This is a genomic window from Terriglobus roseus (genome assembly GCF_900102185.1).
Lineage (GTDB): Bacteria > Acidobacteriota > Terriglobia > Terriglobales > Acidobacteriaceae > Terriglobus > Terriglobus roseus_A.
On sequence record NZ_LT629690.1, the window covers coordinates 171358 to 285820 of the forward strand.

Sequence of the window (114463 nt, forward strand, 5' to 3'; positions counted from 1 at the left end):
GGCCCTGTTTGTGCTGGGCGCCAGTGACAACATCTCGGTCATCGTGCGGCAGACGATCTTGCAGCTTGGCACGCCGCCTGCGATGCGTGGTCGCGTGTCGGCCATCAACTGGCTGTTCCTGGGCGCTTCCAATGAGTTTGGTGAGTTTGAAAGCGGCTTAACGGCACAGTGGTTCGGCGCGGTGCGTGCTGTGGTGTTCGGCGGTATTGGGTCGGTCATGGTGACGGTGTTGTGGAGCATCTTCTTTCCCAAACTGCGGAATGTGAATTCGCTGAATGCGGAAGAGTTGTTGAAGGCGAATGCTGCCTATGCAAACAGCGAGCCTGTCGATTAGAGAGCAGCTTTCTGTTGCCCTTGGTGAATGTGGTCTGCAGTCTGAGTTAATCTGCTTGCGATATGGGCATGTTCGATACTCCAGCTACCAGTGGTTCCGGGAACGATGTTCCTGAGAGCAAAGGGCCTTCCATTAAGAAACTGATTTTGTGGTTCACGCTGCTGTTGGTGGTGGTGGCTGCGGTGCGTGTGTTTCTGATCTGGCGCACGCGGCATGAGGCTGCGAAGCCTGTCGCAGCTGTGGAAGAAAGCTACACCGCGGATGAGATGGTGTTGCCGCGTAAGCTGCATCAGACCGATCTGAAGGATGCGCGTGAGTTGAATGGAAAGCGTATCTGGGTCTATGCAGCCGGGCAGTTGAATGCGTATCCTGCGACGGCAGCGCACATGGACTATGCGCATCCCGGGCCGCTGTTGCTGGGTGCGGAGCCGCTGGAAGTAGTGAATTTCATTGAGCAGAAGGCGCCTGCGTCGGTGTATAGCCGTGTTCCCAAGGGCGATGCGCAGGTGATCATGCTGTTCCATCGCAAGGACGATCCTGCGAAGTTGTGGGGCGTGCCGGTGGGCGATCGTGAGGGCAAGTTTTATAACTTCTTCCTCGATGAATGTTTCTTCTACGACGATCCGCACGAGTTGTACAAGCACTGGAAGCCTGAGGTGTGGAAGGCCGTGGACGAGCATCGCGTGGAGAAGGGTATGAACGAGTTGCAGACCGATCTTGCGCTGGGGCAGGTGAGCAAGCCGGGGCCCGGGCAGGTGGGCGATCGCACTGTGTTGTTCGACAACGACGGCAAGCCGGTCTCAGTGACGTTTGTGAAGAACAAGGCCGTCAGCATTAACTAACGGCTGTGAATCGATAAGAAAGGGCAGGCATTGCGCCTGCCCTTTCGCTTTTAGCCGAGGAGGATGGCTTCTCGGATAAAGCGGCCAACTTCAGCGATCATGGCTCCGCGCTTTGTCTCTGGGCCGGGGCATTGCGTGATGTAGCAGGTGACGATGACGGGCGGCCGATGGATGGGCCACAAGATGGCGATGTCGTTTGTTGTGTGTTCGCCGTTGGAGCCGGTTTTGTCTGCGGCGCGCCAGCCTTCCGGCATGTCTTTGCGCAGGCGCTCGAGGCCGGTAAGGCTGTTCTCCATCCACTCGGTTATCTGGCGGCGCGATGCAGGCTTGAGGGTATTGCCTAACAGGATGCGTTGCAGATTCTTCGCCATGGCAACGGGGGTGGTGGTGTCGCGCGGGTCGCGGTCGATGCTGGAATTCAGGTCCGGCTCATTGCGGTCGAGGCGTGTGAATTCATCGCCGATGGAGCGTGTGAATGCCGTGATGGCCGGAGGGCCTCCAATGGCGTCCAGGAGGACGTTGGCGGCGGTGTTGTCGCTCTGGTTGAGGATGGCATTGCAGAGGGCAGCGACCGACATGGTTGCGCCTGCATGCGGTTCTGTTAGAGGCGAGTGGCCGATGAGTGGCTTGTTCGGGATGGGAAGCGACTGATCGAGAGACTGCTTGCCGTCGTCCACGAGTTTGAGAACCGCGGCTGCCAGCAGAAATTTGAAGGTGGAGCACATGGGGAAGCGCTGGTCCTCGCGGTTACCCGCGAATTTTCCATTGCCGGTGTCCAACGCATAGACGCCGATGCGGCCACCGCTGGCTCTTTCCAGCGCAGCCACCTGTTGCGGCAGGCGCTGGAAGATGTTTCGCTTCTCGTCCGCATGGGCTTGTGGAAGAGCCAAAGAGAATGCGGTAAGGGCGGACGTGGAGAGAAAGCTGCGCCGGGTGAGCATGTATTCATTCATGCGGAATCGTGGATGTGGAAACAAGTCCATTTACGATTGCTTGCACCTCGTTGGTCAAGGGCGCATCCTTTAGGGGTGCACCGGGTTTGTTGCATGCAGAGGAGATAAAGCTGGTTCCGACAGACTCAGAGGATATTGACCAGACCACGCGACGTACGAATCGCGCCGCGGAGGCCGTATTGCAACGCGCGCGTTCGGCGCATCGTCATGCCATGGAGGTGGGCGCGGACCTGGGCAATGAGGGGTTGCGTTTCACCGACAAGGTGCGTTTGGCCTACTGGAATGCCTTTCAGCATGACTGCCTGAACACGGCTAAAGCGACGGCGTATTCGGCCATCTTTGCCATCTTTCCCATGATTGCGGTTGTAGCCGCGTTGATTGCGCTGGTGCCTTACACGGGGCCGCTGCGGTCGCAGATTGAAGTGTTTGCTGTCCGCGTTTTGCCGGACAGTGTGTGGCCGCTGTTTTCGGGTTTCTTCAACACCACGCACAGCAAGCCGCAATCGACGACGGTGCTTCTTGCGGCCATCTTTGTGAGTGTCGGCGGTGCGGCGGGTGTGTTGGCAACGCTGATGGAAGGGTTTCGCCGCGCTTACGGCCTGACGGAGAACTGCTGGGGCGGGGGATGGCGCGGACAGTTGCGTCGGCAGTTGCAGTCGTACCTGATGGTGCCGATTGCTGCGTTGCCTATGGCGGTGGCCAGCCTGCTGGTGATCTTCGGTCACTACGGCTTGCTGGCTCTGATGCGGTACTCGCCTACTGGTTGGGATTCGGGGCTGTACTGGACCGCGAATGCTGTTCGCTGGGTAGCGTCGCTGAGCGCGACGGCTGCCGTGCTGGCGGTGATTTATCGCTTTGGGATCCCGGTGCGTCCAAGCTGGCGCGAGGTGATGCCGGGAGCAGCTTTTGCAACGGCAACGTGGTTTGTCTCAACCTTGGCATTCGGCTTTTATGTCACGCGATACACGCACTATTCGAAGGTGTATGGATCGCTGGGAACGGGCGTGGTGTTGCTGGTATGGCTCTTTCTGACGTCGCTAACGGTGCTGTGCGGGGCCGAGCTGAATGCGGAGCTTGCACGCGATGCCGGGCCGACTGTCTTTGATATTTGAGTTAGTGTGTGAATTTTTCATGAGTGCGGATATCAGTCCGGAGTGAGCGATATTCGCCCGAGTTTGCCGGAATCCGTATAGTTACCGATAATGCGAGAGGCCCCATGCACAGATTGTTTCCCTTCTTCGAGGGGAAAAATTAAGCTGTGCCGACGGGAATTTTCATACGTCCGGTCTGGAGAACGATGAGCGAAGGTAATTTTCTGCTGGGCGGCCTGGGCCGCAGCGCCAAGATTGTAGGAACGCTGGGACCGGCGTCGTCTTCGCCGGAGGTCTTTCGGCAGTTGGTGCGCGCGGGTCTGGATGTGGCGCGTTTGAACTTTTCGCATGGCTCGCATGAACAGAAGGCGGAACTGATCCGCATGGTGCGCGAGGTCAGTGAGAGCGAAGGCAAGCCGATCTGCCTGCTCGCCGATCTGCAGGGCCCGAAGATCCGTACGGGCAAGCTCGTCGACGGCAAGCCGGTGCTGCTGGAAGCTGGCAAACAGCTCATCATTACGCCGCACGAGATGAAGGGAACCGTCGAGAAGGTGAGCACCGTGTTCCCGACGCTGGCGGAGAACCTGGGACCGGGCGATACGATTCTGCTATCCGACGGTTTGATTGAGCTGAAGGTCGCGCGCGTCGATGGTCTGGACGTGGTGTGCGACATCGTCAACGGCGGCTACCTGGGCGAGAACAAGGGCATCAACCTGCCGGGTATCCCGGTGAAGGTTCCCGCGCTGACTGAGAAGGACGAGGAAGATCTCGAGTTCATCGCGAAGCAGGGCGTGCATGCGCTGGCACTGTCGTTTGTGCGCACGGCGGAGGACATTCGTTACACGCGCCGTCGCATGAAGGAACTGAACTTCGACGCATGGATTGTGGCGAAGCTGGAAAAGCCGCAGGCGATTGAAAACCTGGAAGAGATTCTGGAAGAGACCGATGCGCTGATGGTTGCGCGTGGTGACCTGGGCGTGGAAGTGCCGCCGGAGAAGGTGCCTGCAATTCAGAAGCACATCATTCGTCGCGCGCTGGCGTATCGCAAGCCCGTGATCACGGCGACGCAGATGCTGGAAAGCATGATCGACAATCCGCGTCCCACGCGTGCAGAAGCCAGCGACGTGGCCAATGCCGTGTATGACGGCACGGATGCCGTGATGCTTTCGGCAGAGTCGGCAGCGGGCAAGTATCCGGTGCAGGCCGTGGCCATGATGGCGAAGATCATTGTGGAGACGGAAGCGCAGATGACGCTGGATCCCACGACGGCTCCGCAGCTTCCGATGCACGCCAAGGGCGCGAAGCTCAGCGTTGCAGAGACCATCTGCGAGAGCATGGCGCATTCGGCTGAAGATCTGGATCTGAAGGCAATTGCCGTGTTTACGGAGTCGGGAACGTCAGCGCGTTTGCTGTCGAAGTACCGTCCCAACGTACAGATTTATGCGCTGTCGACAGAGCTGGATGTTATCGGCAAGTGCATGATGCTGTGGGGCGTGTACCCGCTGCGCGTGGACCGTTTCGGCGGCGGCGATCTGCAGATTGAGATGGCTGAGCAGAAGCTGCGTGAACTGGGTCTGGCAAAGCCGCGCGAGGTGCTGGGCATTGTAGGTGGAACGGCCAGCCGCATCGGTGGAACTAACTTCATGAAGCTGCATGAGATTCCGGACGCGTAGGCGACAGATGTCGATCCATGTTTCGATCCGAAGCGGAGCCTACGGGCTCCGCTTCGTTTGTTTTGCTGCTGTGTTGCTTGTATGCGGTGCGACGTACGGCCGTGCTCAGACAGCGTTTGATGTTGCGTCGGTTCGGCTAAACACTGGCGAGGGAAGATCACTGCTGGAGGCGACGCCGGGCCGGTTTGCGGCGACGAACATCTCTGTGCAACGGCTCTTACTGATTGCATACAGCAGCCAGGATTTTCAGATGGCCGATGCGCCGTCGTGGACGGCTTCGGAACATTACGACGTGACCGCAAAGGCGAGTGGCGACACAACCGTGAATCAGATGGAAGGGCCGATGCTTCAGGCTCTGCTGCAGGAGCGCTTTGGATTGAAGGCGCATCGAGAGATGAGAGTCCTGCCGCGTTACGAGTTGAAAGTTGCAGAAGGAACATCCAAGCTTCGTCGCTCTGTTGAGGGAAGCTGCAAGCCATACGTGAAAGACGCGCAGCCGGATATGGCTTCCAATGGGAAGCCTGCGGTGCCCTTTTGCGGCTTGCACAGGACTGAGGAAGGCCCGAACCGCAGGTTGGAAGGTAAGGGAGTCACCATCGCGGATTTGGCGGCAAGTCTGTCGCATAGCTACAACACAGACCTGAACAGCGTTGTTGTGGACGTGACGGGGCTGTCGGGCGGATTCGACATGAGCTTGCGATGGACGAATGATACGGACGCTCAGCCGGTGACAGGATTATCCGCAGATCCGTCGTTGCCAACCGCTTTGCGTGAACAGCTTGGACTCAAGCTTGAGCGTTCCAAAGGCGAGGTTGAGGTGCTTGTGATCGATCACATCGACCGGCCAGAGGCGAACTAAAGTTCTAACGGCCTATGCGGAGCCGTTTGGCGAGCCTTTCCGGCAGGCCTGCGAGCAGGATGCGGCCCTGCGCCAGATCGATGTCGTACGGAACGCGATGGAAGGTGATGGTCTTTGCGTTGCTGTCGTAGATGGCGTATGCAGCGCGCGGGTCCAGATCGCGCGGCTGGCCAACGGAGCCGGGATTCAACAGGTAGCGGCGGCCTTCGTCCATCGACATTGTCCAACAGCAGGGGCCGGAGCCGCGAAGGTACTTGGGCGTCACGGTGAACCAATGGCCGTCCTGCCAACCGAAGCCGCCCTGGATGTGGGTGTGGCCAAAGAAGGTGACCTGTTGCTGCATGACCTGCAGCGGCTGCCACGCATCGCGAATGTTCAGGATGTAGATGTCTTCATGTACGGGGGAGCCGTGCGCGAGGGAGACATCGGCGTTGTCCGCCTTGATGGGCCCGTGGGGAAGCACCTTGAGCCACTCAATGGATTCCGAGGAAAGATGTTCCCGTGTCCACTCCACGGCTTCGCGTGCGGATGGGTTGAAGGTCTCGGCCGACTCGATGCCACTGGCGACCTTATCGTGATTGCCACGCACATTCTGGGTGGCGCGGCGACTCATCTGGTCGACGACTTCGTTGGGACTGGCGCCGTATCCGACCACGTCCCCAAGGTTCCATAGCGCATCCCATGAGCCTGCGTCTTCCAGCACAGCATTGAGTGCTTCAAGATTGCCGTGGATGTCGGAGAGAACGAGTGCGCGCATCAGGAAACAGGGTCTGCGCGGACGCGCGAACCTATCCATGCTATCGCAATGTTCGATAGGACGCGTCAGAGTGTTGCGAGGGGGCGTGTCCGGTCGGTGTGCATGGTGGGCACGGCGGCCAGCAGGGCACGCGTGTAGTCGTCCTGGGGGGCCCGGAAGAGCTCGGCGGCGGTGTTGGTTTCCAGGATGTGGCCGTGGCGCATTACGGCCACGCGGTCGGCTGTTTGCGCTGTCACGGCCAGGTCGTGCGAGATGAAAAGCATGCTCAGGCCGTGTTGTTCGCGGAGGTCGCGCAACAGGCGAAGGATTTGGGCCTGTACTGTGACGTCGAGCGCGGTTGTGGGCTCGTCTGCAATGAGCAGTCGCGGCTGGTTGACCACGGCCATGGCGATCATGATGCGCTGGCGCTGGCCACCGCTGAACTGGTGCGGGTAATCCTTGCTGCGGCGTGTCGGATCGGGAAGCGCAACGTTGTTCAACGACTCAAGGACGCGATCCTTTACTTCTGCCTTGTTGAGCTTTGGATGATGCACGCGGACGGCTTCGGCGATCTGTTCACCAATGGTCATCGCGGGATTCAGTGCCGTCATGGGCTCCTGAAAGATCATGCTGATGTCGCGTCCACGACGTGCGCGCATCTGCTTCTCTGAAAGCTCCAAAAGATTATGGCCGTCGAAGTGGATGGTGCCGGTCATCGCTGCAGAAGGAGCGAGAAGACGCAGGATCGCAAGCGAGGTGACAGATTTGCCGGAACCGGATTCGCCGACCAGGCCGAGCACTTCGCCTTCGTTAATGGAAAACGAGATGCCATCCACGGCGGTGCTGTTGCCGAAGCGAATGTTCAGGTTTTCAACGGAGAGCAAAGCCATGGCGTTAGTGTAGCGGGACTGGAAGACAATTCGATTGCGTGACGGCTGATGGTGCGTGCTCGGCGACGGTTTGTGTATGGTGGTTGGAACTCATGAGCCATTCACACGCACGCATTCAACCCAAACAGCATTTTGAAATCCTCGATGGTCTGCGCGGCGTCGCGGCCATGATGGTGGTCTTGTTCCACATCTGCGAAACGTGGAACGGCGGCGACCACGCGAAACAGATCATCAACCACGGCTACCTGGCGGTGGATTTCTTCTTCATGCTGTCTGGCTTTGTGATCGCTTATGCGTATGACAGCCGCTGGAATCCTACCAACGGCCAACCAGGCATGACGCTGTGGGACTTCTTCAAGCGCCGCGTCATCCGATTGCAGCCGATGCTCATCATGGGCAATGTTCTTGGTGCGCTGTTGTTCTACTTCAGCGCCAGCCCTAAGATCTTTCCGATTGTCGCAACTACGTCAGTGTCGCGACTTATTCTGATCGCGCTCATCGGATGCACCGTCATTCCTATTCCGATTTCAATGGACATTCGTGGCTGGCAGGAGATGCATCCGCTGGCCGGCACGGCGTGGTCATTGTTCTTTGAGTACATCGCCAACATTGCTTATGCGCTGGGTCTGCGCAAGGTATCCAATCGCGTGCTCATGGTGCTTGCAGTGCTTTCCGCAGCATTGCTTACGCACTATCTTGTGACCACACCGCGCGGCGACATTACGGGCGGTTGGTCGGTGAATGCGATGGAACTCAAGATCGGTTTTCTCCGACTGGCTTTTCCATTTCTCGCGGGCATGCTCCTGCAACGCATGCACAAGCGCATTCATGTGCGGAATGCGTTCCTGTGGTGCAGCCTGCTGCTTGTCGTTACTTTCATCCTGCCGCGCTTCGGCACTACAGCCTCGCTCTGGATGAACGGTTTGTATGAGGCGATGGTCATTATCTTCGTATTCCCGATTGTCGTCGCGATGGGTGCGGGTGAGCAGATCAGCGGACGCACGGCGACGCACCTATGCCGTTTCTCAGGTGCAATTTCTTATCCGCTCTACATTACGCACTACTCGCTGATTTACATCTACACAGCCAAGGTGTACGACGGAAAGTTGACACCAATGCAGGGCGTGACATGGGGTGCGGCGTTGTTCGTCACCGCTGTGGCGATTGCCTATGCCTGCCTCAAGCTCGTCGACGAGCCAGTACGCCGCTGGCTGAATCGTCGCTTCCTGGTCACTGGCACTACGTCGCTTTAGTTCGAATCCATACATCATCTGCCCACTTCGCAAAGATTCATGCGGAGTGGGCTTTTTGACGTGGAACGAGGTTTCGCTTTGCGAAATTTTGGTCGATTATCACTTGACTATCCATAACCAAATGGTTATGGTTTCTTTCGTGCCACAAGCTAATGCCAATCTCGTGTTTCGCGCTCTTTCTGATCCGACTCGAAGGGCGATCTTCGAAGAGCTGATCAGAGAAGGGGAGCAGACGGTGCATGCGTTGACTCGCTTTGCTGGAGTCTCGCAGCCCGCTGTCTCCAAGCACTTAACGGTGCTCAAACAGGCAAAGCTGGTGCGGCATCGTCGCGCCGGGCGCGAGACACACTATCGCTCTCGCCCGGAAGCGCTGGAGCCTATTGCTGATTGGTTGCGGTATTACAGCGTGTTCTGGCGTGAACGATTCGACAAGCTTGAAGAAGTTTTGGAAAGGATGGAATGATGAGCAACTCCACAGAAACAAACCGTAGCGTTGTGATCGAGAGGAGCTTTCCGCATCCTCCTGAAAAACTGTGGCGCGCGCTGACAGAATCTGCGCTGCTGGCGCAGTGGCTTATGAAGAATGACTTCAGTCCTGAAGTTGGCAAGTCGTTTCAGTTCCGCGCTGAACCTGTGGCGAATTGGAACGGCGTTATTGACTGCGAAGTGTTGGCGATTGAGCCGCAGCGGAAGCTTTCGTACACATGGGGTTCCATGGGGCTGGGGAGTGTCGTGCTCTTTACGCTGACTCCGGAAGAGGGCGGTACGCACCTTCGCATGGAACAGTCTGGTTTCCGCGAGGATCAGGAAGCTGCGTTCCGCGGTGCGCAGTACGGATGGCAGAAGTTTATGGGCCAGTTGGAGCAGGTGCTGGCTGGGAGCGCTACGTAGTGGCGTCGAAGCGATGTGCCGTGGGTTTCTGGATCACCACGGCACTCTTCGCCATCCACATGACCTTTACGGCTTATGCGCAGTTGAAGTTGCCTCAAGTGGCTGCGGCATTCGCTCATCTTGGATTTCCAAGCTACTTCCGTGTTGAACTCTCGTGGGCCAAGTTTGCGGGAGTGATTGCGTTACTTGTGCCTATGATTCCAACGTGGATCAAGGAGTGGGCGTATGCAGGCTTTGCTATTACGCTTGTTTCCGCTGTGATTGCGCATCTTGCTGTGGGCGATGGTCCAGCGGCCTGGGGCTGGGCCGTGGGCGCGGGTGTTCTGCTGGGAATGTCCTATATCTTCTGGCGTTGCAGTCGAACTGCATAACAAGAGCATTCGTTTCCAGGCTGTGTTTGCCCGTGGAATCGCGTATCGTTTGAGTCATGCGTATTGTGTTGCATGCGCATGACTTGAGCGCTCATGAAAACGATAAGTAAATCCACCAAACTGGCACATGTTCTGTATGACATCCGTGGTCCCATCATGGAACGTGCCAAGCAGATTGAGGACGAAGGCCAGCAGTTAATCAAGCTCAACATTGGCAACCTGGCCGTGTTTGGCTTCAATGCGCCTGAAGAAGTCCAGCAGGACATGATTCGTAATCTGCCGAACTCAGCAGGTTATTCGGATAGCAAGGGCATCTTTGCCGCCCGCAAAGCCGTGATGCATTACACGCAGACGCAGGGTATTCAAGGTGTGACGCTGGAAGACGTCTACCTGGGCAATGGCGCCTCTGATCTGATTGCGATGGCAGTGAACGCGCTGCTGAATGATGGCGACGAGCTGCTGGTTCCAGCGCCGGACTATCCGCTGTGGACGGCTGTGACCAGCCTGTCTGGCGGCAAGCCCATGCACTACCTGTGCGATGAAGCCAACGGTTGGATCCCGGATCTGGATGACATTCGATCGAAGATCACGCCGCGCACCAAGGGCATTGTCGTTATCAATCCGAACAATCCCACAGGTGTGCTCTATCCCGATCACATTCTGCGCGGCATCGTTGCGATTGCTCGTGAGCATGGCCTGGTGATTCTGGCGGACGAAGTCTACGACAAGGTTTTATATGACGGCGTGACGCACACGGCGATTGCCAGCCTGTCCACGGATGTACTCACGCTCACGTTTAACTCGCTTTCGAAGAGCTATCGCGCCTGCGGTTATCGTGCGGGATGGATGGTGGTCTCTGGCGATAAGCTCGCTGCGAAGGACTACATTGAAGGCCTGAACATGCTGGCCAACATGAAGCTGTGTGCGAATGTGCCGGGGCAGTGGGCGATTCAGACGGCGCTGGGTGGCTACCAGAGTATTCATGACCTCGTGGGCGAGGGTGGACGGCTGCGTCGTCAACGTGACCTGGCTTACGAGTTGCTGACTGCGATTCCGGGTGTGACGTGCGTGCGGCCGCAGGCTGCGCTGTACATGTTTCCGCGGCTTGATCCGGAGCTGTATCCGATCAAGGACGACCGCCAGTTCCTGCTGCAGTTGCTGGAAGCAACGCGTGTGTTGCTGGTTCAGGGCACGGGCTTCAACTGGCCTCATCCTGACCACTTCCGCATTGTGTTCCTGCCGCATGAGCCGGATTTGCGCGAGGCCATTGGCCGCATCGCGAAATTCCTTGAGGATTACCGCAGGAAACACGGTAACCAGTAGAGAAGACAACAATGCTCACCCTTCGGGGTGAGCATTGTTGTCTTTAGCGGAAACTAATTAATGAACATGTTCAAAAAATGTTTGCATCCTTGTCGCAGATGACCGTATCTTAGTAATTGAACGCGTTCAGATTTCTTGCTTGAGCGCGTCGAGTCGGATGTGAGAGGAGCAATACTATGTATGTGCCTTTGGCTTACTTCGGTTATCTGATTGTCAGTGTCCTGCTTACGATTTGGGTGGGACGGACGCTTCATCGCAGCGGCAGGGTGTTCCTGGTGGATGCGTTTCACGGGAATGAACCTCTTGCAGACAGCGTGAACAACCTGTTGAAGATCGGGTTTTATCTAATCAATTTGGGTTACATCGCTTTGTATCTGCAGACTTATAACCCGCTACAAACACTGCGGCAGGTGATTGAGCTGGAGAGTGCGAAGCTTGGTGCGGTGGCATTGGTACTTGGTCTGGTGCACTTCGTGAATATCTTTATTCTGGCGAAGGTGCGTGGCCGGTCCGTTCATCCGGCGCGTATGTTTGAACGTCAGGTGCAGGCGTGAAACGCGCTGTGGCATCGGGAGACGTGTCCGTAACGGCGGCGCCTACGACTCAACGAAAGAGTGAGGAGACCCGCCGACGGATTCTGGATGCAGCGCTCGAGGTTTTTAGCGAGCGTGGTTTCGAGGCTGCCACCATGCGGGAGGTGGCGGCCAAGGCCGGGATGGCAGTAGGGGCAGCCTACTACTACTTCCCTTCGAAGGACGCCATTGTGCTGGCGTTTTATGAAGAGGCACAGCAGGAGATGCGTACCGCACTCGAAGCCGCACTGGCCCGAAGCCGATCGCTGGACGCTTCGCTGCGTACGATTATTCAGACCAAGTTCGACTACTTCGGAAAAAACCGGCCATTAGTAGGAGCTCTGGCCTCTCACGTAGACCCCAAACACCCTCTTTCTCCGTTTAGCGCGAACACGGCCCATATCCGTGAACAGGACCAACAGTTCTTTGAACGCGCGGTGGAACAGGCGAAGTTGAAGTTGCCGAAAAATGTGGCGCCCTATCTGCCACGGTTGTTGTGGATGTACCAAATGGGTCTGTTTCTGTTCTGGATCTATGACGAGTCTCCGGAACAGAGCCGCACCGGTGTGCTTCTCGAAAAGACATTGAAGATGCTGGTCATGACGCTGAAGCTTGCCGCACTACCAATCTTTCGTCCGTTTCAAAAACTTGCGGGCGAACTGTTGGAGGCGGTTTACGGCGGGTAAACAAAACGCTTCGTGGTTCCCGGCGAGAGTGGCCATGGGGGCCGGCTTCTGTCGAAGCACTTTCACCAGCATGGGGAGTGATCTGGTGAGGCGAATGCGCGAAGATGTCTCAGCAGGGGTTGGTGCCCCTGACCCTTGGGACAGCACCGGGATCTAACCGTTGATGCGGAACCTTGGTAGGTGGGCTGCATCGTTTTCTGTTTGCCTCGATCAATGAGCTTCTGTTGGAGTCACGCTAACGACCTTTCGCTCAATGAAACCCGGAGGAGGCAGGAAGGTAGAAGGATCCGGCTCTTCACGGCTAATACTTTGTGCTGTGAGTGTGTACGTGCCGCTTCGTGGGTCAGAGCCGCTGGCGCTCAGTTGAAGGTTGAATTCTTTGGACATGCAGTGTTCGGATACGTTCGTGATGGGACGGTCGTTACCGAGCACGCCTATTGGATACACAACGGTGGAACGAGTGGCAAGGCAGGCGAAACCCTGCACTTCCTGCATGCCGAGCGATTCGTTTGTTCGTTGCAGTTTCGGAGCCGGCCGAGTTGTGGATGGAGAGGATTGGTGCGGCACATCGGTAGCGTTCGGGCTATGCATTGTGCTCACGGTATAAGTCGATTCCATGTGGTCGCCAATTACCCAACTGAAGGTGACCTTCTTTACAGGATCGAAAATCAGGACATTGGTCCGGGGAGAGTCCCCGATGTCTGAGTTTACGAAGTAGTCGACACGCGTGCGCCCCTGACTGTCGCCATAATGCTTCTCGCGAGAGACTCGTACAATGTGCGTGCCGTCGGCCAGCGTCTGCTCTCGCTTTTCTTCGATTTCGATGATGTAGGGATGACGCGTGGCCGGCCGTGCTGGATTGCCCTGTTGTGCGAAACCAGGGACTGCCATAAGAAATAAACCTGCTGCGAATGAAAACCGCGAACGCATCAGCCACGCCTCCGGGTGAGACGTGGCGATTATAGCCACTTGCCGTCTTGTTACGGCAGCGTTTTCACGCCAGTGCTAGCCGTTGATTGTGGTGAGTGTCTTCTGCAGGCTGTCGCCGTCTTCCACGTTGAGCATCTTCTGTGCGCGGTCGATCTGGCGCATCAGGCCGCTGAGGACTTTGCCGGGCCCTACTTCGATGAAGGTGGTTGCGCCGCTGGTCTTCAGTAGCTCTACGCATTCCACCCAGCGAACGGCACCGGTCACCTGGCGAATCAGGCAGTCGCGGACATCCGCGCGGCGGCTGATCATGCGGGCGTCGACATTGCTGGCGACGGGAATCTGCGGGTCGAGAATGACAACGCGTTCCAGTTCCGCTGCCAGGCGTTCGGCGGCGGGTTCCATCATCTTGCAGTGGAAGGGCGCGGAGACGGGCAGGGGCACTACGCGCTTGGCTCCGGCTTCTTTGCAGAGTTCGCCTGCGCGGGTGACGGCGGAGGCTTCGCCGGAGATGACGGTCTGTTCGGGCGCGTTCATGTTCGCGGGAGCCACGATGCAGTTGTGCTCGTCACTGGCCTGCTGGCAGAGTTCGCCGATGCGTCCTGCGTCGAGGCCCAGGATGGCGGACATGCCACCCTTGCCCGCTGGGACGGCTTCCTGCATGAACTGACCGCGTAGACGCACGGTACGGACGGCGTCGGCGAAGGTGAGGGTTCCGGCGGCGACGTGGGCACTGTATTCGCCCAGCGAATGGCCAGCGGCCATGGTCGCGGTGACGCCGTGGTCGGCAAGGACGCGTGCGGCGGCCACGGAGACGGTCAGAATCGCGGGCTGGGTGTATTCCGTGAGCTTCAGCTGGTCTTCCGGGCCTTCGAAGCAGAGTTGCGACAGGCTGTAACCCAGGGCGTCGTCGGCTTCCTCAAAAACGGCTTTGGCGGCGGGGAATTTTTCTACCAGATCGCGGCCCATGCCGACGCTTTGCGAACCCTGTCCAGGGAAGAGAAATGCGATGCTCATCGTTCGTATGTCCTTGCTTTTTCAAGAGGAAACCCCACGCTCGCGGCGGAACGTGGGGCCTCGGTTTATTCGGATGTGTCTAGATGCCGACGCCGAACTCCAGGTCGGGCGTCTGATCGCCCGCGTGGGCGTAGTAGTCGTAAGGGGTGCGACGGTTCATCTTGTAGCGCACACGCAGCTCGCGGCCTGCGAGAAGTCCAAGCGTCAAAACGCCCACGCCACCAGCAACCCATGCGGCGGTGACGGCCAGTTTGTGCGACTTCGACCGGGGGAGTGCAGCCTCAACAGCCGCAGGAATCTGGGAAAGAGTTTCCTGGATACGTGCTTCGATTTCTTCCAGTTTTTTGCGGCGACTGCGAGACAGCTTCATGCGGAACATCATAGCGCACCCCCGTGTGCGATGGCAGTGGGTGAGACGCACGAAAGGCAACAGGGTTGGCTGTCGCGTATCTGCGTGGGCATGTTTCTGTTCGATATGCGACTCGTGGGAAGAAAGCGGGTCTCACTGGATATGGGTTTTATCCGTACGCTTTCGACCTTGACCGCTGCTGCCGTTCTGGCTGTGGGAGCTGTTTGCCTGGCAGCCCAGAGCGCGCCTCCGCCATCTGTGGCTGCCGCTCCACCGGTTGGGTGGGCACCAAACTTTGGCGATGTCATTAGCAGCAATACATCGCAGACCTCGTTTACCTTTGACCGCAACATGCTGTCAGCGGCGGACCAGTTCTTTGCCAATAGCGATCCGGAGACGCGTCGTGTGGTGGCCGGGCTGAACAGCATTACCGTGCGGACGTTTCACGCGAAGGATTTCGCGCGGTACGATCCCGGTGCGTTGGGCATGATTGACGCACAGTATCGCGCTGCTGGATGGAAGCACCTGGTGAACGCTAATGGTGCGGCGTCCGTGAATATGACGGATATGTGGCTGCACTTTCAGGGAACGAACATCACAGGCGTGACCGTGCTGACGCGCGGCGACCGGAACATGAGTGTGGTCAGTGTGGATTGCATGCTGCGGCCGCTGGATCTACTGCATCTGAGCGGACACTTCGGGATTCCGAAGGTAGACGAGAACGCCGTCATGGTGCCGGCACACTAGGCGGTTCTCAGTGTTGAACAAGTGAGGCAGGGTTCAAGAGGTAGGAGTTGCCGGATTTGCGGGTGTCGAAATGCTTATATGGACTCCGACATAGGGCAGGCCGCGGGAGAGAGGGAGTGGAGGTACTTCCCGGTTCTCGCGGCCTGTCTGACCCTGGAACGGGTCTAGGAGTACTTTTAGGCTACTCCTGTCTAAGACGTTTGGCACATAAATCTTTTCCACCAGTGGCCGTTTGACGCCATTTGTAACAGGATTTTCACGCCTGGGCGGGTGAGAACGGCGCACGCGTGTTGCCGTTGTTTCTAACTGCCTTCTGGGCCTTTCGTTGTGCTTCGATCTCAGACCCTTTTATCGGCTCTCGGTTGCCGTTGGCGGCGGGAAGAGCCAGGTGACTGACCGCTGCTGCAAAGCGGGTGGAGCATTCCGGAGCGACGCCAACCAGCCGCGCGGCGAGCCATGCCTGCGGTGTGATGGTGATCTCTGCCCGGCGTTCTACGGTGGCGCGGAAGATGGTGCGGGCTGCGGCGCGAGCAGCAACGGAGATGCCGGGCATCGTGGCGCCGAGTTTGAACCAGCGATATTCCTTCTCTGCGTTGCCAACCACATCCACCTGCACCTGCGAGCCGGTACGCATGAGGCCAGGGCAGACGGTGAGCACGTGGACGCCCTTGTGGCGAAGTTCAGCATGCAGGCCTTCGCTGAGGCCAACGAGGGCAAATTTACTTGCGACGTACGGCAGCAGGTGCGGTACGGCAATCTTGCCGCCGATGCTGGCAATGTTCACGATCTGTCCTGCTTTTCGCTCCAGCATCTGCGGCAGTACGGCCTGGATGGCGTAAAGCTGGCCGAAGAAGTTGATGTTCATAGCGTCGCGGAAGGCTTCGGTGGGTTGGTCTTCAAACGGACCTACGGTGATGATCCCGGCGCAGTTGATAAGGATGTCCACCCGGCCGTAGCGCTCGGTTGCGTCGGCGATCATCCGTTCGCAGTCTTCTTTCAGGCTGATGTCGGCAGTGATGGTGTGGGCCGTGCCGCCGTTCGGGATGGCACAGTCGCGCATCAACGAGCCGAGGGCTTCCCGTAGTTCGTTATCCTTACGCGCGACAAGCACCAGGTGCGCACCGCCGAGGCCGAATTGGCGCGCAATTTCCAGTCCTAAGCCGCGGCTGCCGCCAGTGATGAGGACGACCTTGCCGCGCACTGCCGCGTCGCGCTGGTGGGCCTTCCACGCTTCACAGGCTGCAACGCCTGCGCCGAGCATCCCCAGGGCCAGGTTGATTTTCATGCCGTGTTTACGCGCCTGTCGTTTTGCAAACCAGATGCCCGCTTTGCCGCCGAGTTTTAACGCTTTGCCGACCATGCAGGGTCAGACGCCGCCGGGTTCATTTGCCGTTGCGTGTGGCGTGGAATATCTATAGTGCGGAAACGGCATCCAAATCAGTAAAATAGGGGCACCCGTCATGGCTACCAAGCGACGTTCCAAAGGCGCGTACATGATCTCCGCAGTATCGGAGATGTATGCCATTCATCCTCAGACGCTGCGCCTGTATGAGCGCGAAGGCTTGTTGCGCCCCTCTCGTTCCGAGGGCAACACCCGGCTGTACACCGATGAGGACCTGGAGCGGCTGGAGTTCATCCTGAATCTGGCTCGCGATCTGGGTGTGAATATTGCAGGCATTGCCATCATCCTGCAGATGCGCGAACGCATGGAGCAGATGAACAAAGACATGCAGAACTTTGTGAGCTACATGCGCGACGAAATGTTGAGCCGTATGCAGCAGCCACGCAGTAATGAAGCAGGTCTGGTGCCGCTGCGTCGTCCCGTGCTGGTAGGTAAGCCGGTCGTGGTGAAGTCTGCCACATCGAAGAAGCGGGGATGAGCTTCGTTTCGCTGTCGCAGCTCACAGGGACTGGTCTTGTTTCGCGCATCTTGTTCTGGATTGCAGCGCTGGGTTCTCTGACAGCTTTGATCTTCTGCGGCATGGCCGTTGTAGCTGCGTTGCGGTTTGCTGCAAGGCACAAGCGTGTTCTGCAACGGAAGGAATTGTTCACACCTCCGTTGAGCGTATTGAAGCCCTTGCACGGCGCCGAGCCGGGGCTGGAACGAAACATCGAAAGCTTCTTTCAGCAAAACTATCCCGCACCATACGAGATTCTTTTCTGCGCACGTCATCAGGACGATGCAGGCCTCCAGATTGCGCGTGAGGTAGCTGCGCGTTATCCCGATCGCCCGGTGCGCTTCATTGCGGGCGGTGAACCGCTGTATCCCAATCCGAAGATGTTTTCGCTTGGAGTGATGAGCGATGCGGCAACGTATCCGCACCTGATCACCTCGGATGCAGATGCGCGTGTGTCCCCCGACGCGTTGTTGCGTTGTGTTCAGTCGCTTGCGCCCGGACACAACGTGAAGGGCCATCAAGTGGTGCTTGGATCGTGTTTGTACACGGGCTATGTGGATCGCGGCAGTTTGTTTACATGGCTCGATGCGGTGGGTAAGAGCGTGGAGATGGGCGCGGGCGTGCTGATTGCGGACATGCTGAGCGGTACCGACTTTGCGCTGGGACCGCTGCAGATCCTTGAGAAGAAAACGTTCCTCGACGCTGGCGGATACGAAGACCTGGGCCACTATTGGGCAGAGGATTTTGTGCTTGGACATCGGCTTGCCGAACAGGGCAAGGGCGTGGAGATGAGTACGCATGTGATCAAGCTGATGGTGGCGGACCAGGGCATGGCTCGCTCGTTTCGTGATCAGCTTCGATGGATGCAGAGCACGCGCAGGTCACGTCCAGCAGGCCACTTCGGAACAGGTCTCACGTTTGCCATGCCGTTTGGATTGCTCGGGTTTGCGCTGGAGTCTTCGCTCGGCAACTGGTGTGCTGCAGGGGTGTTTCTTGGTCTTGCGCTTGTGAATCGCTGGCTGCAGGCGTTTACCATGTTGCGCGTGTTGGGTGCCGAGCGCATCGTGTTTCAGACGCTGGTCTATCCGCTACGCGATCTGCTTGGTTTTGTTGTGTGGTGCTGCAGTTATCTACCTGCGGACACGCGCTATCACGGTACTCAGTTTCGCATTATGCCGGATGGGCGTTTGAAGGCAGAAGGCTAAAGGCGAAGCAGGCCGCGGAATCCTCTCGCACGATAAAACGATGGTGGCGTGTTGTGATACACGAAGACGCGGCCAAAGCGTCGGTCACCGAATAGTCCTCCGCCAAGCTTCACGAACTCTGCTGGGGCCTTGATCCAGCTTTGTGATTTCAGGTCGAATTCGCCGAGCTTCTGCAACGCGAAGTACTGTTCTTCATCCAGCGGCTCAATGCCCATGTCGGCTGCGATGTCTAACACGCACCCGATAGGCTGCAGTCCTTCTTTGAGGCGCTTTTCATAACCCTTGCGGTCGTAGCAAATATTGCGGCGGCCTTCCGGGCTTTCGGCGGAGCAATCGCAGAAGATGATCTCGCCTGTCTTTTCATCGCGGCCAATCACGTCGGGCTCGCCGCCACTTTCTTCCATTGCGAAGAGCGAACGCAGGGCAGCGTTGTTCTTTTCGAGCTTTGCTTCGACGTCACTCCATGCGAGTTTTGCATGGCGCTTGGTGTTCTTTTCAAAGCGCTCTTTCAGCGTGGAGAGCAATTGTGTGCGTTGCTGCTTTGAGAGTGCTGCAGGTGCCATGAATGTGATCTCGCAGGAATATCGCGGCTCGGATGCATTCGAACACGGCCACACGCTTCCGCATGGAATGGTATCGCAGCGGCTTGTTCGTTAACGATTCGTGAGAATCATCTTGCCGCCGGATGTGGCGAAAAGATGTACCGTGCCAAAGTGTTGCAGGTCTGCAATGCGCGATTGCTGATAGGTCAGCAGGTACACGTGTTGTGTTCCGCTCCACGCTTTGTGCAGGCTGTTCTCATCTTCAAAGATGGGCGGAGCATCCGGCCAGAACGAACCGAACCACGGGCCATTCACACGGCCATTCACAAGCTGCAATGGATGCCGCGTGTAAAAGAGCAACGTGGAGCCGCTGGTGAGTTCACCGTCAAGCATCACGGCATCGTCAGGCTGCACCACCTTTGCAAGCTCCACGGCCAGGCCCTTCGATCCGATGATGGGATAGAAGCGGTCAAGGCCGCCATGCACCGCGAGCAACACACCGCACATGCTCACTGCGAGGACCGCGTTGGCTGCGCGCTCTCGATTGGCAATGCGACGATTGCCATGTCGCCGTATCCACCATGCGATGGGGCCAACGCCGAACATGGACACAGCCATGATGGCCAATGGCGCGCGGAAGAAGCCCATCGCGCGCGTGGTGAGGTCATGCAGATGGCCCAGCGCCAGGTTGTACTGATCCGGGTTGCTGGTGAGCAGTTCGCTGATGTCTGCACCGGGGCGTGCCGCAGGCGAGATGGCCGCAAGCGTGCCGCAGATGCCGGCGATGAGCATTCCTAGGGGCAACAGAAACCATGTATGCGCGCGGAGAATGTTGCGTCGCAGATGCGGATCGCCGTGTTCTGCTCCGGCAACAACACCGCCAGCCATCAGCGCGAGTGCAGGCAGCGCAGGCAGAGAGTAGTACTCCTGCCGCGAGCTAAGCGTGAAGAAGCCAAGCACCATGCCGCTCCACAGCAACACCGTCAAAGCGGCCTGCTTGCGTTTAGAGCTTTCCATGGGACGGTCGCGCCACATGCGCGCGTACTGCGTCCAGGCAGCGGGCAGGAAGGCGACCCACGGCATGAGCCACAGGAAGAACATCAACCAGAAGAGCGGGATGGGAACTTGGCCGTAATCATGCGGGATGCGCAGACCACGGAAGCGCATGAAGTGTTCGTTGATGATGTAGAACCAGAACCACCCAGCGCGCGCAGGAAGCCCTGTACCCGCGGGCATGGGGATCGCAGGATTACGCAGCGCCGCAAGGATGTGCCACGGCAACGCGACAACGGCGAAGAGTAGCAATGAAGTAAACAGCGGCAGTTTTAGTAGCCGCTTACCCTGCTTTGTCAGCAACGCATAAATCACCACAAAGCCGATGGGGAACACAATGCCGATGAGTCCCTTGGTGAGCAGGTTCAATCCCATCACGACGCCGAAGGCCCACGTGGCCATGCGTGCAGTGCGCATCTGTCCGTTGCGGATTCCATCCAACGCAATGAGGAAGAGGTGCACACCCAGCGCCATCCAAAGCGCGTTCATGATGTCGGGAATGTAGAAACGCGTGAAGAGGTATGGTCCAAGGCTGGTAGCCATGGCGAGCGCTGCATAGAAGCCGCCGCGTTCTCCAAAAAGTTTGCGGCCCAGCGCATATACAGAGAGAAAAAGTCCCAGCACCATCAATGACAGCGGCAGGCGTGCCGCCCAGTCATGTGGGCCGAAGAGCTTCATACCGCCAGCGGCCATCCAGTACATGAGCGGCGGTTTGTCGAAGAAGCGGACACCGTCCACGTACGGCGTGACGTAGTCGTGGCGCTGCAACATCTCGCGTGCGGCTTCAATGTAAATGGAGTCCACATCGTCTAACAGACCGGGCGTGAACAGACAGCCGAGGTGCAGTATCAGCCAGATGGCTACCAATACGGCGATGGAACGGCGGTTGAGCGGGCCGGCAGATGACTGCGAATCCGTGGAGGGTGAAGACGACAGTGGTTCAGACAACGTCACCGATTCATCTTATGGGTAACGGGCACCTTATGCCGCAGAAAGGCGAAGGATGCCGCGTTTCATACACGTTCGGCGATAATATGAACGGTCACTGTTTGGCCGGATTTTTTGCAAAAAGGCGTTCATGCAGGCACAGCGGCGTAGTTCTTTGCGGACAGGGCACATTGCTTTTCTCGCAATCCTTTGGTTTCTGACACAGTTCGCGGGCATTTTCGGACCGCCGCTGCTGGACGACGTGGATTCCATCCACACCGAAGCAGCGCGCGAGATGATTACGCGCCACGACTACGTCACGCTGTACGTAGACGGCATCCGCTACCTGGATAAGCCGCCTCTGCCGTACTGGCTGGCGGCGGGTGGCGCGCAGATCTTCGGCATGCACGACTGGGCATTCCGTCTGCCATTGGCGCTGTCCGTGCTGGTGTTGATCCTGTACGTGTATAGCTTTGGCACACGGCTGTTTGGAGAGCGGTCAGGCTTTTATGCAGGTCTGGCGATGGCCACGTGTATTGGCCCTTACATCTTCACGCGATTCTTCATTCCCGACGTGATGGTGGCGTTGTGGATGACCATATGTGCAGACCTGATTCTGCGCATGGTGGATTCCATTCGCGCAGAAGGCAGAGCGAAGACGTGGCACGCGGTGTTGTTTGCACTGGTATGTACGGCGGGCATGTTGACCAAGGGACTCATCGGCATCGTCTTCCCTCTGGGTTTGCTGGTGCTGTATCTGCTGGTGATCGGTGAGCTGAAGATGCTGTTGAAGATGCGCGCGGGCATCTTTACAGTGGCGTTTCTTGTGACCATGTTGCCGTGGCACATTCTTGCGTGGCAGCAGAACGCTCCCAGCGGCGGAGCGAAGGGTTGGTTCTGGTTTTACATCGTGAACGACCAGATCAATCGTTATCTGAATAAACGTATCCCGCGTGACTATGACAAGGTGCCGCTGCTGACCTTCTGGGCGTTGCTGGTGGTCTGGCTGATGCCATGGGGCGTGTTCCTGTTTGGAGCAGCGCGCCGTTGGTGGGAACGCAGAGCAGCATGGCGCAATGGCGGACCCACGGTGATGTTGCTGCTGTGGGCGGCGATGATCCTGCTGTTCTTCAGCTTCTCCACACGCCAGGAGTACTACACACTGCCCGCTGTGCCTGCGCTGGCGCTCCTGGCGGGGCATTATCTTTCCGACGCGGAGTCGCGCGAATCAAAGCGTTCGCGGTGGTTCTATGCGGCGCTGTTCTTTGTTGCTGCGATTGCGGCTATTGTTTGCATCGCGCTTGCAGTAGTAGCAAAGGCTCCTGCTCCGGGGGCGGACTTATTTGAAGCACTGCAGCAGCATCCGGATGATTACCGGCTTTCGTTTGGTCACCTGTTTGATTTCACAACGAATGCGTTTGGCTTCTTCCGTGTGCCGCTGATCACCATGGCAGCGAGCCTGTTGCTGGCAACAGGTGTACCGCTGTTCCTGAAATTGCGTGGCAAGACGTTTGCCGCGAATGTCGTGCTGGCCTTAGGTATGTGTGGCGTGTTGGGCAGCGTGCATGAGGGGCTGCGAATCTTCTATCCCATCCTTGGGTCGGAGCCGCTGGCTCGCGTGATTCAGCAGCACTGGGATCCTGCCGCGCGCATTGTGATTGACGGCGAGTATTCCAATGGCGACTCCATCAACTTCTACATGGGGCAGCCTGTGTACATGCTGAACGGGCGCGTGAATAACCTCTGGTACGGCTCGCTGTATGCGGATGCGCCGCATCGCTTTGAGGATGATGCTTCGTTCCTGGCGTTGTGGAATGGCGGGGCGCCGGTGTTCTTCGTAACGCATGATGCGAAGCGCATGCACGAGTGGCAGGCCGCACATGGCGGCACCTTGATTGGATCGTCTGGCGGGAAGTATGTTCTGCTGAACCGCAGTTAAGTGCGTCTTGGTGGTAATGAGAAACGGGCGACTGCTCTCCGCAGTCGCCCGTTTGTACTTGGTGGTGTCTTTGCCTAAGAGGTGAGGCTCGTTTCGCGATCGTGCCCGCTGATCATGTGCGCGATGCTGTAATCGCTCTTCTGGCCCCGCTTGTTCAGCCAGAGCAGCATCTCGCCGATGAGACCGCCCATGAAGCACTGAATGCCCGCCACAATGAGCAGTGCGGCTGCGAGCATTAACGGGCCGTGGTGCAGCATGACGTGACGGTCGCGGAAGAGCCACTCATAGATCAGGCCCACTGACATGATGCCTCCGCTGCCGATCAGCGCAAGTCCCCACGATCCGAAGAAGCGCAGCGGCTGCTGCAAATAGTTCAGCAGGAAGTGGATGCGCAACAGGTCGAAGAAGACAGGAATGACGCGGCCAATTCCGTAGCGCGACTTGCCGTAACGGCGGGGAATGTTGCGGATCGCCAACTGGCATACGCGTGCGCCCTGCAACGATGCGAGTGCGGGAATGAAGCGTTGCATGCCGCCATAGAGTGGGACTTCGCGCAGGAGTGATGTGCGATACGCCTTGTATCCACCACCGAAATCGTCAATCTCTACGCGCGAAAGTTTGCGCATGAAGTAGTTGGCAATCTTCGATGGGATGCGACGAACCCAAAGGTTATCCACTCGCTTCTCGCGCCATCCACACACAATGTCGTAGCCCTCTTCCACGCGTTTGATGAAACGTGGCAGGTCGGAGGGGTCATGTTGCAGATCGCCATCCATGGTGATGGTGATTTCGCCGGTTGCCATCTCAAAACCCGCGGCCAGACCGGCGGTTTTGCCATAGGTGCGACGGAACTGGATGACGTTCACAGTGGAGTCGATGGAGGCAAGCTCGCTCAGCAGCTTGAAGGTGCGGTCGCGACTACCGTCGTCCACGAAGATGATCTCGTAGCTCTTGCCGTTGGAAGCGATCTGTTCCAATTCGCTCTTCAGGCGCGTGTACAGTTCGGAAATTGCGTCTTCTTCGTTGAGTAAAGGAATGACGATTGAATAGTCCATGTCGTTCACGCGTCCTGCATGTGTGTATTGCGCTTAAGACGGTAAAGACGCACGCAGTGATTCAACTCTGGCGAGCAATGGCGCAGATCGGCATGGCGATGGCAAACCATGTATGTTGCTTAGGGAAGTCTTAACTCGGTCCTGAAGGATGCCAATGCCAACGTTTGCCGCCATCGACATCGGCTCCAACTCCTGCCGTCTTGCTATCGCCAATGTGGAACAGCACCGGATCAAGGTGTTTCACCAGGATCGCGAAGTGGTGCGGCTGGGCGAAAGCGTTTTTGAAACCGGTGAAATATCACCAGACGCCATGGCGAACACCATCCGCGCCCTGAAGCGTTTTCAGAAGGCGGTACAGGCTCAGGTGGTGGATCGCGTGCGTGTGGTGGCGACGTCTGCCATGCGTGATGCCCGCAACGCTGCGGCGTTTACCGCGTGGGTGAAGTCCGCGACGGGATGGACGGTGGAAGTTGTCTCCGGCCTGGAAGAGGGAAGGCTGATTCATCTTGGCGTGGTCTCCGGCGAACCCGGGGCACGCGGCAAATGCGTGATGATCGACCTTGGCGGCGGCTCCTGCGAGGTTACGTTGAGCGACAACGGACGTATCCAGCAGATGGTGTCGTTGCCGCTTGGATCGGTGCGTCTGCAGCAGGAGTTTTTGCACAGCGATCCGCCTTCGGCAGACGAGTTGCGCCAGCTCCACATTTACATTGAGCGCGAGATGCGCAAACTGGAACGCAAGCTGGGCAAACCGGATGTGCCGCTTGTCATTGCAACATCGGGTGCGGCTTCGGCCCTGGCAGAAGCAACGCAGAGCACGCTTTTGACTAAACCGAAGGCGAAGGTCGTTCGTGCAGGAAAGAAGTCTGCCGCAGTGAAACGCGTGGCGAGTAAGGTTGGCCACCTGGAAGCCGATACGACATGCGTGCGCAAGCTGGCGAACCGCCTGGTGAAGATGAAGAACAGCGAGCGCATGGTGGTGCCAGGTATCGGACCGAAGCGCAGCGAAATCATCATTGGCGGCGCCTTTGTGTACGCGTCCATTCTGGAGCGGCTGGAGCTGAACGGGTTTCGCTATTCATCGTTGGGATTGCGTGACGGCATCCTGGCGCAGATGCTCTCTGACTCTGACGAACGTGCTTCCGTCCACCGTGCCGTGGAGCAGGAACGTTGGGAGGGCGTGCTGCAGGTTTGCCGCCGATACAACATCGACCTGAAGCGCGCAGATGCGGTGCGTGCGGATGCAGTGAAGTTGTTCGACGCGTTGGAGCGTGTGCATGGCATGTCGCCGGATCTGCGTGAGTTACTGGCCGCTGCGGCAATGATGAACGAAGTGGGTAAGTTTATGAACCACCAGGGGCATCATCGCCACGCGCAGTACATCATTGAGAACTCGGAAATCTTCGGTTTCTCGCCAGCAGAACGCACCATCATGAGCGCGATTGCGCGTTACCTGGGCAAGAGCCGCCCGGATGGGATGGATCGGCCGCTACGCGCGGTTCCGGTGGAGATGCAGGCGGATGTGGTGCGCTGCGTTGTGCTGTTGCGCCTGGCGATTGGGCTGAATCAGAATCGCGCCACGCAGCCGGTACACGTGAATGTGCGTGTGTATCCCAAGCGCGTGTTGTTGGTGCTGAGTGCCGCAAAAGGCGGTGCGGAGCTGGAGCAGTGGTCGCTGAAGAAAGAAGCGCCTTACTTCCGCGAAATCTTCCGGCGCGACCTTGTCGTGGAGTTGGCGTAAAGCGTACGGATGACGCGTGGGTCCAGCATCCATTGCATCGTCGCAGCGCCGCGTTCCAGGTTCAGTTTTGCAATGGCACCTTTACGCAGACGAATGGATGCAGGCGGACGGCTGGCGCGTGTCTGCTGCGCGGGCTGCATCAATGTGCCGAGGAACTCGACCAGATTGGGGCTGTGGCCTACCACCAACAGCGACTCGACGCCACTGCACTCCATGAGCAGCTTTTCAAACTGGGCATAGGTAGCGGCAGGTGCAAGCGCGTCGCTTAGAACGATCTTCTGTTCGTAGCCCGTTTCCGTGCCAACGAGCGATGCGGTCTGCAGGCTACGCTTCAGAGGACTTGAGACGATCATGTCAAAGCTGACATTCATGCTGGTAAGCGTATTGCCCAGCAGAAGACAGTCGCGCTTGCCCGCTTTATCCAGCGGACGCTTTACATCGAGGACCGGGTTTGATCGGCGTTGACCAGCCGACGCATGTCGCAGCATGTACAGGTTCATTGCAGCTCTGATTTTATGCTTTTGGCTATGTTTGCGTTGTCAGCGCGCTGCCACAACTCGCTGATGAGTAGTCCGCCGAGGCTTGTCTGCTGTTGCTGCATCTGCCATCCGTTGCGGTGGAGGATTGGTCCATGTGTGGGTAGTTGTTGCGCGCGCAGGCCGGTGAGGAGCCGAAAGGCGAGATAGAGGAGCCGCACGATGAGTCGCGATGGAAGGCGCATGGCGCCGTGATCGGGGATGTGGAAGTCGGAGATAACCCAGCGGGCATCGGCAGTGGCGCAGAGGGCGGCGTCGTGCGCGATGTGCTCCACTTCCGCGTCGTTCAGGCAGTCGAGGAAGAAGTGAGTGACGATGAGGTCGAAGTGGTTTCGCGGAAGTGATTCGGAAAGCCCGTTGTTCAGTGCTGTGCAGAATGTTTGTATGCGACGCTCCGCACCAACCGCAGCGCAACGTTTTTTGAGTGCGTGCAGCATGCCTCCGCTGGCATCGATCGCGACTGCGTCCGCTGCTGTTGCCTGCCGCAATAACGCAGCGGTGAAACGGCCATCCCCATCGCCTAGCAATAAGGCGTGTCGCGTGTTGCGTAGTACCGGGAGGAAGTGGAAACGGCAATTTTCCAGCGCGGTGCCGAAGCTGAGATATTCCATCCAGCGGTAGGGCTTCGCCAGGCGATCGAAGCCACTCATTGGATGTATCGCATCAGCGGCCACAGGATCAGAGGCGTGAGCAGTGCGGCATCGGCAAGTGCACGCATGCGCACTGCGGAGACGCGTGGCTCGAGGAGATCTAATGCACGAAGCAGCAAGGCTGCCGTCACAATGGCAAGAGCCACTGCGCGCGCTTGCGGGACGAAAACGGCGATGGCGGCACCGGTAATCGCGAAGGCCAACGTGGCGCCTCGGAAATGATTGACAGCCCACGCTGTTGCACGGTCGGTGGCTGCCGACTCGGATCGCGCGATGCGAACACAGTTGAGCCAGCAGAGCACACCGAATGTTGCGACGCATAGCCACTCTGCCGGATGGTTGTTGTTGAGAAGGCTCGGTGCGCCAATGGCGACGGCAAAAAACAGTCCCACCATCCATTCCTTCGCAACTCGAAGCTTCAGCCAGTGAACGGCAGCCGCATAAGCGATCAAGGGTAGGACAAGGAGCAACCACGCGAGGCGCACAGTGTGCGGAACCTCCGCTAGCAGGGCGAGGACCGTCGGGACCGCGAAGCCAATAGCAACGAAGAAGCCACGAGCATGTCGGGCGTGGAAGCGGTGACGGTCTTCCAGTGACGATGCCTCGTGCTGCGAGTCGCTGAGGCGGTCTGCGGCGTAGAAGATCCAAACGGCAAGTGCGAGCGCCACAGGAGCGGTCCACGGCAACGCGACATGGAAGGAGGCCGCAAAGAAGGCAGTCCAAACGGCGGCCACAGTGGGGGCGTCCAGACTTAGAAGATGCCAAATCTCCAGAGGTGCCCGGCGCGCATGGCGTCCCGTGCTTTGAGCGGCGATGGCAGTGGTAGCCACCCTTCCAGTCTATCGAGTCTGAGAGGCGGGGGCGCGGTAAACGCCCCGCCATTTCAGGATTTCCAATCGGCGGGGTCCAGATCCGGGAAGAGGTTGTCCACGCGTTCCAGTTCCGTCAGCGTGGCTTCTTCCTGCTCTGTCAGTGCGCGATTTTCATTGATACCGGACCACATCGCCTGCAGTTGGGAGAAAGCGTCGGCGTGTTCGCGGAAACGCTTCTCAGCATAGTCACGGGCGGAACCGGTGGTGATCAGCATCGGCCAGTCACTCGATTCCATCAGCAAAAGTTCGCGGCACATCTGGCGCGCCACACGTCCCGCCTGCCCCTTAGCAGTCCACTGCGGCGTTTGTGAGGCGTCGCGCAAGGCAAGCTGTGCGGCGTAAACGGTGCTCAGCAGTGACGAGGTTTCGTTGTTCAGCCAAACGCTGTTGTCACCGTCCGTGCCCCACGATCCTTCGGACATGCGCACGCGGCCCGCAGTGCCGTAATGCGCAAGATATTCCTCAGTGGTGGTGGGGTGAACGCCATGCGACCCGTTGTGCAGGATGCGGAAGACGTTGCCCAGGAACTGCATTCCTTCATGCCACCAATGTCCGAAGAGTTCCAGGTCAAACGGAGCGCAGAGCAGCAGCGGAGCGTTGTCGGGGCTCGGCTGCGAACGCAGAGTGTCGGCGACCAGCGAAACGAAGTGTTCGGCGTGAACGCGGGAGCGTTCCTGAGCGGCTTCCGGATGGTAGGGTTCCTTGCCTTCCATGCCAAGTCCAACACCCGTTACGCGCCAGTAGCGATGTCCGCCGGGCCAGCGCTTCTTGTGGAAGTCCAGATAGGAGAAGTCGCCAGGATAGCCAGCTTCCGGGCTCCACACCTGCGCGGTGGTACGTGGATCGCGGGCCAGCACTGCCACGTTGCTCTCGCCAATGCGATACGGACGATAGAGCGAGGGAGAGGCCTCTGAGGTACGCAGCCCATCGTCGATTCGCTCCGCGTTTTCAACCAGATGGGCGTCGACAAAGGTAAATCCCAGGCCAGCATCCTCGAGTGCGGTTTCTGAACCAATGCGTTGCGTCGCCTGCCAGGCTTCGCTGCGGCCCTCAGGAGCGACCGGAAAATGCCATTTTCCGCCGGGACGGTATCCGAACTCGGGCAGCCATGCGCCAGTGGTGTCGGAGCCAATCAGTTTGCGGTGCGCGCGTACGGCTGTCCGGAAATGTGCCAGCACGCTTTCATCGGTGCCCAGTAGAGGAACGTAACCATGGGTCGCCGCAGAGGTTATCAGTGATAACGAGCCGGTCTGCTGCGCGGCACGGAACCCGGCGATAAGGTCGCCGTCCAGAATCTGGAGTTCTTCCAGCGAATGGGTGAAGAATCGCTCCCAGTGACGCGCGAGCCCCAGCATATGTGGCTCGTTGGCGAGTTCGAAGAAGCCGGCGTCTTCACGCGCTGCGGCAATCTTGCGCTCCAGATAGGCTGGCAGCTCGGCGCGAAAATCGGGGTGCGCCAGTTGCTGCAATAGAACCGGAGACAGGCTCACATTCATGTGGACCGGGATGCCCTCATCCTGCAACATGCGCAACATGCGCAGCAAGGGCAGATAGGTTTCAGCAGCAGCTTCCAGCAGCCATTCCAGCCCATGAGGCCATGTGCCGTGATGCAGTACGTACGGAAGATGGGCGTGCAGCACGAAGCTGACATAGCCAGCTGTGCCGGGGAGATGTTTTTTCATGCAGTCTGTGTTCTCGCGCCGATCGTGTAGGGGCAGTACGGCTTCCTAAGAGCCACGGAAAGTGATTCACGGACGTTCGCCAGCATCGTAGCATCGGCCTTCGCTAATTGGCTGGCAAGGGTCATGCCCGTGTAGATGCAAAAGGCCGGCGAAATGGTTCGCCGGCCCCTTGTTACTCACCCTGCTTGTACGTGCGATTAACGGTTCTGCAGTCCGCTTCCGTCCCCGCCAGCCGCGTGTGTTGAGGTGCGTACCGCGACAGCATTTGTCAGGCTGAACCGAACGACGCTTTCGCTGGGAATCTGCACCTGCTCACCGCGTGTAACGGCGTTGATGCCAGCGCCGGTACCGCCGCCTGCCGCAGCGCCGATGGCTGCGCCTTTGCCGCCGCCAAAGATGCCGCCAAGGACTGCGCCTGCCGCAGCGCCTACGCCGGTCTTAATGGCGGTGTTCTTGCCGCGGCCCTTGCCTTCCACGCTGTAGGGCGTGACCGCCAAGGGGATGTTCTGGCCGCGTACGGTTACACCCGTGAGTTCCACAGTAAGCAGCGAAGATCCTTTGAAGTGAGCGGCTTCGTGGACTTCCGTGACGGTTCCGGAGACCACCGCGCCACGTGGAATGACCAGCATGCCGTCCTGCACGATGTCCGTCGCCACAGCGCCGGAGAAGCGGTCGCCCTGCTGCGTGCTGGCGCTATCCAGCGTCTGGGTCACGCGTACGGGGATCGTGGTGCCAGAGGGAATTGTGATGGTGCGGACCACTGGCTGGGGTGGCGGTGGTGGCGGAGCGGGCTGCTGGACCGGAACGGGAACTGGTGCGGGTGCTGATGCCCGTTCGATGGGAGCAGGCGCCGGCGCGGGAGTGTTGCGTACTGGCGGCGGTGGCGGAGTCTTCTTGGCCACGACAGCTACCTTCGGTGCGGGAGCGGTCTGTGTGGGGACTTCCGGCTGAGGTGTAATCGCAGCGGCGCTTACCGGAGGTGTTGCGGGGTTGACGGTGATGTTGTTCACCACCTGGCGGACACCTGTGACACCCGCTGCATCATTGGCGGCAAGGGTACGCGCTGCAGCGTTGCTGACGTTTCCGCTCAGGGTTACCGAGCCATTGGCCGTGGATACCTGGACCGGTTCGTTGGCCAGACCGCTTTCAGACGCAATCTTCTGCTGAACCTGCGAAGTTAGTGTGGCGTCGTCAACAGGTGCTGCCTGTTTGCAACCTGTTACGCCAACCAGCAATACGGCAGCGAGTGCAATGTGGTTCGTAAACCGGATGCTCATACTCATCAGAACTCTCCTGGAATCTCTGCACGATCTTCGCCCTTCTTGCGGCGGTGTGCGAGATTTTCGTGCATATATCGGGAAGCGCAGTCCCTGTTAAGCAATAGGACGCGCCCCAATTTGTTTCGGCTTCTGTTTTATCTCGGTTTTGACATTCCGTGCGGGTTTCTTCAGGGGGCAGCTAAGTCGGCAACCCGGTTGCATTCTCTCGCATCCGTGAGAACTGGGATAGGCTTATCAGGTCTCTGGGAGCGCTGAAGCATGTAGGCTCAAACCCAGGACTGATGTGCACGATTCCCGTGCCGCAGGAATCCCGGCAGTGTTAGATATTGATTTCAGGAGAAGACGAGATGGCAGACGATAACATGAGCGGTCTGGGATGGTTCCTTGCGGGACTTGGTATCGGTGCGCTGGTGGGTGTGCTGTACGCGCCGAAGAGCGGCCGTGAAACTCGCGAAGACCTTGCTGCGCAGGCTCGCGATGCGAAGGAAAAGGCTAACCAGTATGTGGACCAGGGCCGCGATCAGATCAACGATTACGTGGACAAGGGTCGCGAGTACTACGACAAGGGCCGCACGCAGTGGAGCCAATACGTCGACAAGGGCAAGGACTTCCTCGCCCAGCAGCAGGACAAAGTCGCTTCTGCCGTGGATACCGGCAAACAGATTTATCAAGAGAAAGTCGAAAGCCAGACTTACTAAAGACCTACTAAAATCGAAACGCAATCAACCAGAGCCCGCGACCCGCACGTTCGCGGGCTCCTGCTCTTTACGCCAATTCTGTAAGTGAGTCACCCATGACCGAGTCGCAAGCGCATTACATACTTATCTTTTCCGGCATCAGCGCCGTTGGCATTCTGCTTGGTGCCATTGCCTTCAGTATCTTTGCTCTTTCCTGCGCCCATCTCTTGAAAGAACTGCGAGGCCTGATGTCGGAGGCCCAGGGCAAGGTGTACCCCATCCTTGAAAATGTGCAGGAGATTTCAGAGAAGGTCGCCGACATTTCAACGACGGTACGCGAGACGGCTGCGGACGTTGCGCCGAAAGTGCGTCGCGTGTCGCAGAACCTGGCTGACACCAGCGACCGTTACCATGCACGACTCGCGGAGGTGGATGAACTTGTTGGCGATACCACGCGACGCGTTCGAAATCAGACCGAACGCGCCGACGCATTCGTGACGAACAGTCTTGATCGAACGCATGAAGTGGTGAACACAACGCTTGGCCGCGTGCAGCATGTGCTGGATTCTCTCCACAATGCGATCTACGCACCGGTGCGTCAGATCTCGGGACTTGCGAGCGGTGCAAGGGCAAGCATCGAATCGCTGATCTCCAGCTTTGCGCCGAAACAAAAGCCGAAGACTCCGAAACCGACAGCCTTTGAAGGCGAGAGTGTGTACACGGGGTATGAGGACGACTATCACGCGTGACGTGATGGATCAGCAGTTAACCAGCGGATGCTACATGCATCCGCTTTCCTTTTGTCGTTAGATCAGCCAGCCGCCGCCGACCACGACATCGCCATCGAAGAACATGGCTGCCTGCCCCGGCGTGATGGCACGCTGCGGTTCGTCAAAGACAATCTCTACGCGACCATCTTCCAGTGGATGAATGGTTGCATTGGCAGGCTCGTGGCGATGACGAATTTTCGCTTGCACACGCATGGGCTCGCGCAGAGTGTCGATGCTGATCCAGTTCACTCGATCCGCAACACCGCGCGTCTGGTGCAGTTCTTCTTCCTGACCTACGACCACGCGATTGCTTGCAGGCTCAATGCCCAGCACGTAGAACGGTTCGCTGTGGTGGCGATGCAACTGCTGCTGAATGCCCTTGCGCTGCCCCACGGTGAAGCTGTGGATGCCTGTGTGTGAGCCAACAACTTCGCCGCTCGCGGTGACGAGGTCGCCCGAGGTCTCGGGCATCTCTCGGCCCTGTTCTTCCAGGTAGGCGTGCAGGAACGCTTTGTAGTCGCCGCCGGGGATGAAGCAGATCTCCTGCGAGTCGGGCTTCTGCGCCACGCGCAACCCCTGTTCCTCGGCCATGGCGCGCACAGCAGGCTTCTGCATTTCGCCCAGCGGAAAGATCGTGCGGCTCAACTGCTCCTGCGTAAGTCCGAAGAGGAAGTAAGTCTGGTCCTTGCTACGATCCGCAGGACGGAGCAGCAGCCAGCGGCCACGCTCTTCGTCGTAGCGTACGCGTGCGTAGTGACCCGTTGCTACGCGCTCCGCACCAATACCGCGGGCGGTCTTCAGAAGCTCGTCGAACTTCAGGTGGTTATTGCACAGCGTGCAGGGAATGGGCGTGCGGCCTGCGAGGTAGTCGTTCACAAACGGCTGCACGACATCTGCTTCAAAGCGGCGCTGCTGATTCACCACGTAGTACGGAATGCCAAGCTGACCGGCGACGCGGCGTGCGTCGTAAACGTCATCCAGCGAACAGCAGCGGCCTGTGACCTGTTCGGGAATGCCATCCTTGCCGGAGAGTCGGCGCTGATCCCATAGCTGCAGCGTAAGGCCCACCAGCGTGTGTCCCTCCTGCTGCAGCAGAGCGGCCACGGCAGACGAGTCCACGCCGCCGCTCATCGCTACAGCGATGGTGGACGTGGGATCAGGAGCGGGAAATGCGTGCTCCGCCGGGTTGGGTGCCGTGGTGGCCATCACCCTTTATTTTCGCAGGTTTTCGCTGCGGATGCAGCGCTACAGGGAACGCAGGCGGCGGACAGCGGCGGAGGTGATGGCGATGGCGAGATCCACCTCCTCGTCGGTCGTCAACCGAGAAAGCGAAAAGCGGACGCTGGTGTGAGCCTGTTCGTCGTTCAGTCCCATGGCGCGGAGCACGTGCGAAGGCTCAATGGCGCCGCTCTGGCAGGCCGATCCACCGCTGATCGCCAGTCCCTGCAAGTCCATTGCAATCACCAGTTCCTCGGCGTTGACACCTGCAAAGCGGATGGAAAGAGTATTCGGGACGCGCTCGGCATTGCAGCTGTTGACGGTGGCTTCACCCAAATCGAGCAGTGCTGTTTGCAGGCGGTCGCGGCGCTGTTGCAGTTGCTGCGGGTCCTCGCTGGCGAGCCATTCGGAGGCCAATGCGGCCGCGGCTCCAAAGCCGACGATCCCTGGGACATTTTCTGTTCCGGCGCGACGTCGGCGTTCGTGCGTGCCTCCGTGCAGCATGGGGCGCAGCGTAACGCCCTTGCGTACCCAGAGAGCGCCAACGCCCTGCGGCGCATGCATTTTGTGCGCGGAGAGACTCAGCAGATCGCAACGCAGATAGTCCACGTGGACGGGGATTTTTCCTGCGGCCTGCACCGCGTCGGTGTGCAGCAGGGCTTCGTGCTTGTGCGCGATCTTGCCGATCTTCGCAATGGGTTGGATAACACCGGTTTCATTATTCGCCAGCATCACGGTGACGAGGCGCGTGTTCGGCTGCATTGCTGCGGCGATGGCCTCGGGTTGAATAACGCCTTCGCTGTCCGGAAGTACACGCGTCACGGCGACGCCTTGCTTCTCAATGGCGTCTGCGGCATGCAATACAGCGTCATGTTCGATGGCGCTGACGACGAGATGATCACCCGCGTTCAGCACTCCGAAGAGGGCAAGGTTGTCGCTCTCCGTGCCGCCGCTGGTGAAGGTGACTTCCGAAGGCTTACCGCCAATGAGGGCCGCTACCTGATCGCGTGCCGCGTCCACAGCGTCGCGTGCGTCGCGGCCAAAGGCGTGGACGGCACTGGCGTTGCCAAAACGCGCATTCCAATGCGGCTCCATCGCGTGCAGCACATCGGACAGCACGGGCGTGGTGGCATTGGCGTCTAGATAGATACGCGACATCTTCAAAAGGCTACTATCTCGCGGGGATTCTGCAGAATGCGCTAGTTGCGGTAATCGCGGTAGTGGATGAGTTCAGATATGCCGATCCACAGATCCAGAACGCCAAGTCCGCTGACGAGTCCGCGTGCCCAGCCTTTGATCAGAATGGCGTGAAGCGCGGGGAATTGCAGAAGTAGTTCGTTCTGATCCCACATCTGCTTCCACCACGGCAGAACCGCAATCAGCAGGCCCAGATACAGGCAGAAAACCACCAGCACAACCAGCGAAAGCCGCTGCAACCAGATGGGCGCGGGAGGCGGGCCGATGGGCTCGTCCGTGGCGCGCGCGTGCGCTGCCTCCACCCGCGACTGATGCGCTGGGGAAGATGCGGCGAACTGGGACTCGGTCGGTGCGGCCATGCAGTCTTTACGCTACCAGAGCAGCGGATTCGGTGCAGGGTTCAGGGGTATTCCCGAATAGTCGGGCAAAAGGAAAAAGCGCAGCGATTGTGGTCGCTGCGCTTCTTCTTTTCGTGTTTCGTGTCGCGATTATTCGCCACCGCTGTTGCGGCGCGGACGGCGGTTCGCCTGCAGCACCTTCTTACGCATGCGCAGCGACTTCGGCGTCACTTCGACCAGTTCGTCGTCAGCGATGAACTCAATGCACTGCTCCAGAGTGAGCTGCTTGTACGGCACAAGACGCAGAGCTTCGTCAGCAGAAGAAGCACGCATGTTGGTCAGCTTCTTTTCACGAACGCAGTTCACGTCCAGATCGTTGTCGCGGCTGTTCTCGCCCACGATCATGCCTTCGTACACATCAACGCCGTCGCCCAGGAACAGAACGCCACGTTCCTGCAGGCCGTTCAGCGCGTAGGTCGTCGTAACGCCAGTACGATCGCTGATCAGCGCGCCCGTGGGACGCTGCGGAATCTCGCCCTGGTATGCGATGTAGCCGTCGAACAGGGTGTTCATCACGATTGTGCCGCGGGTTTCGGTCAGCATTTCGCTACGCAGACCGATCAGGCCACGCGAAGGAACCTTGAACTCCATACGGACGCGCGAGTCGCCGTGCATCTTGACCATTTCGCCCTTGCGGGGTCCAAGCTTCTGGATCACGGTGCCGCTGAATTCGTTTGGCACGTCGATGGTGACGTACTCCACCGGCTCCATCAACTGGCCGTCAATGCGCTTGGTCACGATCTCAGGACGGCCAACGGTAAGCTCAAAGCCTTCGCGGCGCATCATTTCGATCAGAACGGCAAGCTGCAGTTCGCCACGGCCCAGCACCTTGAAGGTATCCGGGCTTTCTGTGTCTTCCACACGGATGGACACATTGGTCTGCAGTTCCTTGTCCAGACGCTCACGCAGGTTACGACTGGTAACAAACTGGCCTTCGCGGCCGGCGAACGGCGAGTTGTTCACCGAGAACTGGATCGCAATCGTCGGCTCATCAATGACGATGGGCGGCAGCGAAGCCGGGTTCTCAAGGCTGGTGATGGTCTCACCAATCGTCAGACCGGCAACGCCAGCAACTGCGATGATGTCGCCAATCTCGGTCTGTTCGATGTCCGTGCGCTTCAAGCCGCTGAAGCTGAACAGCTTGGTGATCTTCACAGGAGCCAGGGTGCCGTCAACGCGTGCAATGTTCACGGTGTCGCCAGTCTTCAGCGTGCCGTTGAAGACGCGCGCAATGCCCAGGCGGCCCAGGTAGTCGCTGTAATCCAGGTTCGTCACCAGAATCTGAAGCGAACCATCCGCATCGCCGGTGGCGGGCGGAATGGTCTTCACAATGGTTTCGAACAGCGGCTGCAGGTCGGTGCCGGGGGTTGCGAGGTCCAGCGTCGCGGTACCGGCCTTACCGTTGGTGTACACCACGGGAAAGTCGAGCTGGTCTTCTTCCGCGTCCAGATCAATGAACAGGTCATAGACCTCGTTCAGCACTTCCTGTGGACGGGCATCGGGACGGTCGATCTTGTTGACGACCAGCACCGGCTTCAAACCAGCGGCAAGCGCCTTACCCAACACGAAGCGGGTTTGGGGCAGCGGTCCTTCCGATGCGTCGACGAGCAGAACCACGCCGTCCACCATCTTCAGAGCGCGCTCCACTTCGCCGCCAAAGTCGGCGTGGCCCGGTGTGTCAACGATGTTGATCTTGCCGTCGCCGTAGTTCACGGCGGTGTTCTTGGCGAGAATGGTGATACCGCGCTCGCGTTCCAGGTCGTTCGAGTCCATGACGCGGTCGGCGACTGCTTCATTAGCCCGGAAGGTGCCGCTCTGCCGCAGCATGGCGTCCACAAGGGTGGTCTTGCCGTGATCGACGTGCGCAATGATGGCGATGTTGCGAATCGTGCTCAAACTTTTGGTTCCTTATCGTTTCGCGAGTGGTATCGCGAGAATCTTGCAGGCGCACGCGTGAATTCAGAATGAACACGCCGTGGGCAGACAGAGGGAAACGCACAGACGAGACACCTGGAACCGAACCCAGGGACTCCGCGCGCATCCTTTCTAGTCTACAGGACGACGGGCAAGCGCACCTTTGTCGCGACAAGTTTGTCCGCCGTGCTTTTCCTCAGCCACATGTTTTGCCGCGTTCTGCCAATGCGGTTTGCGTGGCCGATCTTTGGTAGACTAGGTCAGTGCCGGGTCCTACGCGACTCACTCTCACAAACCCCGCCAGGCCCGGAAGGGAGCAACGGTAGTGAGCTCTTGAGTGCGCAGTGGGTTACCCGGCGCTTTTCTTTTTGCAAGTGCTTTGTGGGATGGGAATGGTGGCAGGGGTATGCTGTTGACTGACGTTGACACGCCTTGCGGCCTGTCGCGTGGAGGTCGGTTCGTTGAGTTTGGAGTTGAAGCCGCGGGTAGCAGTCCGCGCAAAGATTTCGTCGGTGGGAACGTACGTTCCGGAACGCATTTTGACCAACGCCGACCTGGAAAAGATGGTCGAAACCAACGACCAGTGGATTCTGGAACGCACTGGCATTCGTGAACGCCACATGGCCGCAAAGGGTCAGGCGACGAGCGATCTGGCAGTAGAAGCCGCAAAGGATTGCCTCGCGAAGCGTGGCATCGATGCCAGCGAAATCGACTGCATCATCGTGGGCACGGTAACTCCGGACATGCTATTTCCCGCCACCGCGTGCCTGGTGCAAGCGAAGCTGGGCGCTACGAAGGCATGGGGATTTGATCTGAGCGCGGCCTGCTCTGCCTTCACCTATGCACTTCAGGTGGGTTCCAAGTTTATTGAGAGCGGCGCACACAAGAAGGTGCTCGTGATCGGCGCGGACACCATGAGTTCCATCGTGGATTACACGGATCGCTCCACTTGCATTCTGTTTGGCGACGGCGCTGGCTGCATCTTGCTTGAGCCGTGCGAAGAGGGCGAGGTTGGCCTGATCGACTTTCACCACGAGGTGGATGGAAACGGTGGACCCGCTCTGAATATGCCGGCGGGTGGCAGCTTGAAGCCGTCAAGCCACGAGACGGTGGATGCTCGCGAGCACTTCATCCGTCAGGATGGGCAGACTGTGTACAAGTTCGCTGTCCGCAAGATGATGGAAGCGAGCGAAACTGTGCTCGCCAACAACGGCGTGGCCGGTACGGAGATTGCTGCGTTCATTCCGCATCAGGCGAACAAGCGCATCATTCTGGCCACGGCAGAGCGTCTTGGCATGCCGCTGGAGCGAGTGGTGATCAACATCGACCGCTATGGCAACACAACCGGCGGAACGATTCCGTTGGCTATGGGAACAGCTCTGGAAGAGGGACGCTTGAAGAAGGGCGACCTTGTTCTGTTGGCTTCAGTCGGTGCTGGATTCACTGTTGGCGCGACGCTGTTGCGCTGGGAGTTCTAGGCACTTCGGCACTTCGTGCTGTTCTCGACGTCGCTTTCGCGACGTGATTCTTCCCGATTTTCAAAGATCAAAAAGCCCGGCCTCGCGCCGGGCTTCTTGCGTTTCTGGATGCGACGGTCAAGCAGATCCTTCGACTCTATGGTCGTGGCTTGCTCAACTAGTTGGCGGTGGGCTCGGTGACTTTGTCGATGATGATGACTGGAGTTGGCGCCTTCGCGGCGGTGAGTTTGAGACCAAGCTGCTGGCGAATGGCGGTGAATAAACCAGGGTTCTCCAGGGTGGCGGCATTCGAGTTGGCAGATGTGTCGTCCGGGGCGAAGTGAATCTCCATGTCATAGGAGCCCGCGATACCTGTCTTGTCGAGGACGGGACGGCTGGTAACAAAGCGCTGCAGATACGCGGCGAGTTCGGGTGGCCCGCCATGGTTGACGGTGAGCAGGCCGGGGGAGTAACCACCGGTTGTCATCGTTAGCTCCTGCTTGGTGGCTGTTAGGTGCGGATTTTCGGCGGTGAGGAGATAAACAGGCAATTCGCGGGTGCCGGCATGGAAGACGAGTCCAAAGCGGTCCGCCAGTAGGTTGCGCAGCATCTGCTTGAGCAGGTCTGCGTTGGGCTTCGTAGGTGTATCTGCGCTAACAACGGCGTTGATGGCATAGCCCTGATGCATGAGGCTGTCAGGACCACCAACGATCTGGTCGCCGTGCAGCCCATAGGCATACTTCAACAAATCGGACACAGAGGTATTCAGGGTATCGACTCGTGTGAAGCTGACAAGGAAACGGATGCCGTGATTTTCTCCCGGAATGCCAGGCTTGATGGTCGCGACCTCAAAACGAGCATCAGGTGGTGCGCTTAGGGCACTCTGCGCAGAAGTGGTCACGTTCGCGACAGAAAGCAACAGAGCGAGAATCATGTTGCGCACTGGGTTCATCGCACGAGTATCTCAGGCTGCCGCCGCTGCGGGAGGTGCCGCGGTCTGTTTGCGTAGCCGGTTCTGGCGTAGTTTCACAACGGCATAGATAACGCCGAATAAAACCGATCCCCACACCACCACCAGCAGTATCCAGCCGTATTTCTCAGCAAAATGAAGATAGGCGGGCATGATGCGACGTCCGTAGTGCATGCCAAGCCACGCGAAGAAAGCGTGGCGCACGAATCGGCTGATGGTGAAGCTGGTGAAGAACTTCGACTGCGGCATCTTCAGTGCCCCCGCCGCGATAAGAAACGGCATGAGTGGCGCGGGCGGCGGAAGGATGGCAGGCAGTGCAGTGGACAGGATGGAGTGTTCCTCGGTCCAGCGACGCATGCGATCACGGAATCGTTGTGGAACGTAACGGTCCATCAGTGCAAGGCCCCCAATACGGCCTGCATGGTACGACATGGCCGCTCCCACAACCGAGCCAAGCGTGGCAATCAGAGTGACCACAATCCATTCCTGCCGTTGCGCTGCGAGCAGCGTGACAAGGATGTCGGAGGAGCCGGGGATGGGCAGTGGGATTGGGGAGGAATCGATGACGCAGATAAAGAAGAGCCCGAGAATACCCAGACGGAAGAAATAGCGTGTGATGCGATCGGTTGGCGTGTAGGCATGGCGATGCTTTGCGCTTCTTGCCAAAGGATTTTTGAGCAACGCCAGCATCATTACAGCTTAGGACGCGTATTTGTGTCGCCAGGTCTCGTTTGGGTGGATCATTTGGGCCCTGCACCTGCTTTACGAGCCATTTTGGTGCGGCGCCGCTACTTCGGGTCGTTCAGGAGTCGGAACTTGTAAGCGGGTAGGGTTCCAGTCTTTTCCGCTAGATGGAAGAAGCGGTGGATTGCCGTGAGGCATTCGGCGTCGAGGATGTAGTGGATGTTTTCCGACAGATAGTAGCGAATGGTCTCTGGCAGCAGCGGAAGGCGTGGCGTCCACTCGCTGACCAGGTTTTCAATGTGCTCCAGGCCGGCGTCGCGCGATTGCTGTAGATCGCGTGTGAGTTGTTGCGGTGTGATGCCGGTTTGTTCCAGCGCTGCGGTGCGAACTGCCCACACGGCGGCCACCCAGGGGCGCTGCGTGTGTTTGCGCCAGAGCTTCGCGACGTCGATCCATGTGTGGTCAGGGAAGTGGTGCTGGCGGTTGTGTTCTTCCAGCGCGAGGAGCGCAGGGTCGCCGATGAGCAGGGCAGCATCACTGGTGGCGAGCATATGGGCCAGGTTCGCGTCTTCCTCGTGAACATCTGGCGTGTTGCCGTAGAAGTGCTTTAAAAGTAGGCGAACATACGCGGCGGATGAGCGCGAGGCTGCATCCGTGGCCAGTGTGCGAATGTCTTCCAGCTTCAGTCCGGGCCGCACCACAAGTTGAATGGAGCGCACAGTTTCCAGCGATGCGATGGTGCATCCGGGGACCGCAACAATGCCGGGGATGAGTGGTAGCGACGCGATGGGCACCAGGCCAAGGTCGGCCTCTCCGCTGGCAAGCTGGGCAGCGCACTGCGAGGGCAGGGTGTAGTGAATGTCGTATCGGGCGGCGAGGCGCTCCTGTTGCGGCGCATGCTCGAAGTCGTAGAGCAGTGGCGCGGGATTCAGGAAGCTGATAGCGGCAATACGAAGTTTCTTCACAACACCAGATTCGATGACTCGTGGGTCAGTTTCGGTGCGGGTAATACGGAGCCATTACACGACGGTGGTCTGTGGCGAGTCCTTTTTCACCTGCGCGTTGGTTTTAAAGTATTCGATAAACGTCTGCGGATCCACGGGTTTGCCAAAAAGCCAACCTTGACCACAGGCCACTCCGCGTTCCCGAAGATACTGCGCCTGCTCCTCTCGTTCAACGCCTTCCGCGACGATCATCAGGTGTAGTTCATTCGCCATTTCAATGATGTAAGGGATAACGCGCCCCGAGGCGGAGTCTGATCCAATGGCGTCTACGAACGATTTATCGATCTTCAGAACATCAAGCGGCAGAGAGTGCAGTACAGAGAGGCTTGAATAGCCGGTGCCGAAGTCATCCACGGCGATGGTGTGTCCGCTGGTGCGGGCCTGGGTGAGTGAGTTACGCGCCATATCCGGATGGATGAAGACGCGTTCGGTCGTCTCCAGCCAGATACGGTCTGGATCGATGCCATTGGTCTGGAGCAGACTTAGCAGGAAGGGAAGCGGCCGACCGGTTTCGGCATCGCGGGCGCAGAGGTTGATGGAGACATGGCAACCGGAGTCGGCCTGCAGCAGCTCCCGCATATCTTCCACCACGCGCTCCATGATGATGTCCGTGATGGCGCAGATCAGTCCGCTTTGTTCTGCCAGCGGGATGAACATATTCGGCGCTATCATGCTGCCGTCCGGACGTTTCCAGCGGGCGAGCGCTTCTGCACCCACGCAACGACCGGTATTCAGCTCCACGATGGGCTGATAATGCGCGACGAACTCGCGCTTGCGTACTGCAATCTCAAGCTCCGCCAGCGGAGATAGACGGCGGCGAAGCGCCCAGAAAACAGCCACCAGAATCAGACCACCGAGAAGGAATCCCAGAGGTAGAAGAACGTTGCGCTCACGTCTGAAGTCATTTTCCGCGTAGCTGTGCTTCTCTATGGCGACTGCGATCCAGTCGGGCGTCCGGTAGCTGGAGTAAATCAGATCGTGCGATTCGCCAGAACCGGGTTGCGCAAGAGCCTGCTTCAGCAGTGCAGGATCAGGATTGTTCAGTGTGGAGATGACCTGGCCTTTTCCATTCGCCAAGGCAAGTGACATTTCGTTGTCGACCAGTACATCCACCATGAACGCGGGATCGACCATCACGTTGTGATCGCCGTATTCCAGACCGACGGCAAAGTTTCCGTGGCTCACCTTTGGGCGCACATGCATGTGCACGCCAATGCCGTCCGTGGTGGAGTAGTTCGCCAGGCGACGAGGAATGGCGGTGTCGACGATGCCCCAGGAGGTGCAGGCGAGGTGATCGCCTTGATAGAAGCCCATCTCGCCCACTGTGCGGTGGGACATCACGTTGAACCGCATGGCCGCAATGTGATCGGGAGAGCAGTCGCGGAAGCCTTGGCGATCAATCTCCTTGAGCGCGCCGGTGGCGTCCTGCATCGTTTTCTGGGTTCGCTCGATGGTCCACTGCGCATATTCCGTCAGATGACGCTGCTCTGCCTGTACGGAACGCGCACGGCTGATGAAATACAGCGTGACCGGCGGCACAGAGGCAGCAGCGCAGGCAAACAGGACCGCTCCGGTAATGAGCTTCCAACGACTCAATAAGGCCTATCCGAGATAAGGGAAGTAGCTCGAGAGTTATCCCGTTGGGCGATGTATATCACGCCCGTGTGATATCAGAGACGACTTTCGCGAAGGCGTGACCAACAAACAACAATGTGCATGAACTTTGTCCGCTCATGCGCACTGTTGTTTCCGTATTTCAGGGAGGTTACTTCATGTTGTCTTCAAACCACGCAATCGTGCGGGCTGTGCGGTCCTGTGTGTGTAGCGGATTGGAGAAGCCGTGGCCTTCGTTGGGATAGACCACAAGCTCAGTCTTCTTTCCGAGAGCCTTCAGCGCGTGCCACATCTCGTAGCTTTGCGGCGCGGGGCATTCACCATCGCGATCACCCACAAGGATGAGCTCTGGCGTCTCCACGTTCTTGATGAAGTTGATAGCGGAGGATTTTGCGTAAGCTTCGGGTGCGTCATAGACGCTTGCGCCGAAGAACGGAACCATCCATTGGTCGATGGAGTTTTCACCGTAGTAGCTCTGCCAGTTGCTGATGCCTGCACCGGCAACCGCAGCGCGGAAGCGATGCGTCTGCGTGATGGCGAACATGCTCATGAAGCCGCCGTAGCTCCATCCAGTAAGGCCCAGGCGATGGTTGTCGACGGAGTACTGCTTCTCCACTGTGTCGATGCCCTTCAGGATGTCGCGAAGATCGCCGTAACCAAAGTCTTTACGATTGGCTTGCACGAACGCTTCACCCTGACCGAACGAGCCGCGCGGATTTGCCGTGAAGTAGAAGTAGCCAAGATGCGCGTAGAGTCCGGCTCCCGCACCGCCGAAGGACGGGCCAACCTGCGCCGAAGGTCCACCGTGAACGCTGACGATCATGGGGTACTTCTTCGCCGGGTCATAGTTCTCAGGCAGCGTGAGCCATCCCTGTACGTGGTAGCCCTCGTTGTCCCATTCCATGGAGAGGGTCTTTGTAGTGGGCTTGGTCGCGTTGGCGTTCAGGTGCGTAACGGCATTGGCTCCGTGCGTGGTGCCGATGTAAACCTCAGGTGCCTGCTCCGGACCTGCAGAAACGAATGCAGCGATCTTCGCCGTGGTTGAGAAAGAGAAGGATGCAGCAGCGCGACCACTGGCAACGGATTGCGGCGCGGTCCAAAGCTGAAGGACCTCGGTCTTGTTGGTGCCGAGGACGCCCAGGTGCGTTTTGCCGGACTGATAGGCCGAAAACAGAATGTGGTCAGGGTCAGCCCATCCTAGGTAAACAGGTGTGTCCTTACGACCGGGTGTCAGGTTCTGCAAGCCGCTGCCGTCGGCACTCATCAGGTAGATGTCGCCACCGGTGGAGCCCTGGTCAGACATCAGGCCACCGATGAACGCGATGTTCTTACCGTCTGGCGAGTAGCGGGGCACTGCGATTTGCAGGCCGTGGAGCGAGCCGCCTGCTGTGACCGGGTTCAGGATGGATTTAGCAGCGTCGGGTTGGCCAGTGGGCGCGGTGTACATCTGCGCAATCCACCATGTGTTTTCGCCCGGAGGATTCGAGGCGATGAAGGCGATGTGCTTTGCGTCGGGTGCCCAGTCGAACTCGTAAGCGTGCAGAGTCTTTGGCGTGAGAATGCTCAGGTTGCCGGTGTGTGCGTCTGCTGCAGCCGCCCACTGAATCTCCACACCATCCTGACCAACGATGCCTGCCGGTGGCTTCATGGCGGCGAGAGCGCCTGCTGAGCGCGTCGCGTTCTCTACATAAAGAAAGGCGATGGACGAGCCATCAGGAGCCCATGTGGGCGAGGTGAGCGTGCCCTTGATGTGGGTGAGTTGCTTCACGGCTCCATCTGCGGCGCGGAGCCAGAGTTGTGGCTGTCCGTCAGCGCAGGTGGCTACGAAGGCAAGCGTCTGTCCATTGGGAGACCAACGCGGAGCGCTGCTAGAGCAGCCTTCGCCAGCGGTGATGGCTGGCTCTGTTGGGCTGGGAGCGAGCGCTTCGCTGATGTGAAGCTGCATACCGCTGCGTCCACGACCGTTGCGACCGCCGCCTGCTGCGGTGGGTTCCGATGCGACCAGCCATGCAAGCTTCTTGCCGTCAGGAGAGAGTTCCACTGCGCCGATCTGTCGGACAGGCGTACCGCTGCGCTGCGACTGTTCATATTCGGCGATGCGCGGATCGGGATGGTCGAAGAACTTCATCTCCGGCGTGAAGACGTTGGTCGTCTCGCTACCGGGGCGCTGGGCTGTAGCAGAGAGAAAAAGACTGGTGGCGGCAAGGGCCGCGGTGGCAAACAATCTGGTGCGCATGGAAAGAAGGCTAGCAGAGAGTGCGGCTGTATTTGCAGCGGGAATGATGCCTCACACCAAACTGGCATGGGCTTCGAAACGCAGGGCGGTTAAGATGGCACCGTCAACACAAAAATCTAAGAGCGATGGGGCAGAGCAGTTGAGTACGCTCGTGTTTGCGGTTCGCCGCGTGGTGGAATTGAGCGCTTTGGCGCTGTTATGCAATGGTGCGGTGGCACAGGTGGTGCTGCCAGAAAAGACCGCGCTTGAGATCCGGCTGACGGAGCGTGTGGCCACGCATACGTCAAAGGAAGGCTCGCCTGTGCGAGCGATCCTCGCCGCGCCCGTGCTGCAGGACGACAAGGTGGTGCTGCCGTTGGGCAGCAAGGTGGAAGGCCGCGTCGTTCATCTGAACAGTGTGGGACTTGGCCTGCGGCACGAGACCTCATCCATTGGCCTGGCGATGGAACGGATTGTTCTGCCGGATGGAACCGTGGTGCCCATCACTGCACAGGTGGCGCAGATTGAAAATTCGCGCGAAGTGGTGCAGAAGAACGGACGCATCTCCGGCGTGCGATCGACCGGGACGTTGAGTCATAAGGCTTCGGGTGCGGCGGGAACGCTGGCGTTAAGCAATCCGATCGCGCTGATATTTATCACGGCATCGTCCGCGTCGTTGCTGCGCTTCTCTGATCCTGAGATCTCGCTACCGGCCAACACGGAATTAATTCTGCAGACGACGGCTCCCATGCAGGTGGGAGTTGGCGCTGATCCGGGAGTCACCCCAGTAGCGCAGGATGATGCTGCCACGACGAAACTGCAGGCAATGATTCGCAAGCAACCGTTCCGCACGATGACGTCGCCAAAGCCTGTGCCGTCCGACATGACGAACCTTATGCTGATCGGCAAAGCCGATGCGATACACCGCGCCTTCGAGGCCGCAGGATGGATGCAGGTGGATGACCTGACGGCGACGTCAACCTATCAGACGATCCGTTCCATCTCTGAGGAGGACGCGTATCACCGGGCCCCGATGTCCTTGCTGACACTGGATGGCCAGAAGCCCACGTATGCATTGGCGAAGACGCTCGATACCTTCTCCAAGCGGCATCATCTGCGCGTATTTGCTACCAACGATCAATGGGACGGCGAGCAAGTGTGGGTCTCTTCGTCGACGCAGGATATTGGCATTGGATTTTCCGCGGACCAGAAGACGTTCATCCATCAAATCGACCACAACATTGACCACGAGCGCACGAAGGTCGTGAATGATCTGATGCTGACCGGCTGTGTCACCGGGTTGAATCTGGTGGCAAGGCCGTGGCTGCCGGAGCATCCGAAGAACGGCACTGGCGAAGAGATTGTGACGGACGGTCGGATCGCCGTGATCAAGCTGAATGATTGCGCAGCCCCGCTCAATGTTCCGTCAAAAAATCAGACGGCAGAGCTTCCGGTGCATCCCAATGTCGCTACTAAGGCGACACGCCAGACCACGTTGACGTTGCGAAACATGTTGCTGCGCGACAATCTTGCGGTAACCGCGTATGGCGGCATAAAGCAGGGGTTGGGGTTGAAGCATCCGAAGCCGCCCGAGCAGCCTATTCCGACGGAATCTGTAATCGACATGGATCGGTATGCCATCGGGGAGTCGGACACTGCGGCTCCTGAGGCGAGTCCGCAGCAACCCATCAAGCCAGGGCTTCCCGTAGGCACTCTCGCTGTAACCAAATCGGGGCTGCCGCGCTATACGGTGGAGCTCGGAGTTCACAGCGGATATGCCGGATACTCCAGCGGCAATGGCGGCTCAGTGGGCTACGTGTTCCTGCCAGACAATCTCAACGATCCCGTCTACATCACGGCTCTGGGGAACGAACATTTTGCAGGATGGAATCTTGGCGGATCGGTGACTCTGAACACGCGCGAGCACTTCTCGCATGAGTTCACGTTTGACTACAACCGAACTCCGTTTCAGGTGCAGTTTGTGGATCTGAATCTGGCCACTGGGCCGGATGAAACCGACCCGGTAACAGAAGCGGACTTTGGGTTTGAGGAGTCGATACTCTCAACCACAGAGTTCGGGTACAACCTGCAGTACCACCTGAAGCGACGGGATTCGCGCTGGCGACCCTACGTATTTGCCGGACCTTCTGTGCGGTTGATGCACCTGACAGATGCGCCAATCACCAAGGCGTCGCCATGGTTCAAACTGGGCCTCAGCACGGTGGGTATCCTGACCGCCGCTTGGAAATATGGCACTACACCGCCGCTCGAGGGTGGCGGCGTCTTCCAGATGGGCCTGCAATACGGTGGCGGCGTGAAGTACCGGGTGTCGCGGCGGGTATTGGTGCGGGCTGACTATAAGGAGACGCTGACTGGTCAGCCGGATTTCTGGTCAAAGTCGAAGAACGATATCTTCGATCCGAACGAACTGCCGGGCTACACCCTGGAAATCATTGGCCCCTTTACGGAGGGAGTCATGCGCCAGCAGCGGGCTACGATGGGCGTTTCCTTCGTCTTCTAGGCGGGCCTGGGCGTGGTTTTGATTGACGCCCGGTACCGTTCTTGGTACAGTGGAAGGGTTCCGAGGTTTCCCGCCCGTGGTGCGTCTTGACGTGCCGGTGGGTGGGAGGGGATCGCAGGTGCCATGCGCCGCGGCTCGTCATGAGAAAGCCTGATTGCCTTCCGGCGGTTGGTGCAGACACCCAAAGTTCAGAAGTCAAGTTAAGCAGTTTCAGGGAGTTATCGTGCCTACGTTTCATCAGCTTGTGAAGAAGGGCCGCACTGCGCCGAACTATAAGACGGCCAGCCCGGCATTGCAGGGATCGCCGCAGCGCCGCGGTGTGTGCACTCGTGTATACACCCAGACGCCGAAGAAGCCGAACTCGGCTCTCCGTAAGGTTGCGCGTGTTCGCCTGACCAACGGAATCGAAGTTACCTCGTACATCCCGGGTGAAGGTCACAACCTTCAGGAGCACTCGATCGTGCTTATCCGTGGTGGCCGTGTGAAGGATCTGCCGGGTGTGCGTTACCACATCGTTCGCGGAACGCTGGACAGCGTTGGCGTGGCGAAGCGTACGCAGAGCCGCAGCAAGTACGGCGCGAAGCGTCCGAAGCAGGCAGCAAAGTAATTAACGACCTGTCCGGGATACGGACAGGCCCAAGCCCAGATGCTTGAGAAGTCTACGGCGCTGGGGGAAGAAGAAAGAAGAGAAAGATGCCACGTAAAGGTCATATTGCAAAGCGCGAAGTAGCACCGGATCCGGTGTACTCGTCCACTCTGGTCACGAAGTTCGTTAACAGCATGATGTGGGGCGGCAAGAAGTCCACGGCGCAGAAGATTTTCTACGCGAGCATGACGAACCTGGAAGCCAAGGGCGGCGGAGACGACGCGCTGACGCTGTTCAAGAAGGCTGTTGAGAACGTGAAGCCCCTGCTGGAAGTGAAGAGCCGCCGTGTTGGTGGTGCGAACTACCAGGTGCCGATCGAAGTGAACCCGGAACGCCGCACCTCGTTGGCGATCCGCTGGCTGGTGAGCTATGCTCGCTCGCGCGGCGAGAAGGGCATGGTCGACAAGATGACGGCCGAGCTGCTGGATGCTGCGAATGGCCGTGGCGCTGCGATGAAGAAGAAGGAAGACGTGCACCGTATGGCCGAAGCGAACCGTGCCTTCGCGCACTATCGCTGGTAGTCACGTCGGGTTAACTTACTCCGCAGTAAGTTGACATGAAGTTGTAACAAGCACGAAATAACTTGGGACCCAGATTCAGGAGTAAGTCAGGCGGGCTGGCTTACTCCTGAACCTGCGAAGGACAGCGGACGTCATAAGTTCCGCAGAAGAGACAAATACGTGGCACGCACAATTGCTCTGAATAAATGCCGCAACATCGGCATCATGGCTCACATCGACGCGGGCAAGACGACGACGACCGAGCGCATCCTGTTTTACACCGGTGTAAACCACCGTATCGGCGAAGTGCACGAAGGCACCGCCACGATGGACTGGATGGAGCAGGAGCAGGAGCGCGGCATCACGATCACGTCGGCTGCAACGACGTGCATGTGGAACAACTACCGCATCAACATCATTGACACCCCCGGCCACGTGGACTTCACGGCTGAAGTAGAGCGTTCGCTCCGCGTTCTTGACGGCGCTGTGGCTTGCTTCGACGCTGTTGCCGGTGTGCAGCCGCAGTCGGAGACGGTGTGGCGTCAGGCTACCAAGTACAAGGTTCCCCGTATCTGCTTCATCAACAAGATGGACAAGAACGGCGGCGATGCTGAGTACGCAACGGGCACCATCCGCGAGCGCCTTGGCGCAAACGCGATCATGCTGCAGCTTGCAATCGGCGCAGAGGCAAACTTCAAGGGTGTTATCGACCTGGTCCAGATGAAGGCCATCCTGTGGCATGACGAGACCATGGGCGCGAAGTACTCCGTGGAAGAGATTCCGGCTGCTCAGCTCGACAAGGCAAAGGAATTCCGTCAGCACCTGATCGAAGCTGTTGCTGACAGCGACGACGCTCTGATGGAGAAGTACCTCGAAGGCGAAGATCCGACCCTGGATGAGCTGAAGTCGGCAATCCGTAAGGCAACGATCGGCATGAAGATCTTCCCCGTGCTGATGGGTTCGTCCTTCAAGAACAAGGGCGTTCAGACGCTGCTGGATGCGGTTATCGATTACCTGCCCAGCCCGCTGGACATCCCGCCGATGATCGGCCGCGATCCGGAAGATCCGGAAATTGAAATCATTCGCAAGGCTGATGACAACGAGCCGTTCTCCGCGCTTGGCTTCAAGATCATGACCGACCCGTTCGTCGGCCAGCTGATCTTTATCCGTAACTACTCGGGCACGCTGAAGACGGGCGACTCGGTTCTGAACCCGCGTACGCGCAAGACGGAGCGTATTGGCCGTCTGCTGAAGATGCACGCCAACAAGCGCGAAGAAATCACGGAGATTCTGGCCGGCGATATCTGCGCTGCTGTGGGTCTGAAGAACCTTGTTACCGGCGACACCATCTGCTCGGAGAAGGCTCCGGTCGTTCTGGAGTCCATCGACTTCCCGAACCCGGTGATCGAAGTTGCAGTAGAGCCGAAGACGAAGGCTGACCAGGAAAAGATGGGTCTTGCGCTGGCGAAGCTGGCACAGGAAGATCCCACGTTCCGCGTGCGTACGGACCAGACCAACGGTCAGACGATCATCGCCGGCATGGGCGAGCTTCACCTGGAAATCATCGTTGACCGCATGATGCGTGAGCACAAGGTGGAAGCGAATGTTGGTAAGCCACAGGTGAACTACCGCGAGACCATCAAGAGCAACGCGGAAGCGGAAGGCAAGTATATCCGTCAGTCGGGTGGTTCGGGTAACTACGGCCACGCGAAGATCCGCATCGAGCCGAACGAAACCGGTAAGGGCTACGAGTTCTCGAACGACACCAAGGGCGGTGCGATTCCGAAGGAATACATCAAGCCGATCGACCAGGGCATCCAGGAAGCGATGGCTGGTGGTGTGCTCGCAGGCTACGAAATGGTGGACATCAAGGTGAGCCTGTATGACGGTTCGTACCACGATGTCGACTCGAACGAAATGGCGTTCAAGATCGCCGGTTCCATGGCGTTCAAGGAAGCTGCTCGCAAGGCAAAGCCGGTTCTGCTTGAGCCGGTGATGGCTGTCGAAGTGACCGTTCCCGAAGACTACATGGGAACCGTTATCGGCGACCTGAACTCGCGTCGTGGCCGCATCGAAGGTATGGAAATGCAGGGTGGCGTTCAGGCCATCAAGGCAACCGTGCCGCTGAGCACCATGTTCGGCTACGCCACCAACCTGCGTGGTTCCACGCAGGGTCGCGGTAACTTCTCGATGGAGTTCAAGCAGTACGAGGAGACCCCGCGCAACGTGAGCGAAGAGATCATCGCAAAGACGCAGGGCAAAGAGAAGTAAGTCAGTCTTAGTTCTCAGTTTTAGTGGATTGGAAGGGCACGGCTTCGGCTGTGCCCTTCCGTAAGTTTCACGAGGGATTTACCTCGACGAAGTAAGTTTCAAACTTTGCCCGCAGGGCATTAGGGAGCAAGAGAGCAATGGCGAAGGAAAAATTTGATCGTAGTAAACCGCACGTAAACGTAGGCACGATTGGTCACATCGATCACGGCAAGACGACGTTGACTGCGGCGATCACGAAGGTTCTGTCGAAGCACAACCCGAAGAACAGCTTCCGTTCGTTCGACACGATTGATAACGCACCGGAAGAGCGCGAGCGTGGTATCACGATCTCGACCTCTCACGTGGAGTACGAGACGGCGAACCGTCACTATGCTCACGTTGACTGCCCGGGCCACGCCGACTACATCAAGAACATGATCACGGGCGCAGCGCAGATGGACGGCGCGATCCTGGTGGTTGCAGCGACCGACGGCCCGATGCCCCAGACGAAGGAGCACGTTCTGCTCGCTCGCCAGGTTGGCGTGCCGTACATCGTTGTGTTCCTGAACAAGTGCGATGCCGTGGAAGATCCCGAACTGATCGACCTGGTCGAGATGGAAGTTCGTGAGCTGCTCAGCAAGTATGAGTTCCCTGGCGATGACGTTCCTGTGATCCGTGGCTCGGCTCTGGGCGCGCTGAACGGCGAAGCTCAGTGGGAGCAGAAGATCGACGAGCTGATGCAGGCCGTGGACGACAACGTTCCCCAGCCTGACCGTCTGGTCGACCTGCCGTTCCTGATGCCGATCGAAGACATCTTCTCGATCTCGGGCCGTGGAACTGTAGTGACGGGCCGTATCGAGCGTGGTCGCATCAAGGTTGGCGAGCCGGCACAGATCGTGGGCTTCCGCGATACGCAGGCGACGACCGTGACCGGCGTTGAAATGTTCAAGAAGCAGCTAGACGAGGGTCTTGCTGGTGACAACGCAGGTCTGTTGCTGCGTGGTACGGCGAAGGACGACGTGGAGCGCGGCATGGTTCTGGCGAAGCCGGGATCGATCACGCCGCACACCGTGTTCAAGGGCGAAGTGTACGTTCTGTCGAAGGAAGAAGGCGGTCGTCACACCCCGTTCTTCAACGGCTACCGTCCCCAGTTCTACTTCCGTACGACGGACGTAACAGGTTCGGCGAAGCTGCCGGAAGGCACCGAGATGGTGATGCCGGGCGACAACGTGGCTCTCGAGATCACGCTGCACACACCGGTTGCTATGGAAAAGGGTCTGCGCTTCGCCATCCGTGAGGGTGGACGTACCGTAGGCGCCGGTGCCATCTCCGAAATCGTCAAGTAAATCGGAACAACACAACAAGCAGTACCGCAGGGGCGAGCCATATGGCTCGCCCCTGCTGCTTGCCCTTGAGCCGCCATTTCCCGCATCGGGCGCTAGCACGATGCAATTTGTGACACAAGTGTTGCGCCGGGATCATCCAATTTGGCTTACTATGGGAGTCCTAGGGCTGAGTTGGTTAATTCTTCCTACGATTCCGGCGTCTCCGGAACATGGCGAAGAGAATCACCACACGTCGGCGCTGCGAATCGAACCCAGGAGCTTCTGTCGCTGTGCCACTGCGCTTCTCTTCGTTAAATCTCGGCCTTGTGTCCGCTCGTACAGTTACCGCTTTCGGCGTCCTTTTGGCGCTCGGCATGACCGCGCCTTCTGCCAGCGCGCGCAAGTTTGAAGTGCGCAAGCACCCGCGCATCCGCGCCGTGGCTCATGCTTTTGTGAATGCCACTCTGCCGGGTCTCGGACTGCTGCCCATCGAGGGCGATGAAGTGACGACGCCTTCCGAAGGCCAGAAGTACGAATTGAAGTTTGCCCATCAGGGCGGCGAGATGATCGACGTGGTCTATCGCGTGGGCGACACCTATATCCCTGAAGCGCTGGACAAGCTCAACCACTTTCTCCGCGACAGTCACAACCAGGAAGTCACAACGTTTGACCCGCGCACCTTTGATGTTTTGCATACCGTCATGGCAAAGGTTGGCAAGGCCGGCGGCGTGATCAGCGTGCTTTCTGCGTATCGTTCGCAGGAAACGAATGATGCGCTGCGTGCCAGCGGGACGACCAATGCTGCGGAGCACTCGCAGCACATTGAAGCCAAGGCTGTAGACATGCGTGTGGAAGGTGTTCCCGCCGCGCGTCTGCGTGATGCTGCGTTATCGCTGGACGCGGGCGGCGTCGGTTACTACCCCAAGAGCCAGTTTGTACACGTCGATACGGGCCCGGTCCGCAAGTGGACGTATTCTCCGCATGCTTCTGGACACAAGCGTCGGCGTAAGCGCGCTTAGAGTCAAGATCATCAAGTCAGTGAAAGCCCGATCCTATGGATCGGGCTTTCTGTTTGTAGATTCGCAAAGGTGAAACATCCCAATTCACCGTGAAGAATCGCCAGCGAATACATTCAGCAGTGCGAATGCGGATAGACTTCATGGTGCGTGCGCAACACGTATTTGGCATGTTGTGCGCGGATCTCTGGTAAGGACTTACCCCTCATGGCTGCAACACGACGCGATTTTCTAAAAGGCACCGGCGCCTTGGCCGTTGCTGCCGGTACACCTGCTCTGACTGCGGAAGCGGCGGTACAAAAACATAGCGCTGCGTCCACAACACAGGCACATACCGGTGCGTTAAGCGACTACGTGAATGTGTTGCAGGGAACGAACTCGAATCCGCAGTTTTCGCGCGGCAATACGTTGCCCATTGTTGCGGAGCCGTTTGGCATGGCGCACTGGACGCTGGAGTCGCGCAGCGGATCGCCGTGGATGTTCTCGCCGATTGATCAACGCATTCAGGGCTTCCGTCTGACGCACCAGTTGAGCCCCTGGCTCAGTGATTACGGCTTCACCACGATCCTGCCAGTGACGGGCGAACCGGACGTTCGTGCATCAGCGCGTGCCACTTCGTATCGCCCCGATGAACTGGTGGCGCATCCGTACGGCTTCAAGATGAATCTGCTGCGCTATTGCATTGATGCGGAGCTGACGCCGACCTGTCGTGGAGCCGTGCTGCGTGCAACAAGCCGATTGGGCGATGACATTTCGCTGGTGATCGACGTGCCGGAGAAGGGCGCGGAATTTCAGTGGGATGCCAACTCTGGCACCTTGCATTGGAAGACTTCTGCAAGTGCAGGCGGTACGCCGGATGGATTTGCAACGTACTACATTTTGCGCGCAGGCAAAGGCGCTACGTTTGAGCAGAAGGCGCTGAAGAGTAATGCTCCGGGACGCAATAACAGCGGCAGCATGGTTGGCGTGCTGCATCTGAAGTCGGCGAAGGCTGAGGTTGCCATTACGCATTCGTTTATCTCGTTTGATCAGGCACACCGCAACATCAATACCGAAATCGGCACCAGCAGCTTCGATGAGGTACAGGCAAAGACGAAGGCCATGTGGGAGGAGCATCTTCGCGCTGTCGTGATTCACGGCGCAACGGAGACACAGATGAAGACGTTCTACTCCTGCCTGTATCGCACGGTACTGTTCCCGCGCATCTGGCATGAGATCGACGCGAACGGTAAGGCCGTCCACATGAGCCCGTATACCAACAAGCTGACGCCTGGTGTGATGTATGCCGACCACGGCTATTGGGATGTGTATCGCGCGTGGTATCCCATGATGACGCTGCTGTATCCAGAGCGCCTGGGCGAGATTCTGCAGAGCTGGGTCAATGCTGGCACGGAAGGCGGATGGATGCCGCAGTTCCCATGCCCGGGTTATCGCGCATGCATGACGGGATCGCTGATTGATTCGCTGTTTGGCGATGCCGTAGTGAAGGACATCCCGGGTTTTGATCGCGAAGCCGCGTATCAGTTGCTGAAGAAGCATGCCACACAGGTGGGCGACCCTTCGAAGGGCTACGGACGTCGCGGCTCGGCTTCGTACCAGAAGTTAGGTTACGTACCTAACGATGAGGTTGAGCAGGCATGCGTTGAATCGCTCGACGCGCACTATGGCGACTTCTGCATTGGACAGATTGCAGCGAAGCTTGGACACACGGAAGATGCTGCGTTCTTCGCGAAGCGTTCGAAGAACTGGCGCATGATGTGGGACCCGCAGGTGAAGTTCTTCCGCGGCAAGAATGCTGATGGCAAATGGGCACCCGAGTTTCGGCAGTATCAGTGGGGTTCGCCGTATGTGGAGGGCGGAGCGTGGCAGCATCGCTGGTCGGTTCCACATGAGCCTGAGGCCATGATGAACGAGGCATTCGGCGGCAAAGAAACCTTCGTCGCGGAACTGGTGAACTGCGTGGAGCAGGAGCCTCGTTTTGAGGTGGGTGTCTATCACCAGGAGATCCACGAGATGAGCGAGATGGCTGCCGTGCGCTTCGGTCAGTACGCGCATAGCAATCAGCCATCGCACCACATCCTGTGGATGTTCACGATTGGCGGTCGACCGGACCTGACGCAGAAGTGGGTGCGCAAGGTGCTGGATGAGCTGTATTCGCCGGAGCAGTTCTCAGGTGATGAGGACACCGGCTCCATGGCGGCGTGGTATGTGCTCGCATCGCTGGGGCTGTACACGCTGTGCCCGGGCAAGCCGGAATGGATGCTCGGTTCGCCCATGTGGCAGAAGGCCGAAGTGCGTCGCGGTCTGAAGGGAAGCAGCTTCACGGTTGAGGCTGCAGGTGACCCTGCGACTAAGCCGTATCGTGCGGGTCTTGCCGTTGACGGCAAGGCGCACAGCGGTGATGTGATCTCGCATGGCGACCTGGTGAAGGCTGCAACGCTGCGGTTCACCGTGAAAGCATAAGCAGCCATTTGTTCCATCGAAGGGCATCTGCACTGAAAATGGTGCAGGTGCCTTTTCTTTTGTCTTGTTTGTGGTTGGCGACAGGTTAATTTCTGGCAGAAATGCTGCTATGATCAATTGTCTGCTGCGTGAAGGTCGCTTGCGGTATTGGCGGCTGGTTCGGGATGGCGAGTGAGTCCCGGCGCGGTGGTCCCTGACAAATTTTTGCCGATCCACCGCATTTTCCTGTGGGAAAAGCGTCGTGCTTCGGTTACACTCAAAAGGTTGGTCTGAAGGCCAGCCGCAGTTGTAGATCTTTGCGTAAAGAGAGTTCGAACACATGGCTGCACAGCAGAGAATTCGCATTCGCCTGAAGGCGTATGACTATCGTGTCCTGGACACGTCGACCGGCGAGATCGTTGAGACCGCCAAGCGCACCGGAGCACAGGTTGCGGGTCCGATTCCCCTTCCCACGATGAAGAACAAGTACTGCGTGCTCCGTTCCCCGCACGTCGACAAGAAGTCGCGTGAGGCGTTCGAAATCCGTACGCATAAGCGGCTGATCGACATCCTGGAACCGACGCAGCAGACGGTGGACGCGCTGATGAAGCTCGACCTGCCCGCTGGCGTTGACGTGGAAATCAAGACCGTTACCAAGTAACACAAAATTTCAATAAACCGGCAGTGCCCCGCTGCGTGCGTGGGCATGATGAGGAGAGAATCACATGGCAGTAACAGGTTTGCTCGGTAAGAAGATTGGCATGACGCAGGTGTTTGACGACGCCGGTGTTGTGCACCCGGTCACCGTGATCAAGGTTGGCCCTTGCGTTGTCACCCAGGTGAAGACGCAGAAGACTGACGGCTACGATGCCGCACAGATCGGTCTGGTGGAGTTCGTAAAGGCCTCCAAGCTGACCAAGGGTCTGGCTGGTCACCTGGCGAAGAGCGATGCTCCGCCGGTTCGTGAGATCCGTGAAGTGGGCATTGAGTCCACGACCGGTGAGAACGAGGGTGAAGGCGCTGTGAAGGCTGGCGATCGCGTTCTGGTCGACATCTTCGACGGTGAGCGTTTCGTTGACATCATTGGTAAGTCGAAGGGCCGCGGTTTCGCGGGCGTGGTTCGTCGCCACGGCTTCGGCGGTGGCCCCAAGTCGCACGGCCACATGTTCCAGATTCAGGGTTCGATCGGTGCATCGTCGTTCCCCTCGCGCGTATTCCCGGGCCAGCGCATGCCGGGTCACCACGGTGACGCGCAGATCACGGTTCGCAACCTGCGTATCCGCGGTATCGACCTTGAGGACAACCTCCTCCTGGTTGAGGGTGCGGTTCCGGGACCCCGTGATGGTGTGATTCTGATCTCGAAGTCGAAGAACCCGCCGCGTGAGCGTCGTGGATTCGCCGGTTCGGGTACGGTTGATCCGCTGAAGGCTTCGAAGAAGGCTTCGGGTAAGAAGAAGTAAGAACTGACGGCAGAGCAATCTCTGGTTGCTCTGCCGCTTAGTGTGTAAGTGCAGTAACTCGCATCGTCTGCGGACTTAGTCGGAATGAGTAAGTCGACAGCAGGATGACAAATTGAACTTAGGGCGCTCGCAATAGAACGAGGGCCAGAGGAAGCAAGATGGCAAAGATTAACGTAGTCGATCTCGGCGGGAACAAGGTCAGCGAGCTTGAGCTTGCAGACGAAGTGTTCGGCGTCGAAGTGAATGAGTCCCTGCTGTGGGAGTCGGTAAAGCATTACCGGGCTGCGCTCCGCCAGGGAACCGCCGCCACCAAGAACAAGAAGCTCGTGTCGGGTTCCGGCAAGAAGCTGTGGAAGCAGAAGGGAACCGGTCGTGCCCGTGTGGGTTCGGTGCGTTCGCCTATCTGGCGTCATGGTGGTACGGTTCACGGACCCCAGCCCCGCTCGTATGAGTACGCCTTCCCCAAGAAGAAGCTGCTCGGTGCTCTGAGCTCTGCTCTTGCTTCCAAGCTGCAGGACGGCAAGCTGACGGTTGTTTCGACTCTGGATGTTGCTGAGCCGAAGACCAAGCTGTACCGCCAGGCTCTGGACAAGCTGGAAGCCAAGAAGACCGCACTGCTGGTCGAGAGCGGACAGAAGCTGACCGACAACCTGTTCCTGGGTTCGCGCAACCTGGACGGCGTTGAGCTGGTGCTGAGCTCGGAGGTTCACCCCTACGACCTGCTCCGCTACGAGCACGCCATCTTCTCGCAGGATGCTATTGAGGCTCTGCAGGAAGTCCTGAAGAAGAATGTGTCGCGCCGTAAGCTGGCTGCGAAGAAGGAGGTTGCGTAATGGCAACTGTTTACACCACCATTCGCCGCCCGCTGATTACGGAAAAGGGCATGATCGCCAAGGAGACCGAAGGCACTCTGGTGTTTGAGGTTGCTGCTGGCGCGACGAAGAATGAAGTGAAGCATGCAGTGGAGAGCCTGTTCAAGGTGAAGGTTGCTGCGGTTCGCACCGCCAACTACCTGGGCAAGGAGCGCCGCCGCGGTCGCTTCACCGGTTTCAAGCCGGACTGGAAGAAGGCATATGTTCGCCTGGTTCCGGGTTCGAAGATGCCGGAGTATGTCAACTCGCTCTAAGGAGCGAAACAGGTCAGCAAGTCAGCGAGTCTGCAAGTCATCGGATCTCGCGCAGTAAGTGAACTTGAAGGCTTGAGTACACGAAGTAACCCCAATCCGCGCGCCTGACTAGCTATGCGGATGGTAAGGAAGTTAGGGAAATGCCGATTAAGACATTCCGACCGATTACGCCGACACTGCGCTTCCAGTCGAAGCTGGTGAACTCGGACATCACGACGAACGAGCCGTACAAGCCGCTGCTGGCAACGAAGCAGCGCACAGGCGGCCGTAACTCCACCGGTAAGCTGACGATCCGTCATCACGGTGGTGGCCACAAGAAGAAGCTTCGTATTATCGACTTCAAGCGCGACAAGTTCGGTGTACCCGGAACCGTTGCGACGATCGAATACGATCCGAACCGCTCCTCGCGTATCGCTCTGATCAGCTACAAGGACGGCGAAAAGCGCTACATCATTCAGCCGGTTGGCCTGAAGGTTGGCATGACGGTGACCTCCGGTCCCGACGCCGACATTCTGGTTGGCAATGCTCTGCCGCTGCGCAACATCCCTGCTGGTACGACGGTCCACAATGTGGAACTGCGTCCTGGTAAGGGTGCACAGATGGTCCGCTCTGCCGGTTCGTCCGCGCAGCTGGTTGCGAAGGAAGGCGACTACGCTCTCCTGAAGCTGCCCTCCGGCGAAACCCGCCGCGTGTTGGTGGACTGCATGGCAACGGTTGGCCAGGTTGGCAACACGGATCATGAGAACATCTCGCTCGGTAAGGCCGGTGCAAGCCGCTGGCGCGGTATCCGTCCGACGAACCGTGGTGTGTCGATGAACCCTGTGGATCACCCGCACGGTGGTGGTGAAGGTAAGACCTCAGGCGGACGTCATCCTGTTACGCCGTGGGGACAGCCGACACGTGGTTACAAGACCCGTAACAACAAGCGGACCGATGTGTTCATCGTCAACCGCCGCAGCAAGTAATTCAGGGAGCGAGAGGAAAACATGGCACGTTCTACAAAGAAGGGCCCATTTATCGACGCCCACCTGATGACGAAGGTTGAGGTGCTGAACACCGCGAACAAGAAGGAAGTCGTTAAGACTTGGTCGCGTCGTTCCACCATCTTCCCGGAGTTCGTGGGTCACACCATTGCCGTGCACAACGGTAAGAAGTTCATTCCGGTCTACGTGACGGAGAACATGGTGGGTCACAAGCTGGGCGAGTTTGCCGCAACGCGTACCTTCAAGGGCCACGCAGCGAAGGCTGAGACGGCCAAGGGTCGTTAAGTCGGGATTAGTTACGTCAGCCTCCGGTTCTGCCGGAGCGCGATAAGGAAGAGTTATGGCGAAGACAGCCGAGAAGAGTGCAGTACGTGAGTTCCGCGCCGAGGCGCGGTTCCAGCGGACCAGCCCGCAAAAGGCGAAGCTGGTGCTGGACACGATCAAGGGCCAGAGCGTGGAAAATGCTCTGAACACCCTGATGTTCACCCGCAAGCGCATTGCTCCCATCGTGGAGAAGGCGCTGCGTTCCGCAGTTCAGAACGCAAACTACCTGAGCCAGGAACAGGGCTTCGATCTGGACATCGATCGTCTGTTCGTGAAGCAGGCTGTTGCAAACGAAGGCCCACGCATGAAGCGTATCCGCCCTGCCCCCATGGGTCGTGCGTTCCGCTATCAGCGTCGCCTTGCTCACATCATCGTGACGGTGGCGGAGAAGAAGTCTGTTGAGGCAACAAAGCAGGCTGAGGCTCCGGTAGCGGCTGCGGAGGGTGGCAAGAAGAAGGCTGCTCCGGCAAAGAAGGCTGCTGCCAAGAAGGCTCCGGCGAAGAAGGCCGCGAGCAAGAAGGCTGCTGCGACTGCGTAAATTTATGGCCGGGCTGTAAGCCGGCCCGGCATCGCCGAGAAGTTGAGGCGGCGAGTAAGTACTGAGTAAGTTCGGAACTAAGTTCTCCGGACGCGAAGTGAAGGGATTAAGTTATGGGTCAGAAGGTCCATCCGTATGGTTTCCGCCTCGGCGTGAACAAGCCGTGGAAGTCGCGCTGGTTTGTGGAGCGTGACTACGACAAGCTGCTGGTTGAGGACGTGAAGCTCAAGGCTGAGCTGCGCGAAAAGCTGAAGGCTGCTGGTGTCTCGTCCGTCGAGATCGAGCGCCCAGGCAACAAGCTGCGCCTCATCATCAAGACCGCCCGTCCGGGCATCATCATCGGCCGCAAGGGCGCTGAGATCGACAAGCTGAAGGCAGACATCCAGAAGCGTACGAACCGCGAAGTGTTCATCGACATTCTGGAAGTCAACAAGCCTGAGCTGGATGCGCAGCTGGTCGCAGAGAACATCGCTCTGCAGCTGGAGAAGCGTGTGTCGTTCCGTCGCGCGATGCGTAAGAGCGTTGATTCGGCTCTGCGTTTCGGCTGCAAGGGCATCAAGGTTCGTGTTTCGGGCCGTCTGAACGGCAACGAAATCGCACGTTCCGAGTGGTATCTGCAGGGTCGTCTGCCGCTGCACACGCTGCGCGCAGACATCGACTACGGCTTTGCCGAAGCGAAGACCACCTACGGAATCATCGGCGTGAAGACCTGGGTCTACCGTGGCGATATCTACGAGCAGAAGCGCCGCCGCGACAACGTCACGACGACGGGTGCGTTCTAAGGAACGACAAACATTGCGGGGTTGAGTAATCAACCCCGCGTAACACCAAGAACAGAAGGCGCGCGGAGACTGGGCCACTTATCTAGGTAAGTGACGCCAAGGCCGCAGCGGGAAAGAGTGCAGTTATGTTGCAGCCCAAGAAGGTTAAGTACCGTAAACAGCAAAAGGGCAAGATGCGCGGTAAGGCATGGCGCGGTTCCGAGCTTGCATTTGGCGACTACGGTTTGAAGGTTGTGGAGTGCGGCTACATCACCGATCGTCAGATCGAAGCAAGCCGTATCGCAATGACCCGTTACATCAAGCGTGGCGGTAAGGTTTGGCTCCGGATCTTCCCGGATAAGCCGATCACCAAGAAGCCCGCAGAAGTTCGAATGGGTTCTGGTAAGGGTGCGTTGGATCACTGGGTTGCAGTGGTTCGCCCCGGCAAGCTGCTCTTCGAGATGGAAGGCGTTCCGGTTGAGATCGCGAAGGAGGCCATGCGCCTTGCTTCGAACAAGCTTCCGCTCCGCACCGTTTTCGTGCAGCGTCCGAACATCAAGGCGATTGACCCCAAGGCTTCCGCAGCCGCGTAACTGCATAGCGTCTCTGAATGCAGACGCTGAATGAGAGATTGAAATGGAACTGAACAAGATCCGCGAATTTACGGACAGCGAACTGAAGGAGCAGCAGGCCCAGGCGGGCGAGCAGCTCTTCCGCGTTCGCTTCCAGAAGAGCCTGGGCGATGCCGCAGGCGTGAACAAGCTGCGCGAACTGAAGAAAGACATCGCGCGCATCAAGACTGTGGCGCGCCAGCGTGAGCTTGGCCAGGCCGTGGCTCCGACGGAGTCGGCTGCGCCCGCGAAGAAGACCCGTAAGGCGAAGAAGGCATAACGATGGCTGAGACGACTGCTACGACTACTGCTACGGCAGAGAAGATTGGCCACCGCACCGAGAAGATCGGCCTGGTGACCTCGACAAAGATGGACAAGACGATCGTTGTGTCGGTGGAAATGCGCAAGGCGCACCCCAAGTACAAGCGCATCGTGAAGTCGAACAAGAAGTTCTACGCGCATGACGAGCAGAACTCAGCCCGCGTTGGCGATCAGGTCCGCATCCGTGAGACCCGTCCCACCAGCAAGCTGAAGCGCTGGAACCTCGAAGAGATCGTTCGCCGCTCGAGCCTGAGCGAAGCGACTCCGGCTTCGAAGTAAGATAAGAGTTTGCCCGTCGCCGGCATCGTTCGGTGACACTATGGGCATGACGCGTCCAGCGCGACGATCGTTGAAGATGTCGTTCAGCGATCCGCTCCGCGGCCGCGACCATTTAGTGGATTTGACTGGGGCGAGATAGCCCCCGGCCTTAGGCTCTGGAAGCCTCGAAGGTCAGGAGAAGAAGCAATGTCCGTACAAATGCGTACGATTCTGGACGTAGCCGATAACTCTGGCGCACGCCGTCTGCAGGTCATCCTGCCTCTCGGTGGTGGTCTGGGTAAGAAGGCTGGTCTGGGCGATGTGGTGACGGCAGCGGTGAAGGAAGCTTCGCCCGACGGCACCGTGAAGAAGGGCAAGGTTGTTAAAGCCGTGATCGTGCGCACCCGCAAGGAAGCGCGCCGCAAGGACGGCACCTACATCCGCTTTGACCAGAACGCAGCCGTCGTGATCAACGACGCAGGCGAGCCGGTGGGAACCCGTGTATTCGGACCCGTGGCCCGCGAACTGCGCGACAAGAAGTTTCTGAAGATCGTTTCGCTCGCTCCGGAAGTTATCTAACTCTCTCGAAGCGTAGGTTCCATACAAAGACCGCCGGCAGTCGCTGGCGGTCTTTGTCGTCTGGACACACAACTTTCTAAGGGAAGAATAGAACGATGGAGTACCGACTTATCTATTGCAGCCGTAACCGGATCGAAGGCTCGGAGCAGCAGATTGCCGAAGAAATTGAAAAGATCCTCATAAGCTCTCGCAGGAACAATGAGCAGCACAACATCACGGGTGCCCTGCTGTTCAACGGCCTCGCGTTTGCGCAGGTGCTTGAGGGGCCACGCGCCGCCGTAGAAGCTATCTACGCCACAATCTGTGAGGACAATCGGAACAGCCACAACGTCCTGCTGGAGACCGGCGACATTGCCAAACGGGACTTTGCTCGTTGGTCTATGGCGTATTCCGGACCGGATTCCAATGGCCATCTCTACGAACACTTAAAGCTTGCCGACGTCGAGACGGATGGAGCTGGCGTTGCGAAGCGTGTGCTGGACCTGTTGAAGAGCGTTGTGCACGCGCACGTCTAGGTTTGCTTGGCGCTTGGGTTTAGTCCGGCGTGGTCTGGGCGATATGGTCCACGATCAGATCTTCAATTTGGCCTGTGCCTTTCTTTAGGCGCAGGCCAAGTTGTTTTTCCAGGGCGCCGGTAAAGGTGGGCCCGCCGCCATCGCTGGTGGTCTGCGGAGCATTCGCTTCGTCGATCTGGAAGTCGAGTGTCATGTCGTAATGGCCGGTCAGGCCGGTCGCATCCACCATGCGATCCATGCCGCGCCCGCCGAGAACACCGCCCAGGCCATCGAAGAGGGTGCATGCTTCCGGCAGTGTGACGTCGATCATGCTGACATGCATGATGCCACCTTCTTTGCGGTTGATCTGCAAACCGCAGAGGACAGGGGATGGTTTACTCGGTACCGATTCTTGAACCGGAGAGCCGGGTTTTAAACAACCGGGTGTCGTTTCATGAGGCTTCAGATTTGGGCCAGTCACGCCGGGTTTTGCCACGCTGAGCAGGTTGACCATCCCTGTGTGGTTTTCCCGATGGGCCTTCAGAGCGAAACGGTCTTCCAGCAGATTGCGCAACATCAGGCGTATGTCTTCCATGTTCTGCGAGCCTTCCGGCGGACGCGCAACGATGGTGTACTTCTGGTGCTGCGCCCACTCGGGCAACCGCGCGCGCATGGCTCGGGCCTCGACTTCGTCGTTGACACCATAGGCGAACATGATGAGCGGCGGGAGAGCGCCAGTCATCGTGAGCAGGCCGTGCGGCGTCTGTGCTCTGCCCAGGGCGATCATGAAGCCGAGGCCTTCCATTGGAGCGTCGGGCGCAGCTGGCTTGACCGAGGCGGATTCGAAGGTAAGTGCGGTCGTTGACCTCTGTGCGTGTATTGGGAGAAAGAGCAGGCAGACCGTGAGACTGATTAATTCATAGCGTCGGGCCTTACGATTCATGTCGCGGCTCCAAAAGGAAATCATAGGGATGGACGGTATGACTGCTTAGACGTCTGGTTCTCGTCTGGCAACGCCTCTAAACTCTAGAAATACGGGGGCCAAAGAACGTGGTGCAACACATTCCAAACACGACGGTTGACCGCATCGAAGCCATCGGTATTGATGCAAACGGTTCGTTGTGGGTAAAGCCAGCCACGAAAACTTTCCCGATGATGTACCGGGAAGGCATGGAAGTCCATTGGGATGCCTCCCGACAGTGCCTGTATAGTCCACTCCCGCGGGAGTGGAGTTATCTGCAGTGGTTTTGCCAAATCAACCGAGCTGCTGCCGAACAAGGGGTGGCGTTGGTGGTGGACTCGCAGACTCAATGGAACAACCTTGACCAACATCTTCGCGATGAGATCGTACGCACTGTCAATAAGGCAGATTTGTCCGGATAACTAGCAAGATCGATGCTTCTATGCTTGTATTCGCGCAAGTTTTCGCGTAAAGTAGACAAGTTTGGTCCAACTGCATCACCTCGACCTGCGGAGGTACTCGCAGAGGCCTGTGTCCGGGACCACGGCACGGGATAGGGAGTAACGAAATGGCACATGTTTTGAAGAACGATCAGGTCATTGTTCTGGCAGGTAAGGACAAGGGTAAGACCGGCCGAGTACTGCGGATTGTTACGGACAAGAACCGCGTTCTGGTGCAGGGCATCGGCATGATCAAGAAGCACGTCAAGCCGAATCCTCAGGCAAACATTAAGGGCGGAATCTTGGAGCAGGAAGCTCCGATCCACCTTTCGAATGTGGCTCTGGTGGATGGTAACGGCAAGGCGACTCGTGTAAGCATCCGCGTGGTTGACGGCAAGCGTGAGCGCATTGCCAAGACGACCGGCGAAACGATTGCTTATCCGAAGGTGAAGTAAGCGATTTTCAGATAGCAGGTGCGTAAGTGCCTGCGCTGTTCGTTGGAAGACCTCTCTGGCTTGCCAGGTGCGTTCCGGCGAAGTTCTCAAGCGAGCAGCGAATCCAGAAACACAGGAACACCCCACGAAACGGTATACGGGCCGTGACGCGAGTCGAAGCCCAATCCGATGACCGTGGAGAAAGCGAAGTAACGACAGTGGCACGACTCCGTGAGAAATATACAAACGAGTTGAAGACGGCCGTTCAGAAGGAGCTGGGCATCACGAACGTGATGGCAGTGCCGAAGATCGAGAAGATCGTCATCAACATGGGCCTCGGTGAGGCGACGCAGAACAACAAGATCATCGACCCGCTGGTCAGCGATCTGGCAGCCGTAACGGGTCAGAAGCCGGTTCTGACCAAGGCGAAGAAGTCCATCGCTCAGTTCAAGGTGCGTGAAGGCCAGTCGATCGGCGCCATGGTCACCCTGCGCGGCGAAGCGATGTTCGAATTCCTCGACCGTCTGATCTCGGTGGCTCTGCCCCGCGTGCGCGACTTTAAGGGTGTTTCCTCGAAGAGCTTCGACGGCCGCGGCAACTACACGCTCGGTCTGCGTGATCAGCTCATCTTCCCCGAAATCGATTACTCGAAGGTGGAGAAGCTGAAGGGTATGAACGTGACCATCGTGACGACCGCTGCGGACGATAACAGCGCGCGCGTCCTCCTCAAGCACTTCGGCATGCCGTTCCGCGCATAGCCCAATAGAGATCGGAGCAAATAGATATGTCGACTACTGCAAAAGCAGTCAAGGACGCAAAGAAGCCCAAGTTTAAGTGCCGCCAGCACAACCGCTGCCAGCTCTGCGGTCGCCCCCGCGCATTCCTCCGCAAGTTCGGCATCTGCCGTCTGTGCTTCCGTGGTCTGGCGCTCAAGGGCGAGATCCCAGGCGTCGTAAAGTCCAGCTGGTAGTGCTTCGCACCGTTCTCGACGTCGCTTCTGCGACGGATCCGAGTAGCGGTGGAGAGTATGGGCCGGCTCGCTTTGCGGCGAGCCGGTTGTAACACTTAAGTAAGTTAACGAAATCCCTTGCAGGTTCTGCCGCCATCCTTGGTCGCAGCAAACGAAGGGTAGAGAGAAGAGTCATTATGAACCTGACCGACCCAGTAGCAGACTTTTTGACCCGCGTTCGCAACGCCATCAATGCCCGCCACCAGAAGCTGGATGTTCCTGCCTCGAACCTGAAGGCTGAGATTGCCCGCATTCTGAAGGAAGAGGGCTACATCACCAACTACAAGACGGTGGAAGAAGAAGGCAAGCGTACGCTGCGCGTTTACCTGAAGTACGACGCTGACGGCACCTCTGCCATCCTCGATCTGAAGCGTATCTCCAAGCCTGGTTCGCGTGTGTACCTCGGTTCGCAGGACATCCGCCGCGTTCAGGGTGGACTCGGTATCTCGATCCTCACCACGCCGAAGGGTGTGATGACGGGCCGTACCGCTCGCAAGGAAAACGTCGGCGGCGAAGTTCTCGCTCACGTCTGGTAGTGCTTCGCACCGTTCTCGACGTCGCTTCCGCGACGTGATTCGTGCAACGGTGCAATGTCTTGGCCAGAGCAAAGCTCTGGATGTAGTTCTGAAGTTTTCGCAGTTACAAGTTATTCCCGCGAAGCAATTCGCGGTGGCTGCAGTGGAACGGTCTGCAGTGGTTAGTTCATAAAGCTAACTGCTGCAGGATCCGGGACTCGCAAGCCGCAAGGAAAAGTAAATGTCACGTATTGGTTTGAAGCCGATCGCTCTGCCCACAACCGTGAAGTACACGGTGAACGGCAACGACGTTGAAGTTACCGGCCCCAAGGGCAAGGTCACCGCTCTGCTGCCCACCGGCATTCGCCTTGAGGCGAAGGACGGCGTGCTGCACGCAGTTCGCGACAACGATTCGCAGAAGGCGATTCACGGCCTGGCTCGCGCACTCATGTTCAACGCTGTTGAAGGCGTGACCAACGGCTGGAAGAAGGAACTGGACATCGTCGGCATCGGTTACCGTGCTGAGATGAAGGGAGCGGGCATGGTTGTATTCACGCTCGGCTACTCGCACCCCATCGAGTTCCCGCTGCCTGCTGGCATCACGGTCACCATCGACCCGAAGCAGACGCACCTGACGGTTGAAGGAATCGACCGCCAGAAGGTTGGCCAGGTGGCCGCCGATATGCGTTCGCTGCGTAAGCCTGATCCATACAAGAACAAGGGCGTACGTTACTCGGACGAGAAGCTGAAGAAGAAGGTCGGCAAGACCGGCTCCAAGTAAGTTTTCAAGTCTTAGTAGGTAGTTTGAGTTCCGGCTACCTACTAAGACTAAGAACTACAACCGCAACATCAACCCGAGGCGATGGACGAGATGCCATCGCTCACCATACCGAACGCAGATGCAGGGCATTTGCGCCGATAGGGAAGGAAAGAAAAAATGATCACTGCACCTCAGCGCAATGTCATCCGGAAGCGCGTTCACAAGCGCGTTCGTGCGAAGATCGCCGGCACCACCGAGCGTCCTCGCCTGAACATCTTCCGTTCGCTCAACCACATCTACGCACAGGTCATCGACGACTCCACGCACACCACGCTGGCTTCCGCCTCCACCGTCGTTAAGAAGGGTGAAGAGAAGAAGAGCGGCGGCAACATCGCTGCAGCCCAGGAAGTGGGCAAACTGGTTGCAGAGCGTGCAAAGGAAGCAGGCGTGACCAAGGTTGTGTTTGACCGTGGTGGTTACCTGTATCACGGCCGCGTCAAGGCCCTGGCCGATGCCGCGCGTGAAGCCGGTCTCGAGTTCTAACTCAGGTTTAGCGAAAGAGGATATAGATGGCAATTCGCAAGAAGATTGATGCAAATAAGCTGAACCTGAAGGACCAGGTCGTCGCGATCAACCGCGTGACCAAGGTCGTTAAGGGCGGTAAGAATATGTCGTTCGCAGCACTGGTTGTGATCGGCGATCCGGATCAGGGCATTGTGGGCTACGGCAGCGGTAAGGCCAAGGAAGTTCCCCAGGCGATCCGCAAGGGCATTGAAGCGGCCAAGAAGAACCTGCACAAGGTGAACCTGACCGAGACCTCGATTCCGCACCAGGTGCTGGGCCGTTATGGCTCGGGTCACGTGCTGCTGAAGCCGGCTCCTGAAGGTACCGGTGTGATCGCAGGTGGCGCGGTTCGTGCGGTGATGACGTCTGCCGGTGTGCAGAACGTTCTGACCAAGTCGCTGGGAACAGCGAACCCGCACAACGTGATCAAGGCCACGTTTGACGCGCTCATCCAGCTGCGTGACAAGGCTGCTGTTGCAGCTCTGCGCGGCAAGGATGTTCAGGAACTCTAAGGCTGCAACGACATTTGGCGGAACGGATTTCCGTTCCACATGAGGATAAGGTAATGGCAGAAAACACGGGCAAGATCAAGATCCAGTACTACCGCTCGAAGATCGCGACGCCGGTCAAGCACAAGCTGGTGGTTAAGGGCCTGGGCTTCACGCGTCTGAATCAGATCGTTGAACGCGAGGACACGCCCTCGGTTCGCGGCATGGTTGCGGCAATCCCGCACCTGGTTCGCATCGTCGAGTAAGTACTTCGTCCGGTCCTCGGCATCGCTTTGCGATGTGCGTGGGCTGGCGGGAATGACATGGGTGGTTTGCTTCAGCCTATGAGGCAAGCCACCATCAACTTAGCCTGGCATTGATCAGGCGATAACAAGACTGACATAAAACTTGTGTCAGCGGCCGCAGAAAGCATCGCGGCAAATGCGAGTCGGACCGAACGGTCTGGCGTGAGCGAGGAAAGCACAATGGCACTGAATCTTTCGAATTTGAATGCGCCGAAGGGCGCGAACAGCAACAAGAAGCGCGTGGGCCGTGGTATGGGTTCGGGCATGGGCAAGACGTCGACGCGCGGTCACAAGGGCCAGCGCTCGCGTTCGGGTTCGCGCTCGATGCGTGGTTTTGAAGGCGGCCAGATGCCGCTGCACCGCCGCCTGCCGAAGCGTGGCTTCACCAACATCTTCCGTCAGGAGTACCAGGTTCTGGCTCTCGACACGATCCAGCTCTTTGCTGCAACCAAGAACGTCACCGAGCTGACCGTCGAAGCAATGCTGGAGAACGGTCTGGTTCGCAAGAAGAAGGCCCTGGTGAAGGTCCTGGCAAACGGCGAGATCAACACAGCTGTAACCGTGTACGCGCACAAGGCTTCCAAGGCTGCACAGGCGAAGATCGAAGCAGCTGGCGGCAAGCTGGTTCTGCTCGGCGCGCCGGCTGCAGAAGAAGCAGCAGCGTAAGTGGCGTCTTCGCTGCGCGCCGCGATATCTGCGCGTAGAATGAAGACACACGGATTTCAAGGGAAGGGTCGAGCCGTGATGGCTCGGCCTTTGCCTGTATCGGATAACTCCGAAAGTTTAAGTAGAACGGGCCGTAAGGCCTGACTGGATAAGCCCCGCCGATGTTTGACAAGCTGGCCAACATCTTCCGAATTCCTGAGCTGCGCACCCGCGTGCTGTTTACGCTGGGCCTGCTTGCCGTTTACCGCCTTGGCGGACACATCCCCACCCCCGGTATCAACGCTGACCTGCTTGCGCAATACTTCGCGCAGAACGCGGGTTCGTCGCTTGGTCTTGTGGATCTGTTCACCGGTGGTTCGCTTCGCCGCCTCACCATCTTCGCGCTGGGCATCATGCCGTACATCACGGCGTCGATCATCTTCCAGCTGCTGACGGTGATCTATGAGCCGCTGGCCAAGCTGCAGAAGGAAGGCGAAGTGGGTCGCCGCAAGATCACACAGTGGACCCGCTACGTAACAGTGCTGCTGGCCATCGTGCAGTCGTTCGCGATTGCCATGATGCTGACCAAGTCCACGACCGGCGCGCCGATGGTGACAATGGGTTCGAAGTCGTTCATCGCGCTCTGCGTGTTGACGCTCACGACCGGCACTGCCTTCATCATGTGGCTGGGTGAGCAGATTACGGAGCGCGGTATCGGCAACGGTATGTCGCTGCTGATCTTCACGGGTATCGTGGCTGGCTTGCCGAACGGCATCAACGATCTCTACGAGAAGGCTCGCGATTCAGCATGGGGCGGATTCACGCCGCTGGCAATCGCCATCCTGATCGTCGCCATGATCGGTGTCGTGTACTTCATCGTGTTCGTTGAGAAGTCGGAACGCCGCATCCCGGTGCAATATGCAAAGCGTATTGTGGGCCGCAAGATGATGGGCGGTCAGTCGACGCACCTGCCGCTGAAGGTGAACTCCGGTGGCGTTATGCCGGTGATCTTCGCTTCGTCGATCCTGTCGGCACCGCTGCTCTTCGCGAACACGCAGTTCGTACAGAACCACACGTTCTTCCGCGTGATTGCAGATGGTCTGAAGCCGGGCGAGCCCTGGTACCAGATTCTCAGCGCCGCCGCGATCATCTTCTTCGCGTACTTCTACATCTCAATCGTCTTCCGTCCGGATGACATTGCTGACAACCTGCGCAAGTATGGCGGGTTCATCCCTGGCATCCGTCCCGGTCGTCGTACGAGCGACTTCATCAACGACATCCTGACCCGCATCACGCTGGTTGGTGCTATCTACCTGATCATCATTCAGCTCATTCCGCAGATGATGATCTCTGGTGTGCACCTGAACCATCTCTGGCTGGTGGGACCGTTCTTTGATCGTCTGCCGAACTGGATCACCAATGGCCTGGGCGTGAACTTCTACTTCGGCGGCACCTCGCTGCTGATCGTAGTGGGCGTGGCCATGGACACCGTGCAGCAGGTCGAGTCGCAATTGATCATGCGTCACTACGAAGGCTTCACGCCAAAGAGCGGCCGTTCACGTGGCCGGCGGAGCTGGTAAGAAGACGTGGCAGAACATGAACTGAATCAAACACCGGCTCCAGTGGATGGCTTCATCCCTGGGCCGGTGCTTCTTCTGGGCGCACCTGGAGTCGGTAAGGGAACGCAGGCGCAGATTCTGATGGACCTGTGGGGCATCCCGCAGATTTCCACCGGCGACATCATCCGCGAGAACATCAAGCTGGGAACCCCGGTTGGCCTCGAGTTCCAGGATCTCGTTGCGCAGGGCATTTTCGTTCCCGATGAGCTTGTTAACCGCATGGTGGCATTGCGTTTAAGCCAGCCAGATGCCGCTCGTGGATACATTCTGGACGGCTATCCCCGGACATTGGGGCAGGCAGAATGGCTGGATGAGCAACTTGCAGGAGATGGCTTTCCAGTCGAAGGCTGGGAAGTGTCGCCCGCCGGCAAACTTCCAGTGATTGCAGTAAGTATCGAAGTTCGGTATGATGAGTTGTTGCGTCGTATCACTGGTCGGCGCACAGGTCCGGTCTCCAAGCGGATTTACAACATCTACACCAATCCTCCGCTCGTTGAGGGGGTTGATGATGTGGATGGTCAGCCGCTTGTGCAGCGCCCGGACGACACCGAAGAAGTCTTTGCGGAGCGGATGCGGCAGTTTGCGGATCTGACTGCGCCGGTGATCGAGCATTATCGCGCCCAGGGCCGGTTTGAGGTTGTGGACGGCGAGCAGCCGGTGGAAGTGGTAACGGAAACAATCGTCGCGGCGCTGAAGCGTCTGCGGCGCGAGGGCATGTAAGCAGTACCGATGGCGATCGCGATCAAAACACCGCAGGAAATCGAGAAGATGCGTGCAAGCGGACGCATCCTGCGTCAGGTCCACATTGCAGTGGAAGCGGCTGTGAAGCCGGGTGCTACCACCATGGACCTGGAGCGCGTTGCCGAGGCGAAGATTCGTGAACTGGGCGGTAAGCCGGCGTTTAAGGGATACAACGATTATCCCTGCTGCCTGTGCACCTCAGTGAACAACGAGGTGATCCACGGGATCCCCTCGGAGAAGAAGGTTCTGCAGGAAGGCGACATTGTGTCGGTGGACTGCGGCGTGATTCTGGAAGGCTATTACTCGGACGCAGCGGGAACGTATCCCGTGGGTAAGATCAGCCCGGAAACACGCAAGCTGCTGGATGTGACGAAGGCGTCGCTCGAGCAGGCGATTCAGGAAGTACGCGTTGGTGGCACGGTAGGTGACATTGGCGCAGTAGTGCAGGAGATCTGCGAAGCCGAAGGTTACGGCGTGGTCAAGGATTTTGTGGGCCACGGCATTGGCAAGAACATGCACGAAGACCCGCAGGTTCCGAACTACGGAAAGCGCGGCAAGGGAACAAAGCTCAAGGCAGGCATGGTGCTTGCAATCGAGCCGATGATCAACGCTGGAACGGCTGACGTGAAGGTGTTGAAGGACGGATGGACCGCAGTGACGATAGACGGCAGCATGAGCGCCCACTTCGAACACACGGTAGCTGTAACGAAAGATGGTCCGGTCGTCCTGACGCAGTAAGTTTTGTAAGTGCAGTAAGTGGTGTTGAGTAGTTACAAGGAGACGGTTTGCCGAAGGAAGATGCAATTGAAGTAATGGCAGTGGTTGTAGAAACCCTGCCGAACGCGATGTTCAAGGTGGAACTGGAGAACAAGCACCAGGTGCTGGCCCACGTTTCCGGCCGCATGCGCAAGAACTTCATCCGCATCCTCCCCGGAGACCGTGTCGCTATTGAGTTGAGCCCGTATGACTTGAACCGCGGGCGTATTGTGTACCGCTACAAGTAGTTTTGTAGTGGATAACAACACAGCAGGCGCACGATGATCTGCTGGAGAAGGAAAGAAGCAAATGAAGGTACGCGCTTCAGTTAAGAAGATTTGCGACAAGTGCCAGATCGTTCACCGTAAGGGTGTTGTACGAGTGATCTGCGAAGTTGCAAAGCACAAGCAGCGTCAGGGATAACCTGCCGTAGCTTGTTTGAGTAACAAACACCGCGGAACCCGCGGCTTCCACTTAGGCAAGACTTACTAAGTGTGAAGACGTTCCTCAGGGGCGAGTTAGCCGAAGCAAAGGCTTGCGAAGAACCCCGGGTCACACCGCATAACCCGGTCCTGTACGACAGCGTCAGGACCAAGAAGTACACGAGGAAAGACACATGGCACGTATTGCCGGAGTCGATGTGCCCAACAACAAGCAGGCACGCATCGGACTCACCTACATCTACGGAATCGGCGACACTCGCGCGCTGCAGATTCTTGCAAAGGCGGACATCGATCCCCTGCGCAAGGTAAGCACGCTGGACGAGGATGAGCTGAACAAGATCCGTGCAGTTATCGAACAGGAAGGCGGCATTGAAGGCGATCTCCGCAAGGAAATCGGTCTGAACATCAAGCGCCTGATGGAAATCCAGAGCTACCGCGGTATCCGTCACCGCCGTAACCTGCCTGTTCGCGGACAGCGCACCCACACGAACGCCCGCACGCGCAAAGGCCCCCGTAAGGGCACGGTTGCCGGAAAGAAGAAGGCGACTAAGTAATGGCTAAGCAGCAGAATGCAGCCGGAAAGTCCGGCAAGGGTAAGAAGTTTAAGAAGCGGGAACGGAAAAATGTCCCGTACGGTCTGGTATTCATCCAGGCATCGTTCAACAACACCATCGTGACCATCACGGACCAGCAGGGCAACACCCTGAGCTGGAAGAGCTCGGGTTCGCTCGGCTTCCGTGGTTCGCGTAAGGGAACGCCGTTCGCGGCACAGCAGGCTGCTATGAACGCTGCCACCGCTGCTCGCGATCACGGTCTGCGTTCGGTTGACGTACGCGTCTCCGGCCCCGGTTCGGGCCGCGAGTCGGCAGTACGTGCGCTGGCTGCTGCCGGTATCGATGTGCGTAGCATCCGCGACGTCACGCCGATCCCGCACAACGGCTGCCGCCCGCCGAAGCGTCGCCGCGTATAAGTTCTCCCGCTATGTGGAGGCATGGAGTTCTGTGCCTCCACTGCGGGATTTCAATCATTTCAACTGGATCGCGATGAAGGGCCAGCCAGGCTGTAAAGCGATCGACATCGGAAGTTTCGAAAGAGAGTTATTCAATGGCACGTTACACAGGAGCTGTCTGCCGTCTTTGCCGGCGTGATGGAGTGAAGTTGTTCCTCAAGGGATCCCGTTGCTTTAGCGAAAAGTGCGCAATCGACAAGCGCAACTTCCCCCCGGGGCAGCACGGTCAGGCACGCGCGAAGAAGATCGTAGGCTACGGTCTGCAGCTGCGTGAAAAGCAGAAGGCAAAGCGCATCTACTTCACGCTCGAAGGCCAGTTCCGCTCGTACTACGAGAAGGCTTCGAACAAGACCGGTGTTACCGGCGAACTGCTGCTTCAGCAGCTTGAGCGCCGTCTTGACGCTCTGGTGTACCGCGCGGGCTTTGCCCTGTCGCGTCGCCAGGCTCGTCAGCTTGTCCGTCACGGCCACGTGCTCGTGAACGGCAAGAAGGTAAACATTCCTTCCTACCAGATCAAGATCGGCGATGCCGTTGAACTGAAGGAAGCGACGAAGAAGCTCGACATCGTGGAAGGCGCGGCTCAGTTCCACGCCGGTCTGGCACAGCCCACCTGGCTGCAGATCGACCGCGAAGGCCGCACCGTGAAGGTTCTCGCTCTGCCGAAGCGCGAAGAGATCCAGATCCCGGTCAACGAGCAGCTGATCGTCGAACTTTACTCGAAGTAAGCCATAGCGGCAGGTGTGGGTTCGCCCCCATCTGCCGCATAGCTTCTTCGAAATCGAGGCGCGACCACTCGATGTTTTGGTCGCAAGTCCCACCTGGGGCTCTGTAGAAATACAGGGTGTCCCTGAAGTGACTCAACCGAAGGAACCGACCTCCACGCACCGCAGAATGCTTCGCGGTATGCGATGGAGCCAGGAAATGAGGAGAGTACCCGATGTTGTGGAGAGGTTTTCAGAAGCCGAAGCGTCTTGCGGTTGACACCGAAACGCTGACAGAGAAGTACGGTAAGTTCAGCGCGCAGCCCTTTGAGCGTGGCTTTGGTACGACGGTAGGCAACAGCCTGCGCCGCACCCTGCTCAGCTCCATCGAAGGCGCCGCAGTTACCGCTGTGAAGATTGAAGGCGTGCTGCACGAGTTCCAGTCGATCACCGGTGTGGTGGAAGACGCGACCGACATCATCCTGAACCTGAAGCAGATCCCGTTCAAGCTGAACGGTGACGGCCCCAAGGCTCTGTACCTGCGTGCAGATCAGCCCGGCGTTGTCACCAGCGGCATGATCGAAGCTGACGGCGACGTAGAGATCCTGGACAAGGACATCTACATCGCAACTGTGTCTGAAGGCGGCAAGCTGGACATGGAAATGCGCTTGAAGCGTGGCCGCGGCTACGTTTCGGCAGACAAGAATTTTGATCCGGATCTTGGCATCGGCTTCATTCCGGTGGATTCGGTTCACTCGCCTGTACGTAAGGTGAACTACGCAGTTGAGGCAGCACGTCTTGGTCAGATCACTGATTATGACAAGCTGACCATCGAAATCTGGACGAACGGCACGGTGCTTCCGGCGGATGCGCTCGGTCTCTCGGCAAAGCTGATGAAGGATCACATGACGATCTTCATCAACTTTGAAGAAGAGCTTGAGAGCGGCCTCGACGGCGCTCATGACGGTCCGGCTCTGCGTAACGACAACCTGAACCGTTCGGTTGAGGAACTGGAACTCTCGGTTCGCAGCTACAACTGCCTGAAGAACGCAAACATTTCGACGATCGGTGAACTGATTCAGAAGACCGAAGCCGAGATGCTGAAGACGAAGAACTTCGGCCGCAAGAGCCTGAATGAGATCAAGGAAATCCTTGCTCAGATGGGCCTCTCGCTCGGCATGAAGATCGACGATCAGGGCAACCCGGTTCCGGGACCGACCTCGGTTCTGCCTGCGGCAACGCTGGCCGCCTCCTTCGGCAACTTCGATGATGAAGAAGACGAAGACGAGGACGACCTCGTAATGCCGGAGACGGAAAACTTCTAGCTCTTAGTCGCCGGCTCTTAACTCATTGAGTTAGGAGCCGGCGGCGGAGCGAAGCACTTAGCTTTCTTCTGGGTATTCACCAGAAGCGATAAGCTAAGAGCTAGTGGCTAAAAGCTAAGTGTTAGCGATGCGCTCAAGTGCGAGCCGTCGAATTTGAAATTGGAAGGTAAGTACTATGCGTCATCGCAAAGCTGGAAATAAACTTGGACGGAATACGAGCCACCGTCGCGCTCTTCTGCGCAACCTGGTCACCTCGATTCTGGTAGAAGACCGTGTAGAGACGACCTTGGCTAAGGCTAAGGCTGTTCGTCCGCTGGTTGAAAAGATGATCACCCTGGGCAAGAAGGGCGATGTGCACTCGCGTCGTCAGGCTCTTGCGTTCCTCATGACGGACGAGTCCGTGACCCGCCTGTTCGCCACCGTGGCTCCCCGTTACGGCGATCGTCAGGGCGGTTACCTGCGCATCGTCAAGGCGGGCTTCCGTCAGGGCGATGGCGGCGAAAAGGCCATCATCGAACTGCTGGGTGCTGAGAAGGAACTGGGCGCGAAGCAGCAGAAGCGTGAAGACCTGAAGGCCAGGAAGCGCGAAGAGCTGCAGAAGCAGCTTGCCGAGCAGGGTGGCGACGAGAACAGCGAAGCAGCGTAAGCCGTCTTCGAATCAAAAGTATGACAAGGAAGGGCCCATGGAAATCCATGTGGCCCTTCCTGTTGTCTGGGTTCTGAATTCCCATTCCCCGATGAACACACCGATTTCCCAGCAGGAGATACGATGAGCCGGCCTGTATGGCTGGGTGGCCGTCAGGCTCCCGACACAAAAACCTTTGTCAGTTGGTTGGTTCGAACGTGGCTGCCTGTAGTGGTCATGTTGACCGCCATCGCCATTGAATCGACCCACACATTCTCTTCGGACAACACCTCGGGATGGCTGCAGGTTCTCTATCAAGCGATCGCGGGAAGAGTGTCTCCGGAACGGTGGCACGAAATTCACCATTACATCCGTAAAACCGGGCACTTCACCGGCTACGGCCTGCTTGGACTCGCATGGCTACGAGCGTGGCTGCTCTTCTGGCAGATTCCGATGAAGCATCGTTCGGAGAGTGTTTGGCGAGGCTTCGCCATGGTGATGGCTGTTGTGTGCACAACGCTGGTGGCATCGCTGGACGAGCTGCACCAGAGCTTTATGGCAGACCGCACCGGGCTGGTATCCGATGTGTGGCTGGATACCAGCGGCGCCGTCTGTTTTATCCTTCTGTCGTTTCTGTTAGGGAAGTTGCTGAGCTCTGCGAGCGAGTAAACGTCGGCGTGCGAAGTGAAGGTGCTGACCAGCGTTTGGTATTGCGGACACCGCGACGGATCTCAGCAATACTCTTAGCTGACTGAGCACGCAGAGCGCGCACATCGTGCGAGTTCGCGAACTGCTCCGGCAACTGAGCGAAGGACAGTCCCAGCGTAATGAACTGGGTCTGCGGATGCAGCAACGCATTGCGTCGCGCCGCCAGGAACGCAAGGAATATGCCGTTCAGCACAACTGCTCCGCTGGTATCCAGCAGAACGTCCCAAACGGACGCGCCTCGCGTCGGCAGGAAGATCTGATGGATCTCGTCTGCGGATGCGACTACAGCGGCGGAGAGGATACCGAACATCGCTGCGCGCATACGAAGCGTGCTCCAGCTGGCAACAATGCGACGGCGAAGAACTGAATACCAGCCGCGCGCAAAGAAAACTCCCAATAGACCATAGCCGGTGAAATGGCCAGACTTGCGCAGAATGTGATTGATCAACCAGATCGCGCCGTTGGGATGGCCAGCCCAAGCGGCCAGTTCTGACAACCAGATGCTGGTGTGGACGGCACCCATGGTGTTGGTAGATTCGCCGCAAATAACGGCAATGCCACAAAGTACAGGAAGCCAAGCAGCCTGTTGATGACGTACAGATGCGGGAGCCGTTGCCGAGATAGCCATAACTGCAGTCCCTCCGGGGGAAGTTAAGTTTCAGGAGACGGTGTTCCATCTCGCGTCTGCACTAGGTACTAGCAAATGGCGTGCCATTCTGGATGTCCACTTCAAGGTTATGAAAATAAGGATTTTATCGCGCTTTGGCGGCGTTTGTCGTTGTGGAAGAAATCACGGTCTTTTCGAAACCTTTTGTTCATAGGACGAGCCGAAAGATACTCGTGCTTGACAATTCCATCCTTTCGCGGGATACTGATAAGAGTGTCCGAGCCTCCGTTTGTGCCCTGTGCCTGCGGTCCTCGAATACATGGAAGTTGCGAAAGCAGCTTCCGTCCAACACCACGGCCGAACGGCTCGTTCCCCGCAGCAGTTGAGTAATCGCAATTCGGGACGGGTTCAGCGTAGAAGTAACGCTGCGGACAAAGGGCGGGGCCCTCGCTGTAAGTGGACGAAAGTCCGGATGTCAGCGCGAGGCATGCCCGCTGGGCTAGAAGAATCCATCAGCCCGCTTTGTCCAACGGTTCAGGCGGTGGGAGACAAAGGAATAGGAATGGCACGCAAGATTTCGAAGAATCTGGCTAAGGCGCGCGCGGCTGTTGAGCCCCGCACCTACGCCCTGACGGACGCAGTCCCCCTCCTGCAGAAGATCAAGTACGCGAAGTTCGATGAGAACGTCGACATCACCCTGCGCCTTGGCGTAGACACGCGTCACGCTGACCAGATGGTCCGCGCGACCGTTCTGCTGCCCCACGGTCTGGGCAAGACGAAGAAGGTTGCCGTGATTTCGACCGCGGAAAACCAGCGTCTGGCTACAGAAGCCGGTGCAGACATCGTCGGCGGCGAAGAGCTCGTTGAGAAGATCCAGAAGGAGTCCTGGACGGACTTCGACGCCCTGATTGCAACGCCGGACATGATGCGTTCGATCGGTCGTCTCGGTAAGGTTCTCGGCCCCCGTGGCCTGATGCCGAACCCGAAGACGGGCACTGTGACCACCGATGTGGCTGCAGCCGTGAAGGAAATCAAGGCCGGTAAGGTCGAGTTCCGCGCAGACAAGACCGCGTTGGTTCACGTTCCGGTAGGCAAGAGCTCCTTTGAGGCTGAGAAGCTGGTCGAGAACGCAATGACCGTAATCAGTGCTGTTGTGAAGGCGAAGCCGGCTGCCGCCAAGGGCAAGTACATCAAGGCGATGTACATCTCGTCCACGATGGGCCCTGGCATTGAGCTGGATCAGGCTGTCGCTGAGGCTGCCGCAAAGGCGTAACGATTTCGCCGCTGCGAACGCGGCTCGATAGATTCGGCCGGGCATGTGCCCGGCGAGGGATAAGACAATGGCATTGACCAAGCAGAAGAAGCAGGAGAAGGTTGCGGCGCTCGCGGGCGAGCTGCAGAGCGCGACCGCTGCCATCATCGGCACCTTCACCGCGATGACCGCGGCAAAGGATGTTGATCTCCGTAAGACTGTCCGCGCTGCGGGCGGTAAGTATCAGGTGCTGAAGAACAAGCTGGCTCCCAAGGCTGGCGAAGGCACCAAGATTGAAGACGCGCTGGGCGGCCTCAAGGGCGTCAGCTCCATCGCGTACACCTCCGGCGATCCGGTGGCTCTGGCGAAGGCTCTGAGCACCTGGGTGAAGGACAACTCGCAGTTCACCTTCAAGCTGGGCATTGTGGACGGCAAGGTTCTTTCCGTTGCGGAAGTGAACCAGCTGGCAACCATGCCGGGCAAGGAAGAGCTCTTCGCAAAGCTCCTGTTCCTCATCAACGCTCCGGCACAGCGTCTGGCTACGGTCATCAACGCAACCGGTCGCGATCTGGCTGTGGTAATCAACCAGGCCGTGGAACAGAACAAGCTGGGCGGCGCGGCTCCTGCCGCTGCTGTGGAAGCTGCTCCGGCGGCGGAAGCAGAAGCTGCTCCTGCTGCGGACACCGAAGGTGCTTCGGCTCAGGCCGAGGCGGCTGCCGACGAAGCTCCCGCAGAGGGATAAAAGTTTGGCCCGGCAAAACATCGCCGGGTTCGCAACAAGTTTTGCCGTGACTGTTTCAAGGGGCGCAAGTCTGGGCGCATCGGAAACCTTGCATACGGGAAGGGCAGCCGGAATAGAAGTTGGATTTCGGGGACGTAATCAGCAGTATCCAGATTGAATTAAAAGGAAAACATCATGGCAGACATCCAGCAGTTGGAAGACGCAATCGTTAGCCTGAGCCTGCTCGAAGCAGCTGAGCTCGTGAAGAAGCTTGAAGAGCGCCTCGGCGTTTCGGCAGCAGCAGCTGCTGTAGCCGTTGCTCCTGCAGCAGGTGGCGGCGCAGCCGCTCCGGCAGCAGAAGAGAAGACCGAGTTCACCGTTATCCTGAAGGATGCCGGCGCGAACAAGATCAACACCATCAAGGCTGTTCGTGAAGTAACGGCTCTTGGCCTGAAGGAAGCAAAGGACCTGGTTGACGGCGCTCCGAAGCCCCTGAAGGAGAACGTTTCCAAGGATGACGCAGCTGCTATCGCCAAGAAGTTTGACGGCATCGCAACTGTTGAAATCAAGTAGTTTCAGCCATTGCGGCTCCCGGCGCTAGCGCCGGGAGCCCTTTGCTGTGTATGCGATTTGCTTTCTATTCACGAAAGCAGTATTCTTTCGTTTGGAAGATGACCGCCCTGCGTAGGACTGCGTAACGGCGCGACGGTCGGCCTCAAAACGACATTCGAACCTTCTCCGGTTCAAGCCAGAACCGGCCACGATATGCCTCAGGCGGCGGAGGTCTATCGTGCAGTCAACGCCTCAAGTCTCCTGCCCCGCCAGGCAGCGAGAAGGGTAACAAGGGCGGCAGTTATTTTTAGCAAATTTGAACTGGTGCAAAAGTCGGATCTTGCGCTCACGGGCTTTCCTGTCCCTGTGGGCCATTTCGCGTCTCCGGAGAAACCTCCGAGTAGACCGCATACACCGGCATAGCACTCGAACGGCAGGAAATCAGCGGTAACCGAAAGACAAGCTTCGTATCACCCGAACGGGCATCATGCCCATCTCAATTGCGCGCGGAACTCGCACCGGGGCAGAGCCTCCGCAGGAACTTTAAGCGCACACCACCCACGAAACAGCCGCCCACACGGCTATGTTTCGGCTCTCAATCGAAACTCTACCGCATCGGATGCGGTGGAAATCGGAAGGGAGGCCTCGGCACGACCAAGGGGAGTCTACAACGTATGGCAAGCAACACCGAAACGCGCGCACTCCGCAGCCGTCTCGACTTTTCCAAGATCCCAACCGCAATTCAGATCCCGAATCTGATCGAGGTTCAGCGTCGTTCGTATGAACGCTTCCTCCAGATGGACAAGCTGCCCCAGGAGCGCGAGGACAACGGCCTGCAGTCCGTCTTCACCTCTGTGTTCCCGATTACGGATTTCCGTAACGTGAGCGAGCTCGAGTTTGTCGATTACTCCATCGGCAACTGGGAGTGCAAGTGCGGTTACTTGAAAGGTCTGAACCACCTGCGCACGGCCTGCACCACCTGCGGCCACATGGTCATCACTGATCCGTTCCATCCCGGCGACGTGCTCTGCCACTTCTGCGGTACGTACAACAAGAACACGCCGGACTTCTGCACCAAGTGCGGTGACCCTGTGGGTCTGCAGTTGAAGTATGACCAGGCAGAGTGCGAAGAGCGTGGCATGACCTACTCCGCACCGCTGAAGGTCACCATCCGCCTGAAGATTTACGACAAGGACCCGGAGACGGGCGTGAAGACCCTGCGCGACATGAAGGAGCAGGAAGTCTTCTTTGGCGACATTCCTTTGATGTCGGCCAACGGTACGTTCATCGTGAACGGCACCGAGCGTGTCATCGTGTCGCAGCTGCACCGTTCGCCCGGCGTCTTCTTTGAAACGGCGAACAACCGTACCTACTTCCTCGGCAAGATCATTCCTTACCGCGGCAGCTGGGTTGAGTTCGAGTACGACCAGAAGAACATCCTGTACGTCCGCATTGACCGTAAGCGTAAGTTCCTGGGAACCATCTTCCTGCGCGCGCTCGGCCTGCGTACGGACGAAGAAATCCTCAAGACCTTCTACACCGCGGACACCATTCAGGTTCGCGATGGCAAGCTCTTCTGGCAGATCCCTGCAGAAGGCGCGACCAACATCGTTGGTGTGAAGCCTGCAAACGCGATCAACGGTACCGACGGCACGGAAATCGTTGCTGCTGGCCGCAAGATCAGCACCGCGCTGCTCTCCAAGCTGCGCGCAGGCGGCGTCACGGAAATCGAAGTTGCACAGAGCGACTTTGATGGCGCAATCTTCGCTGCTGACGTTGTCGATCTGACCACGGGCGAGCTGCTGTACGAGGCCAACCAGGAAGCAGGCGCAGACAAGCTGCACAAGACGCTGCAGTCTGGCGCCACCAGCTTTGAAGTGTTCTTCCCTGAGAAGGACGACGTAGGCAACATCATCACGAACACGCTGAAGCGTGACTCGGTTCGCAAGCCGGAAGAAGCTCTCATCGAGATCTACCGTAAGCTGCGTCCGGGCGACCCGCCGACGCTGGACACCGCGACCGCTCTGTTCGAAGGCATGTTCTTCGATCCGCGCAAGTACGACTTCTCGCGTGTGGGCCGTCTCAAGTTCAACATCAAGCTGTACGAGAACCAGGATGCAACCAACCTGGACAAGCGCACGCTGACGCCGGAAGACTTCTACGGAACCATCCGTTACCTGCTCAAGCTGCGTAAGAACATCGGCCTTGTGGACGACATCGATCACCTCGGCAACCGTCGCGTTCGCGCGGTGGGCGAGTTGATGGAGAACCAGTTCCGCATCGGTCTTGTGCGTATGGAACGCGCCATCAAGGAAAAGATGAGCGTGTACCAGGAGATGTCGACGGCTATGCCGCACGACCTCATCAACGCCAAGCCCGTCATGGCTGCGATCCGCGAATTCTTCGGATCGTCGCAGCTCTCGCAGTTCATGGATCAGACGAACCCGCTGTCGGAAATCACGCACAAGCGTCGTCTGTCGGCCCTTGGACCGGGTGGTCTGTCGCGTGAACGTGCAGGCTTCGAAGTTCGAGACGTGCACCCGACGCACTACGGCCGTATCTGCCCGATCGAAACGCCGGAAGGTCCGAACATCGGTCTGATCTCGTCGCTGAGCTGCTTTGCGCGCATCAACGAGTACGGCTTCATCGAGTCGCCTTACCGCAAGGTCAAGGACGGCCAGGTGGTCGATTACGTTGCTGTGACGAACGCTGGCGAGTCTGGCTTCCGTCAGGGCGATCCCATTGAGATCAACGAAGCGCGTGCTCTGAAGCAGCAGCTTGCAAAGGATGGCAAGCGCGTTCTTGAGACCGAGCCGTTCAGCTTCTACCTGTCGGCTTGGGAAGAAGATCGCCACACCATCGCGCAGGCGAACGTGGAGATGGACGAAGCGGGCAAGCTGACCGAAGATCTGGTCAACGCACGTCGTCAGGGTAACTTCGTACTCGTTCCCAAGAGCGAGATCGACTACATCGACGTTTCGCCGAAGCAGCTCGTGTCGGTCGCCGCATCGCTCGTGCCGTTCCTTGAGCATGACGACGCGAACCGCGCTCTGATGGGTGCGAACATGCAGCGTCAGTCGGTGCCCCTGTTGATGGCGGAAGCTCCGTTCGTCGGTACGGGTATGGAAGGCGTCACGGCTCGCGATTCGGGTGCTGTGATCCTTGCTCGCCGTAACGGCATCATTGACTCGGTCGATTCCGAGCGCATCATCGTGCGCGTTGAAGGCGAGCACCATCCCACGCAGCTGTCGCGTGAGGTGGGTTCGGACATCTATCAGCTCACGAAGTTCAAGCGCTCCAACCAGAACACCTGCATCAACCAGAAGCCGATCGTTCGCAAGGGCGACCGCGTGGTGAAGGGCCAGGTAATCGCAGACGGTCCTTGCACGGAGCAGGGCGAGCTTGGTCTCGGTCGTAACGTGCTCGTGGCCTTCATGCCGTGGCGCGGTTACAACTTCGAGGACGCGATCCTCATCTCGGAAAAGCTGGTCCGTGAGGACTACTACACCTCGATCCACATCGAGGAGTTCGAGATCGAAGCGCGCGACACGAAGCTGGGACCGGAAGAAATCACCCGCGATATTCCGAACGTTTCTGAGCACGCTCTGCGTGACCTGGACGAGTCGGGCATCATCCGCATCGGTGCGAAGGTTGGTCACAACGACATCCTCGTGGGCAAGGTAACGCCGAAGGGCGAAACCCAGCTGACGCCGGAAGAGAAGCTGCTGCGCGCCATCTTCGGTGAGAAGGCCGGCGATGTACGCGATGCTTCACTGACGTGCCCTCCGGGTATCGAAGGCACGGTTGTTGACGTCCGCATCTTCTCCCGTAAGGGGCAGGAGAAGGATGAGCGCGCCAAGCTGATTGAGCAGGAGCAGATCGAACGCCTGGAGAAGAACCTCGCGGACGAAATCCGAATCCTGACCGATGAGCGTCTGAAGCGTCTTGAAGCAATTCTGGGTGGCAAGGAAGTGCAGGCTGACCTGCATGACGAGCGCACCAACAAGAAGCTGCTCTCCAAGGGCGACATCCTCGACCGCGACACCATCGAGCTGATCAGCACGCGTAACCTCAAGCGTATTCGCTACGCCGACAAGGATCCGCGCGTGAACGAGCAGATCGACGAGATCGAAGAGATGACCTCGCGTCAGATCGACGTTCTGCGCAAGATCACCAACGAGAAGATCAGCAAGATGCAGAAGGGCGATGAGCTTTCGCCTGGCGTCATCAAGATGGTCAAGGTGTACATCGCCATGAAGCGCCGCCTCTCGGTCGGTGACAAGATGGCCGGTCGTCACGGTAACAAGGGTGTGGTTGCCCGCATCCTGCCTGAGGAAGACATGCCGTACCTGCCGGATGGAACGCCGGTAGAAATCGTGCTGAATCCTCTGGGTGTGCCTTCACGTATGAACGTGGGTCAGATCCTCGAAACGCACCTCGGTTGGGCTGCGCACACGCTTGGCGAGAAGATCGCCGAGATGGCGAAGCAGGCTGCGGATGCCAATGAGGTTCGCGAAATCTTCAAGGCTCGCTTTGCGAAGACCGCCGCTCTCAACCAGCTCCTGGAGCTGGATGACGAGATGACGCTCCGCGTGGCGAAGGGCATGAAGCGCGGCATCTGGTTCGGCACTGCGGTGTTCGACGGTGCACAGGAAGGCGAAATCAAGGCGCTGCTCGCAGCGGCTGGTCTGCCTTCGTCCGGTAAGAGCGAACTCTTCGACGGTATGACCGGCGATGCGTTCGAACAGCCGGCAACCGTTGGCTACATCTACATGCTGAAGCTGTCGCACCTTGTTGACGACAAGATCCACGCTCGCTCCATCGGACCGTACTCCCTCATCACACAGCAGCCGCTGGGTGGTAAGGCACAGTTCGGCGGACAGCGCTTCGGTGAGATGGAAGTGTGGGCGCTGGAAGCATACGGCGCGGCTTACATCCTGCAGGAGCTGCTCACGGCCAAGTCGGATGACGTCTTCGGACGTACGAAGATCTACGAGGCCATCGTGAAGGGCGAAGCGGCGATCGAACCCGGCGTACCGGAGTCGTTCAACGTGCTCATCCGCGAGCTGCAGTCGCTCTGCCTTGACGTGGAACTCGTCAAGCAGGAAGACCTGAAGAAGATCCCGACGATGCCCATTGCGGCAGCCGCCGACTAAACGCCGGATCGGTGTCGAGGGTTAAACCCCTCGACACCCGGTTCGCGCGCACAGAGTTTTGGAATGGGCATGCGGCCCGCCACAAGTGACCGCGAAGAAGCAGTACCAACCGCAGGACCGGTTCCCCACAGAATCGCAACTGCACGGAGACTAACTACATGTTCCGTTCAAGCCCGTTTGAAATGTCCGGCCCCATCACCGACTTCGATTCGATCCGGATCTCGCTCGCATCGCCCGAGAAGATTCGTTCGTGGTCGCACGGTGAGGTGACGAAGCCGGAAACCATTAACTACCGTACCTTCAAGCCCGAACGCGATGGCCTCTTCTGCGCCCGCATCTTCGGACCCATCACCGACTGGGAATGCCTCTGCGGCAAGTACAAGCGCATGAAGCACCGCGGCGTGATCTGCGATAAGTGCGGCGTCGAAGTCACACTGTCCAAGGTTCGTCGTGAGCGCCTGGGCCACATTGAGCTGGCATCGCCCTGCTCGCACGTCTGGTTCTTCAAGGGCCTGCCGTCGCGTATCGGCCACCTGCTCGACATCTCTCTGCGTGAGCTCGAAGCTGTTCTTTACTTCGAGTCGTACGTTGTCATCGACGCTGGTGATGCGCCCGTGAAGGAGCGCGAAATCATCAAGGACGAGCAGCGTTTCCGCGAGCTCGATCAGCAGTATCGCCCCTCTGGCTTCAAGGCCATGATGGGTGCAGAAGCCATCAAGGAACTGCTGAAGCGCGTTGAGATCGAAGAGCTCGCCATCGAGATGCGCGAGAAGATGAAGGTTGAACAGAGCCTTCAGAAGAAGCTCAAGTACGCCAAGCGTCTCAAGGTCGTTGAGGCTTTCCGCCGCAGCGACAACAAGCCCCAGTGGATGATCCTCGACGTGATCCCCGTGATCCCGCCTGAGCTTCGCCCCCTCGTGCCATTGGACGGCGGCCGCTTCGCGACTTCGGATCTTAACGATCTGTATCGCCGCGTGATCAACCGTAACAACCGTCTGAAGAAGCTGATGGACCTGCATGCTCCTGAAGTCATCGTGCGCAACGAAAAGCGCATGCTGCAGGAAGCAGTCGACGCGCTGTTTGATAACGGCCGTCGTGGCCGCGTGCTGCGCGGTGCAAACAACCGTCCGCTGAAGTCGCTCTCTGACACTCTCAAGGGTAAGCAGGGCCGCTTCCGTCAGAACCTGCTCGGTAAGCGTGTGGATTACTCAGGCCGTTCCGTTATCGTGGTCGGTCCTGAGCTGAAGCTGCACCAGTGCGGTCTGCCGAAGAAGATGGCGCTTGAACTCTTCAAGCCCTTCATCTATCACCGCCTCGAGCAGACAGGCCACTGCACCACCATCAAGCAGGCCAAGGAAATGGTGGAGATGCAGGAGCCCATCGTTTGGGACATCCTGGAAGAGGTCATCAAGGATCACCCGGTCCTTTTGAACCGCGCTCCAACACTGCATCGCCTCGGCATCCAGGCGTTTGAGCCTGTGCTCGTCGAAGGTAAGGCCATCAAGATTCATCCGCTCGTCTGCACGGCGTTCAACGCCGACTTCGACGGTGACCAGATGGCTGTGCACATTCCGCTGTCGCCGGAAGCTCAGGTTGAAGCCAGCGTGCTGATGCTCGCAGCGCACAACATCCTGTCGCCCGCGTCGGGTCAGCCCATCACGGTGCCCACGCAGGACATGGTTCTTGGTCTGTACTACCTGACCAAGGCCAAGGTTGGCGCCAAGGGTGAAGGCCGCGTCTTCGCGAACATTGAAGAAGTGCTGATGGCTCTCGAAGCCAAGCAGGTAGAAACGCTGACGCCGATCCGTCTGCGCTACACCGGCCCCGTGCTTGACCTCACCACGGCATACGACGATCAGGATCTGACGCACACGGAAGTGGTTGAGTACAACAAGCAGTTCATCAACACCACCGTGGGCCGCGCCATCCTGAACGACGCTCTGCCGGAAGGCATGCCGTACGTCAACGGCCTGCTGAAGAAGAAGGGCATCGGCCAGCTCATCAACTACTGCTACCTGAACCTGGGCCTTGAAGTCACGGTGAAGGCGCTCGACCGCATCAAGGAACTCGGCTTCCAGTTCGCCACGCGCTCCGGCCTCTCGGTCGGTCTCGACGACATGGTGATCCCGGAGTCGAAGTACACCGTTGTGCACGAAGCGGAAAAGCAGGTCATCGCTGTGCAGCAGCAGTACCTCGATGGTGCCATCACCAACGGTGAGCGTTCGAACAAGGTCATCCAGATGTGGTCCGGTGTAACGGAGCGCGTTGCCGATGAGATGTTCAACAACATGAAGCGCGCGGACAAGGAAGGAGCCATGAACCCGATCTACATCATGGCTGATTCCGGTGCGCGTGGTTCGAAGCAGCAGATCCGTCAGCTCTCCGGTATGCGTGGTCTTATGGCCAAGCCCTCGGGCGAAATCATCGAAGTTCCCATCACTGCGAACTTCCGTGAAGGCCTCACGGTGCAGCAGTACTTCATCTCGACGCACGGCGCGCGTAAGGGCCTTGCGGATACCGCGTTGAAGACCGCTGACTCGGGCTACCTGACCCGTCGTCTCGTTGACGTTGCTCAGGACGTCATCATCACCGAGAGCGATTGCGGCACCAGCAAGGGCATCTACGTGATGCCGATCATCGAAGCTGGCGAAATCATCGAGCCGCTGCGCGACCGTATCATCGGCCGTGTAACGACCGAAGAGTACAAGGACCAGGAAGGCAACATCGTCATCGGTCCGAACCAGGAGATCGACGAGCAGCTCGCAACCGACATCCAGGCCGCTGGCGTGGAGAAGGTCAAGATCCGCTCGGTGCTCACCTGCGAATCCAAGCGTGGCGTCTGCAAGCTTTGCTACGGCCGTAACCTTGGCTCGGGCAAGCTGGTTGAAATGGGTGAAGCGGTCGGTGTTATCGCTGCTCAGTCCATCGGTGAACCCGGAACGCAGCTCACCATGCGTACCTTCCACGTGGGTGGTACGGCATCGCGAGTTTCGGATCAGTCGCACCTCGACGCGAAGAACGCCGGAGCGGTTAAGTTCATTAACCTTTCCACCGTTCGCGCCAAGGACGGCAGCCTGGTTGCCATGAACCGTTCGGGTCAGGTCGCCATCATTGACGACAAGGGCCGCGAACGCGAGCGTTACCCCATCGTCTACGGTGCAAAGCTGCGCGTGGAAGATGGCGCTCAGGTTGAAATCGGCACCACGCTCGGCGAGTGGGATCCGTACACCTACTCCATCGTTACGGAAATCGGCGGCACCATCCAGTTCAAGGATCTGCAGGAGGGTGTCACGCTCAACGACGAAGTGGACGAGGTCACCGGCCTGTCGCGTCTCGTTGTGGCCGATGCTCCCGATGAAAAGCGCCAGCCGGCGCTGCTCGTCAACGGAATCGACGGTGGCAAGAAGCGTTACCTCATGCCGAGCCGCGCGAACCTCATGGTGCAGGACGGACAGGAAGTGGGACCGGGCGACATCCTCGCCAAGATCCCGCGTGAGTCCACCCGTACCAAGGACATCACGGGCGGTCTGCCGCGCGTTGTGGAACTGTTCGAAGCGCGTAAGCCGCGCGAGACGGCCACAATTGCCGAGATCGACGGTGTGGTTCGCTTTGGCGATGTGGTCAAGGGTCAGCGCAAGATCTACATCACGGGCGACAACGGCGAAGAGCGTGAGTACAGCGTGCCGCGCAGCATCTACGTCAACGTGCAGGAGGGCGAACGCCTTCAGGCTGGTGACAAGCTGTTCGACGGTCCGCTGAACCCGCATGACGTTCTCGCGGTTCTCGGTGAGCAGGAACTGCAGCGTTACCTGGTGAACGAAATCCAGGAAGTCTATCGTCTGCAGGGCGTGGCCATCTCGGATAAGCACATCGAGGTGATCGTTCGCCAGATGCTCCGCTGGGTGAAGATCGAAGAAGTGGGCGACTCGACCTTCCTGCTTGAGCAGCAGGTGGATCGCTTCCGCTTCAACGCAGAGCGTCAGCGCGTTCTGGGCGAAAGCGGCCGTCCGCCGCTTGGCCGTCCTCTGCTGCTGGGTATCACGAAGGCGTCGCTGTCCACTGACAGCTTCATCTCCGCGGCCAGCTTCCAGGAGACGACCCGCGTACTTACCGAGGCGTCCATCAACGGCGCTGTGGATACCCTCCGCGGCCTGAAGGAAAACGTCATCGTCGGCCGACTCATCCCCGCCGGCACCGGCATGGAGTACTACCGCAACGTCCAGCTCTCACCGGAGCTGGAAGAAGCGGCAGCAAAAATCCAGCAGGAAGTCCAGGAAGCGCACGACGCCGAAGAGCGCGAGCTCGAAGCAATGCGCATGGAAGGCGAACAGGAAGAACTCGCAGCCGAATAAGCGCGATCACAACACAAACAACAAAGGGCGGACTCGAAAGAGTCCGCCCTTTGTTTGATCACATCCCGTTGGTGAATCGTTGATGTGTTCGATGTATCAGCGACATATAATCCTGGCTTGAACGCTCCGTCGAGTCGCACATCTACAAAGAGGCACGCTGCTGTCGTGGCTGCCGGTATCCTTCTTAGCCGACTGGTCGGTCTGGTGCGTGATCGCATCTTTGCGCATTATTTTGGGAACTCGGACGCTTCAGACGCATTTCGTGCGGCCTTTCGTATTCCGAATTTTTTGCAAAATATGTTTGGAGAAGGCGTACTTTCCGCGTCCTTCATCCCGGTATATGCGCGACTCGATGCGGAGGGCCGTCATGAAGAGGCTTCGCAGCTGGCTGAAGCTATCTTCGCGCTCTTGTTTTTCATCACGAGCACGGCGGTGCTTGTCGGTGTGTTCAGTACTCCATGGTTGATTGACCTCATCGCGCCAGGATTCCATGATGCCAAGCGGCTCTTGACTATCCGTCTTGTGCAGATTCTGTTTCCGGGTGCCGCAATATTGGTCTTATCGGCTTGGTGTCTGGGAATTCTGAATAGCCACCGCAAGTTTTTTCTTTCCTATGCTGCGCCCGTTATTTGGAACGTCGCCATGATTGCGACATTGTTGTGGGCTGGTCGAGATCATTCACAGCCGCGACTTGCAGTGCTTTTGGCGATTGCTTCAGTGATTGGTAGTGGTCTGCAATTTGTAGTGCAGCTTCCGACGGTAATGAAACATCTGTGGCCACTGCGGCTACAACTAAGTCAAGCCGATAAACATGTGCGCACGGTCTGCGTTAATTTCTTCCCAGTTTTCTTGAGTCGTGGAGTTGTACAGATCAGTGCGTATATTGACTCTTGGTTGGGCAGCTTTTTAGGGACTGGTGCGGTTTCTGCGCTGGGGTATGCACAAACGCTTTACACCTTGCCCGTGAGCCTCTTTGGAATGGCGGTTTCTGCTGCGGAACTTCCCGCCATGTCGAGCGTCGTCGGTACACAGACAGAAGTCGCTGCTGCGCTACGTCAACGACTCACTGCGGGCATTCAGCGGATTGCGTTTTTTGTAATTCCGTCAGCGGTCGGCTTCGTAATGCTCGGTGACGTCATTGTCGCCACTATTTATCGCTCTGGTGCTTTTCAGCACCAGGACGTGCTCTTCGTGTGGGGGGTACTGGCAGGGGCAGCAGTGGGATTACTCGCCTCAACCATGGGAAGGCTTTACTCTTCGGCCTTTTATGCGTTGCGAGACACAAGAACTCCATTGCGGTTCGCGCTCATTCGTGTGGCGCTTACCTTGGGCATGGGCTACGCTTGCGCACTGCCTTTGCCGCGAATCTTGGGGATCGATCAGCATTGGGGCGCCGTGGGACTGACGGCATCTGCTGGACTCGCTGGTTGGGTCGAGTTCATGATGTTGCGTCGAGGACTACAGAAATTCATCGGCGAGATACCTTCCAACCAATCTCGAATTGCCCGACTTTGGGTGATCGCAATCTTTGCAGGAATGGCTGGATTCGTGCTCAAAGTTATCCTGCCTTTACAACAACCGATTGTTGTTGGTCTCTGTGTGTTGGTTCCTTATGCGGGTCTGTACCTCGTCATCGCGCAGTGGATGGAGCTCGGCAACATGGGCGAAATCCAGCGTATGTTTACGCGTAAATAACGATCAGATTAGCTGTCTTCAGACAGGCATATCCAAATCGACTTAGCGCGTGTCCGCCGGTAACTCCCGAATCTTGATATTCCGGAACCAAACTGGAAATCCATGATCCTGCAGCAGAAGGTATCCGCTAGCTTCCTGACCATACTGCGGAAACACATGATACTTGCTGCCAGCAAGAATCGCTTTGAACTCCGGTGAGTCACGGTCGTACTCAAGCACCTTCACGCCATTCAGCCAATGCTCTGCATGTTTGCCGCGCACCACAATGCGAGCCGTGTTCCATTCCCCCACAGGCTTGATGGGCTTATCCGCCGCAGCGGGAATCATGTCATAGAGTGATGCAACAGTGCGGTCACCATCCTTACCGCGCTTCGCATCCGGATGCAGAGCGTCATCCAGAATCTGGTACTCAAACCCAATGGGCGAACCATGGCCGTTCTTCCACGGCATCAGGTCCAGATTCACAAAATACATAATGCCGGAGTTCGCACCGGGCGAAGTCTTGAAGTCCACCGACAACTCAAAGTTCGAGTAAGTACGGTCAGTGACAATGTCGCCACCGTTGCCAGCCTCTTCGCCACCTGTTTCAGTCACCGTGATCGTGCCATCCTGCACAGCCCAGCCAGTAGCAGGGAACCCACCACCACGCGCACTGCGCCAGCCGTTGGTCGTCTTGCCATCAAACAGCAGCTTCCAGCCATCGGCCTTTTCTTTAGCGGTGAGCGTATTCATCTTCTGTGCGGTCGCTGGCAACACAGCAAGCGAACAAGCCAGAACGCAGGCAGCAAGGTATTTCATCATGGCCAACAGCATATCGCTCTTTCGCAATCATCATGTCAACGAGAACACGCCACGGAGGAACACATCAGAAAGCAAAAGGGCGAACTCACAAGAGTCCGCCCCAACTGCTTACACATCCCGTTAGAAGTTAGGCTGAATATCCACCGGCGTAATCGACCACGGCAAAGAAATCACCGCACCCTTCACAGTCGAGCAGGCACCCGGGGCCAACGTAGGTCCAAAGATGCAGCCCCACCAGTTGCCCGTGGCATCAACCGTCGACGCACCCGTGTTCGACACACCAGTTCCTTTGCCCAGCAGGTTATTGAACTCCACCGTCACCGCCTGCGGATTGTTCACATTCACATCAATCTGCTCCTGCTGAATCTGATTGCCAGAGATCATGATGCCGCTTGCGTTCGACGTCGGCACTGCAGAAAACACATTGATGCCCGTCGGCCCTGCGGTTGCAGCATCGGCTGTATCGGCGCCATTACCAACCAGCGTGTTGCCGATCAGCATGTTGTCATTCAACTGTTGGTTCGGTGCATGCGCATGCATCGCAATACCCGGCAGGCCATTGTCTTTCGCCAGGTTATTCACAACAACGTTGCTATACGTCTTCGCACCCGGAATCGAAGCGAAGATACCGTATCCAGCACCGCCACCAATGCCTGCACCATTCCGCAGCGAACGATTGCCATAAATGGTGTTGTGATACACGCCAAAGGGCAATGCCGCGCCAGTGCTCGGCGCAGGCACATGCGAAGCCATCGTGATGCCGCACGCACCGGGGTTGTCATGCACATTGTTGAAGCTGATCAGGTTGTCATGCGTGGGCCCGCTATCGTCTGAGATCAGAATGCCGCCCGCATTTTCCGTCACCGTGTTGTTCGTCACAATGCTGTGGTCCGCAGCCTGCAGATGAATGCCTTCACCGCAATCCTGCGCCTCACCCGGCTCATAAGTTGGCAGGTCAGGGCACATACCTCCCGCCAGCGAAGTGTTGTTGTTCTTTACCGTGTTTCCCGACACGCTCACATACGAAGCATTCAAAACAAGAATGCCTTCATGCTTCGCGTTCTTAATCGTGAGATTCGAAATATGCACATTCGCCAGCCCGGCATTGTGCAAACCATCAACGATGATTCCATTGACCATGCCGGAAGCGTCGATCACACCGCTCAGCGCGGTCAAGGACAACGACTTGGTGATGGTGACCTGCTCGTGAAAGGTTCCCTCAACGACAACGATGGTGTCGCCCGGCGCGGCAGCGGCAACAGCATCGCTGATGTGGTGATAGCATCCGCCACCACTGGCGCTCACGCACAGTGTGGCAGCAACAGCAGCCTTGCACAGCAAGGCAGAGGCAAGAATAAGAAGACTACGGACGTGCATGGGTATCTCCTGAAAAAGAGATTGCAGTGATGACGCGCATGGCAGAAATGCGGCGTCTGTCCGGAACAGATCCGGGCTCTCTAAGGGAGCGGCTTCATCAATTCAGTAAGTGCAAAAAGTGGGGGGCCGCAGGAGTGATTGCAGCACTCCCGCAGCTTCCGGCGTAGATCATAGGCCGAACACAAAAGAATAGGAAAGAAAATATAAGGTGAATGTCTAAGTTCACAGAAATGCAAACGGCCCGCATCTGCTCCACAAAGGGAGATGCGGGCCGCTATTCACCGTATAAGTGTTTATTTAGAACTACTTCTTACTAAGTTCGCTCTCAATCGCCGCAATTACCTGCGGTGAATCCGGCGTAGTCGCAGGCTCAAACCGAGCTACCGGCTGGCCATTGCGACCGACCAGGAACTTAGTGAAATTCCACTTAATATCCCCGGCAAACTTTGGATCTGTCGTGGCGCTGGTCAGGTAACCATACAGCGGAGTCTGATCCGCACCCTTAACTGAGATCTTCGACATCATCGGAAACGACACATGATACTTGCGGTTGCAGAACGTCTTGATCTCTGCGTCCGTGCCGCTCTCCTGGTTGGCGAAGTTATTCGCCGGAATACCGACAATCACCAGGCCCTTGTCCTTGTACTTCTCATAGACCGATTCCAGAGCCGCATACTGCGGCGTAAAGCCACACGCGCTGGCCACGTTCACCAGCAACAAAACCTTGCCCTTATACGGCGCCAGTGTCGTCGGTGCGCCATCAATCGTCTTCATGTGAAAGCTGTAGAGCGACCCCGTCGAGCCCGCATTCGCCGCAACACTTGTTGCCAACATCACCATTCCCAGTAGCTGCTTCCGCATCTCATCCCCCGGTGTTCCTGTTGCGGCCATTATAGAAAGCTTCCGGTCGCGGTTTGTCATTCGTTTGCTGCATCCCAAGACGGGAACAGGATTATCAATAAGAAACATTTTTATTGACGAATCTTCTTCATTTCGCATAGCTTCCTGTCCACCTCGCGGGGTCTTCAATCCTGCGACCTGAAACGTTTTCCCCGGTTTTGCTTGTTGCGTTTCTTTGGAGGCTTTATGACAATTTCATTGCGGAGAAGCGCATTGCTTCTGTGCCCGCTGCTGATTGGCGGAACCGCGCTGGTATCCACGCCTGCGGCCTATGCCCAGGCTGCCGGAACGGCCAGTCTTTCAGGAGCAGTGGTCGATCCCGCTGGCGCCACCATCCCAGGGGCTAGCGTCACAATCAATAACGCGGCCACGGACTATACGCGCACCGCCACAAGCGATGCGGAAGGCCGCTACTCCTTCCCCAACATCCCCGTAGGAACGTACAAACTCTCCGTCACGGCGACAGGCTTCGCCTCGTACGTGCAGCAGAACATCCTCCTGCAAGTGGGTAACAGCAGCACCATCAACGCCGAGATGAAGGTCGGCGCTTCCACAGAAGAAGTAACGGTTCAATCGAACAACGTGTCTCTGGAAACCGAGACGGTGAATTACAAACAGGTCGTTGACTCCGCACGCATCAACGAACTGCCGTTGAATGGCCGCCAGCCAACGCAACTTGTGCTCATCACAGGCGGCGCAGTCACTGCTCCCAGCGGCGATATGGTGGGTTCGAAGAACTACGCCACATCAACCGTGATCGCTGTTGCGGGCGGACAGGGTAACTACAACAACTACGTCCTCGATGGCGGTTATCACGTCGACGAATTCACAAACGTCAACCTGCCATTCCCATTCCCCGACGCACTGCGTGAATTCTCGGTAGAGTCCAACTCGCTTCCCGCGCGCAATGGTATCCACCCCGGCGCCCTGGTGAATGCAGTTACAAACTCTGGCACCAACCAATGGCACGGAACCGCATTCGAATTCATTCGCAACAACATCATCAACTCCACAAACTTTTACTCCGTAGCCAAAGACACACTGAAGCGCAACCAGTTCGGTGGAACACTCGGCGGTTACATCCGGCGTGACAAGCTGTTCTTCTTTGGTGGATATCAGGGAACGCGCAATCGTCAGGTAGGCAACGCCACGGGATACTGCATCCCCACGGCCGCAGAACTCGCCGGCGACTTCAGCAAGATGGGTGGCAACTGCGCCATCAACGTGAAGGATGGCCAGACGCTCCTCAATCCTGCAAGCGGAGCGACAATCTCAACCACTCCCGGATCTGCAGGCTATCGTCAGGTAAATACCTCCACCTACAGTCAGCAGTCGTTGAACCTGGTGAAGTATCTTCCCAGCTCACTTGCCGATCAATACGGCTACATCCGTGTTGCGTTGCCAGCGAACTACTCAGAAGACCAATACATCGGTCGGGTTGATTTCACATGGTCCCCGCGTCACTCGTTGTTTGGCCGGTATTACATCACCAACTACAACGCACCATCGTATTACTCGCCAACAAATCTGTTGGTCACCACCACAGCAGGCAATGATGAACGTGTCCAGACATTCACGTTGGGCGACACATTCAACTTCACGCCACGCATGATCAATAGCTTCCGTGGAACCTATGCTCGTCGTCGCAATAACCGTGGACCGACAGCAGGAGGCATCAACGCTCAGACGATCGGCGTAAATATCTACACTTACGTTCCCGTCGATCTTCGACTGACTGTTACGAACGGATTTTCCGTCGGTTGCGGAACTTGCTCGCCGGGCTTCTTCAACGTAAACACTGAAGCCTTCTCCGACTCGATTGACTGGCAGCTCGGATCGCACGCAGTTGCGTTCGGCGGCGAATACATCCGAACAGGAAATAACGTCCTTACCGGTTACCTTCAAAACGGTAACTACACCTTCAACGGCCAGCTAAGTGGCGCTAAGAATGGCAACACTGGCGAAGGCATGATCGACTTCCTCACGGGGCGCATGCAGGCATTCGGTCAAAGCCGTTCGCAGCAAAACTCTTTCCGTCAAAACATCTTCTCGTTGTACGGACAGGACACATGGCACGCAACGCAGAAGTTGACCGCCACGTACGGTCTCCGTTGGGAACCCATGTTGTATCAAACGGACAAGCAGGGTCGTGGCAGCACGTTCGATCAAACAGCGTTTAACAACGGAACACACTCCACGGTATTCCCGAATGCTCCCGCAGGCTCGCTTTACTACGGTGATGCGGGTATTCCCAAGAGCCTCACAAACAATCGCATGTTGAACTTCTCGCCGCGTGTCGGACTCTCCTATGCAGCGGACGATAAGACTGTGATCCGGCTGGGCGGCGCCATCATGTATGACATGCCCAACCTGTTCATGAATCAACGGCAGATCACCAACCCGCCTTACACCAATGAAATCGATATCACCGGTAACATTCCGTTCTCGGACCCGTGGTCGGTCTATCCCGGTGGCAGCCCATTCCCCGGAGTATTTCCGCCAGATAAGACTGCTGTATTTCCTACGCAGGGGCAGTTCGTTATCTTGAAGCGGAATATCCGCACGCCGGTTATCTATCAATGGACAGCCAGCCTTCAGCATGACCTTGGCATGGGTTGGTCCATGTCCATGAACTACCTTGGCAACCGCAATAACTTCCAGTGGATTGGTAACTACTTCAACCACGCAAGATACATTCCCGGTAACTCAACCGGTCTTGCAGGATCGTGCGGCGGACTCACAGGATCGAACCTGCCTGCGTCTGGTTCGGCCTGCTCCACCACCGCATCAGCCAATGCGAATGCACGCACACCGCTTTCGCTCACGAATCCAACGCAGGGTTCGTATTACACGCCAACGATGACGCTCATCGACGACAAAGCATACTCGGTGTATCACGGTGGCATCTTCACCGTGCAGCATCGCGGTAAGGGAAGCTTCAGCTTCCTGGCAAACTACACGTGGTCGAAGTGCATGTCGCTTGCAGACAACCCAGGTGACGTCGCTGCCACCACCTTGCAGAACTCAGACAATCCACGCGGCGATTACTCCTACTGCGGCTTCGATGTCCGTCACATTGCAAACGTCACTGTCGTTGCGCAGAGCAACTTCAAGGGTCTGCATGGATGGGTGTCTGCTGTAGTGAATCACTGGCAGCTTGCACCGTACCTGCGTATGACCAGCGGTGCTGTCTATAACGTCACCAGCGGATCGGACCGTTCGCTTACCGCGCAGGCAAACGATCGCCCCAACGTGGTGCCGGGCGCAAACGTCTACAGCGGCGTCAAGGTAAGAAGCTCAACACCTGGAAACCGTTTTTACTTCGTGGGATCGGCCTACACGCTCAATCCAACCGGAACGTACGGCAACCTGGCGCGCAATTCACTGCGTGGCCCGGCGTACTACAACATGGACGTGGCGCTGAGCCGCATCTTCCCCATACATCAGCGTTTGAATCTTCAGCTTCGGCTTGAAAGCTTCAACATGTTCAACCACCCATATCTCAACGGCTTCACCACCGCCAATCCCACCAGCAGCACATTTGGTTATGCCACCGCCGCAGGCGACCCGCGCATCTTCCAGGCTGCTGCCAAGTTCAACTTCTAAGGGCCCCTTTTCTTTGGTCATTGGGCCCGTCGTTCGCGGCGGGTCCAATTTTTTCTCAGACAGGAGCTTTGAGACAGAATCATCTCCGGCGTAGGGAGCGTCTAATCTAGTGACAGAGATTATGGCGAATTCGTTTGACGTTCTGGCAGGGGTAGCGGTGGAACTGGCGCTGATTGTGCTCGCGGGCACGGTTCTGCAGCGCATTCTGGGCAAGTTGTCATTCGTGCCGTCGCGCATCAAGCTACTGCCGTTCAATCGCGGCGTCCTTCTCAAGGGCGACTCCGTGGTGAAGGTCGTCGAACCCGGCTACCACTGGGTCCGTCCGTCGCAGTCGCTGGTGCCTGTGGATATGCGCACCAAGCCCTTCCAGGTCTCCGCTCGCGAACTGCTTACCGCAGATGATGGCGTCATCCGCGCCGCCTTCGGTGGCGAGTATCGAGTCAGCGATCCACAGCTTTACATCACGCAAAGCTCCGACGCATTCGGCGCTCTATACGTCGCGCTTGAGAAGGTCATCCCATCCGCATCGGTCGAGTTTGAAACGGACACCATCCTCAACACGCCTTCGCTCTTCGCGGAACGTATCGTGGAACTCATCGAACCGCGCGCCGCGCAGTACGGCCTGCGCGTAACCTCGCTTGAGGTGTCCAATAGCATCTCGCTTGGCTGGGTGATGAAGCACGTAGAACCGGAAAGATAACTAACCTAATCTCCGCGTTCTCTGCTTCGCAGGTAAGACTCAGCACAGCCAATTTTCACCCCGCAAAATCTCAGCGTCCGCGACACATTTTCGGTCAGACAAAAGCCAAAATAGGTTCTACAGTGAGAGTGAATCCCAACCTCTCCTGGAGTGACTTGTGAAGCTGCCGATTTTCGTCTGTGTATCTCTGTCTCTTGCTGTCTCCGTTGCCGCACAATCCCAGCCCAGCATCACCGGCACATGGACCACGCAGACAGAGGTGCAGGGAATCGCCGTGAATGAGACCTGCATGTTGAAGCAGGCCGCGGACGGCGCGCTGAGTGGCACCTGCGATACGCCCGGTGGGAAGTTTACTGTTACGGGAAAAGCCAACGGCGGAAATGTAACCTTTTCACACCCTGCTGCGTACCAGGGAGAGGATATGACGGTATCCTTCTTCGGCAAGCTGGATTCTCCCGAATCGATCACTGGCTCCATTGATATGCAGCCAATCAACGCGGGTGGAGCCTTTGCCATGAAAAAGATCAGTAAGTAATCTCAGTGCGGCAACACCCTTTGGTGGAGGACGGAAATGAAGAAAGTATGGATCGCAGCATTCGCAGTCGCAGCACCCCTCCTGGCGCAAACGCCGGCCCCGGCAAACGTTGCCGGCGTGTGGGACATTGGCGGTGAAGTCGCAGGTGTTCAGGTCGTGGAGCACTGCACCTTCGTTCAGGCGGATGACGCCAGCATCACCGGAAGCTGCGACGTGCAGGGAGCCAAGTGGCCCACCACCGGCAACGTCAAGGGCGGCGACGTCACCTTCCAGCACAACGGCAAATACAACGGCGATGACTACACCATCACCTACCACGGCAAGCTGGATAAAGGCGCGTTGACCGGCACCATGGATGTCGATCCGTTCGGCGTCACCGGCAGCTTCACCGCAGCAAAGGGAACCGCCACACCCGCACCAGCTCCTGCAGGCATGTAACTCCGTAGACAAGTTTGCAAACAGAAGAGGGTCGCCATCGGCGACCCTCTTTCTTTGCGTCCTTAACTCGTAACTTACTTGCTAGCCGGCTTCTGAGAAGCGCTCTCGCGCTGTGCCTCAGCCTTCTCCGCATCCACCGGCGCATAAGCATGCGGAGGCTGCGTAAACGCCGCATTCAATTCCGCCGCCAACCGAAGCCCACCCAGCTCCAACTGACGATCAATCGTTGGAATGAACTTCTGGTAGTACGCCTCATCAATATCAGCGCCAGTCTTCACCATGCCTGCGTCAGAGACAATCTTCGACTGTTCTGTCCAAGCCACAGGATCAATCGGCCCAGCCTCTACCGAGTGCGCTTTGATATCACCTTCCAGCATCGCCAGATACTGCTTGTCGCTCAGCTTGCGACGATCAATCAGGAATCCATCCCAGATCGCGTGCAGGTTGCACTTCGAAGTGGTGGCATAGCTGCTGCACGTCGTCTGGCCAAACGCGGTGACGATAATCCCATTGCCACCCTTCTCCACACCCGACGCATGAAACGGCTGATGGATATCGCCCACAAAATGCACCAGGAACTTCAGCGCCGTGGCGCGCTCCGATGGATCAAGTGTCGTATCGGCAACAATCTTTTCAAAGAATGGAATGCGATCCGTAGCGCAGTCGCGCACCTTGTCGTTGTAGCTGCCCATCTTCACGCCCGGCTGCAACGGGCAATCGCGGTCGCGATCGTACTTATCCGTATCTCCCGGAATATCCGTGAAGTGCCAGTTGCCCGTCTGCGTCACGCTGGGGCGATACACATCCGGCCACGAAGCCACGTCTTGCAGCGATTCCTTACCCAGCAGAAACTGCACATTCTTGCGCGCAACCGGAGTCAGGTGGTCCCACGCAATCTCCGCCACCAGGCGGTGTCCCTTCTCCCACCACGCATGGGCGGCAGACGGCAAAAGAACGGCAACAAGGGCGGCTGAAGCAAGGAACTTACGCATACATTCAGCATAATGGAGCGCCACACGCCGAGACATGTCATGCGTGTGAAACCACTCGCCAATCCACGCGTCTCCGGTAAACTTTCTCCGCACACTCGATTTCATCCAAGAAGGAACCGAACATGAACCGGCGCGACTGGTTAAAGGGAGGCGCTGCTCTGGCAGCCGCCGCAGGAATGGCAAACGCAACCCCGTCCGTGGCGCAAGGCACAAAGCCCCGCAGCTACTTTCTGACACGCATTTACAAAATGCAGTCCGGCCCCTCTGGCAAGCTCCTCAGCACGTACCTGTCTGACGCTCTGTTGCCCGCGCTGCAGCGTCTCGGCCTCGGTCCCGTCGGTGTCTTCAATCTCAGCTACGGCGACGCCACACCGCAGGTCTACGTCATCATCTCTGGCAACGACCTTGAGAAGCTCGCCAAGCTCGACCTTCTCCTCGCGAAGGACCCAGCGTTCGTCACCGCCGCCGCTCCGTTCTGGGCAACACCGGCCACGCAGTCGCCATTCATCACCGTCACCAGCCGCCTCTCGATTGCGTTTGAAGGCTTTCCGCAACTCGTAGTCCCGGCAAAGGAGCCGCGCATCCTGCAGCTCCGCACCTACATCAGCCCCACCTTCGCCGCGCACGAACGCAAGGTCGAAATGTTCCACCAGGGCGAGTTCCGCATCTTCGAAGAATCAGGCGCACGCGGCGTCTTCTATTCCGACAACCTCATCGGCCCCGACCTCCCCAGCCTCACCTACATGCTGTCGCACAAAGACCTCGCAGCCATGGATCAGAACTGGAAGAACTTCCTCAGCCATCCCGACTGGAAGAAGCTCTCCAGCAACCCGCGCTACGCCAGCGAACCCATCGTCACGCACGTAGACAACCTGGTGCTCACACCCACGGCTTACTCGCAGATCTAGCAAATCAATAACAAACAAAACGCCCTCTTCTCCCACAAGAAACACAAGGAAGAAGAGGGCGTTTCTATCTACTGGCAAGCCGAGTTCTTCGCCCCCGGTAGCGTTACAAAACTCACCGTCAAAGGCGCAAAGTTAACCTTCCCCGCAGCAACCTTCGCACCAGCCATGGCAGGCAACGAACCATCCCCGCCAGCAACAAGTTCCGTCCCATTCAGCATCGTCTGCTTACTCGTCAGCTCCGACGACGAAAGCGTGTAACGCTCTCCCGCAACAGGCAGCGTAAGTGCCTGCTCCGCGGAGTTATCAAAGTTAATGACTAACAGCGTCACACCTCCCTTGTGATCGCGTTCGCAAGCAGCGTACACACGCGCTTTGCCCGTCAGCGAAACGCCCGGATCAAGCACACGCACATCCATCGTTCGCTTCCACAACACAGCAGCCCAAAAATCCGGACGAGGCGCATACGTCTCTTCATCCAGCAGCCCGTAATCGCTTGAAGCCAACGTATTCACCATCACGCTGCGCACACCCTTCGCAGACAACGAACCAAGCTGGTCCATGAACCGAAACACATCTACAAACTGCGCGGCAAAAGGATCGCCGCCACACGCCGCCTCACTCGTCTCCGTCAGCCACATTTGCTTGCCGGGAAGATACTTATCGCGATCCGCAGCGTAGTGATTGAACCCCTGCATATTCCGGTCAAACCACGCTGCCGTCATCGCGGTCTCAGGCGTGTTCACAAACTTCAGCCCCATCATGCGCGTGCATCGCTGCGAAGCGTCGGAATAAAAGTGATATGAGAACGCATCGAAGATCGGGCCCGTGGCCTGCAGCATCTCCGGCGTCGTGGGCGATAGCTTCGGCCCACCGGCAGTCGCTCCACCAGCCATCACCACACCCTCACCAATACTCCCCGGCCCCAGCAGCAGAGTCCCGGGTGAAGCTTTCTTCAGAAAGCTGCGGAACGCCTTCACATCGCGCCCAAAGTCCGCACCGCTATAACCGGCAGGCGCGCCGCCAATCGACGCATACGTCGGCTCGTTCATGAACTCCGTAGCGGCAATATGCCCACCCACGCTCTTCGTGTACTCAAAGAACCCCGCCGCCTCCGCAGGAGTCCAGGCCCCACTCGCATCGCGCGTTCCGGCACTCGTTGCAACAGACGTCACCAGCTCCGCTCCCGCCGCGTGTGAAAAGTCCACCACACCCTTCCACTGCGCACGCGTCAACACCGCCTGATAGCCCGTTGGCGGAGTCTTCGGTGCGGGATCATCCGTGTTCTGAAAGAAGCTGCTATTCCGCCACGTCCCACTCACACGCATATAAGCCGGAGCCAACGCACTCGCCAGCCGCCGCAGCTTCGCCTGCGAAAGGTCAATCGGAGCGCGGTACTGAAACATGCTCGGATCAATCCCTACAGGCGCATTCGTATTCGCCGTCTCGGCGGGCGTCTCAGCTTTGGCGGAATACGGCTTCCAGAAACGGCCACCCGTAACCTCCACCGTCTCCACGTTGTACGAAAGAAAGCGCGGATCAACCTCCGCCACCTTCTTCATCGACCCCGGTTGAACAGCGGTTTGGCAGGTTGCAGCAAAGGTCGTGAGCAACAAAAACGCAATACCGGAAGATCGAACAACAGCCATAGCGGAGCATCCTCAACAGTTACGTGTGCTCGCAATACGCCGCAGCACGCGCAAGTGTTCCGCCGCCTGTGTAGTGAACCGAGCTACCGCCTGTCAACCCGCTCAAAGAGCGCGTCGTGCCAGCCCGCGTACGGTTTCGCACACCACGCCATACACCACATGCGTCACCATTTCGCTGCGATGCTCACGGCCTGAATGCGGATCAGGACGTTCCAACAACCCCAGGGCCGGTAAAACGCCTTCGTGTGTCACGGCCATCATCGTCATGCCAAAGTTGGCCCCATGCCTGTCCGTGACCGGCGGATAGAGTTCCGCCAGCGCGCCATACGCGGCACCTGCCGCAGCGCCCAGCACCCATGGCATCAGCTTCTTGTCGTCGCTGTCCCGTCGCGCCAGTTCAGGGTGTGGCGGATACACCTTTTCCGCAACGGTTTTGGCTGCTGTGGCCACCAGGCCGCCAATCATTCCTGCCAGTGCGCCCTTCAAAATGTCTCGTGCCGGTGCGGGAAGTTTCTTCGTTTCTTTCGTCATAGCTCTCTCTGGGACGCCGACCTCGGGAACCGGGTGGCCCGTCTTGAATCCTTTCATGGTCCTCGCGCATTTAGAATGATGGCTGTTGCGCTGCTTCGTACAGGTCAGCGCAAGAGAGACAGCAGATCGGACCTCATGTCGAACACATCCTCTACGCCTTCCAGCACCACACGCGACGTTGTCATCCTCGGTTCCGGCGTCAGCGGCCTCACCGCTGCCATTTACACGGCGCGCGCCAACCTCAAGCCGCTCGTCATTGAAGGTCATGAACCCGGCGGCCAGCTTTCCATCACCACCCTGGTTGAAAACTTCCCCGGCTGGCCTGATGGTGTGCAGGGCCCTGAACTTGTGGAGAACATCCGCAAGCAGGCACAGAAGTTCGGCGCAGAAATTGAGATGGGCCACCTCCACTCGGCCGACCTCTCGAAGACCCCCATCGAACTGAACTTCGGCGGCAGCCACGTCGTGCGCACGCACACGCTCATCGTCGCGTCGGGTGCATCAGCCCGCTGGTTAGGCTTGCCCAGCGAACAGGCGCTCATCGGCCACGGCGTTTCGTCCTGCGCCACCTGCGACGGCTTCTTCTTCTCCGGTAAAGAGATCTGCGTCATCGGCGGCGGCGACTCCGCCATGGAAGAAGCCATCTTCCTCACGCGCTTTGCCACCAAGGTCTACCTGATCCATCGCTCGGCCACCTTCCGTGCCAGCAAGATCATGCTGGACCGTGCCATGGCCCACCCGCAGATTGAGTTCCTTCCAAACACCGTCGTGGAAGAAGTTCTCGGTGTGGAACAGAAGGAAGTCAGCGGCATCCGCGTGCGCAACACCGTCACCGGCGAGGTGAAGGAAATCGCACTCAGCGGCTTCTTCCTCGGCATCGGCCACATCCCCAACGCCAAGTTCTTTGAAGGCCAGATGGATCTGGACGCAGACGGTTACATCAAGAGCAAGGACAACGTCTTCACCACGCTCGACGGTAAGATCATCCCCGGCGTCTTCGCCGCAGGCGACGTGCAGGACCGCCGCTACCGTCAGGCCATCACCGCCGCGGGCACGGGCTGCATGGCCGCTCTCGAAGTCGAAAAGTACCTCGAAGACCACGGTCGCTAATCCGCATCAAGACACAAGGCAAGTAAAAGAGGCATCCCCAACGGGATGCCTCTTCTCTTTACGATTCCGGGTGCCCCAGGTTCGCGAAGCTAACCTGGGTATTCGTGCAAAGCACGATTCAGCGAAGCTTCAACGCGCAAAGCGCGTCTTCTTTCGGAAGGGCAGGGCTTCAGCCCTGCCGTAAAAGCTGCCAAAGATAAGGGGCTTTAGCCCCCGAGGGAAAGCCTACTTCGTAGCCGCCGGTGGCGTCGTCGCAGGAGCGGTAGTCGTAGCCGGAGTCGTCGTAGCAGGCTTCTTCTTCACAGTCTTCTTCTTCGTGGTGGTCTTAGCCGGTGGCGGAGCAGCAGCTGCTGCAGCCGCGGCCTGTTGCGCGGCGGCAATCTGGGCATTCTGCTGCTGAACAGTCGCCTGCAACTGGCTGATCTTCTTGTCCTGCGCCGCAGAAGAGCTGATGATGCGCTCGCCCAGGCTACGACGTGCCCCATCCAGCGACGCCAGAGCCCCGTCCAGGCCCTCAGCCTGGTCGCGTGGAGCGTTTCCCTTACCCGCAATCTGGATGCGCAGCAGCACGTTATACAGCGCGTCCAGGTTCAGCAGGATACGAAGACTCGCAGGCACAGAGTCGGGCGCCTTATCGGAATCCGCAAGAAGGGGAGGCAGGGTGTTCTGCAGATCCTTCTGAACCGAGGCCAGATTCGCATCCACCTCGCCACGCAGTCCGTTGCCGCCCTTCCACTTGTTCAGGTCCACATTGCTGCCAGCCTGCGCCACCTTGTTCAGCGCCGGTTGCACCAGTGAAGTGGGCTTCTGCGCTGCATCACCAGCAGCGTCCTGCGCAGTAGCCGTGGCTATGCCACCCAGAACAAAAACGGAAAGTAAGGCAAACGTTCGCAAACTCATAAAAATAAGGGCTCCTCCACTTTGAGAGACGTCTCAGTGACGTGGGTTGCATGCACGCCAAACAGTGACAAGCAAATACTTCTCCAAATTCGCTGCGATTGAATACTGCCACAATCGACGGAAAAAGTTGTCAACCCCACAAATCACCTAAATCTTTCAAATCAAAAGAAATAGAGTTGGCAGGTTATTTTCCGCAAGTCACTAAAATAGAAATCAGGGGAAGTCGCGAACCCACAATCGTCAGCTAAACCCTTTCGAAAGACGATTTTGCCCCTAACTTCAATGGATAGACGATTTTAGCGGCACTCGCAGCGTAACTCGTTTAGAAAGACGATTTTAGAAAGACAGGGGGAGGGGTACCCCCACACTGCCATCCCCAAATGAGAAACCCCGCCGAAGCGGGGTTTTCTCGTAAAGCGGGTTTGCTTACGAAGCCGATTCCACGCCAACAAGCTGGCCCTGTTCGGCCGGTGCGGATGCGGCGGCAGCAGCGGCAGCCTTCGGGTCGCCGGGCTTGCGGATGTCGATGCCGCCCTTGAAGAACGCGCCGTCCTCAATGGAGATGCGGGCTGCAATCACGTCACCCGTCAGCGAGCCTTCGCTGCGGATATCAATGCGGTCGCTTGCCTGGCAGTTTCCGCGAACCTTGCCCAGGACCACGATCTCGCGGGCAGAGATGTTCGCTGCAACCTGGCCATTGCGGCCAACGGTCACGCGGTTGCCGGGAAGGTTGATGGTGCCTTCAATGCGGCCATCGATGTAGAGCGATTCCGATCCGGTAACTTCGCCCTTGATCATCAGGCTCTTGCCAATGGTGGCCTGCTCACCGGTAGCTGCAGGTGCCTGCGGGCTGGCAGTGCGGGTGCTGGGCTGCTGTTCATACGACGACACAGCAGGCTGGCTGGGACGAACGGGTTCTGGGGTGGAGGGTGTGGCAGCGCCGGAGCCGGGAGTGTTGGGTTTCCACATGAGCTTCTTGAGTTTCCTTTCGGCTTGAAAATCCGGGCGGATAAGCGGCACAGCGGCCGTGTTTCCGCAAGAACTTATGCCTGCATCTTACGCCTCCGTTTACTCGGTAGATTCTGCCGACCAGCGGAAAACTCTACCAATTTACGGAGGAACCTTCCTGGATACGCGAAAATCCCTTCGCCGCCACAGAATTCCAGATCTTTGGTATTTGCCCCGGTAGCTTCGGCAGCATTACCCTCCGCGTATGCGTTTTATCCGGTTCTCCACAATGCTCGCCGTCCTCCCGGCGCTGCTGGTAGCTCATGCTGCCGCACCAAAGGTCCATACCGTCGTTTTGGGGGCGTCACGCCGTGTGCCATTCGTGGCAGCAGATGTATCCACCGAGGCGAAGGAGGACGAGGCAGGAACTCTGCGCATCCGCCCGCTGATCGTGGATGGCAAGACACACGAATGGCTGACCGGCGACACGCATGACATCACAGAGCGTAGCTTCGTGGCGCGTCGCGTCCTACACATCAACGACGCTCTGCCAGGAGAGAAGTCTGGTCGCTGGGTCTGGCAGCCGGGCTCTTGGATATTGGTGGACCGTATCTCCGGCCACGTAACTGCTCTGCACCTGCCGGACTTCGACGCCAGCATCAGTGATGTGGTCTGGTACCGCGACTACGCGGCGTACTGCGGTATTCACACCACGGCAAAGGCAAGTGGTCTCAGCGCAGAGGTGTGGCAGATTGGCGCACACAAGGCGGCACTGTCCAAGGTCATCGCACCGTGGCCGCAGCCGGAACGCGTTCGTCCCGTCTGCCTTCCCGCCGTGTGGCAGCGCGAACCTATGCGCGTCACCGTGAAGCCCAACGGTGGTGATCCGGTGGTCTATAACGTAGTCGGCACCTCCACCCAACTGGTGGAGGATGGCGAAGGTGGAGACGACGACAACTGAGTCGCCACACTTGACACCGAGCGCGCTGCTGGAACGCCTCTACTCCGTGATACCCATGCCGGGGACTCAGGCATACACTGTCCGCATGCGTCTTCGTTTTCTCCCGTTTGTTTTTGCAGTTGCAGTCACAGCTTCGGCACAGCGACTTCCCTCGGATGTTCATCCCGAGCATTACTCGCTGCATCTCACGCCCAATCTGAAGGCAGCAACATTCACAGGCGAAGAGACGATTGATCTAACGCTGGACTCGCCGAAGACTGCGATCACGCTGAATGCGATCGAGCTGAAGATCAACAGTGTGAAGGTAATTCGCCAGCGCATCGCAGACGCGCAGAAGCAGGAACTGGGACAAACGGGAACCGTAAGTTACGACACCAGCAAGGAACAAGCGACATTCACCTTTGCCTCGCCGCTTCCTGCGGGAAGAGTATCGCTCTCTATTCAGTTCACTGGCATCCTGAACGATAAGCTGCGCGGCTTCTATCTCTCCAAGACCGCGAAGCGCAACTATGCAGTCACACAGTTCGAGGCGACCGATGCACGTCGCGCCTTCCCCAGCTTCGACGAACCTGCGATGAAGGCAACGTTCGATCTGGCCATGACCATCGACAACGGCGATACCGTAATCGCCAATACGAACATGACCAGCGATAAGCCTGCGGACAACGGCATGCACACGCAGACCTTCGCCACCTCGCCGAAGATGTCCACATATCTTCTGGCCTTTCAGGTAGGCGATTGGACCTGCTCCAAAGGCGAGTCCGATGGTATTCCCATCCGCGTCTGCTCCACGCCAGACAAGGTCGCACTAACACCCTTCGCGGTGAAGGCAGCGGAACACTTCCTGCATTACTACGACCAATACTTCGGCGTGAAGTACGCAATGCCCAAGCTCGACCTCATCGGCATCCCTGACTTCGAGGCAGGCGCGATGGAGAACTGGGGTTGCATCACCTACCGCGAAACCGCACTACTCGTGGATGAGAAACACTCTTCTCTGAGCGACCGCAAGAACGTGGCAATCGTCGTGGCGCACGAGATGGCGCATCAGTGGTTCGGCGACCTCGTCACCATGAAGTGGTGGGACAACCTATGGCTGAACGAGGGCTTTGCCACATGGATGGAGTCCAAGGCAGTGCACGAGTGGCAGCCAACATGGGGCGTGCTTGAGGACGAAGCCCAGACCCTCAACAGCACACTGAACCTGGATGCAGCCGCACAGACGCGAGCCATCCGCAGTAAGGCAGATACACCAGAGGAGATCAACGAGCAGTTCGACGGCATCGCATATGGCAAAGCAGGTGCAGTCATCGGCATGGTGGAGCACTACGTTGGTGAAGGTGCCTTCCAGAGCGGCGTACACAACTACATGGAAGCCCACAAGTTCGGTAATGCCACGGCGGAGGACTTCTGGGGCGCGCAGACCAAGGCCAGCAGCAAGCCAGTCGATGCCGTCATGGAGAGCTTCGTAGCACAGCCTGGTGAACCACTGCTCACCTTCACCGCTAACGGCAAAGGTAGCTACGCAGTGAAGCAGAGCCGCTTCTTCCTCAACCCTCCGGCAACGAAGCCTATCCAGTCTTGGTCCATTCCCATCTGCCCCACGAACGGAACATGCCAGGTGATCCGCGCTAACACCGACGTTACGGCAACTGCACCGGAAGACCTGCGTAACGCCAGCGCCCGAGGCTACTACCGCAGCAACTACGACACAGCCACCTTACAGTCCGTGCTGCAACACGCACCGTCTTACACTGCACCCGAACGCATCCTGCTGGTGGGTGACCGTTACGCACTGCTCCGCTCCGGAGAAGGCTCGGTCGGTGAGTACATGCAACTGGTGCAAGCGCTACGAGCAGACCCAAGCGCGCAAGTACTACAGCAATCGGTAGGCGGCCTCGGCTCACTCCGCACCCGTGTCGCCACCGACCAGCAGTCGGATCAGATAGAGGGGTGGGTGAGGAACCAGTTTGGCCCCGTCTACCACTCACTGGGAAAAGCTTCCTCGTCAGAGTCAGTCGAAGCGGAGCAACGTCGTGTCACATTGTTCAGCTTGCTTGGTGGTGCGAAAGATCCCACTGTACTGACTCAGGCAAATACCATTGCCAACGCCTATCTCAGCGGCGATAACAAGGTAGACCCCGAGCTTGCACAGTCTGCGTTGGCTATCGCAGCGCAACATGGAGATGCGGCTTTGTACGACCGCATGCAGAAAGTCGCGCAGACCAGCACCGATCCCAACCAGCAGACACAGGCGTTGTATCTTCTGGCATCGTTCGAAGACCCTGCGCTAGTGAAGCGTACTTTGGATGATGTAGCTGCCGGCAAGGTCCGCAATCAGGATAGTTGGATACTTCTCTCAATCCTGTTGCAGTCACGCAAGACACGTCAGCAGACATGGACGTATATCAAAGAGCATTGGGATGCGATCCACGCACAGTTGACGACTAGCAGCGGTAATCGTCTGGTATCTGCAACGGGAGCGTTCTGCTCGCAGGAAGAACATGACGATGTGCAACAGTTCTTCGCTTCGCATAAAGTGGAATCCTCAGACCGTGCTTTGCGTGACGCGTTGAATAGCATCAACAGTTGCGTACGGTTCCGCGGCCAGCAACAACCGGGCCTGCAACAGTGGCTGTCGACTGCTTCACACTAGGTAAGAAAGAGAGCCGCAATGGAAACGCAGCCTGGCTATCAGGGATTCTCGCCCTCCAGTTATGGAGCGGCCTCAATGCCGCAACCCACTGCACCACCGCCTGCGCAACCGCCCATGATGCGGCCTCTTTCCACCGGCGAGATTCTTGACCGCACGCTTGCTCTGTATCGCAGACACTTCTGGCTGTTTGTTGGAATCGGCACTGTACCGGCAGCGGTTGTGGCGTTAAGTACCGGGCTGCGACTGCTATTCCTAAACACTTACATAAAGTTTCCTAGTCCCACAGCAGGGAATCCAAGGGCTGCGTCGCAAGCAGTTGGTGCTGCTGCTCTGTTGCAGGTTGAATTTCTACCTGCGTTGCTGCTGATCCTGGTCACGTACGGAATTGCGCAGGCCGCTACTGTGCGTGCTGTTCAGGAGTTGTCTCTGGGGACTCTTCCAACTGCAGCCGAAGCTTATGGCGCAATTCGAGATCGGTGGCTACGCTGGACTGGGATTGTGCTGCGCCAGCTATGGAGTGCCGCATGGCCCATGTCGGTTGGCGTTTTGTTGGTCATGATTGCGCTACTGTTGCCGGGAGGTGCCAACGCGCATCCTGCCGCATTCGTCAGTCTTGTCTTGCTGGCATGGTTACTGATCATTGCTGGTCTTGTTCTGGGAGTATTGAACTATCTGCACGTGGCGTTGGCTCCAGCCGCTGGCGTGATGGAGAACCTTGGCGTTAATGCGTCATTGCGGCGATCCCGTACTTTGGTTTCCGGAAGAAAGGGCCGCATCTTTCTGGCGCTTCTGCTTGTGTACGTTCTGCACATGGTGGCGGGCGGTCTACAGTTGCCATTCGCACTCCTTGCTGGGACGATGCATGGCGCACAACGCATTCTGCTGTTGGCAGCCGATCTACTCATTGCCTTTGTTGCGACTGCATTGGTTTCACCGGTGGCATCCATTGCACTGGCCATGTTCTATACGGACGAGCGTGTACGTCGCGAGGGCTATGACATTGAGCTGCTGCTTCAGCGCTCCATTGCAGAACGCGCTGAAGCGGGAGCCTGATCGCGGACGATGATCTTTTCGCAAGGTGCCCGTCGATGGCTTTTGGTGATGGCGTCTATTGGACTCGGCTTGTGCGCCCGAGCGCAGATGCCCGCGTTGACTCCGCCACAGGGTCTGCCTTCGTTGCAGGACGTTTCCGTAGAAGAGTATCGGCATCATCTGGATCAGTTACGTGGTCTGGTAGCGGATTGCGGGCGTGTCGTAACTGCGTGCAATCCCGAGAGCGTTGGAAATGACGATCGCGTTCATCCACTGCAAGGTCAACCCTATGCTGTGCGTTATGGATGGCTCCGGACGTTGATGGATGATCGTGATCCCGCAGTGCATCGTTCACGTACCGAATTGCTTGCACAAGCAGAACAACGATTGAGCGAACAGGAAGAAGATCTGGATCATCCAAAGTCTGCTTCGCCTCTGAAACAGGAAGATCGTGTGCAGCGTGATCGTGTGCTGGCTTCGAAAGAGTTTGAAGTAGTGCATGAATATTCTTGGCGAGAGCGTGCCAGCGCATGGCTGTCAGAGAAGCTAGCGCGCATCTTCGGTGGTGCAGCTTCGCTTGGCCGGATTGCTCCATGGCTTGGGAAAGCCCTGGAATGGGGATCGTTGCTTGCAGCGATTACGTTGCTCGTCCTCTGGATCTATCGCACACTGGACCGGCAACGTACTGCGCTTGGAAAACTGACCGGTGAAGTATCGAAGCGCGAAGCCATAGAAGCTTCTCGCGCGTGGGCTGAATTGGCGCAGATACATGCGACAAACGGAGAATGGCGCGACGCGGTTCATTGTCTTTATTGGGCAACCATCGTTCTGTTGGAAGAACGCCGTACTCTGCGTCGGAGTGATACACGCACACCGCGAGAGGTGCTCCAACTGTTGGTTGTCTCTCCACAGTTGCGTGAGCCGTTGGCTGCGCAGACGGTTGCGTTTGAACGCATCTGGTATGGCTTTGCCCAAGCGACGCAGGAAGATTATGAATCGGCGCAGCAAAGTTATCGCAGCGTCAAGGGCGTTGCCATGGGAGCGGCGATATGAGGCCGCCAAATGCAGATCGTCGTACCGTGTTGTGGGTGCTCGGAGTCATGGCGCTACTGGTGACGCTGACTGCCATCTTTGCTCCTGCAACCAGTGATGATGACAAAGCGCCCACCACATACAATTCCGGTGCTGCCGGTTGGAAGGGTGCTTATCTCCTGCTGCAGCGGCTTGGATATAACGTAAGCCGATCCGAAACACCTGCATCCATGCTGGATCGGACGGACGCTGTCCACACGACGTATGTACTGGCCTCACCGAACACTCCCGCCGAAGATACCCAGAAGCGGGATTACGAAGCATTGGAGCGTTTTCTTCAGCGCGGTGGCCGCGTTATCGCGACAGGATCAAGCGGCGCGTTGTTTCTTCCCGGTGGCCGTGCTGGCAGGCCCACACAGTTTGTAGGAGATCTCTGCAATGCCATGCCAGAGGGAAATGGTGAACTGGCACAGGCAGGAAGCTTCTCACTCTACGATGCAGCGCCATGGAATGCGCTGGAACCGCTGGCACGTGTGGATGCGCGATGCGGAGCTGACGCCGTGCTTGTGCATCGCGACTATCCGCATGGCGGTGCGATGATTTATCTCGCCTCATCGGAGCCGTTCAGCAACCGTGGCTTGAAGCAGGATCAATCGTTACACCTATTACTGCTTGCGATAGGGCCATCATCTGGAGAGAGCCGTCGTACGGTCATCTTTGACGAGTTTTATCGCGGCGAGCAAGCATCACCGTCGGACTACCTGCGTGGCTTGCCATTACGTTCGCTTATCATGCAGGCACTGCTCGTTCTCTTATTGCTGATGTTCACATACACGCGTCGTAGTGGGCCTATACGCGAACCAGTTGTGGTGCCACGAACATCCCCGCTTGAGTTTGTAGAGAGCATGGGCGCGTTGTATGAACGAGCAGGTGTATCCAAACCTGCTACGGACGGAGCTCGTCGCAGACTTCTCGGGTTCCTGATATCCGTGTGCGGTCTACCCGCCGAAATGGCTGAGTCTAGCCAAAGGACAGCAGATTTTATTGCGCAGCGGTTTGGTATATCTCAGGAATCACTGGCTACGCTACTAGAACGATTGCAGGCTGCTCGTTATGAGACTCTGCGTCCGCGTGATGCACTTGCGCTCGTGCGCGAGACCGATGCAGAGATCGAACGACTGCAAGTCATGATGAAATCATCCCAATCCCAACCGCTTGTACAGGAGATGAAGTGAACACCCCAAGCCATTCCCTTGAGTTATTTCAAAGCGGCCGCGAAGAGCTTGGCCGTGTTCTTGCTGGTCAACAGGAGTTGATTGAGCAATCGTTGCTGACGCTGCTTTGTGGAGGACATGCGCTCGTTGAAGGTGTTCCAGGTGTGGCAAAGACGCTTGCGGTGAAGACACTCGCTCGTTTTCTTGGCTTGGATTTTCGTCGTGTGCAGGGAACGCCAGACATTATGCCCGCAGACATTTTAGGAACGAATGTGTTCTCTCCAAGGACGGGTGAGTTCGCCATGCATCGCGGGCCAGTCTTCACTGAGTTTCTGCTGGCCGACGAAATCAACCGCATGCCTCCCAGGACGCAGGCGGCGCTGCTTGAATCTATGGAAGAAAGACAGGTAACGCTTGATGGTCAAACATATCCGTTGCCAATCTATTTCACAGTCTTTGCAACGCAGAATCCTCTCGAATTTGAAGGCACATATCCGCTACCGGAGGCGCAGTTGGATCGATTCTTATTGAAGATCCGTGTTGCCTACCCTGAATTCTCAGAAGAACGCGTTGTGCTTGAGCGCCATCATGCGATTTCGGTAGGCCATCGTCTCGAGGATATTTCG

112 protein-coding genes, 1 other RNA gene and 1 pseudogene (2 of these 114 running past the window's edge) are annotated in these 114463 nt (G+C 57.9%); 80 read left to right on the plus strand and 34 right to left on the minus strand.

What is annotated here, in order from left to right:
* Both BLT38_RS00850 and BLT38_RS00855 read left to right on the plus strand, forming a co-directional pair.
* Positions 1-334 carry the 3' portion of an MFS transporter gene (locus BLT38_RS00850; protein WP_083343484.1) on the plus strand. 1016 nt of this gene lie to the left of the window's left edge, so only the last 334 of its 1350 coding nucleotides appear in the window; its start codon lies beyond the left edge, outside the window; the stop codon is at positions 332-334.
* Positions 335-402: 68 nt separating this feature from the next.
* The gene (locus BLT38_RS00855) at positions 403-1176 is read left to right on the plus strand and encodes a hypothetical protein (RefSeq protein WP_083346845.1); all 774 of its coding nucleotides are present in this window, start codon (positions 403-405) and stop codon (positions 1174-1176) included.
* Positions 1177-1226: 50 nt separating this feature from the next.
* Here the strand turns inward: BLT38_RS00855 and bla are convergent, their stop codons facing one another.
* Positions 1227-2159 (minus strand): class A beta-lactamase, encoded by a 933-nt coding sequence (bla, locus tag BLT38_RS00860; protein WP_231966661.1) that lies wholly within the window; start codon positions 2157-2159, stop codon positions 1227-1229.
* A 56-nt stretch (positions 2160-2215) separates the two neighbouring features.
* On the opposite strand from bla, the gene BLT38_RS00865 reads away from it, so the two are divergent.
* From BLT38_RS00865 to BLT38_RS00875, 3 genes are all read left to right on the plus strand, one after another.
* Entirely contained in the window at positions 2216-3241 is a 1026-nt protein-coding gene (locus tag BLT38_RS00865) for a YihY/virulence factor BrkB family protein (RefSeq protein WP_231966662.1), read from the plus strand.
* Positions 3242-3426: 185 nt separating this feature from the next.
* Positions 3427-4893 carry a pyruvate kinase gene (gene pyk / locus BLT38_RS00870; RefSeq protein WP_083343485.1) on the plus strand — a complete coding sequence of 489 codons (1467 nt, stop codon included), beginning with the start codon at positions 3427-3429 and terminating at the stop codon, positions 4891-4893.
* Between the two features lie 7 nt (positions 4894-4900).
* Positions 4901-5752, plus strand: a complete 852-nt coding sequence (locus BLT38_RS00875; RefSeq protein ID WP_172838096.1) for a TIGR03435 family protein — start codon at positions 4901-4903, stop codon at positions 5750-5752.
* Between the two features lie 4 nt (positions 5753-5756).
* Here BLT38_RS00875 and BLT38_RS00880 read toward each other — a convergent pair whose 3' ends face one another.
* Both BLT38_RS00880 and BLT38_RS00885 read right to left on the minus strand, forming a co-directional pair.
* Positions 5757-6509 carry a metallophosphoesterase family protein gene (locus BLT38_RS00880; RefSeq protein WP_083343487.1) on the minus strand — a complete coding sequence of 251 codons (753 nt, stop codon included), beginning with the start codon at positions 6507-6509 and terminating at the stop codon, positions 5757-5759.
* Positions 6510-6574: 65 nt separating this feature from the next.
* On the minus strand, positions 6575-7378 hold the full coding sequence (locus BLT38_RS00885; RefSeq protein WP_083343488.1) for an ABC transporter ATP-binding protein: 804 nt from the start codon (positions 7376-7378) through the stop codon (positions 6575-6577).
* Between the two features lie 92 nt (positions 7379-7470).
* Here BLT38_RS00885 and BLT38_RS00890 point away from each other — a divergent pair, with 92 nt between their 5' ends.
* From BLT38_RS00890 to BLT38_RS00920, 7 genes are all read left to right on the plus strand, one after another.
* Positions 7471-8631, plus strand: a complete 1161-nt coding sequence (locus tag BLT38_RS00890; protein WP_083343489.1) for an acyltransferase family protein — start codon at positions 7471-7473, stop codon at positions 8629-8631.
* 55 nt (positions 8632-8686) lie between these two features.
* Positions 8687-9094, plus strand: a complete 408-nt coding sequence (locus BLT38_RS00895) for an ArsR/SmtB family transcription factor (RefSeq protein ID WP_231966663.1) — start codon at positions 8687-8689, stop codon at positions 9092-9094.
* Positions 9094-9522 carry an SRPBCC family protein gene (locus BLT38_RS00900; protein WP_083346849.1) on the plus strand — a complete coding sequence of 143 codons (429 nt, stop codon included), beginning with the start codon at positions 9094-9096 and terminating at the stop codon, positions 9520-9522. The genes BLT38_RS00895 and BLT38_RS00900 overlap by 1 nt, the downstream gene beginning before the upstream one ends.
* A complete protein-coding gene (locus BLT38_RS00905; RefSeq protein ID WP_231966664.1) occupies positions 9522-9893 on the plus strand; it encodes a DoxX family protein in 372 nt (123 codons plus the stop codon). The genes BLT38_RS00900 and BLT38_RS00905 overlap by 1 nt, the downstream gene beginning before the upstream one ends.
* 93 nt (positions 9894-9986) lie before the next feature.
* Entirely contained in the window at positions 9987-11216 is a 1230-nt protein-coding gene (locus BLT38_RS00910; protein ID WP_083343491.1) for a pyridoxal phosphate-dependent aminotransferase, read from the plus strand.
* A 176-nt stretch (positions 11217-11392) separates the two neighbouring features.
* Positions 11393-11770, plus strand: a complete 378-nt coding sequence (locus BLT38_RS00915) for a hypothetical protein (RefSeq protein ID WP_083343492.1) — start codon at positions 11393-11395, stop codon at positions 11768-11770.
* A 23-nt stretch (positions 11771-11793) separates the two neighbouring features.
* On the plus strand, positions 11794-12474 hold the full coding sequence (locus BLT38_RS00920) for a TetR/AcrR family transcriptional regulator (protein WP_231966665.1): 681 nt from the start codon (positions 11794-11796) through the stop codon (positions 12472-12474).
* Positions 12475-12684: 210 nt separating this feature from the next.
* Here BLT38_RS00920 and BLT38_RS00925 read toward each other — a convergent pair whose 3' ends face one another.
* The 3 genes from BLT38_RS00925 to BLT38_RS00935 all read right to left on the minus strand — a co-directional run bounded on the left by BLT38_RS00925 (position 12685) and on the right by BLT38_RS00935 (position 14788).
* A complete protein-coding gene (locus BLT38_RS00925; RefSeq protein WP_156784970.1) occupies positions 12685-13365 on the minus strand; it encodes a hypothetical protein in 681 nt (226 codons plus the stop codon).
* Between the two features lie 114 nt (positions 13366-13479).
* Positions 13480-14418 (minus strand): ACP S-malonyltransferase, encoded by a 939-nt coding sequence (gene fabD, locus BLT38_RS00930; protein WP_083343494.1) that lies wholly within the window; start codon positions 14416-14418, stop codon positions 13480-13482.
* 79 nt (positions 14419-14497) lie between these two features.
* Positions 14498-14788 carry a hypothetical protein gene (locus tag BLT38_RS00935; RefSeq protein ID WP_231966666.1) on the minus strand — a complete coding sequence of 97 codons (291 nt, stop codon included), beginning with the start codon at positions 14786-14788 and terminating at the stop codon, positions 14498-14500.
* 141 nt (positions 14789-14929) lie between these two features.
* On the opposite strand from BLT38_RS00935, the gene BLT38_RS00940 reads away from it, so the two are divergent.
* A complete protein-coding gene (locus tag BLT38_RS00940; protein ID WP_231966667.1) occupies positions 14930-15514 on the plus strand; it encodes a hypothetical protein in 585 nt (194 codons plus the stop codon).
* 256 nt (positions 15515-15770) lie between these two features.
* Here BLT38_RS00940 and BLT38_RS00945 read toward each other — a convergent pair whose 3' ends face one another.
* A complete protein-coding gene (locus BLT38_RS00945; RefSeq protein ID WP_231966668.1) occupies positions 15771-16799 on the minus strand; it encodes an SDR family NAD(P)-dependent oxidoreductase in 1029 nt (342 codons plus the stop codon).
* A 175-nt stretch (positions 16800-16974) separates the two neighbouring features.
* Here BLT38_RS00945 and BLT38_RS00950 point away from each other — a divergent pair, with 175 nt between their 5' ends.
* Both BLT38_RS00950 and BLT38_RS00955 read left to right on the plus strand, forming a co-directional pair.
* Complete coding sequence (locus BLT38_RS00950; protein WP_083343497.1) at positions 16975-17394, plus strand: MerR family transcriptional regulator; 420 nt, start codon at positions 16975-16977, stop codon at positions 17392-17394.
* Positions 17391-18617, plus strand: coding sequence for a glycosyltransferase (locus BLT38_RS00955; RefSeq protein ID WP_083343498.1), 1227 nt, complete (start codon positions 17391-17393; stop codon positions 18615-18617). The genes BLT38_RS00950 and BLT38_RS00955 overlap by 4 nt, the downstream gene beginning before the upstream one ends.
* On the opposite strand, the gene BLT38_RS00960 is transcribed toward BLT38_RS00955, so the two are convergent.
* Entirely contained in the window at positions 18614-19180 is a 567-nt protein-coding gene (locus BLT38_RS00960) for a DUF4256 domain-containing protein (RefSeq protein ID WP_083343499.1), read from the minus strand. The two genes, BLT38_RS00955 and BLT38_RS00960, sit on opposite strands and share 4 nt — an antisense overlap.
* Before the next feature lie 90 nt (positions 19181-19270).
* Positions 19271-21166 carry an ArnT family glycosyltransferase gene (locus tag BLT38_RS00965; protein WP_083343500.1) on the minus strand — a complete coding sequence of 632 codons (1896 nt, stop codon included), beginning with the start codon at positions 21164-21166 and terminating at the stop codon, positions 19271-19273.
* Between the two features lie 124 nt (positions 21167-21290).
* On the opposite strand from BLT38_RS00965, the gene BLT38_RS20845 reads away from it, so the two are divergent.
* Positions 21291-23078 (plus strand): ArnT family glycosyltransferase, encoded by a 1788-nt coding sequence (locus BLT38_RS20845; RefSeq protein WP_083343501.1) that lies wholly within the window; start codon positions 21291-21293, stop codon positions 23076-23078.
* A gap of 74 nt (positions 23079-23152) precedes the next feature.
* Here the strand turns inward: BLT38_RS20845 and BLT38_RS00975 are convergent, their stop codons facing one another.
* Positions 23153-24133, minus strand: a complete 981-nt coding sequence (locus tag BLT38_RS00975) for a glycosyltransferase family 2 protein (protein ID WP_231966669.1) — start codon at positions 24131-24133, stop codon at positions 23153-23155.
* Between the two features lie 154 nt (positions 24134-24287).
* Between BLT38_RS00975 and BLT38_RS00980 the strand changes: the two genes are divergently transcribed.
* Positions 24288-25874 (plus strand): Ppx/GppA phosphatase family protein, encoded by a 1587-nt coding sequence (locus BLT38_RS00980; protein WP_083343502.1) that lies wholly within the window; start codon positions 24288-24290, stop codon positions 25872-25874.
* Here the strand turns inward: BLT38_RS00980 and BLT38_RS00985 are convergent.
* The 5 genes from BLT38_RS00985 to BLT38_RS01000 form a co-directional block, all read right to left on the minus strand.
* Complete coding sequence (locus tag BLT38_RS00985; RefSeq protein WP_083343503.1) at positions 25826-26374, minus strand: SixA phosphatase family protein; 549 nt, start codon at positions 26372-26374, stop codon at positions 25826-25828. The genes BLT38_RS00980 and BLT38_RS00985 overlap by 49 nt on opposite strands.
* Positions 26371-27060 (minus strand): class I SAM-dependent methyltransferase, encoded by a 690-nt coding sequence (locus BLT38_RS20630; RefSeq protein WP_172838097.1) that lies wholly within the window; start codon positions 27058-27060, stop codon positions 26371-26373. The genes BLT38_RS00985 and BLT38_RS20630 overlap by 4 nt, the downstream gene beginning before the upstream one ends.
* Positions 27057-27890, minus strand: a complete 834-nt coding sequence (locus BLT38_RS20635; RefSeq protein WP_172838098.1) for a hypothetical protein — start codon at positions 27888-27890, stop codon at positions 27057-27059. Before BLT38_RS20635 ends, BLT38_RS20630 begins: the two co-directional genes overlap by 4 nt.
* Before the next feature lie 53 nt (positions 27891-27943).
* The gene (locus tag BLT38_RS00995; protein ID WP_083343505.1) at positions 27944-29614 is read right to left on the minus strand and encodes a 1,4-alpha-glucan branching protein domain-containing protein; all 1671 of its coding nucleotides are present in this window, start codon (positions 29612-29614) and stop codon (positions 27944-27946) included.
* Between the two features lie 197 nt (positions 29615-29811).
* On the minus strand, positions 29812-30897 hold the full coding sequence (locus tag BLT38_RS01000) for a BON domain-containing protein (protein ID WP_083343506.1): 1086 nt from the start codon (positions 30895-30897) through the stop codon (positions 29812-29814).
* Positions 30898-31241: 344 nt separating this feature from the next.
* Here BLT38_RS01000 and BLT38_RS01005 point away from each other — a divergent pair, with 344 nt between their 5' ends.
* Together BLT38_RS01005 and BLT38_RS01010 are read left to right on the plus strand one after the other, a co-directional pair.
* Positions 31242-31592 (plus strand): YtxH domain-containing protein, encoded by a 351-nt coding sequence (locus BLT38_RS01005; protein ID WP_083343507.1) that lies wholly within the window; start codon positions 31242-31244, stop codon positions 31590-31592.
* Positions 31593-31687: 95 nt separating this feature from the next.
* On the plus strand, positions 31688-32320 hold the full coding sequence (locus tag BLT38_RS01010) for a DUF948 domain-containing protein (RefSeq protein WP_083343508.1): 633 nt from the start codon (positions 31688-31690) through the stop codon (positions 32318-32320).
* A 57-nt stretch (positions 32321-32377) separates the two neighbouring features.
* Here the strand turns inward: BLT38_RS01010 and mnmA are convergent, their stop codons facing one another.
* The 4 genes from mnmA to typA all read right to left on the minus strand — a co-directional run bounded on the left by mnmA (position 32378) and on the right by typA (position 37050).
* Positions 32378-33547, minus strand: a complete 1170-nt coding sequence (gene mnmA / locus BLT38_RS01015; protein WP_083343509.1) for a tRNA 2-thiouridine(34) synthase MnmA — start codon at positions 33545-33547, stop codon at positions 32378-32380.
* A 39-nt stretch (positions 33548-33586) separates the two neighbouring features.
* A complete protein-coding gene (locus BLT38_RS01020) occupies positions 33587-34717 on the minus strand; it encodes a cysteine desulfurase family protein (RefSeq protein WP_083343510.1) in 1131 nt (376 codons plus the stop codon).
* Positions 34718-34758: 41 nt separating this feature from the next.
* The gene (locus BLT38_RS01025; protein WP_083343511.1) at positions 34759-35115 is read right to left on the minus strand and encodes a hypothetical protein; all 357 of its coding nucleotides are present in this window, start codon (positions 35113-35115) and stop codon (positions 34759-34761) included.
* Between the two features lie 129 nt (positions 35116-35244).
* A complete protein-coding gene (gene typA, locus BLT38_RS01030; protein WP_083343512.1) occupies positions 35245-37050 on the minus strand; it encodes a translational GTPase TypA in 1806 nt (601 codons plus the stop codon).
* A 282-nt stretch (positions 37051-37332) separates the two neighbouring features.
* On the opposite strand from typA, the gene ffs reads away from it, so the two are divergent.
* Positions 37333-37430, plus strand: an RNA gene (gene ffs, locus BLT38_RS01035) — signal recognition particle sRNA small type.
* A 99-nt stretch (positions 37431-37529) separates the two neighbouring features.
* Positions 37530-38546 carry a beta-ketoacyl-ACP synthase III gene (locus BLT38_RS01040; protein WP_083343513.1) on the plus strand — a complete coding sequence of 339 codons (1017 nt, stop codon included), beginning with the start codon at positions 37530-37532 and terminating at the stop codon, positions 38544-38546.
* A 157-nt stretch (positions 38547-38703) separates the two neighbouring features.
* On the opposite strand, the gene BLT38_RS01045 is transcribed toward BLT38_RS01040, so the two are convergent.
* The 5 genes from BLT38_RS01045 to BLT38_RS01065 all read right to left on the minus strand — a co-directional run bounded on the left by BLT38_RS01045 (position 38704) and on the right by BLT38_RS01065 (position 45033).
* Entirely contained in the window at positions 38704-39477 is a 774-nt protein-coding gene (locus BLT38_RS01045; RefSeq protein ID WP_083343514.1) for a TIGR03435 family protein, read from the minus strand.
* A 12-nt stretch (positions 39478-39489) separates the two neighbouring features.
* On the minus strand, positions 39490-40161 hold the full coding sequence (locus BLT38_RS01050) for a YqaA family protein (RefSeq protein WP_231966670.1): 672 nt from the start codon (positions 40159-40161) through the stop codon (positions 39490-39492).
* Positions 40162-40283: 122 nt separating this feature from the next.
* On the minus strand, positions 40284-41144 hold the full coding sequence (locus BLT38_RS01055; protein WP_083343516.1) for a menaquinone biosynthetic enzyme MqnA/MqnD family protein: 861 nt from the start codon (positions 41142-41144) through the stop codon (positions 40284-40286).
* A 54-nt stretch (positions 41145-41198) separates the two neighbouring features.
* A complete protein-coding gene (locus BLT38_RS01060; protein ID WP_083343517.1) occupies positions 41199-42779 on the minus strand; it encodes an EAL domain-containing protein in 1581 nt (526 codons plus the stop codon).
* Between the two features lie 169 nt (positions 42780-42948).
* Entirely contained in the window at positions 42949-45033 is a 2085-nt protein-coding gene (locus tag BLT38_RS01065) for a S9 family peptidase (RefSeq protein WP_083343518.1), read from the minus strand.
* Positions 45034-45127: 94 nt separating this feature from the next.
* Here BLT38_RS01065 and BLT38_RS01070 point away from each other — a divergent pair, with 94 nt between their 5' ends.
* The 20 genes from BLT38_RS01070 to BLT38_RS01165 all read left to right on the plus strand — a co-directional run bounded on the left by BLT38_RS01070 (position 45128) and on the right by BLT38_RS01165 (position 63188).
* Complete coding sequence (locus BLT38_RS01070; protein ID WP_172838099.1) at positions 45128-47533, plus strand: LssY C-terminal domain-containing protein; 2406 nt, start codon at positions 45128-45130, stop codon at positions 47531-47533.
* 223 nt (positions 47534-47756) lie between these two features.
* A complete protein-coding gene (gene rpsL, locus BLT38_RS01075) occupies positions 47757-48140 on the plus strand; it encodes a 30S ribosomal protein S12 (protein ID WP_083343520.1) in 384 nt (127 codons plus the stop codon).
* 86 nt (positions 48141-48226) lie between these two features.
* Positions 48227-48700, plus strand: coding sequence for a 30S ribosomal protein S7 (rpsG, locus tag BLT38_RS01080; protein WP_083343521.1), 474 nt, complete (start codon positions 48227-48229; stop codon positions 48698-48700).
* A gap of 159 nt (positions 48701-48859) precedes the next feature.
* Positions 48860-50950 carry an elongation factor G gene (gene fusA, locus BLT38_RS01085; RefSeq protein WP_083343522.1) on the plus strand — a complete coding sequence of 697 codons (2091 nt, stop codon included), beginning with the start codon at positions 48860-48862 and terminating at the stop codon, positions 50948-50950.
* A gap of 137 nt (positions 50951-51087) precedes the next feature.
* Positions 51088-52275, plus strand: a complete 1188-nt coding sequence (tuf, locus tag BLT38_RS01090) for an elongation factor Tu (protein ID WP_083343353.1) — start codon at positions 51088-51090, stop codon at positions 52273-52275.
* Between the two features lie 209 nt (positions 52276-52484).
* Entirely contained in the window at positions 52485-53273 is a 789-nt protein-coding gene (locus tag BLT38_RS01095; protein WP_156784972.1) for a YcbK family protein, read from the plus strand.
* Positions 53274-53477: 204 nt separating this feature from the next.
* Positions 53478-55733 carry a GH92 family glycosyl hydrolase gene (locus BLT38_RS01100; RefSeq protein WP_083343523.1) on the plus strand — a complete coding sequence of 752 codons (2256 nt, stop codon included), beginning with the start codon at positions 53478-53480 and terminating at the stop codon, positions 55731-55733.
* Positions 55734-56052: 319 nt separating this feature from the next.
* Positions 56053-56373 carry a 30S ribosomal protein S10 gene (gene rpsJ / locus BLT38_RS01105; protein WP_047496501.1) on the plus strand — a complete coding sequence of 107 codons (321 nt, stop codon included), beginning with the start codon at positions 56053-56055 and terminating at the stop codon, positions 56371-56373.
* 64 nt (positions 56374-56437) lie between these two features.
* Positions 56438-57172, plus strand: coding sequence for a 50S ribosomal protein L3 (gene rplC, locus BLT38_RS01110; protein ID WP_047496498.1), 735 nt, complete (start codon positions 56438-56440; stop codon positions 57170-57172).
* Between the two features lie 158 nt (positions 57173-57330).
* The gene (gene rplD / locus BLT38_RS01115) at positions 57331-58005 is read left to right on the plus strand and encodes a 50S ribosomal protein L4 (protein WP_083343524.1); all 675 of its coding nucleotides are present in this window, start codon (positions 57331-57333) and stop codon (positions 58003-58005) included.
* A complete protein-coding gene (locus BLT38_RS01120) occupies positions 58005-58298 on the plus strand; it encodes a 50S ribosomal protein L23 (RefSeq protein WP_083343525.1) in 294 nt (97 codons plus the stop codon). The genes rplD and BLT38_RS01120 overlap by 1 nt, the downstream gene beginning before the upstream one ends.
* Before the next feature lie 140 nt (positions 58299-58438).
* A complete protein-coding gene (gene rplB / locus BLT38_RS01125; RefSeq protein WP_083343526.1) occupies positions 58439-59263 on the plus strand; it encodes a 50S ribosomal protein L2 in 825 nt (274 codons plus the stop codon).
* A 21-nt stretch (positions 59264-59284) separates the two neighbouring features.
* Positions 59285-59566 (plus strand): 30S ribosomal protein S19, encoded by a 282-nt coding sequence (gene rpsS / locus BLT38_RS01130; protein WP_083343527.1) that lies wholly within the window; start codon positions 59285-59287, stop codon positions 59564-59566.
* A 55-nt stretch (positions 59567-59621) separates the two neighbouring features.
* On the plus strand, positions 59622-60143 hold the full coding sequence (gene rplV / locus BLT38_RS01135; protein WP_047496479.1) for a 50S ribosomal protein L22: 522 nt from the start codon (positions 59622-59624) through the stop codon (positions 60141-60143).
* Positions 60144-60256: 113 nt separating this feature from the next.
* Positions 60257-60925 (plus strand): 30S ribosomal protein S3, encoded by a 669-nt coding sequence (rpsC, locus tag BLT38_RS01140; RefSeq protein WP_047496476.1) that lies wholly within the window; start codon positions 60257-60259, stop codon positions 60923-60925.
* 125 nt (positions 60926-61050) lie between these two features.
* A complete protein-coding gene (gene rplP, locus BLT38_RS01145) occupies positions 61051-61497 on the plus strand; it encodes a 50S ribosomal protein L16 (protein WP_047496472.1) in 447 nt (148 codons plus the stop codon).
* A 43-nt stretch (positions 61498-61540) separates the two neighbouring features.
* Complete coding sequence (gene rpmC / locus BLT38_RS01150; RefSeq protein ID WP_047496469.1) at positions 61541-61795, plus strand: 50S ribosomal protein L29; 255 nt, start codon at positions 61541-61543, stop codon at positions 61793-61795.
* Positions 61796-61797: 2 nt separating this feature from the next.
* Positions 61798-62115 carry a 30S ribosomal protein S17 gene (gene rpsQ / locus BLT38_RS01155; RefSeq protein ID WP_052200988.1) on the plus strand — a complete coding sequence of 106 codons (318 nt, stop codon included), beginning with the start codon at positions 61798-61800 and terminating at the stop codon, positions 62113-62115.
* Between the two features lie 186 nt (positions 62116-62301).
* Positions 62302-62673, plus strand: a complete 372-nt coding sequence (rplN, locus tag BLT38_RS01160; protein WP_047496466.1) for a 50S ribosomal protein L14 — start codon at positions 62302-62304, stop codon at positions 62671-62673.
* A 95-nt stretch (positions 62674-62768) separates the two neighbouring features.
* The gene (locus tag BLT38_RS01165) at positions 62769-63188 is read left to right on the plus strand and encodes a BLUF domain-containing protein (RefSeq protein ID WP_083343528.1); all 420 of its coding nucleotides are present in this window, start codon (positions 62769-62771) and stop codon (positions 63186-63188) included.
* A gap of 19 nt (positions 63189-63207) precedes the next feature.
* Here the strand turns inward: BLT38_RS01165 and BLT38_RS01170 are convergent, their stop codons facing one another.
* Entirely contained in the window at positions 63208-64110 is a 903-nt protein-coding gene (locus BLT38_RS01170) for a TIGR03435 family protein (protein WP_172838100.1), read from the minus strand.
* 110 nt (positions 64111-64220) lie between these two features.
* Here BLT38_RS01170 and BLT38_RS01175 point away from each other — a divergent pair, with 110 nt between their 5' ends.
* The 21 genes and pseudogenes from BLT38_RS01175 to BLT38_RS01275 all read left to right on the plus strand — a co-directional run bounded on the left by BLT38_RS01175 (position 64221) and on the right by BLT38_RS01275 (position 77176).
* Positions 64221-64550, plus strand: coding sequence for a hypothetical protein (locus tag BLT38_RS01175; protein ID WP_083343530.1), 330 nt, complete (start codon positions 64221-64223; stop codon positions 64548-64550).
* Between the two features lie 146 nt (positions 64551-64696).
* Positions 64697-65023 (plus strand): 50S ribosomal protein L24, encoded by a 327-nt coding sequence (gene rplX, locus BLT38_RS01180; RefSeq protein ID WP_083343531.1) that lies wholly within the window; start codon positions 64697-64699, stop codon positions 65021-65023.
* A 197-nt stretch (positions 65024-65220) separates the two neighbouring features.
* Positions 65221-65760 (plus strand): 50S ribosomal protein L5, encoded by a 540-nt coding sequence (rplE, locus tag BLT38_RS01185; protein ID WP_083343532.1) that lies wholly within the window; start codon positions 65221-65223, stop codon positions 65758-65760.
* A 26-nt stretch (positions 65761-65786) separates the two neighbouring features.
* On the plus strand, positions 65787-65972 hold the full coding sequence (locus BLT38_RS01190; protein ID WP_047496440.1) for a type Z 30S ribosomal protein S14: 186 nt from the start codon (positions 65787-65789) through the stop codon (positions 65970-65972).
* Between the two features lie 176 nt (positions 65973-66148).
* Complete coding sequence (gene rpsH / locus BLT38_RS01195) at positions 66149-66547, plus strand: 30S ribosomal protein S8 (protein WP_083343533.1); 399 nt, start codon at positions 66149-66151, stop codon at positions 66545-66547.
* Positions 66548-66767: 220 nt separating this feature from the next.
* Positions 66768-67307, plus strand: coding sequence for a 50S ribosomal protein L6 (rplF, locus tag BLT38_RS01200; protein ID WP_083343534.1), 540 nt, complete (start codon positions 66768-66770; stop codon positions 67305-67307).
* A 156-nt stretch (positions 67308-67463) separates the two neighbouring features.
* Complete coding sequence (gene rplR, locus BLT38_RS01205; protein WP_083343535.1) at positions 67464-67829, plus strand: 50S ribosomal protein L18; 366 nt, start codon at positions 67464-67466, stop codon at positions 67827-67829.
* Between the two features lie 26 nt (positions 67830-67855).
* Positions 67856-68362, plus strand: a complete 507-nt coding sequence (gene rpsE, locus BLT38_RS01210) for a 30S ribosomal protein S5 (protein WP_083343536.1) — start codon at positions 67856-67858, stop codon at positions 68360-68362.
* Positions 68363-68415: 53 nt separating this feature from the next.
* Positions 68416-68604 (plus strand): 50S ribosomal protein L30, encoded by a 189-nt coding sequence (rpmD, locus tag BLT38_RS01215; protein ID WP_047496428.1) that lies wholly within the window; start codon positions 68416-68418, stop codon positions 68602-68604.
* A 225-nt stretch (positions 68605-68829) separates the two neighbouring features.
* Positions 68830-69309: a 50S ribosomal protein L15 gene (gene rplO / locus BLT38_RS01220; RefSeq protein WP_083346853.1), complete on the plus strand. Its 480-nt coding sequence runs from the start codon at positions 68830-68832 to the stop codon at positions 69307-69309.
* A 161-nt stretch (positions 69310-69470) separates the two neighbouring features.
* Positions 69471-70868 carry a preprotein translocase subunit SecY gene (secY, locus tag BLT38_RS01225; protein ID WP_083343537.1) on the plus strand — a complete coding sequence of 466 codons (1398 nt, stop codon included), beginning with the start codon at positions 69471-69473 and terminating at the stop codon, positions 70866-70868.
* Between the two features lie 6 nt (positions 70869-70874).
* Positions 70875-71627 carry an adenylate kinase family protein gene (locus BLT38_RS01230; RefSeq protein WP_083343538.1) on the plus strand — a complete coding sequence of 251 codons (753 nt, stop codon included), beginning with the start codon at positions 70875-70877 and terminating at the stop codon, positions 71625-71627.
* 9 nt (positions 71628-71636) lie between these two features.
* Positions 71637-72386, plus strand: a complete 750-nt coding sequence (gene map / locus BLT38_RS01235) for a type I methionyl aminopeptidase (protein WP_083343539.1) — start codon at positions 71637-71639, stop codon at positions 72384-72386.
* A 47-nt stretch (positions 72387-72433) separates the two neighbouring features.
* Positions 72434-72652: a translation initiation factor IF-1 gene (gene infA / locus BLT38_RS01240; protein ID WP_014787172.1), complete on the plus strand. Its 219-nt coding sequence runs from the start codon at positions 72434-72436 to the stop codon at positions 72650-72652.
* A 61-nt stretch (positions 72653-72713) separates the two neighbouring features.
* Positions 72714-72827 (plus strand): 50S ribosomal protein L36, encoded by a 114-nt coding sequence (gene rpmJ / locus BLT38_RS01245; RefSeq protein WP_047496418.1) that lies wholly within the window; start codon positions 72714-72716, stop codon positions 72825-72827.
* A gap of 193 nt (positions 72828-73020) precedes the next feature.
* The gene (gene rpsM / locus BLT38_RS01250) at positions 73021-73401 is read left to right on the plus strand and encodes a 30S ribosomal protein S13 (RefSeq protein WP_083343540.1); all 381 of its coding nucleotides are present in this window, start codon (positions 73021-73023) and stop codon (positions 73399-73401) included.
* Positions 73401-73817, plus strand: a complete 417-nt coding sequence (rpsK, locus tag BLT38_RS01255; RefSeq protein ID WP_047496412.1) for a 30S ribosomal protein S11 — start codon at positions 73401-73403, stop codon at positions 73815-73817. The genes rpsM and rpsK overlap by 1 nt, the downstream gene beginning before the upstream one ends.
* Before the next feature lie 134 nt (positions 73818-73951).
* Positions 73952-74581, plus strand: coding sequence for a 30S ribosomal protein S4 (gene rpsD, locus BLT38_RS01260; protein ID WP_083343541.1), 630 nt, complete (start codon positions 73952-73954; stop codon positions 74579-74581).
* A gap of 212 nt (positions 74582-74793) precedes the next feature.
* Positions 74794-75882, plus strand: coding sequence for a DNA-directed RNA polymerase subunit alpha (locus tag BLT38_RS01265; RefSeq protein WP_083343542.1), 1089 nt, complete (start codon positions 74794-74796; stop codon positions 75880-75882).
* Positions 75883-76057: 175 nt separating this feature from the next.
* Positions 76058-76405, plus strand: a pseudogene (rplQ, locus tag BLT38_RS01270) (50S ribosomal protein L17); the annotation flags it as partial.
* 246 nt (positions 76406-76651) lie between these two features.
* Positions 76652-77176 carry a VanZ family protein gene (locus tag BLT38_RS01275; protein WP_083343544.1) on the plus strand — a complete coding sequence of 175 codons (525 nt, stop codon included), beginning with the start codon at positions 76652-76654 and terminating at the stop codon, positions 77174-77176.
* Here the strand turns inward: BLT38_RS01275 and BLT38_RS01280 are convergent.
* Positions 77124-77843: a VanZ family protein gene (locus tag BLT38_RS01280; protein ID WP_083343545.1), complete on the minus strand. Its 720-nt coding sequence runs from the start codon at positions 77841-77843 to the stop codon at positions 77124-77126. The genes BLT38_RS01275 and BLT38_RS01280 overlap by 53 nt on opposite strands.
* 520 nt (positions 77844-78363) lie before the next feature.
* Here BLT38_RS01280 and rplA point away from each other — a divergent pair.
* The 6 genes from rplA to murJ all read left to right on the plus strand — a co-directional run bounded on the left by rplA (position 78364) and on the right by murJ (position 91550).
* The gene (rplA, locus tag BLT38_RS01285) at positions 78364-79095 is read left to right on the plus strand and encodes a 50S ribosomal protein L1 (RefSeq protein ID WP_419865766.1); all 732 of its coding nucleotides are present in this window, start codon (positions 78364-78366) and stop codon (positions 79093-79095) included.
* A gap of 67 nt (positions 79096-79162) precedes the next feature.
* Complete coding sequence (gene rplJ, locus BLT38_RS01290) at positions 79163-79816, plus strand: 50S ribosomal protein L10 (protein ID WP_083343547.1); 654 nt, start codon at positions 79163-79165, stop codon at positions 79814-79816.
* Between the two features lie 174 nt (positions 79817-79990).
* Positions 79991-80368 carry a 50S ribosomal protein L7/L12 gene (gene rplL / locus BLT38_RS01295; protein WP_083343548.1) on the plus strand — a complete coding sequence of 126 codons (378 nt, stop codon included), beginning with the start codon at positions 79991-79993 and terminating at the stop codon, positions 80366-80368.
* A gap of 653 nt (positions 80369-81021) precedes the next feature.
* On the plus strand, positions 81022-85503 hold the full coding sequence (rpoB, locus tag BLT38_RS01300) for a DNA-directed RNA polymerase subunit beta (RefSeq protein ID WP_083343549.1): 4482 nt from the start codon (positions 81022-81024) through the stop codon (positions 85501-85503).
* 158 nt (positions 85504-85661) lie between these two features.
* Positions 85662-89855, plus strand: coding sequence for a DNA-directed RNA polymerase subunit beta' (gene rpoC, locus BLT38_RS01305; protein ID WP_083343550.1), 4194 nt, complete (start codon positions 85662-85664; stop codon positions 89853-89855).
* Between the two features lie 84 nt (positions 89856-89939).
* On the plus strand, positions 89940-91550 hold the full coding sequence (murJ, locus tag BLT38_RS01310; protein WP_269456827.1) for a murein biosynthesis integral membrane protein MurJ: 1611 nt from the start codon (positions 89940-89942) through the stop codon (positions 91548-91550).
* Positions 91551-91592: 42 nt separating this feature from the next.
* On the opposite strand, the gene BLT38_RS01315 is transcribed toward murJ, so the two are convergent.
* The 3 genes from BLT38_RS01315 to BLT38_RS01325 all read right to left on the minus strand — a co-directional run bounded on the left by BLT38_RS01315 (position 91593) and on the right by BLT38_RS01325 (position 94562).
* Complete coding sequence (locus BLT38_RS01315; protein ID WP_083343551.1) at positions 91593-92363, minus strand: 3-keto-disaccharide hydrolase; 771 nt, start codon at positions 92361-92363, stop codon at positions 91593-91595.
* Between the two features lie 108 nt (positions 92364-92471).
* Positions 92472-93728, minus strand: a complete 1257-nt coding sequence (locus BLT38_RS01320) for a right-handed parallel beta-helix repeat-containing protein (RefSeq protein ID WP_083343552.1) — start codon at positions 93726-93728, stop codon at positions 92472-92474.
* A 303-nt stretch (positions 93729-94031) separates the two neighbouring features.
* Positions 94032-94562 carry a glutathione peroxidase gene (locus tag BLT38_RS01325; protein WP_231966859.1) on the minus strand — a complete coding sequence of 177 codons (531 nt, stop codon included), beginning with the start codon at positions 94560-94562 and terminating at the stop codon, positions 94032-94034.
* A gap of 252 nt (positions 94563-94814) precedes the next feature.
* Between BLT38_RS01325 and BLT38_RS01330 the strand changes: the two genes are divergently transcribed.
* The 4 genes from BLT38_RS01330 (at position 94815) to BLT38_RS01345 (ending at position 99907) form a co-directional block, all read left to right on the plus strand.
* Positions 94815-98234 (plus strand): TonB-dependent receptor, encoded by a 3420-nt coding sequence (locus BLT38_RS01330; protein WP_083343554.1) that lies wholly within the window; start codon positions 94815-94817, stop codon positions 98232-98234.
* Positions 98235-98343: 109 nt separating this feature from the next.
* Complete coding sequence (locus BLT38_RS01335) at positions 98344-98934, plus strand: SPFH domain-containing protein (protein ID WP_231966672.1); 591 nt, start codon at positions 98344-98346, stop codon at positions 98932-98934.
* A gap of 157 nt (positions 98935-99091) precedes the next feature.
* Positions 99092-99469 (plus strand): hypothetical protein, encoded by a 378-nt coding sequence (locus tag BLT38_RS01340; RefSeq protein WP_083343556.1) that lies wholly within the window; start codon positions 99092-99094, stop codon positions 99467-99469.
* Positions 99470-99505: 36 nt separating this feature from the next.
* On the plus strand, positions 99506-99907 hold the full coding sequence (locus BLT38_RS01345; protein WP_083343557.1) for a hypothetical protein: 402 nt from the start codon (positions 99506-99508) through the stop codon (positions 99905-99907).
* A 74-nt stretch (positions 99908-99981) separates the two neighbouring features.
* On the opposite strand, the gene BLT38_RS01350 is transcribed toward BLT38_RS01345, so the two are convergent.
* Entirely contained in the window at positions 99982-100899 is a 918-nt protein-coding gene (locus BLT38_RS01350; RefSeq protein ID WP_172838101.1) for a S1/P1 nuclease, read from the minus strand.
* A 122-nt stretch (positions 100900-101021) separates the two neighbouring features.
* Between BLT38_RS01350 and BLT38_RS01355 the strand changes: the two genes are divergently transcribed.
* On the plus strand, positions 101022-101807 hold the full coding sequence (locus tag BLT38_RS01355; RefSeq protein ID WP_083343559.1) for an NIPSNAP family protein: 786 nt from the start codon (positions 101022-101024) through the stop codon (positions 101805-101807).
* A gap of 68 nt (positions 101808-101875) precedes the next feature.
* Here the strand turns inward: BLT38_RS01355 and BLT38_RS01360 are convergent, their stop codons facing one another.
* Together BLT38_RS01360 and BLT38_RS01365 are read right to left on the minus strand one after the other, a co-directional pair.
* Positions 101876-103453, minus strand: a complete 1578-nt coding sequence (locus BLT38_RS01360) for a hypothetical protein (protein WP_156784974.1) — start codon at positions 103451-103453, stop codon at positions 101876-101878.
* A 102-nt stretch (positions 103454-103555) separates the two neighbouring features.
* Positions 103556-103984 carry a DUF1440 domain-containing protein gene (locus tag BLT38_RS01365; RefSeq protein ID WP_083343560.1) on the minus strand — a complete coding sequence of 143 codons (429 nt, stop codon included), beginning with the start codon at positions 103982-103984 and terminating at the stop codon, positions 103556-103558.
* A 135-nt stretch (positions 103985-104119) separates the two neighbouring features.
* Here BLT38_RS01365 and trxB point away from each other — a divergent pair, with 135 nt between their 5' ends.
* Positions 104120-105094 carry a thioredoxin-disulfide reductase gene (gene trxB, locus BLT38_RS01370; protein WP_083343561.1) on the plus strand — a complete coding sequence of 325 codons (975 nt, stop codon included), beginning with the start codon at positions 104120-104122 and terminating at the stop codon, positions 105092-105094.
* A gap of 225 nt (positions 105095-105319) precedes the next feature.
* Here trxB and BLT38_RS01375 read toward each other — a convergent pair whose 3' ends face one another.
* Complete coding sequence (locus BLT38_RS01375) at positions 105320-105994, minus strand: hypothetical protein (protein ID WP_083343562.1); 675 nt, start codon at positions 105992-105994, stop codon at positions 105320-105322.
* Positions 105995-106420: 426 nt separating this feature from the next.
* Positions 106421-106963: a bactofilin family protein gene (locus BLT38_RS01380; protein WP_083343563.1), complete on the minus strand. Its 543-nt coding sequence runs from the start codon at positions 106961-106963 to the stop codon at positions 106421-106423.
* A 244-nt stretch (positions 106964-107207) separates the two neighbouring features.
* Here BLT38_RS01380 and BLT38_RS01385 point away from each other — a divergent pair, with 244 nt between their 5' ends.
* The 6 genes in view from BLT38_RS01385 to BLT38_RS01410 are tightly spaced (at most 18 nt apart) and all read left to right on the plus strand, a layout consistent with a single transcriptional unit that may run on beyond the window.
* Positions 107208-107903, plus strand: coding sequence for a hypothetical protein (locus BLT38_RS01385; RefSeq protein WP_231966673.1), 696 nt, complete (start codon positions 107208-107210; stop codon positions 107901-107903).
* Positions 107884-110559, plus strand: coding sequence for a M1 family metallopeptidase (locus BLT38_RS01390; RefSeq protein WP_231966674.1), 2676 nt, complete (start codon positions 107884-107886; stop codon positions 110557-110559). Before BLT38_RS01385 ends, BLT38_RS01390 begins: the two co-directional genes overlap by 20 nt.
* An 18-nt stretch (positions 110560-110577) precedes the next feature.
* Positions 110578-111612, plus strand: a complete 1035-nt coding sequence (locus BLT38_RS01395; protein WP_083343564.1) for a hypothetical protein — start codon at positions 110578-110580, stop codon at positions 111610-111612.
* 9 nt (positions 111613-111621) lie between these two features.
* Positions 111622-112644 (plus strand): DUF4129 domain-containing protein, encoded by a 1023-nt coding sequence (locus BLT38_RS01400; protein WP_083343565.1) that lies wholly within the window; start codon positions 111622-111624, stop codon positions 112642-112644.
* Entirely contained in the window at positions 112641-113858 is a 1218-nt protein-coding gene (locus tag BLT38_RS01405) for a DUF4350 domain-containing protein (protein ID WP_083343566.1), read from the plus strand. The genes BLT38_RS01400 and BLT38_RS01405 overlap by 4 nt, the downstream gene beginning before the upstream one ends.
* Positions 113855-114463: the 5' portion of an AAA family ATPase gene (locus BLT38_RS01410; RefSeq protein WP_083343567.1), read on the plus strand. Its footprint extends 348 nt past the window's final position; 609 of the gene's 957 nt are visible here — the first part of the coding sequence; it begins with the start codon at positions 113855-113857; its stop codon lies beyond the right edge, outside the window. Before BLT38_RS01405 ends, BLT38_RS01410 begins: the two co-directional genes overlap by 4 nt.

Excerpts from the sequence above, each read along its gene's own strand:
- BLT38_RS00855 (WP_083346845.1), top strand. The coding sequence starts at position 403 with ATGTTCGATACTCCAGCTACCAGTGGTTCCGGGAACGATGTTCCTGAG.
- bla (WP_231966661.1), bottom strand. The coding sequence starts at position 2,159 with ATGGACTTGTTTCCACATCCACGATTCCGCATGAATGAATACATGCTC.
- pyk (WP_083343485.1), top strand. The coding sequence starts at position 3,427 with ATGAGCGAAGGTAATTTTCTGCTGGGCGGCCTGGGCCGCAGCGCCAAG.
- BLT38_RS00875 (WP_172838096.1), top strand. The coding sequence starts at position 4,901 with ATGTCGATCCATGTTTCGATCCGAAGCGGAGCCTACGGGCTCCGCTTC.
- BLT38_RS00880 (WP_083343487.1), bottom strand. The coding sequence starts at position 6,509 with ATGCGCGCACTCGTTCTCTCCGACATCCACGGCAATCTTGAAGCACTC.
- BLT38_RS00885 (WP_083343488.1), bottom strand. The coding sequence starts at position 7,378 with ATGGCTTTGCTCTCCGTTGAAAACCTGAACATTCGCTTCGGCAACAGC.
- BLT38_RS00890 (WP_083343489.1), top strand. The coding sequence starts at position 7,471 with ATGAGCCATTCACACGCACGCATTCAACCCAAACAGCATTTTGAAATC.
- BLT38_RS00900 (WP_083346849.1), top strand. The coding sequence starts at position 9,094 with ATGAGCAACTCCACAGAAACAAACCGTAGCGTTGTGATCGAGAGGAGC.
- BLT38_RS00910 (WP_083343491.1), top strand. The coding sequence starts at position 9,987 with ATGAAAACGATAAGTAAATCCACCAAACTGGCACATGTTCTGTATGAC.
- BLT38_RS00915 (WP_083343492.1), top strand. The coding sequence starts at position 11,393 with ATGTATGTGCCTTTGGCTTACTTCGGTTATCTGATTGTCAGTGTCCTG.
- BLT38_RS00925 (WP_156784970.1), bottom strand. The coding sequence starts at position 13,365 with ATGGCAGTCCCTGGTTTCGCACAACAGGGCAATCCAGCACGGCCGGCC.
- fabD (WP_083343494.1), bottom strand. The coding sequence starts at position 14,418 with ATGAGCATCGCATTTCTCTTCCCTGGACAGGGTTCGCAAAGCGTCGGC.
- BLT38_RS00935 (WP_231966666.1), bottom strand. The coding sequence starts at position 14,788 with ATGAAGCTGTCTCGCAGTCGCCGCAAAAAACTGGAAGAAATCGAAGCA.
- BLT38_RS00940 (WP_231966667.1), top strand. The coding sequence starts at position 14,930 with ATGGGTTTTATCCGTACGCTTTCGACCTTGACCGCTGCTGCCGTTCTG.
- BLT38_RS00945 (WP_231966668.1), bottom strand. The coding sequence starts at position 16,799 with ATGAAAATCAACCTGGCCCTGGGGATGCTCGGCGCAGGCGTTGCAGCC.
- BLT38_RS00950 (WP_083343497.1), top strand. The coding sequence starts at position 16,975 with ATGGCTACCAAGCGACGTTCCAAAGGCGCGTACATGATCTCCGCAGTA.
- BLT38_RS00955 (WP_083343498.1), top strand. The coding sequence starts at position 17,391 with ATGAGCTTCGTTTCGCTGTCGCAGCTCACAGGGACTGGTCTTGTTTCG.
- BLT38_RS00960 (WP_083343499.1), bottom strand. The coding sequence starts at position 19,180 with ATGGCACCTGCAGCACTCTCAAAGCAGCAACGCACACAATTGCTCTCC.
- BLT38_RS20845 (WP_083343501.1), top strand. The coding sequence starts at position 21,291 with ATGCAGGCACAGCGGCGTAGTTCTTTGCGGACAGGGCACATTGCTTTT.
- BLT38_RS00975 (WP_231966669.1), bottom strand. The coding sequence starts at position 24,133 with ATGGACTATTCAATCGTCATTCCTTTACTCAACGAAGAAGACGCAATT.
- BLT38_RS00980 (WP_083343502.1), top strand. The coding sequence starts at position 24,288 with ATGCCAACGTTTGCCGCCATCGACATCGGCTCCAACTCCTGCCGTCTT.
- BLT38_RS00985 (WP_083343503.1), bottom strand. The coding sequence starts at position 26,374 with ATGAACCTGTACATGCTGCGACATGCGTCGGCTGGTCAACGCCGATCA.
- BLT38_RS20630 (WP_172838097.1), bottom strand. The coding sequence starts at position 27,060 with ATGAGTGGCTTCGATCGCCTGGCGAAGCCCTACCGCTGGATGGAATAT.
- BLT38_RS00995 (WP_083343505.1), bottom strand. The coding sequence starts at position 29,614 with ATGAAAAAACATCTCCCCGGCACAGCTGGCTATGTCAGCTTCGTGCTG.
- BLT38_RS01000 (WP_083343506.1), bottom strand. The coding sequence starts at position 30,897 with ATGAGTATGAGCATCCGGTTTACGAACCACATTGCACTCGCTGCCGTA.
- BLT38_RS01005 (WP_083343507.1), top strand. The coding sequence starts at position 31,242 with ATGGCAGACGATAACATGAGCGGTCTGGGATGGTTCCTTGCGGGACTT.
- BLT38_RS01010 (WP_083343508.1), top strand. The coding sequence starts at position 31,688 with ATGACCGAGTCGCAAGCGCATTACATACTTATCTTTTCCGGCATCAGC.
- mnmA (WP_083343509.1), bottom strand. The coding sequence starts at position 33,547 with ATGGCCACCACGGCACCCAACCCGGCGGAGCACGCATTTCCCGCTCCT.
- BLT38_RS01020 (WP_083343510.1), bottom strand. The coding sequence starts at position 34,717 with ATGTCGCGTATCTATCTAGACGCCAATGCCACCACGCCCGTGCTGTCC.
- BLT38_RS01025 (WP_083343511.1), bottom strand. The coding sequence starts at position 35,115 with ATGGCCGCACCGACCGAGTCCCAGTTCGCCGCATCTTCCCCAGCGCAT.
- BLT38_RS01045 (WP_083343514.1), bottom strand. The coding sequence starts at position 39,477 with ATGAACCCAGTGCGCAACATGATTCTCGCTCTGTTGCTTTCTGTCGCG.
- BLT38_RS01065 (WP_083343518.1), bottom strand. The coding sequence starts at position 45,033 with ATGCGCACCAGATTGTTTGCCACCGCGGCCCTTGCCGCCACCAGTCTT.
- BLT38_RS01070 (WP_172838099.1), top strand. The coding sequence starts at position 45,128 with ATGGCACCGTCAACACAAAAATCTAAGAGCGATGGGGCAGAGCAGTTG.
- rpsG (WP_083343521.1), top strand. The coding sequence starts at position 48,227 with ATGCCACGTAAAGGTCATATTGCAAAGCGCGAAGTAGCACCGGATCCG.
- tuf (WP_083343353.1), top strand. The coding sequence starts at position 51,088 with ATGGCGAAGGAAAAATTTGATCGTAGTAAACCGCACGTAAACGTAGGC.
- BLT38_RS01095 (WP_156784972.1), top strand. The coding sequence starts at position 52,485 with ATGGCGAAGAGAATCACCACACGTCGGCGCTGCGAATCGAACCCAGGA.
- BLT38_RS01100 (WP_083343523.1), top strand. The coding sequence starts at position 53,478 with ATGGCTGCAACACGACGCGATTTTCTAAAAGGCACCGGCGCCTTGGCC.
- rpsJ (WP_047496501.1), top strand. The coding sequence starts at position 56,053 with ATGGCTGCACAGCAGAGAATTCGCATTCGCCTGAAGGCGTATGACTAT.
- rplC (WP_047496498.1), top strand. The coding sequence starts at position 56,438 with ATGGCAGTAACAGGTTTGCTCGGTAAGAAGATTGGCATGACGCAGGTG.
- rplD (WP_083343524.1), top strand. The coding sequence starts at position 57,331 with ATGGCAAAGATTAACGTAGTCGATCTCGGCGGGAACAAGGTCAGCGAG.
- BLT38_RS01120 (WP_083343525.1), top strand. The coding sequence starts at position 58,005 with ATGGCAACTGTTTACACCACCATTCGCCGCCCGCTGATTACGGAAAAG.
- rplB (WP_083343526.1), top strand. The coding sequence starts at position 58,439 with ATGCCGATTAAGACATTCCGACCGATTACGCCGACACTGCGCTTCCAG.
- rpsS (WP_083343527.1), top strand. The coding sequence starts at position 59,285 with ATGGCACGTTCTACAAAGAAGGGCCCATTTATCGACGCCCACCTGATG.
- rplV (WP_047496479.1), top strand. The coding sequence starts at position 59,622 with ATGGCGAAGACAGCCGAGAAGAGTGCAGTACGTGAGTTCCGCGCCGAG.
- rpsC (WP_047496476.1), top strand. The coding sequence starts at position 60,257 with ATGGGTCAGAAGGTCCATCCGTATGGTTTCCGCCTCGGCGTGAACAAG.
- rplP (WP_047496472.1), top strand. The coding sequence starts at position 61,051 with ATGTTGCAGCCCAAGAAGGTTAAGTACCGTAAACAGCAAAAGGGCAAG.
- rpmC (WP_047496469.1), top strand. The coding sequence starts at position 61,541 with ATGGAACTGAACAAGATCCGCGAATTTACGGACAGCGAACTGAAGGAG.
- rpsQ (WP_052200988.1), top strand. The coding sequence starts at position 61,798 with ATGGCTGAGACGACTGCTACGACTACTGCTACGGCAGAGAAGATTGGC.
- rplN (WP_047496466.1), top strand. The coding sequence starts at position 62,302 with ATGTCCGTACAAATGCGTACGATTCTGGACGTAGCCGATAACTCTGGC.
- BLT38_RS01165 (WP_083343528.1), top strand. The coding sequence starts at position 62,769 with ATGGAGTACCGACTTATCTATTGCAGCCGTAACCGGATCGAAGGCTCG.
- BLT38_RS01170 (WP_172838100.1), bottom strand. The coding sequence starts at position 64,110 with ATGAATCGTAAGGCCCGACGCTATGAATTAATCAGTCTCACGGTCTGC.
- rplX (WP_083343531.1), top strand. The coding sequence starts at position 64,697 with ATGGCACATGTTTTGAAGAACGATCAGGTCATTGTTCTGGCAGGTAAG.
- BLT38_RS01190 (WP_047496440.1), top strand. The coding sequence starts at position 65,787 with ATGTCGACTACTGCAAAAGCAGTCAAGGACGCAAAGAAGCCCAAGTTT.
- rpsH (WP_083343533.1), top strand. The coding sequence starts at position 66,149 with ATGAACCTGACCGACCCAGTAGCAGACTTTTTGACCCGCGTTCGCAAC.
- rplF (WP_083343534.1), top strand. The coding sequence starts at position 66,768 with ATGTCACGTATTGGTTTGAAGCCGATCGCTCTGCCCACAACCGTGAAG.
- rplR (WP_083343535.1), top strand. The coding sequence starts at position 67,464 with ATGATCACTGCACCTCAGCGCAATGTCATCCGGAAGCGCGTTCACAAG.
- rpsE (WP_083343536.1), top strand. The coding sequence starts at position 67,856 with ATGGCAATTCGCAAGAAGATTGATGCAAATAAGCTGAACCTGAAGGAC.
- rpmD (WP_047496428.1), top strand. The coding sequence starts at position 68,416 with ATGGCAGAAAACACGGGCAAGATCAAGATCCAGTACTACCGCTCGAAG.
- secY (WP_083343537.1), top strand. The coding sequence starts at position 69,471 with ATGTTTGACAAGCTGGCCAACATCTTCCGAATTCCTGAGCTGCGCACC.
- map (WP_083343539.1), top strand. The coding sequence starts at position 71,637 with ATGGCGATCGCGATCAAAACACCGCAGGAAATCGAGAAGATGCGTGCA.
- rpmJ (WP_047496418.1), top strand. The coding sequence starts at position 72,714 with ATGAAGGTACGCGCTTCAGTTAAGAAGATTTGCGACAAGTGCCAGATC.
- rpsM (WP_083343540.1), top strand. The coding sequence starts at position 73,021 with ATGGCACGTATTGCCGGAGTCGATGTGCCCAACAACAAGCAGGCACGC.
- rpsK (WP_047496412.1), top strand. The coding sequence starts at position 73,401 with ATGGCTAAGCAGCAGAATGCAGCCGGAAAGTCCGGCAAGGGTAAGAAG.
- rpsD (WP_083343541.1), top strand. The coding sequence starts at position 73,952 with ATGGCACGTTACACAGGAGCTGTCTGCCGTCTTTGCCGGCGTGATGGA.
- BLT38_RS01265 (WP_083343542.1), top strand. The coding sequence starts at position 74,794 with ATGTTGTGGAGAGGTTTTCAGAAGCCGAAGCGTCTTGCGGTTGACACC.
- BLT38_RS01275 (WP_083343544.1), top strand. The coding sequence starts at position 76,652 with ATGAGCCGGCCTGTATGGCTGGGTGGCCGTCAGGCTCCCGACACAAAA.
- BLT38_RS01280 (WP_083343545.1), bottom strand. The coding sequence starts at position 77,843 with ATGGCTATCTCGGCAACGGCTCCCGCATCTGTACGTCATCAACAGGCT.
- rplJ (WP_083343547.1), top strand. The coding sequence starts at position 79,163 with ATGGCATTGACCAAGCAGAAGAAGCAGGAGAAGGTTGCGGCGCTCGCG.
- rplL (WP_083343548.1), top strand. The coding sequence starts at position 79,991 with ATGGCAGACATCCAGCAGTTGGAAGACGCAATCGTTAGCCTGAGCCTG.
- rpoB (WP_083343549.1), top strand. The coding sequence starts at position 81,022 with ATGGCAAGCAACACCGAAACGCGCGCACTCCGCAGCCGTCTCGACTTT.
- rpoC (WP_083343550.1), top strand. The coding sequence starts at position 85,662 with ATGTTCCGTTCAAGCCCGTTTGAAATGTCCGGCCCCATCACCGACTTC.
- BLT38_RS01315 (WP_083343551.1), bottom strand. The coding sequence starts at position 92,363 with ATGCTGTTGGCCATGATGAAATACCTTGCTGCCTGCGTTCTGGCTTGT.
- BLT38_RS01320 (WP_083343552.1), bottom strand. The coding sequence starts at position 93,728 with ATGCACGTCCGTAGTCTTCTTATTCTTGCCTCTGCCTTGCTGTGCAAG.
- BLT38_RS01325 (WP_231966859.1), bottom strand. The coding sequence starts at position 94,562 with ATGTTGGCAACAAGTGTTGCGGCGAATGCGGGCTCGACGGGGTCGCTC.
- BLT38_RS01330 (WP_083343554.1), top strand. The coding sequence starts at position 94,815 with ATGACAATTTCATTGCGGAGAAGCGCATTGCTTCTGTGCCCGCTGCTG.
- BLT38_RS01345 (WP_083343557.1), top strand. The coding sequence starts at position 99,506 with ATGAAGAAAGTATGGATCGCAGCATTCGCAGTCGCAGCACCCCTCCTG.
- BLT38_RS01350 (WP_172838101.1), bottom strand. The coding sequence starts at position 100,899 with ATGCGTAAGTTCCTTGCTTCAGCCGCCCTTGTTGCCGTTCTTTTGCCG.
- BLT38_RS01355 (WP_083343559.1), top strand. The coding sequence starts at position 101,022 with ATGAACCGGCGCGACTGGTTAAAGGGAGGCGCTGCTCTGGCAGCCGCC.
- BLT38_RS01360 (WP_156784974.1), bottom strand. The coding sequence starts at position 103,453 with ATGGCTGTTGTTCGATCTTCCGGTATTGCGTTTTTGTTGCTCACGACC.
- BLT38_RS01365 (WP_083343560.1), bottom strand. The coding sequence starts at position 103,984 with ATGACGAAAGAAACGAAGAAACTTCCCGCACCGGCACGAGACATTTTG.
- trxB (WP_083343561.1), top strand. The coding sequence starts at position 104,120 with ATGTCGAACACATCCTCTACGCCTTCCAGCACCACACGCGACGTTGTC.
- BLT38_RS01375 (WP_083343562.1), bottom strand. The coding sequence starts at position 105,994 with ATGAGTTTGCGAACGTTTGCCTTACTTTCCGTTTTTGTTCTGGGTGGC.
- BLT38_RS01380 (WP_083343563.1), bottom strand. The coding sequence starts at position 106,963 with ATGTGGAAACCCAACACTCCCGGCTCCGGCGCTGCCACACCCTCCACC.
- BLT38_RS01385 (WP_231966673.1), top strand. The coding sequence starts at position 107,208 with ATGCGTTTTATCCGGTTCTCCACAATGCTCGCCGTCCTCCCGGCGCTG.
- BLT38_RS01395 (WP_083343564.1), top strand. The coding sequence starts at position 110,578 with ATGGAAACGCAGCCTGGCTATCAGGGATTCTCGCCCTCCAGTTATGGA.
- BLT38_RS01400 (WP_083343565.1), top strand. The coding sequence starts at position 111,622 with ATGATCTTTTCGCAAGGTGCCCGTCGATGGCTTTTGGTGATGGCGTCT.
- BLT38_RS01405 (WP_083343566.1), top strand. The coding sequence starts at position 112,641 with ATGAGGCCGCCAAATGCAGATCGTCGTACCGTGTTGTGGGTGCTCGGA.